91 protein-coding genes, 1 tRNA gene and 1 pseudogene are annotated in these 105,836 nt (G+C 68.3%); 51 read left to right on the forward strand and 42 right to left on the reverse strand.

The features are described from left to right. Window positions 1-269: 269 nt before the first annotated feature. From ABD154_RS00885 to ABD154_RS00900, 4 genes are all read left to right on the forward strand, one after another. Entirely contained in the window at window positions 270-1,115 is an 846-nt protein-coding gene (locus ABD154_RS00885) for a C40 family peptidase (RefSeq protein WP_198499554.1), read from the forward strand. 462 nt (window positions 1,116-1,577) lie between these two features. After that, window positions 1,578-2,078: an HNH endonuclease gene (locus ABD154_RS00890; RefSeq protein ID WP_137824388.1), complete on the forward strand. Its 501-nt coding sequence runs from the start codon at window positions 1,578-1,580 to the stop codon at window positions 2,076-2,078. A 223-nt stretch (window positions 2,079-2,301) separates the two neighbouring features. Continuing rightward, complete coding sequence (locus tag ABD154_RS00895; protein ID WP_344249423.1) at window positions 2,302-3,366, forward strand: universal stress protein; 1,065 nt, start codon at window positions 2,302-2,304, stop codon at window positions 3,364-3,366. Window positions 3,367-3,370: 4 nt separating this feature from the next. Continuing rightward, window positions 3,371-4,447 (forward strand): permease, encoded by a 1,077-nt coding sequence (locus tag ABD154_RS00900; protein WP_344249425.1) that lies wholly within the window; start codon window positions 3,371-3,373, stop codon window positions 4,445-4,447. A gap of 29 nt (window positions 4,448-4,476) precedes the next feature. Here ABD154_RS00900 and ABD154_RS00905 read toward each other — a convergent pair. Next, window positions 4,477-4,549 (reverse strand) — tRNA-Arg (locus ABD154_RS00905). A 107-nt stretch (window positions 4,550-4,656) separates the two neighbouring features. On the opposite strand from ABD154_RS00905, the gene ABD154_RS00910 reads away from it, so the two are divergent. After that, window positions 4,657-9,978: a DUF4011 domain-containing protein gene (locus ABD154_RS00910; protein ID WP_211978817.1), complete on the forward strand. Its 5,322-nt coding sequence runs from the start codon at window positions 4,657-4,659 to the stop codon at window positions 9,976-9,978. Between the two features lie 199 nt (window positions 9,979-10,177). Next, window positions 10,178-10,303, forward strand: a complete 126-nt coding sequence (locus ABD154_RS00915) for a hypothetical protein (RefSeq protein ID WP_269780025.1) — start codon at window positions 10,178-10,180, stop codon at window positions 10,301-10,303. Between the two features lie 80 nt (window positions 10,304-10,383). Here ABD154_RS00915 and mscL read toward each other — a convergent pair whose 3' ends face one another. From mscL to ABD154_RS00935, 4 genes are all read right to left on the reverse strand, one after another. Next, window positions 10,384-10,851 carry a large conductance mechanosensitive channel protein MscL gene (mscL, locus tag ABD154_RS00920; RefSeq protein WP_137824384.1) on the reverse strand — a complete coding sequence of 156 codons (468 nt, stop codon included), beginning with the start codon at window positions 10,849-10,851 and terminating at the stop codon, window positions 10,384-10,386. A gap of 181 nt (window positions 10,852-11,032) precedes the next feature. Next, window positions 11,033-11,662, reverse strand: a complete 630-nt coding sequence (locus tag ABD154_RS00925; protein ID WP_211978818.1) for an SAF domain-containing protein — start codon at window positions 11,660-11,662, stop codon at window positions 11,033-11,035. 137 nt (window positions 11,663-11,799) lie between these two features. Next, on the reverse strand, window positions 11,800-12,129 hold the full coding sequence (locus ABD154_RS00930) for an FmdB family zinc ribbon protein (RefSeq protein ID WP_211978819.1): 330 nt from the start codon (window positions 12,127-12,129) through the stop codon (window positions 11,800-11,802). 109 nt (window positions 12,130-12,238) lie between these two features. Then, entirely contained in the window at window positions 12,239-12,910 is a 672-nt protein-coding gene (locus tag ABD154_RS00935) for a 5-formyltetrahydrofolate cyclo-ligase (RefSeq protein WP_249121016.1), read from the reverse strand. Window positions 12,911-12,956: 46 nt separating this feature from the next. Here ABD154_RS00935 and galU point away from each other — a divergent pair, with 46 nt between their 5' ends. From galU to ABD154_RS00950, 3 genes are all read left to right on the forward strand, one after another. Further along, window positions 12,957-13,859 carry a UTP--glucose-1-phosphate uridylyltransferase GalU gene (galU, locus tag ABD154_RS00940; RefSeq protein ID WP_211978821.1) on the forward strand — a complete coding sequence of 301 codons (903 nt, stop codon included), beginning with the start codon at window positions 12,957-12,959 and terminating at the stop codon, window positions 13,857-13,859. 124 nt (window positions 13,860-13,983) lie between these two features. Then, window positions 13,984-14,625 (forward strand): GNAT family N-acetyltransferase, encoded by a 642-nt coding sequence (locus ABD154_RS00945; RefSeq protein WP_211978822.1) that lies wholly within the window; start codon window positions 13,984-13,986, stop codon window positions 14,623-14,625. A gap of 88 nt (window positions 14,626-14,713) precedes the next feature. Beyond that, entirely contained in the window at window positions 14,714-16,408 is a 1,695-nt protein-coding gene (locus tag ABD154_RS00950) for a hypothetical protein (RefSeq protein ID WP_211978823.1), read from the forward strand. 94 nt (window positions 16,409-16,502) lie between these two features. On the opposite strand, the gene ABD154_RS00955 is transcribed toward ABD154_RS00950, so the two are convergent. Both ABD154_RS00955 and ABD154_RS00960 read right to left on the reverse strand, forming a co-directional pair. Beyond that, window positions 16,503-17,672, reverse strand: a complete 1,170-nt coding sequence (locus ABD154_RS00955; RefSeq protein ID WP_249121017.1) for a M20 family metallopeptidase — start codon at window positions 17,670-17,672, stop codon at window positions 16,503-16,505. An 80-nt stretch (window positions 17,673-17,752) separates the two neighbouring features. Further along, complete coding sequence (locus ABD154_RS00960; protein ID WP_211978825.1) at window positions 17,753-19,309, reverse strand: AbgT family transporter; 1,557 nt, start codon at window positions 19,307-19,309, stop codon at window positions 17,753-17,755. On the opposite strand from ABD154_RS00960, the gene ABD154_RS00965 reads away from it, so the two are divergent. Then, the gene (locus ABD154_RS00965; RefSeq protein ID WP_344249436.1) at window positions 19,300-20,451 is read left to right on the forward strand and encodes an Lrp/AsnC family transcriptional regulator; all 1,152 of its coding nucleotides are present in this window, start codon (window positions 19,300-19,302) and stop codon (window positions 20,449-20,451) included. The genes ABD154_RS00960 and ABD154_RS00965 overlap by 10 nt on opposite strands. Window position 20,452: 1 nt before the next feature. Here ABD154_RS00965 and ABD154_RS00970 read toward each other — a convergent pair whose 3' ends face one another. The 3 genes from ABD154_RS00970 to ABD154_RS00980 all read right to left on the reverse strand — a co-directional run bounded on the left by ABD154_RS00970 (window position 20,453) and on the right by ABD154_RS00980 (window position 23,431). Beyond that, entirely contained in the window at window positions 20,453-20,962 is a 510-nt protein-coding gene (locus ABD154_RS00970; RefSeq protein ID WP_211978827.1) for a putative immunity protein, read from the reverse strand. Between the two features lie 201 nt (window positions 20,963-21,163). Further along, window positions 21,164-22,621, reverse strand: coding sequence for an NAD-dependent succinate-semialdehyde dehydrogenase (locus ABD154_RS00975; RefSeq protein ID WP_198499543.1), 1,458 nt, complete (start codon window positions 22,619-22,621; stop codon window positions 21,164-21,166). 117 nt (window positions 22,622-22,738) lie between these two features. Beyond that, window positions 22,739-23,431 carry a MerR family transcriptional regulator gene (locus ABD154_RS00980; protein ID WP_211978828.1) on the reverse strand — a complete coding sequence of 231 codons (693 nt, stop codon included), beginning with the start codon at window positions 23,429-23,431 and terminating at the stop codon, window positions 22,739-22,741. Window positions 23,432-23,633: 202 nt separating this feature from the next. Between ABD154_RS00980 and ABD154_RS00985 the strand changes: the two genes are divergently transcribed. After that, window positions 23,634-24,125: a DUF2306 domain-containing protein gene (locus ABD154_RS00985; protein ID WP_211978829.1), complete on the forward strand. Its 492-nt coding sequence runs from the start codon at window positions 23,634-23,636 to the stop codon at window positions 24,123-24,125. Window positions 24,126-24,227: 102 nt separating this feature from the next. Here the strand turns inward: ABD154_RS00985 and ABD154_RS00990 are convergent, their stop codons facing one another. Further along, window positions 24,228-24,548 (reverse strand): GNAT family N-acetyltransferase, encoded by a 321-nt coding sequence (locus tag ABD154_RS00990; protein ID WP_211978830.1) that lies wholly within the window; start codon window positions 24,546-24,548, stop codon window positions 24,228-24,230. Window positions 24,549-24,706: 158 nt separating this feature from the next. Here ABD154_RS00990 and ABD154_RS00995 point away from each other — a divergent pair, with 158 nt between their 5' ends. Continuing rightward, window positions 24,707-25,294: a GNAT family N-acetyltransferase gene (locus ABD154_RS00995; protein ID WP_211978831.1), complete on the forward strand. Its 588-nt coding sequence runs from the start codon at window positions 24,707-24,709 to the stop codon at window positions 25,292-25,294. Between the two features lie 129 nt (window positions 25,295-25,423). Here ABD154_RS00995 and ABD154_RS01000 read toward each other — a convergent pair whose 3' ends face one another. After that, window positions 25,424-26,581, reverse strand: a complete 1,158-nt coding sequence (locus tag ABD154_RS01000) for an epoxide hydrolase family protein (protein ID WP_344249442.1) — start codon at window positions 26,579-26,581, stop codon at window positions 25,424-25,426. Between the two features lie 56 nt (window positions 26,582-26,637). On the opposite strand from ABD154_RS01000, the gene ABD154_RS01005 reads away from it, so the two are divergent. Beyond that, window positions 26,638-27,600 carry a helix-turn-helix transcriptional regulator gene (locus tag ABD154_RS01005; protein WP_211978833.1) on the forward strand — a complete coding sequence of 321 codons (963 nt, stop codon included), beginning with the start codon at window positions 26,638-26,640 and terminating at the stop codon, window positions 27,598-27,600. A gap of 144 nt (window positions 27,601-27,744) precedes the next feature. Here ABD154_RS01005 and ABD154_RS01010 read toward each other — a convergent pair whose 3' ends face one another. Further along, a complete protein-coding gene (locus tag ABD154_RS01010; RefSeq protein WP_211978834.1) occupies window positions 27,745-29,151 on the reverse strand; it encodes an SLC13 family permease in 1,407 nt (468 codons plus the stop codon). 155 nt (window positions 29,152-29,306) lie between these two features. Next, window positions 29,307-30,350, reverse strand: coding sequence for a YeiH family protein (locus ABD154_RS01015; RefSeq protein WP_211978835.1), 1,044 nt, complete (start codon window positions 30,348-30,350; stop codon window positions 29,307-29,309). Window positions 30,351-30,437: 87 nt separating this feature from the next. On the opposite strand from ABD154_RS01015, the gene ABD154_RS01020 reads away from it, so the two are divergent. The 5 genes from ABD154_RS01020 (at window position 30,438) to ABD154_RS01040 (ending at window position 36,226) form a co-directional block, all read left to right on the forward strand. Beyond that, a complete protein-coding gene (locus ABD154_RS01020) occupies window positions 30,438-31,352 on the forward strand; it encodes a LysR family transcriptional regulator (RefSeq protein ID WP_211978836.1) in 915 nt (304 codons plus the stop codon). A 174-nt stretch (window positions 31,353-31,526) separates the two neighbouring features. Further along, window positions 31,527-32,795, forward strand: a complete 1,269-nt coding sequence (locus tag ABD154_RS01025) for a trans-sulfuration enzyme family protein (RefSeq protein WP_344249447.1) — start codon at window positions 31,527-31,529, stop codon at window positions 32,793-32,795. 144 nt (window positions 32,796-32,939) lie between these two features. Then, entirely contained in the window at window positions 32,940-33,698 is a 759-nt protein-coding gene (locus tag ABD154_RS01030) for an enoyl-CoA hydratase-related protein (protein ID WP_344249449.1), read from the forward strand. 88 nt (window positions 33,699-33,786) lie between these two features. Further along, the gene (locus ABD154_RS01035) at window positions 33,787-35,424 is read left to right on the forward strand and encodes a long-chain-fatty-acid--CoA ligase (protein WP_344249451.1); all 1,638 of its coding nucleotides are present in this window, start codon (window positions 33,787-33,789) and stop codon (window positions 35,422-35,424) included. 79 nt (window positions 35,425-35,503) lie between these two features. Beyond that, window positions 35,504-36,226, forward strand: a complete 723-nt coding sequence (locus ABD154_RS01040; RefSeq protein ID WP_344249453.1) for a YceI family protein — start codon at window positions 35,504-35,506, stop codon at window positions 36,224-36,226. 46 nt (window positions 36,227-36,272) lie between these two features. On the opposite strand, the gene ABD154_RS01045 is transcribed toward ABD154_RS01040, so the two are convergent. Continuing rightward, window positions 36,273-37,592: a chromate transporter gene (locus ABD154_RS01045; RefSeq protein WP_344249455.1), complete on the reverse strand. Its 1,320-nt coding sequence runs from the start codon at window positions 37,590-37,592 to the stop codon at window positions 36,273-36,275. Between the two features lie 183 nt (window positions 37,593-37,775). Then, complete coding sequence (locus tag ABD154_RS01050; RefSeq protein WP_344249457.1) at window positions 37,776-38,639, reverse strand: hypothetical protein; 864 nt, start codon at window positions 38,637-38,639, stop codon at window positions 37,776-37,778. Between the two features lie 98 nt (window positions 38,640-38,737). Here ABD154_RS01050 and ABD154_RS01055 point away from each other — a divergent pair, with 98 nt between their 5' ends. Then, on the forward strand, window positions 38,738-39,712 hold the full coding sequence (locus tag ABD154_RS01055) for a 3-hydroxyacyl-CoA dehydrogenase NAD-binding domain-containing protein (protein WP_344249458.1): 975 nt from the start codon (window positions 38,738-38,740) through the stop codon (window positions 39,710-39,712). Window positions 39,713-39,769: 57 nt separating this feature from the next. Here ABD154_RS01055 and ABD154_RS01060 read toward each other — a convergent pair whose 3' ends face one another. Continuing rightward, window positions 39,770-40,123, reverse strand: a complete 354-nt coding sequence (locus tag ABD154_RS01060) for a nuclear transport factor 2 family protein (RefSeq protein WP_137824361.1) — start codon at window positions 40,121-40,123, stop codon at window positions 39,770-39,772. Between the two features lie 236 nt (window positions 40,124-40,359). Between ABD154_RS01060 and ABD154_RS01065 the strand changes: the two genes are divergently transcribed. The 6 genes from ABD154_RS01065 to ABD154_RS01090 all read left to right on the forward strand — a co-directional run bounded on the left by ABD154_RS01065 (window position 40,360) and on the right by ABD154_RS01090 (window position 48,290). Beyond that, window positions 40,360-41,742, forward strand: a complete 1,383-nt coding sequence (locus ABD154_RS01065; protein ID WP_344249462.1) for an NAD-dependent succinate-semialdehyde dehydrogenase — start codon at window positions 40,360-40,362, stop codon at window positions 41,740-41,742. Between the two features lie 182 nt (window positions 41,743-41,924). Beyond that, window positions 41,925-43,304, forward strand: coding sequence for a short-chain fatty acid transporter (locus ABD154_RS01070; protein WP_344249464.1), 1,380 nt, complete (start codon window positions 41,925-41,927; stop codon window positions 43,302-43,304). A gap of 328 nt (window positions 43,305-43,632) precedes the next feature. Next, window positions 43,633-45,696: a choline BCCT transporter BetT gene (betT, locus tag ABD154_RS01075; protein WP_344249466.1), complete on the forward strand. Its 2,064-nt coding sequence runs from the start codon at window positions 43,633-43,635 to the stop codon at window positions 45,694-45,696. Between the two features lie 52 nt (window positions 45,697-45,748). Further along, a complete protein-coding gene (locus ABD154_RS01080; RefSeq protein WP_344249468.1) occupies window positions 45,749-47,161 on the forward strand; it encodes a pyridoxal phosphate-dependent decarboxylase family protein in 1,413 nt (470 codons plus the stop codon). A 41-nt stretch (window positions 47,162-47,202) separates the two neighbouring features. After that, a complete protein-coding gene (locus tag ABD154_RS01085) occupies window positions 47,203-47,799 on the forward strand; it encodes a DNA-3-methyladenine glycosylase I (RefSeq protein WP_344249576.1) in 597 nt (198 codons plus the stop codon). 53 nt (window positions 47,800-47,852) lie between these two features. Beyond that, window positions 47,853-48,290 carry an NUDIX hydrolase gene (locus tag ABD154_RS01090; RefSeq protein ID WP_344249470.1) on the forward strand — a complete coding sequence of 146 codons (438 nt, stop codon included), beginning with the start codon at window positions 47,853-47,855 and terminating at the stop codon, window positions 48,288-48,290. 22 nt (window positions 48,291-48,312) lie between these two features. On the opposite strand, the gene ABD154_RS01095 is transcribed toward ABD154_RS01090, so the two are convergent. Both ABD154_RS01095 and arsM read right to left on the reverse strand, forming a co-directional pair. Further along, window positions 48,313-48,864 (reverse strand): hypothetical protein, encoded by a 552-nt coding sequence (locus tag ABD154_RS01095; protein ID WP_344249472.1) that lies wholly within the window; start codon window positions 48,862-48,864, stop codon window positions 48,313-48,315. A 114-nt stretch (window positions 48,865-48,978) separates the two neighbouring features. Next, window positions 48,979-49,752: an arsenite methyltransferase gene (gene arsM / locus ABD154_RS01100; protein ID WP_344249473.1), complete on the reverse strand. Its 774-nt coding sequence runs from the start codon at window positions 49,750-49,752 to the stop codon at window positions 48,979-48,981. 84 nt (window positions 49,753-49,836) lie between these two features. Here arsM and ABD154_RS01105 point away from each other — a divergent pair, with 84 nt between their 5' ends. Together ABD154_RS01105 and ABD154_RS01110 are read left to right on the forward strand one after the other, a co-directional pair. Beyond that, entirely contained in the window at window positions 49,837-50,190 is a 354-nt protein-coding gene (locus ABD154_RS01105) for an ArsR/SmtB family transcription factor (RefSeq protein WP_344249475.1), read from the forward strand. 49 nt (window positions 50,191-50,239) lie between these two features. Further along, complete coding sequence (locus ABD154_RS01110) at window positions 50,240-51,535, forward strand: MFS transporter (RefSeq protein WP_344249477.1); 1,296 nt, start codon at window positions 50,240-50,242, stop codon at window positions 51,533-51,535. Window positions 51,536-51,614: 79 nt separating this feature from the next. Here the strand turns inward: ABD154_RS01110 and ABD154_RS01115 are convergent, their stop codons facing one another. After that, window positions 51,615-51,986, reverse strand: coding sequence for an ArsR/SmtB family transcription factor (locus ABD154_RS01115; protein WP_344249479.1), 372 nt, complete (start codon window positions 51,984-51,986; stop codon window positions 51,615-51,617). A 16-nt stretch (window positions 51,987-52,002) separates the two neighbouring features. Here ABD154_RS01115 and ABD154_RS01120 point away from each other — a divergent pair, with 16 nt between their 5' ends. After that, window positions 52,003-52,491, forward strand: coding sequence for an SRPBCC domain-containing protein (locus ABD154_RS01120; protein WP_344249481.1), 489 nt, complete (start codon window positions 52,003-52,005; stop codon window positions 52,489-52,491). 9 nt (window positions 52,492-52,500) lie between these two features. Here ABD154_RS01120 and ABD154_RS01125 read toward each other — a convergent pair whose 3' ends face one another. After that, window positions 52,501-52,866: a VOC family protein gene (locus ABD154_RS01125; protein WP_344249483.1), complete on the reverse strand. Its 366-nt coding sequence runs from the start codon at window positions 52,864-52,866 to the stop codon at window positions 52,501-52,503. A 111-nt stretch (window positions 52,867-52,977) separates the two neighbouring features. Between ABD154_RS01125 and ABD154_RS01130 the strand changes: the two genes are divergently transcribed. Next, window positions 52,978-53,994, forward strand: coding sequence for a helix-turn-helix transcriptional regulator (locus tag ABD154_RS01130; RefSeq protein WP_344249485.1), 1,017 nt, complete (start codon window positions 52,978-52,980; stop codon window positions 53,992-53,994). Between the two features lie 112 nt (window positions 53,995-54,106). On the opposite strand, the gene ABD154_RS01135 is transcribed toward ABD154_RS01130, so the two are convergent. Both ABD154_RS01135 and ABD154_RS01140 read right to left on the reverse strand, forming a co-directional pair. Beyond that, window positions 54,107-55,111, reverse strand: coding sequence for an aldo/keto reductase family protein (locus ABD154_RS01135; protein WP_344249487.1), 1,005 nt, complete (start codon window positions 55,109-55,111; stop codon window positions 54,107-54,109). 62 nt (window positions 55,112-55,173) lie between these two features. Then, entirely contained in the window at window positions 55,174-56,082 is a 909-nt protein-coding gene (locus ABD154_RS01140) for an EamA family transporter (RefSeq protein WP_344249489.1), read from the reverse strand. A gap of 39 nt (window positions 56,083-56,121) precedes the next feature. Between ABD154_RS01140 and ABD154_RS01145 the strand changes: the two genes are divergently transcribed. Beyond that, window positions 56,122-57,051: a LysR family transcriptional regulator gene (locus ABD154_RS01145; RefSeq protein ID WP_344249491.1), complete on the forward strand. Its 930-nt coding sequence runs from the start codon at window positions 56,122-56,124 to the stop codon at window positions 57,049-57,051. A gap of 52 nt (window positions 57,052-57,103) precedes the next feature. Here ABD154_RS01145 and ABD154_RS01150 read toward each other — a convergent pair whose 3' ends face one another. The 6 genes from ABD154_RS01150 to ABD154_RS01175 all read right to left on the reverse strand — a co-directional run bounded on the left by ABD154_RS01150 (window position 57,104) and on the right by ABD154_RS01175 (window position 62,346). Beyond that, window positions 57,104-57,745 (reverse strand): hypothetical protein, encoded by a 642-nt coding sequence (locus ABD154_RS01150; RefSeq protein WP_344249493.1) that lies wholly within the window; start codon window positions 57,743-57,745, stop codon window positions 57,104-57,106. Window positions 57,746-57,877: 132 nt separating this feature from the next. Then, window positions 57,878-59,095 carry a calcium:cation antiporter gene (locus ABD154_RS01155; RefSeq protein ID WP_344249495.1) on the reverse strand — a complete coding sequence of 406 codons (1,218 nt, stop codon included), beginning with the start codon at window positions 59,093-59,095 and terminating at the stop codon, window positions 57,878-57,880. Window positions 59,096-59,388: 293 nt separating this feature from the next. Next, complete coding sequence (locus tag ABD154_RS01160; protein ID WP_344249497.1) at window positions 59,389-59,877, reverse strand: DoxX family protein; 489 nt, start codon at window positions 59,875-59,877, stop codon at window positions 59,389-59,391. Between the two features lie 213 nt (window positions 59,878-60,090). Continuing rightward, on the reverse strand, window positions 60,091-60,657 hold the full coding sequence (locus tag ABD154_RS01165) for an NADPH-dependent FMN reductase (protein ID WP_344249499.1): 567 nt from the start codon (window positions 60,655-60,657) through the stop codon (window positions 60,091-60,093). Further along, window positions 60,657-61,865 (reverse strand): LLM class flavin-dependent oxidoreductase, encoded by a 1,209-nt coding sequence (locus tag ABD154_RS01170; RefSeq protein WP_344249501.1) that lies wholly within the window; start codon window positions 61,863-61,865, stop codon window positions 60,657-60,659. The genes ABD154_RS01165 and ABD154_RS01170 overlap by 1 nt, the downstream gene beginning before the upstream one ends. Before the next feature lie 22 nt (window positions 61,866-61,887). Beyond that, entirely contained in the window at window positions 61,888-62,346 is a 459-nt protein-coding gene (locus tag ABD154_RS01175; RefSeq protein ID WP_344249503.1) for a MarR family winged helix-turn-helix transcriptional regulator, read from the reverse strand. A gap of 230 nt (window positions 62,347-62,576) precedes the next feature. Between ABD154_RS01175 and ABD154_RS01180 the strand changes: the two genes are divergently transcribed. The 3 genes from ABD154_RS01180 (at window position 62,577) to ABD154_RS01190 (ending at window position 65,486) form a co-directional block, all read left to right on the forward strand. Next, on the forward strand, window positions 62,577-63,116 hold the full coding sequence (locus tag ABD154_RS01180) for a MogA/MoaB family molybdenum cofactor biosynthesis protein (RefSeq protein ID WP_344249505.1): 540 nt from the start codon (window positions 62,577-62,579) through the stop codon (window positions 63,114-63,116). Window positions 63,117-63,119: 3 nt separating this feature from the next. Then, window positions 63,120-64,022, forward strand: coding sequence for a formate dehydrogenase accessory sulfurtransferase FdhD (gene fdhD, locus ABD154_RS01185; protein ID WP_344249507.1), 903 nt, complete (start codon window positions 63,120-63,122; stop codon window positions 64,020-64,022). Window positions 64,023-64,130: 108 nt separating this feature from the next. Then, entirely contained in the window at window positions 64,131-65,486 is a 1,356-nt protein-coding gene (locus ABD154_RS01190; protein ID WP_344249509.1) for a DUF2252 domain-containing protein, read from the forward strand. A gap of 15 nt (window positions 65,487-65,501) precedes the next feature. On the opposite strand, the gene ABD154_RS01195 is transcribed toward ABD154_RS01190, so the two are convergent. Further along, a complete protein-coding gene (locus tag ABD154_RS01195) occupies window positions 65,502-66,566 on the reverse strand; it encodes an alcohol dehydrogenase catalytic domain-containing protein (RefSeq protein ID WP_344249511.1) in 1,065 nt (354 codons plus the stop codon). Window positions 66,567-66,755: 189 nt separating this feature from the next. Here ABD154_RS01195 and ABD154_RS01200 point away from each other — a divergent pair, with 189 nt between their 5' ends. Further along, window positions 66,756-67,115 carry a hypothetical protein gene (locus ABD154_RS01200; protein ID WP_344249513.1) on the forward strand — a complete coding sequence of 120 codons (360 nt, stop codon included), beginning with the start codon at window positions 66,756-66,758 and terminating at the stop codon, window positions 67,113-67,115. Between the two features lie 7 nt (window positions 67,116-67,122). Here the strand turns inward: ABD154_RS01200 and ABD154_RS01205 are convergent, their stop codons facing one another. Both ABD154_RS01205 and ABD154_RS01210 read right to left on the reverse strand, forming a co-directional pair. Continuing rightward, window positions 67,123-68,388: an aspartate aminotransferase family protein gene (locus tag ABD154_RS01205; protein ID WP_344249515.1), complete on the reverse strand. Its 1,266-nt coding sequence runs from the start codon at window positions 68,386-68,388 to the stop codon at window positions 67,123-67,125. Beyond that, window positions 68,385-69,515, reverse strand: coding sequence for a phosphotransferase enzyme family protein (locus tag ABD154_RS01210; RefSeq protein ID WP_344249517.1), 1,131 nt, complete (start codon window positions 69,513-69,515; stop codon window positions 68,385-68,387). Before ABD154_RS01210 ends, ABD154_RS01205 begins: the two co-directional genes overlap by 4 nt. A gap of 142 nt (window positions 69,516-69,657) precedes the next feature. Between ABD154_RS01210 and ABD154_RS01215 the strand changes: the two genes are divergently transcribed. Next, on the forward strand, window positions 69,658-70,278 hold the full coding sequence (locus ABD154_RS01215; protein WP_344249519.1) for a TetR/AcrR family transcriptional regulator: 621 nt from the start codon (window positions 69,658-69,660) through the stop codon (window positions 70,276-70,278). A gap of 250 nt (window positions 70,279-70,528) precedes the next feature. Then, window positions 70,529-71,860, forward strand: a complete 1,332-nt coding sequence (locus ABD154_RS01220) for an NAD(P)/FAD-dependent oxidoreductase (RefSeq protein WP_344249521.1) — start codon at window positions 70,529-70,531, stop codon at window positions 71,858-71,860. Between the two features lie 84 nt (window positions 71,861-71,944). Here the strand turns inward: ABD154_RS01220 and ABD154_RS01225 are convergent, their stop codons facing one another. The 5 genes from ABD154_RS01225 to ABD154_RS01245 form a co-directional block, all read right to left on the reverse strand. Continuing rightward, a complete protein-coding gene (locus ABD154_RS01225) occupies window positions 71,945-73,144 on the reverse strand; it encodes an MFS transporter (RefSeq protein ID WP_344249523.1) in 1,200 nt (399 codons plus the stop codon). Window positions 73,145-73,214: 70 nt separating this feature from the next. Continuing rightward, the gene (locus ABD154_RS01230) at window positions 73,215-74,045 is read right to left on the reverse strand and encodes a glycerophosphodiester phosphodiesterase (protein WP_344249525.1); all 831 of its coding nucleotides are present in this window, start codon (window positions 74,043-74,045) and stop codon (window positions 73,215-73,217) included. 66 nt (window positions 74,046-74,111) lie between these two features. Further along, complete coding sequence (locus ABD154_RS01235; protein ID WP_344249527.1) at window positions 74,112-74,783, reverse strand: HdeD family acid-resistance protein; 672 nt, start codon at window positions 74,781-74,783, stop codon at window positions 74,112-74,114. 96 nt (window positions 74,784-74,879) lie between these two features. Beyond that, window positions 74,880-76,058, reverse strand: a complete 1,179-nt coding sequence (locus ABD154_RS01240) for a magnesium and cobalt transport protein CorA (protein WP_344249529.1) — start codon at window positions 76,056-76,058, stop codon at window positions 74,880-74,882. 111 nt (window positions 76,059-76,169) lie between these two features. Continuing rightward, complete coding sequence (locus ABD154_RS01245; RefSeq protein WP_344249531.1) at window positions 76,170-77,174, reverse strand: glycosyltransferase family 2 protein; 1,005 nt, start codon at window positions 77,172-77,174, stop codon at window positions 76,170-76,172. A 105-nt stretch (window positions 77,175-77,279) separates the two neighbouring features. Here ABD154_RS01245 and ABD154_RS01250 point away from each other — a divergent pair, with 105 nt between their 5' ends. From ABD154_RS01250 to ABD154_RS01290, 9 genes are all read left to right on the forward strand, one after another. After that, window positions 77,280-78,536 (forward strand): CDP-glycerol glycerophosphotransferase family protein, encoded by a 1,257-nt coding sequence (locus tag ABD154_RS01250; RefSeq protein WP_344249533.1) that lies wholly within the window; start codon window positions 77,280-77,282, stop codon window positions 78,534-78,536. A gap of 186 nt (window positions 78,537-78,722) precedes the next feature. Beyond that, entirely contained in the window at window positions 78,723-81,356 is a 2,634-nt protein-coding gene (locus ABD154_RS01255) for a CDP-glycerol glycerophosphotransferase family protein (RefSeq protein WP_344249535.1), read from the forward strand. A gap of 132 nt (window positions 81,357-81,488) precedes the next feature. Beyond that, on the forward strand, window positions 81,489-81,878 hold the full coding sequence (tagD, locus tag ABD154_RS01260) for a glycerol-3-phosphate cytidylyltransferase (protein ID WP_137824328.1): 390 nt from the start codon (window positions 81,489-81,491) through the stop codon (window positions 81,876-81,878). A 45-nt stretch (window positions 81,879-81,923) separates the two neighbouring features. Further along, entirely contained in the window at window positions 81,924-83,396 is a 1,473-nt protein-coding gene (locus tag ABD154_RS01265; RefSeq protein WP_344249537.1) for a glycosyltransferase family 2 protein, read from the forward strand. A 64-nt stretch (window positions 83,397-83,460) separates the two neighbouring features. Beyond that, a complete protein-coding gene (locus tag ABD154_RS01270; RefSeq protein ID WP_344249539.1) occupies window positions 83,461-85,269 on the forward strand; it encodes a glycosyltransferase in 1,809 nt (602 codons plus the stop codon). 155 nt (window positions 85,270-85,424) lie between these two features. Then, entirely contained in the window at window positions 85,425-86,255 is an 831-nt protein-coding gene (locus tag ABD154_RS01275; RefSeq protein ID WP_344249541.1) for a CDP-alcohol phosphatidyltransferase family protein, read from the forward strand. After that, on the forward strand, window positions 86,252-87,175 hold the full coding sequence (locus ABD154_RS01280) for a glycosyltransferase family 2 protein (protein WP_198499495.1): 924 nt from the start codon (window positions 86,252-86,254) through the stop codon (window positions 87,173-87,175). Before ABD154_RS01275 ends, ABD154_RS01280 begins: the two co-directional genes overlap by 4 nt. A 52-nt stretch (window positions 87,176-87,227) precedes the next feature. Then, window positions 87,228-90,080 carry a bifunctional glycosyltransferase/CDP-glycerol:glycerophosphate glycerophosphotransferase gene (locus tag ABD154_RS01285; RefSeq protein ID WP_344249544.1) on the forward strand — a complete coding sequence of 951 codons (2,853 nt, stop codon included), beginning with the start codon at window positions 87,228-87,230 and terminating at the stop codon, window positions 90,078-90,080. After that, window positions 90,080-91,294 carry a glycosyltransferase gene (locus tag ABD154_RS01290; protein ID WP_344249546.1) on the forward strand — a complete coding sequence of 405 codons (1,215 nt, stop codon included), beginning with the start codon at window positions 90,080-90,082 and terminating at the stop codon, window positions 91,292-91,294. Before ABD154_RS01285 ends, ABD154_RS01290 begins: the two co-directional genes overlap by 1 nt. Before the next feature lie 52 nt (window positions 91,295-91,346). Here ABD154_RS01290 and ABD154_RS01295 read toward each other — a convergent pair whose 3' ends face one another. Beyond that, window positions 91,347-92,699 (reverse strand): CDP-glycerol--glycerophosphate glycerophosphotransferase, encoded by a 1,353-nt coding sequence (locus ABD154_RS01295; RefSeq protein WP_344249548.1) that lies wholly within the window; start codon window positions 92,697-92,699, stop codon window positions 91,347-91,349. 190 nt (window positions 92,700-92,889) lie between these two features. Here ABD154_RS01295 and ABD154_RS01300 point away from each other — a divergent pair, with 190 nt between their 5' ends. Genes ABD154_RS01300 through ABD154_RS01320 form a run of 5 tightly spaced genes read left to right on the forward strand, consistent with a single transcriptional unit; the run spans window position 92,890 to window position 99,031 of the window. Further along, complete coding sequence (locus tag ABD154_RS01300; protein WP_425546714.1) at window positions 92,890-93,948, forward strand: TetR/AcrR family transcriptional regulator; 1,059 nt, start codon at window positions 92,890-92,892, stop codon at window positions 93,946-93,948. Beyond that, window positions 93,945-95,492, forward strand: coding sequence for an ABC transporter substrate-binding protein (locus ABD154_RS01305; RefSeq protein WP_344249552.1), 1,548 nt, complete (start codon window positions 93,945-93,947; stop codon window positions 95,490-95,492). Before ABD154_RS01300 ends, ABD154_RS01305 begins: the two co-directional genes overlap by 4 nt. Window position 95,493: 1 nt before the next feature. Next, window positions 95,494-96,447, forward strand: a complete 954-nt coding sequence (locus ABD154_RS01310; protein WP_198499490.1) for an ABC transporter permease — start codon at window positions 95,494-95,496, stop codon at window positions 96,445-96,447. Next, window positions 96,444-97,352: an ABC transporter permease gene (locus ABD154_RS01315; protein ID WP_198499489.1), complete on the forward strand. Its 909-nt coding sequence runs from the start codon at window positions 96,444-96,446 to the stop codon at window positions 97,350-97,352. Before ABD154_RS01310 ends, ABD154_RS01315 begins: the two co-directional genes overlap by 4 nt. After that, window positions 97,352-99,031: an ABC transporter ATP-binding protein gene (locus ABD154_RS01320; RefSeq protein WP_344249556.1), complete on the forward strand. Its 1,680-nt coding sequence runs from the start codon at window positions 97,352-97,354 to the stop codon at window positions 99,029-99,031. The genes ABD154_RS01315 and ABD154_RS01320 overlap by 1 nt, the downstream gene beginning before the upstream one ends. A 17-nt stretch (window positions 99,032-99,048) precedes the next feature. Here ABD154_RS01320 and ABD154_RS01325 read toward each other — a convergent pair whose 3' ends face one another. Together ABD154_RS01325 and ABD154_RS01330 are read right to left on the reverse strand one after the other, a co-directional pair. After that, on the reverse strand, window positions 99,049-100,776 hold the full coding sequence (locus ABD154_RS01325) for a DEAD/DEAH box helicase (RefSeq protein WP_425546715.1): 1,728 nt from the start codon (window positions 100,774-100,776) through the stop codon (window positions 99,049-99,051). Window positions 100,777-100,953: 177 nt separating this feature from the next. Continuing rightward, window positions 100,954-102,054: an alpha/beta hydrolase fold domain-containing protein gene (locus ABD154_RS01330; RefSeq protein WP_344249558.1), complete on the reverse strand. Its 1,101-nt coding sequence runs from the start codon at window positions 102,052-102,054 to the stop codon at window positions 100,954-100,956. Window positions 102,055-102,247: 193 nt separating this feature from the next. Here ABD154_RS01330 and ABD154_RS01335 point away from each other — a divergent pair, with 193 nt between their 5' ends. Next, entirely contained in the window at window positions 102,248-102,937 is a 690-nt protein-coding gene (locus tag ABD154_RS01335; protein ID WP_344249560.1) for a peptidyl-tRNA hydrolase, read from the forward strand. A gap of 3 nt (window positions 102,938-102,940) precedes the next feature. On the opposite strand, the gene ABD154_RS01340 is transcribed toward ABD154_RS01335, so the two are convergent. Both ABD154_RS01340 and ABD154_RS01345 read right to left on the reverse strand, forming a co-directional pair. Next, a complete protein-coding gene (locus ABD154_RS01340; protein WP_198499485.1) occupies window positions 102,941-103,123 on the reverse strand; it encodes a hypothetical protein in 183 nt (60 codons plus the stop codon). Between the two features lie 175 nt (window positions 103,124-103,298). After that, window positions 103,299-105,836, reverse strand: a pseudogene (locus ABD154_RS01345) (hypothetical protein); the annotation flags it as partial.

The raw sequence follows: 105,836 nt of genomic DNA on the forward strand, positions 1-105,836 counted from the left end.
CTCCCCGGGCCGGTGTCTGTAACAGCGAATGTTACGGAGACATGAATCTCATTCAAGCCTCTCACCTGGTCATTTAGGGTTAACCGCGGGGTTTCCCCACCCTGGTCGTGACAGAAACGTGACAATTGATCACCGATTGGTTACAGTTGTGGAGGTCGCCCGCGCAAGCAGGCGACTTCACGCCGGGAGCCGCACGCCACGCCCGCTGTGACACACACCAGGACCGAGAGTGGCGGTCGGAGGAATCCGATAGGTGACGAGAGGAAAACGTGGCAACTAAGCACCATGGCCGCCGCGCCGCAGAGACCAAGGTCAAGACCCCGCTGACCGAACTGACCGAACTCCTGAATGCCAACTCCGCCGTCTTCGGACGTCGCGCAGCCGTCGTCGCTGCCAGCGGTGGCCTTCTCACCGCAGCCGTTCTCCCGGCAGCCGGTCAGGCCGGAGACGACAGCGTCGCTGTCTCCGCCGAATCGCAGACCACTGAGGTCGCCGAATTCCAGAACCAGGCCGCCACGGTCGTTGCCAAGGGCAACACCGACGACAAGGACAAGAAGGCCGAAGGCTCCTCCTTCAGCGCCGACGTCCAGACCGTCACCGCGAAGCCCGCTCCCAAGCCGGAGCCGAAGCCCGAGCCGAAGCCGGCTTCGAGCGCGAGCTCCAGCTCGTCCGACTCCTCCTCGTCCTCGGACAAGAAGTCCTCGTCCAAGTCCGACAGCGACAAGGGCGACTCGAAGGACTCCGGTTCCGACTTCAAGATGCCCGATGGCTCGAAGGCCCAGCAGGTCCTCGCCATCGCCAAGCAGTACGTCGGCACCCCCTACGTCTCCGGCGGCACCTCGCCCAGCGGTTGGGACTGCTCGGGCTACACCTCCTACGTCTACGGCAAGGTCGGCGTCAACCTGCCCCGCACCTCGGGTGCCCAGGGCAGCGCAGGCACGACCGTGTCGAAGTCCGAAGCTCAGCCGGGCGACCTCATCTGGAAGCCGGGACACATCGGCATCTACGCCGGCAACGGCATGATGTACGACGCCGGCAACCCGCGTGTCGACACCAGCTACCGCAGCATCGACTGGATGATCGACGGCGGCGCGAAGTTCATTCGCGTTCTCTGATTCGATTCGCCGGAAACTCCCCGCTTCACTCGACGGTCCTCGAGTGAGGCGGGGAGTTTCTGCATCCCGGCGCGGTGCGACAGGCAGGCCTCCCGGGCCGTGCGCGGGCACCGGCGGCCGTCCGAGATCGGCGTGGAGAACCGTGCGAAGTGAACGACGAGGGAAGAATTCATGACGCGGACGGTATGAATTCGATCACAGCGGCAATCGGCGTTACTCTTGAGAAGATTGAGTTCCGTAAGCGATGGGAAATCGGATGGGGCATAGTCGAATATTCCGGATAGCCGCTCCAGGTGCTGGCGCGGAGTATATATCTGTGTCTATGTCCGTTTCCAAGGCGTTGTGCTGGTGCACGACGCCTTTTGTGTTCCCTGGGACAGGTGCGCCGCCGGTGCGGCAGCGAGCGAGCCTGAGCGACCGGAGCAGTGGGACACCTCCGCACATGACGATGAGGGGCGAGATATGAAGACTCTCGTGCTCAATGCCGGATACGAACCGCTGTCGGTCGTGCCGTTCACCAGAGCTGTCGTGCTGGTGCTCACGGGCAAAGCGACAGTGCTCGCAGCGGAGGACGCTCCGGTGAGATCGCAGCACGTGAGCCTCGACCAGCCCTCGGTCATCCTGCTCACCCGGTACGTCAGACCACCGCGGGACCGTCGGGTCTCGCTCTCCCGCCGCGGGGTGCTCCGCCGCGACAACCACCGCTGCGCCTACTGCACCCGGCCGGCGAGCACGGTCGACCATGTCATGCCGCGCTCGCGCGGCGGCGGCAACACGTGGGAGAACCTCGTCGCCTGCTGCCGGGACTGCAACAACCGCAAGGGCGACCGCACCCTCGGCGAGATCGGGTGGAAGCTGAGCTTCCGCCCCAAGGAGCCCCGAGTCGGTCAGTTCTGGATGCGCGGCATCGACAAGCCCGTCGAGCAGTGGCGTCCGTTCCTCGACATGGGTCATGCGGCCTGACCGCTGACGTGGTCGCTTGGGCTCGGTGCAGTCACCGGCGTCCGCCGCTGGCCGACCGCACCGCCGGCACCCCCGCCGATGACTCGACAACGGGTCTGACCGGTGACGATGATGTCCGCACTGTGATCGCCAGCGGATAACGATGTGACATAGACGGCAGTGTTCGACGCAATGTGCTCTAGTGTTGATTGTGAGAAGTTCGCTGCGACATAAGGAGCGTGCGATGTCAGAGCAGGACCGCACCCAGGGTGCCGGATCGCCGCAGGTCGGTGAGTCCGACGCGGTGATCGTCGGCATCGACGGATCCCCGCCGAGCAGGAACGCGCTCAACTGGGCGATCCAGGAAGCACGGTCGCTCGGCAAGCCGATTCGGCTCGTCGGGGCCTACACGATCCCCAGTGTCGCCGCCGCGGCGATCGACGTGTCGTATGTGCCGATCGACGACTCGGCGATCCGCCAGTCGGTGACGAACACGCTCAAGGAGGCAGCGGCGGAAGTCAAGGCCGCCGGAGTCCCCGTCGAAGCCGTCATCGAGATCGGCGATGCCGCCGGGGTGCTCATCGAGGAGTCGAAGACCGGGGGACTGACCGTCGTCGGGTCGCGCGGTCGCGGCGGGTTCGCCGGTCGTCTGCTCGGCACCGTCTCGAGCGCACTGCCCGCGCACTCCGCCTGCCCGACGGTCGTCGTTCCGGCGGCATGGCAGGCCGAGACGGACAAGGCCGCCCATCCGACGTCGTCACGCCCGATCCGCCAGGACCGCGGAGAGATCGAGGAGACGGACCCCGACGCCGAGGCGATCGAGGGCCTGCGCTTCGACGGCAAGGTCGTCGTCGGCGTCGATTCGCTCGGGGCCGAGTCGCCGGCCCTGTGGAAGGCGGCGCGGCTTGCCGTGCGGCGCGGGTCGCCGCTGCACATCGTCGCGGTCATCACGACGACCGTCATCGGTCCCGAATGGCTGCCGAGCACCGCCGACCTCGAACGCCTCATCAACGAAGGCGCCGACAAGCTCGTCGTCGCCAAGCAGCGGATCAAGGACGAGTTCCCCGACCTCGACGTCACGTGGACCCTCTTCGACGGGCAGCCCGCCGAGGTGCTCGTGCGCGCCTCCGACACCGCAGAGGTCCTCGTCATCGGGTCCCGCGGGCGCGGCGGGTTCGCCGGCCTGCTGCTCGGGTCGACCTCGCAGTCGGTGCTGCCGTACTCGCAGTGCCCGACGATGGTCGTGCGGGTCTCCCGTGACGCGGACAAGCGTCGGGAAGAGGGAGAGATCCCCGAGCCGAGTCTCTGACGCGGTGGATGCTCCCGCACAGACGGCGCCGACCCCGACCGGGCGGCGCCGTCGCCTCGGTGCCGCGGACTGGATCGGTCTGGGATTCCTCGTCGTCCTCCTCATCGGCGGCCTCACCTGGTCGAAATGGCTGCCGTACTGGGACCGGGCATGGACGCTGAGCGAGACGTCGGTGTGGGACGGCAGCTCGCTGTTCGCCGTCGCCGGGGACGCGATGTCACTGACGGGAGCCTGGGACTTCACGCTCGCGTACTTCCTCGCGGTGTGGAAGGCGCTCGTCGTCGCACTCCTCGTCGCTGCGGCGATCGATGCGCTCGTGCCGCGCGACTGGCTGCTGCGGGTGATGAACCGGCGGCACACCGCGACCCAGTCGCTTGTCGGTGCGACGCTGTCGCTGCCGAGCATGATGTGCACCTGCTGCGCGGCGCCGGTGGCGGCGGGTCTGCGGGTCAGCGGTGTCACCCGCAGTGCCGCCCTGGCCTACTGGGTCGGCAATCCGCTCCTCAACCCGGCCGTGCTCATCTTCCTCGGTCTCGTCCTGCCGTGGCAGTACGTGGGCACGCGCGTCGGCATCGGACTCCTCATCTCCGTCGGGGCCAGTGCCCTCATCGGCACGTGGCTGGCCGGTCGGGTCAAGGACGTTCCGACACCGTCCGTGAGCGAGCCCGTCCGACTCTCATCGATGCCGCTGCGCTATCTGCGCTCGCTGTCGCGGTTCGCGCTCATCCTCATCCCCGAACATCTCGCCCTCGTCTTCGTCATCGGGCTTGTCGCACCGTGGCTGACCGGGCTCTACGGCCTCGAGAGTCAGCTGGGAGCGCTCGCCATCATCGTCGCTGCGTGCGTCGGTACGCTGCTCGTCATTCCGACCGGCGGTGAGATCCCCATCATCATCACGCTGCTGGCCGCGGGGATCGGGGCGGGGACGACCGGGGCGCTGCTCATCGCACTGCCGGCGCTGAGCATTCCGTCGATGGTCATGGTCGGCAAGGCGATGGGATGGAAGGCAACCCTGGCAATGGGGCTTGCCGTGATGATCGGGTCGGTGCTGGCTGGACTCGGACTGCTCGCCCTGACGTGAGGCGGCCCTGCTGAGAAGCGGCGTGAAGGCGCCCCCGGGCAGATTCGAACTGCCGACACCCGCTTTAGGAGAGCGGTGCTCTATCCCCTGAGCTACGGGGGCCGTGTGGCTGTCGTCAACCACGATCACCCAGTGTAGCGTAGAAGAAACCTCGATGATTCACGGTGCGCCAGCACGTGTTATGGGAAGTTTCTCGTTAGGGTCGAACTGTGCCAGATTCCGTTGTTGACGATCAGTACCCAGAGCTCGGGGGCGCGTTCGCCGAGTGGAAGCAGCAGGCCGCCCACCTCGGCGGTCGCGACACCATGCTTCATTTCCGGGACTCTCGCGACGGCAGCATCGACCTCTCGGGAGCCCACCCGTCGGGCCTCGCTCAGCTGCTCGCCGGTCGCCCCACGCGCCTGTCGAGCCTGATCCGCGACCACGAGATCCTCGCCGACGCCCGCCGTCGTGCCCGGTCGATCCGCTCGAAGGCCGAGCAGCTCGACAACGAACGCGGCATCCGCACCGCCCACCTCGCGATCGGCTTCGCTTCGTGGACGGAGAAGGACTCCAAATACAAGTTCAACGCCCCCGTCGTGCTGCGCCACATCACGCTCGTGCCGCGGGGCTCCCGTGTCGAGGACTACGAGATCGTCCTCGGCAATGAGATCACGATCAACCCGGCCCTCGTCCGGCACCTCGCCGAGGTGTACGACCTCGACGTGCCTGTCGACGACTGGGTCGACGCCACCGGGGGACCGCACGGCTTCGATCCGGGGCCCGCACTCGACCGCCTCGGCGAACTTGCCCAGTCGGTGCCCGGTCTGCGGATCAACCACCGCTTCATCGTCTCGACGTTCGCGAACATCGCGAGTTCCTTCACCGGCGATTACCTGCCCACTCAGCATCCGATCCTGCGGGCACTCGCCGGCGACGCCGAGGTGCGCGGACAGTTCGGCGGGGGCGTCACCGTGCCGTGCCGGACACCGCGATCGGCGGCACCGTCCGGACAGGACACGAGTGGCGCGACGTCCGCCGCATCCACGGCCGCGCCAGGCAGCGTCGATGCGTCTGCCACCGGCGACGATGCCACGGGCGCTGCGGCGACTAGTGCTGCTTCCGCGGCGGCAGTTTCCTCGGCGACCGCTGATCACGCCGACGAGAAGTCACCGACCACAGGACCGGCTCCTTCCGACGCGAGCCCGGCGACGGGGACCGACTCGACAACGGTGACGAACGCTGACGCGACAACGGCAGCGAACACCGAAGAGGGTGTTGCCTCCGCATCGCGCACGACCGCGGGAAAGTCTGACGGCGACGACGCAGCATCGTCCACCGGCGCCGACGCCGGCGCCGGCAAGCCGGGCACTGGCAAGCAGGACGCAGACAAGCCGGGTGCTCGCAACCAGGACACAGGCCAGAAGCCGAGCTCCGACATCACGGCCGCAGACGAAGCGGGCGCGACTGAGTCGACAGCGACCGCTGGCGAGACGTCCGTCGCGGACGGTGCACCGACGTCGGCGAGCGGCGAAGACGACAGCGCCGCGCGCAGTGATCGTGCGGCCGACGACCGCGCTGCCGCCGACACGACCACCGGTGACCGGGCATCCGGTGCCGCAACGACCTCAGGGTCGACGACCGCGGATTCGACAACTGCGGACTCGACGACCGCAGACTCGGACACCTCCGGCAGCGCCGCGACGCCGGCTGAGACGACCGGAACTCCCAAGAAGACCGCGACTGGCACGGACGCTGCGACGGGCGCGGACACCGCGACGGACCGGTCCGATGCAGCCGCGACAGGCACAGCCGCGCCCGGCGCCAGTGCCGGGGCCGACAAAGCCTCCGAGGCTGGGGACGACACCGGCGAGCCGACCGTGCCGATCAGCTCGGCGGACTCGACCGGCGCCGCCACGCAGGCCGCCGGCTCCGCGCCACGCGCCGTCGGTTCTGCTGCGCAGGCCGGCTCGACGCCAGCCGCCGGTTCGGCACCAGCCGGTTCGACGGCACGGCCCGGCTTGGCATCGCGTGCGTCCGATACGGGGATGCCGGCGGGCGAGGAGTTCGTGCCCGCGGCGCTCCAGGAACCGGTCACGCCCCTGCCCGATCGCAAGCCGCAGGAGGAGTTCCTCGTCATCGACGTCGACGGTGACCAGCAGGCCGTCGTCGACGCCGCAGTCTCGGGACGGTCCGTCGTCGTCGACACTCCGCCGGGCACCGGCGCGACCCAGGTCGCCGTCGCGGTTGCCACGACACTCGCGCACACGGGCAAGAGCGTCCTCTTCCTCGCCCAGACCTCCGATGCGCTCGACGATTTCTCCGCCCGCCTCGGCGAGGTCGGACTCAGTGACTTCGCCGTCGACACCCGTGAGGGCGCCGACCACATCAAACGTCAGCTCATCGGGCTCATCGGCTCGGCTGAGCGGGCCGAGCGCCCCGACCTCGCGGGTCTGCTCGGCGAGCTCAACGAGCAGCGTGCGACACTGAGCGACCATGTCGCCTCCCTCCACCGTCGGCGCGCGCCGTGGGACGTCTCCGTCTACGAGACGATGCAGCATCTCGCGGAGCTCACCTCGGGCGATGACTCGCCGCAGACCGGAGTGCGGTTCGGTGACGACATCCTCGAAGCCAGCGACGACCGGCGCACGGCGCTGCGCGGCAAACTCGGCGAACTCGCCTCCCTCGGCGCCTTCACCCTCGACGTCGAGGACACCGTGTGGTTCGGCGCCGACCTCAAATCCGTCGACGAAGCCGAAGCCGCGCGCACCGTCGCCGAACGCCTCGGCCGCACCCTGCCCGACCTCGTCGCCGCCGTCGAACCCGTGCTCGCGAAGGCCAAGCTCAACCCGCGGCGCAACCTCGACGACTGGTCGCGGGCGATCAAGGTCCTCCTCCGGGTCCGCACGACACTCGACCGGTTCGCCCCCGACGTCTACGACCACCGGCTCGACGACCTCATCGCCGCCACCGGATCCTCGGAGTACCGGAGCGAGCGCGGCATCGAGATGGGCATGCTCCAGCGCAAGCGCCTGAAGAAGTCCGCACAGGAGTTCCTCCGTCCCGGCGCCGAGGTGCCCGACCTCCACGCGGCCCTCATCGACGTCCGCGCCCAGCGGGTCATCCTCCGCGACCTCGCAGGCCATGACGGACGTCCGCAGATCCCGCGCGGCGTCCTCGAAGCCGATGAGATCCTCCAGGGCGTCGAAGCCGACGTCGCGAAGCTCGCCCCGGTCCTCGAGACCACCCCCGACGGCGGCGACCTCGGCGGCATGCTCATCGAGGAGCTGCAGGCCCGCGCCGAGGCGATGGGCGGAGATTCCGAGAACCTTGCCGACCTGCCCGAACGCTCCCGACTCCAACGCGAGCTCAGCGCCGAGGGCATGTCCGACCTCATGACCGACCTGCGCCGCCGGAAGGTCGAGAACCACCTCGTCGGTCCGGAGTTCGACCTCGCCTACTGGGCGTCGGTGCTGCAGACGATGGCGAGCGAGGATCCGCAGATCGGCCGCCATGACGGGGCCGCTCTCCACCGTGTCGCCGAAGGCTTCCGCGACAATGATCGCGCCTTCGTCGCCGCCGGTGCCGGACGCCTGCGGTTCAACCATGCCCAGGCGTGGAAGCGCGCGATCGACGCCGACCCGATCGCCGCCGGCGTCATCAAGCAGGAGCTGCTCTCACCGCACACCTCGGTGCAGCGGATGTCGACGAAGGCCCCGGACCTCCTCACGACGCTCGCCCCGGTGTGGATGGCCAGCCCCTACACCGTGCCGGAGCTCTTCGCCGCCCTTCCGCTCTTCGACGCCGTCGTCATCGCCGACGGCGGTCGGCTCTCGGTCGCCGATGTCGTGCCCGGCATCACGCGCGCCCGTCAGGTCATCTCGCTCGGCGACTCGCGTCTGCTCGGGCCCCGGTCGTTCTCGATCGCCGTCGACCGGTGGGGCGCCGATGACGGGGACCATCCGGACTCGGTGCAGGACCGCCTCGGCGAGTTCCTGCCGCGGATGAACCTCTCGAACTCCTACCGGCTCTCTCCCGTCGGCCTCATCGATCTCGCGAATCGCCACTTCTACGATTCGACGATCTCGACGCTGCCGACTGCGCACACCGGGGAGGGCACCGGCCTCGAATTCTCCTATGTCTCCGAGGGGCGCGGCCCCACCGACATCGGCACCGGTCGCGTCGAGAGCCCCGATGCCGAGGTCAAGCGCGTCGTCGAACTCGTGCTCAAGCACGCTCGCACGCGGTCGCGGGAGTCCCTCGCCGTCGTCGCGCTCACACCCCACCACGCGCAGCGGATCGCCACGGCGATCTCCCGGGCGATGAAGGACCTGCCCTACGTCGCGGCGTTCTTCAACGACCCCGGCAAGGAGCCGTTCGTCGTCACCGACGCCGAACGCGTGCAGGGCATGTCCCGGGATGCGGTGATCTTCTCCCTCGGCTACGGACGCACCGTGCACGGCCGGGTCATCCCGGACTTCGGTCCGCTCTCGGGTCCCGACGGCGATCGGATCCTCGCCGCCGTCGTCACCCGGGCCCGCAAGCGCCTCACCGTGGTCTCGAGCATCGAGTCCGACGACTTCGACGAAGCGAAGCTCACCGGGGGAGCGACCCTGCTGCCGAAGCTGTTCGAGGAGATCGCCGCCGGCGGTGTCCGTCAGCCGGGTCCGCACGGGGAGATCTACGATCCGCTGTTCAACGACATCGCCGATCGCCTCCTCCAGCTCGGCGTCGTCGCCCACGAACACTACAACGGCATCGATCTCGCGGTCGCGAACTCCGCCGAGGACGAGCACGGGATGATCATCGCCGTCTCCGGCGACGGCCCCGACTACGCCTCGATCCGCAGCCTCCGCCAGCGCGATCGGGTCGTGCCCGAACAGCTCGAGCGCCGCGGGTGGAAGTTCATGCGGGTGTGGTCGACGGATGCCTTCGTCGATCCGCAGGCCGAGACGGAGAAGGTCTTCGACGCATGGAAGGCGACGGTCGAGACGATGAGCCCGCAGGCCGTGCTCAATGCCGCCCGGGCCGCGTCCGTCGTCGTCGGGCGCACGGGCAGCCGTCCGAAGCTCGTTCCCGGGCTGCCGATGCACAAGTACTCCGATGAGGGTCTCGACGCGATGATCGACTGGATCCAGTCGGATGCGGTGGTGCGCGGCGACGGGGAGATCAAGGAACTCCTGCGGACCGCGCTTGCGCAGAAGGGCAACAGCCCCCGCGGGGAGACGCAGCTGCAGGCGGCGGTCGACCGCTACCGTCAGCGCCATGCGCAGGCGAAGAAGGTCACCGGCGCCGAGGTGTTCATCCCGACCGCTGATGCGCGCGGTCCCGAGGAAGGCGAGGTCATCCCGAGCTTCGACACCGGGCAGATCCGCGCCGAGTCGCTGCGCGATGCCGGACTCATCGACGCCGAGGCGGATGCCCCTGCCGACTCGGGGTCGGATGTCACTGCTGAGCCCAGGTCGGACGCTGAGTCGACGACCGCCTCGGCGGAGGACGCGGAAGCAGACTCCCGCAGCGGTGAGCGAGACCGCCCCGATGAGCAGTCCTGACGACTCCTCGACACCCGCGAACGACCCAGCCACGGAGGCGAGTGAGGATTCGGGTTCTGCGGATCGCTCTGCCGCGTCGGACGGGAAGCGCGGGGCCGGGGAGGGCTCAGCCGAGGGTCACGCAACCGAGAACAGCCCCACTCCAGCCGAAGACCGCCCCACCCCAGCCGACGATCGCCCGACCTCAGACGAGGATGCCGTGAGGAAAGAGCGCCTGGAGAGGGCGCTGCGGAAGTATCGCGCGACCCTGCGCAACGAAGCCGAATCCGGCAATGAGGGCTTCAGCGCCGAGCACTACCGGTCGCAGAAGCCCCCGCACTGGTGACGGCGCTGACCCTCACCGCGGACATGACGAAGGGCCGCCTCCCGGCAGGGGAGACGGCCCTTCGTGACCACGTCGGGGAATCAGTGGCGCGGAGGCTCGTTCGGGTCGATGTATCCGCCGCCCTGGCCCTGGGCGCCACCGGCAGGTCCGGCGTTGGCCGCAGCCTGGTTGCGCAGCAGATCGCGGATGTCGCCGAGCAGGTCCTCAGCGGTCGGGGGCACCTCGGACTCGGGCACACCGCGCTTGCGCAGCTCATTGAGCTTGTTCATCGGGACGATGATGATGAAGTACACGATGGCGGCAACGATGAGGAAGTTGATCGCCGCAGTGATGACCGCACCGATGTCGATGGTCGTCTCCGGCACGTTCGGCTTGATGCGGAACGCGAGCGCTGGTCCCTCAGCGCCGCCGACCGCCGCAATGAGCGGGTTGATGATCTTGTCGGAGAACGCCGTGACGATCGCAGTGAAGGCGCTGCCGATGATAACGGCAGTTGCCAACTCGACGACATTCCCCTGGAGAATGAAGTCTCTGAAACCCTTAAGCATTAGCGGCACCCTTTCAGTGGTGTGAGCATTAATGCAACTCTAATCTTTCAATGACGGTTACGTAGTACACACCAGCAAGGAATCCCAACAGCGCAGACATGCGAACAAATCGCGACATCCCGGTGTCGGCGATGAATGTGACCGGTGCAACAAAGGCGTTCGCGGCCGGAAGAATCGCGATTCACTGAGGGAGGATTGCAAAGCTGATCGGCAGACCGGCGAATTCCGCTATCCGTCCGGCGTCGTCGGGCGACAGTATTACGGAGACAAGTTGGCCTGATTCCGCGGCGATGCCGTTCTCCTTCCGGATGAGGCGCGCGATCGTCACCTCCTCGACGACGACCTCCGATCCGCCCTCGGGGAGTGAGCTGAAGAGGCGGATGCGCTGCCCCGGTTGCAGCAGGCCCGCGGACTCATCATCGGCGAGGCGGATGGGCATGATGAGATCGGTGCTCCCCGCCGGCAGCGCCTGTTGGTCGAGCACCGCCGAGGCGGTGAGCGGGGACCCTTCGGACACGCCGGCCGAGGTCCGTTTGTCCACGGCCTTTTCGATCGAGGAGAACGCCTTGCTCGGGACGAAGTCGCGGGGATAGTCGACGAGAGTGAGATCGGCGGCGGTGAGCTGAGTCCCCGGCGCGAGGTCCGCGGCGGCCACAACGACCGGGGTGTCACCCTGTGCCGGAGTGAGGAGCCAGGCGAGCAGTGCGCACGCACCGGCGATGCAGGCGGCCGCGAGGAGTCGGCGCGGCCGAACCCTCGTCCCGGCTGCCGGCGAGGGCAGTCGCCGCCTGATGCGTTCGATGAGCGTCATGGTGGCCACGATGCGCCTGCGGCATCGGTGAGGTCAACAGACGACGACTCCCCTGTGGATGCGCGGTGGGCATCCACAGGGGAGTTGAACATGAGTGATGGCGGCGTCCCCAGGGGACTGCACGCGAGTGGGCGGGATCAGGTACCCGACGAGGAGCTCGCGCCCACCTTCTTCGCAGAAGTCGAATCGGACGTCGAGGAGCCTGCTGTCGACGACGCGGTCTTCGAGGAGTCGGAGGAGCCGCCTGCCGAGGAATCCTTGTGCGAGGGGGAGAGCGAGCTCGAGGAGCTGTTGCGGGAGTCGGTGGCGTAGAATCCCGAGCCCTTGAAGCTGATTCCCACGGTGCCGAAGACCTTCTTCAGCTGTCCCTGGCATTCGGGGCAGATCGTGAGCGAGTCATCGCTGAAGTCCTGGTGGATATCGAACTTGTGACCGCAGCTCTTGCATGCGTAGGAATAGACGGGCATTCGGAACCTTTCTTCGACGTAAGGATTATAGTCCACGGGGCCGGGCATCGGCGGTGTCGCGCCGCGGTGCGCACGGGCTGTCCACAGGTCAACACGTATAAGTGGGCGTTTATTTCTCCGCGGAGAGCCACTCCAGTCCGTCCTCGGTGAGGATCTCGCCGATGCGCAGATCCCACGGTTCGACGGTGAGCCCGGGCAGATCCGTCTCGTCGGCGAAGCAGACGCCGACGACCCGCGGGCCCCGTGCGGTACGGGGGCTCTGCCCGTGGTCGAGGGGCGCTTCCCCGAACGGCCCGAACGTCCGGTCGTAGAATCCTCCGCCGTTGCCGAGGCGGGCTCCGCCGGGCCCGAATCCGAGGGCGGGGACGAGGATGAGGTCGGGGACCGCCTCGGCGAGGAGAGCGGTGGCGCTCCACTGGGCGGCCGGTTCCCGGATCCCCCAGCGGCCCTGCGGCCGCAGCGTGCTCATCGCTGCGCTCACCTCACCGAACCGCAGTGGCTCACCGAGGCGGGTGACGATGGGCAGGACGACGCGCGCCCCTCGGCGCAACAGGTCATCGAGCGCCGGATCGAGATCGGGTTCGCCGGGCAGGCCCGCATAGGCGACGACGGTGCGCCCGGTGAGGTCATCACCGGGCCACATGCGGGCGACCGCCTCGGTGAGGGCCGCTGCGATCGTCGGCTCATCCGGCCGGGACGACGCGCGGGACAGCTCTGCTCGCTCGGCCCGGCGCGCCCGCACGAGCGCGCGCAGACGCGCCTTCGATGTCTCAGGATCCACGCCCTTCAGCGTAACCGGTGGGTGAGGACTGGTTAAGATGAACGTCATGAGCGATCAATCCCACAGCACAGTTCGCAAGGCCGTCATCCCCGTCGCCGGCCTCGGAACTCGATTCCTCCCCGCCACCAAGGCCACCCCCAAGGAGATGCTGCCCGTCGTCGACAAGCCGGCGATCCAGTACGTCGTCGAAGAAGCCGTGTCCGCCGGCCTCGAGGACGTCCTCATGATCACCGGACGCAACAAGCGGCCCCTCGAGGACCACTTCGACCGGGTCGACGGACTCGAAGCCGCGCTGGCGAAGAAGGGCGACGACAAGAAGCTCGCCGCCGTTCGCCACTCCTCGGAGCTCGCCGACATCCACTACGTGCGCCAGGGCGACCCCAAGGGACTCGGCCACGCCGTGCTCAAGGGACGCCAGCATGTCGGCGACGAGCCGTTCGCCGTCCTCCTCGGTGACGACCTCATCGACGAGCGCAGCCCGATCCTGCCGAAGATGATCGACGTCGCCGAATCGACCGGCGGCAGCGTCGTCGCCCTCATGGAGGTCCCGCCGGAGCTCATCCACCTCTACGGCTGCGCCGCCGTCGAACAGACCGATGACGACGAGGTCGTCAAGATCACCGGCCTCGTCGAGAAGCCCGCCCGGGAGGAGGCGCCGTCGAACCTCGCGATCATCGGGCGCTACGTCCTCGCGCCGGAGATCTTCGACGTCCTCGAGACGACGGAGCCCGGCCGTGGCAACGAGATCCAGCTCACCGACGCCCTTCAGACCCTGGCCGGGGACCCCGCGAGCCACGGCGTCTACGGCGTCGTCTTCAGCGGTGACCGCTACGACACCGGTGACAAGCTCGACTACCTCAAGGCAGTTGTGCAGATCGCGTGCTCGCGCGACGATCTCGGCGACGACCTCAAGGGCTGGCTCAAAGAGTACGTGGCGGATCTCGACTGACCACCGATGCGACAGCGTGCCGCGCCGCGGGCCGGCCTCCCGGTGACCCTGCAGGTCCCGGTGACCGCAGTGGTCGCTGTGACCGCAGAGGTCGCGGTGAATCCGGCGGCTCCCGGAGGCCCTGGTGATCGGTGACGGCCCGGTGTGGCCGATCGAGCTGCGCGACACCACGGCCGCGGTGACGCTGCGACCCCTGCGTCGCGGCGACGAGTCCGCATGGCGTGAGGTCCGCGCCTTCAACCGCGACTGGCTGCGCCCCTGGGATGCGACGCTGCCGGTGCCCGGCCAGGAGACGCCGAGCTTCCGGTCGATGGTGCGGATGTATGACAAGCAGGCCAAGCGCGGTCAGTCCGTCCCCTTCGCCATCGAGGTCGCCGGTGAGTTCCGCGGGCAGCTCACCGTCTCCGGGATCACGTGGGGGTCGATCCTCAGCGGGCAGATCGGCTACTGGATCGACTCCCGCGTCGCCGGCCGCGGAATCACCCCGCTCGCGGTGGCGATGGCCACCGACCACTGCCTCTTTTCCCTCGGCCTCCATCGCATCGAGATCAACATCCGCCCGGAGAACGCGGCGAGCCTGCGCGTCGTCGAGAAGCTCGGCTTCCGCGACGAGGGCCTGCGGCGCAACTACATGCACATCGACGGGCGGTGGAGCGATCACCGGACGTTCGCGCTCACCGTCGAGGACGTCCCCCACGGCATCCTCGCAGCCTTCCGACACGGCACCGGCGGAGGCCACGGCGGACCCGGTGTGAGCAGGGCCTGAACCGAATCGTGTGAACTTCCTGGCGGATTGACCGACACACCACTCTCGTTCACGACGTTGTCCAATCGTGACCTCTAGGGTTTGCAGTGTGGACACCAGCATCATCGTCGTCATCGCCATCGCCGTGGTCTTCGTCGTCGTCGTGCCCGCACTGATCCGCCGCTCGGCCACCGAGATCTCCCGCGTCGACCTCGACCGTGTCCCCGATGATGCCCGGGTGGTCCCTGCCGAGTCCCAGAATCCCTGCCGTGACCAGGCAGAACGCGTCACCGTCTTCCGCACCGAGGCGGCCCAGCCATCCGTGCCGCGCATCGGTCACACCCCCGCCGACACGGTTCCCAGCCTGCGGCTGTCCGCGCAGACCCCGGAACTCGCCGTCATCGACGGAGAGGGTGAGTCCCGCCCCGAGGTGGTCGCGCCCGACGACCAGAGCGCAGAGCCCCGGCAGCTGCCCGTCGCCGTCGGCGAGTCCGCGTCGACGTTCGTCGCCGCCGGGCACGCTCCCGCGCACGACGCCGACATCCGTCCGCTGCACCCCGCGGTGCGCGCCGTCTTCAACCAGGCAGCGTCGGGACCGACGAACTCGGTGAGCGGTGGCACGGGCCGCCTCGGCGAGACGCCCCGAGGTCCGCAGCCACCGACTTCCGCGGGCCGAACCCAGCCGCCTCGCTCTCGCGGGGGAGAGGCTGACCGGCCCGCGACGACCGCGGCGCGCGCACAGACGCCCGCGCCCGGTCCTGCGACACCCGAACCGACCGCCCGAGACACAGAGGACCCTGCGATGACTGAGAGTGCTGCCCGACTGCGCGAATCCCTGCGGTCGACCGGAACGATGGTCCGCGGATTCGCGCTCGTCTTCCTCGCCTCCGTGCTCGGCATTCTCGTCACCGGTGTCCTCGCTCTCGTCTCCGTCGTCCACCCGGCTCTCATCGGAGTGTTCGCAGGCCTCGCGGTCGTCTCGCTCTTCATCGTGCGGACCCTCAATCTGCGCAAGCGCGACATCAAGCGCCAGCTCCGCAGCCTCGGCACGACATCGGCTCGCGGTGGCGAGTCCATTGCGGTCGCGGAAGCCCCCGCCCAGGCGGTCTCGGATTCCGCCGAGTCGAGCGCGCCGGCCGCTGCCGCGAAGGCCGCTCGCGCCCGTGCGGTCATGCAGCGCAGCGCCACGGCGAAGTACGCCCGTGAGGAAGCCGTCACCGGGGAGATCCCGATCGTCCACATCCGCAGCGAGGCCGCCGAGGGGCACACGACCCGCCAGATCCTCCTCACCGGACCGATCCCCGTCATCGACGAGGCCACCGCAGCTCCCGCCGAGCAGGAGGAAGCGAAGGCGGATTCCGCGTCGACCGGAACGTCTGCAGAGTCCGATGCGGTGACCGCGACCGGGGTGGCCGATGACCTCGCCGAGGCGGCTCCCGAACCGGCACGCGCCCCGCAGGCGAAGGAGGCGGCTCCGGCGGTCACCGACCCGTTCCAGCAGCGCCTCATGGCCCGCGGCGGATGGTCGCCGACGCCGCTGCCCGTGCCGAGCTATGTCGATGCCCCCGAAGCCGAGCACACTGTGCCCGCGGCGAAGGCCGCGGACGCGAGTTCGTACGAGACCGAGGCCCGCAGCCGCGAGGACATCGCCGCGCAGTTCGCCGAAGAGCTCGGCTACCGCAACGAGCTCAGCGACTCCGCACGGGATGACAGCCCGCTCGAGCACGGCCGCAAGGCGATCAGGGCCACGAAGGCTCCGGCGCTCGACGCCGTCAACGACGTGCTCGCCCGCCGCCGCGCCTGAGCCGAGGATGATGCAGCGAGTCGGCTGACCGACCGGCGCCGACGCACGAACAGCCCCACCGATCGGTGGGGCTGTTCGCGTCTGTCGCGGTATGTCAGAGCGGTGGGGTGGTCGCTGCCCTGACACCAGCGAGACGCGCGGACTCGCTGTCAGAGCGGCGATCGAGATCTCCCACGTCCAGGTCCGAGGGGGTGAACGCTGTCGTGAGGATCCCAGTCAGGAGGAGAATCCGGTCGTCGATGTCATCTTCGATGACGTGTTCGGATCGCGCGTGTGGCCCGTTGCCACTGGCACCAAGGCCATCGAGCACAGGAATGCCCATCGCCGAGATGAAGTTGGCGTCGCTGCCTCCTCCGACCGCGCGCAGACCCAGCCGTGATCGCACCTTCTCCGCCGCGTGCTGAACGCCTGCGATGAGTTCGGTGCTGGCGCTGGTGACGGTCATCGGCGGGCGGTTCCACCCACCGTCCACGCTCAATGCCACCCGCTCATCCGTGATGATGAGCGACGAGAGCAGCGCGTCGATGCGTTCGGCTTCGGCGGCCGTCGTCACTCGCACGTCCACCTCGGCTTCGGCAGATCCCGCGATGACATTGCGCGCACTGCCGCCGCGGATCAGACCGACATTGAGACTTGTGCCGGCTTCGTAGTCCGAACCCGCACTCAATTGGAGGATGACCTCGGCAAGAGCATTGATGGCGCTGGCTCCGCCGGCTGGGTCATTGCCCGAATGGGATTCGACGCCGGTCGCGCGGATCGTGAAGACACCCACCCCCTTGCGTTCGACTTTGAGGTCCCAATCGACGCCGGGCTCGAGAACCAGGCCTGCTAGCGCTCCCGCCGCTTCGCGCTCGATGATCGGTCGGGATGCTCGGCTGCCGAGCTCCTCATCCCCGTTGAAGACGAAGGTGACGGTCGGATGCGGCAAGCCATGTCGTTGGGCGAATCTGAGCGCGCGGACTCCTGTGACAAGGCCGGCTTTCATATCGAGTACTCCGGGCCCTCGCACGATGCCCTCATCGACGGAGAACGGGATGGAATCGAGGGTCCCGAGCGGCCACACGGTGTCGTAGTGGCCGACGACGACCACTCGGCCGGGAATCGAACCGGGCACCTCGATGACGAGGGTCGGACCGTGCTCAGAGTGATCCACACGTTCGGCGCGACCGAGAGGGCCGAGCACTTCACTCACCCATTCGAGAAGCTGATCGGCGAAGGCGCGCAGCGACGGCAGGTCAGAGCTCGGAGACTCCCGTTCGACCAAGGGCTGCAGATCGGTCAGTGTCGCGGCGTGCTCGGCGGCTGCCTCGGCGCGCAGCAGAGGAAGGCGGTCTGCGAATGCGGTCACTGGACTCCCACCCCCGGTCCAAGAGGCAGACCGAGCAGGTACCAGATGATGAACAGCCCCAGCCAGACGAAGAGATTGACCACTGCGATGGGCAGAACCAGTGACATCAGCGTCCCGATGCCTGCCTTGGGTCGGTGGGTCCGCAGGAATCCCAGTGCCATGACGAAGTACGGACTCATCGGGGTGAGACTGTTCGTCGGAGCATCGGCGATGCGGAAGACAGCCTGTGTCGTCTCCGGAGCGATGTCGAGCAGCATGAGCATCGGAACGAGAACCGGAGCGACGAACGCGTACATCGCCGATCCGCTGGTGAGGACGAGGTTCATGCAGCTGATGAGCAGGACTGCGGCGATGAAGATGGGGATGGGGGATGCGCCGAGTGAATCGAGCAGGCCGGCCCCCTTGATCGACAGGATCGCTCCGATGTTCGTCCATTTGAAGTACGCAAGGAACTGGGCTGCGGCGAAGAAGAGGACCATCACCGGCACGAGTTCGCGCACGCCAGGAACCATCAGCGCGGGAATCTGGCTCACCGAGGTGATCGACCCTTCGGCGACGCCGTAGCAGATGCCGACGGTTGCGAAGAAGAGCATCATGAAGACGGCCATATTGTCCATGAGGGGAGAGTCGAGGACCGAACCGTTCTCGCCGCGCAGCGGCGAGCCTGAGGGGAGGACTGCGAGGACCACAAGTGTGAAGAAGATCAGAGCACCGATGCCGGCAGTGACGAGACCGCGACGTTCGGACGAGTTGAGCTTCATGTTCGGCAGCGGTTCGGCATCGACCGAGGGCTCCTCGGCCTCCATCGCAGCGACCCGCTTGGAGACGACGAGTTCGACGACGACGGTGATCGAGACCGCGAGGACGAGGGATGATGCGGCTGAGAAGTAGTAGTTGGCGAGAGGGCTCACCGAATAGCCGGGGTCGATCGTCTGCGCTGCTGCGGTCGAGATTCCGGCGAAGACGGCATCGCTGCCTGTGGGGAGCAGGCCGATGCTGCTGGCGCCGCCCACGGACACGTACGCGACGACCGCACCGATGATGGGACTGCGACCAACGGCGCGGTACGCGATCATCGCCAAGGGGATCATCACGGCGAATGCCGCATCTGAGGCGACCTGAGCGACCATGGCGGTGATGGCGATGGTGAAGGTGACGTAGCGCGGGGAGACTCGAGCGAGCATTCCGCGCATCATCGCCTGCAGCAGTCCGGAGGCATCGGCGATGGACACGCCGAGTGCGACGACGATGATGAGGCCGAGAGGCGGGAAGGTGACGAAGTTGCTGATGGCGTCGCCGAGCATCATCTGCACGCCGGCGAAGGACAGCAGGTTCTGCACGGCGAGCGTCTCACCGTCCGCCGGATTCTCTGCGGTGACCCCGAGGGCGGAGAGGACTGCGCTGAGGACGGCGACGATGACGGCAAGTCCGACGAAGATCCAGAATGGATGCGGAAGCTTATTGCCGATCCGATCGACGGTTTCGAGGACCTTGAGAACTCCCGTCGAGAACCGCGACTCCTTCGTCACGCTCGCCGGTGAAAGTGTGGACATTCGATTCTCCGAATTGTGATTATGTTCATCTGACAGGAACAGTGTGCATGATGTGTAACATTTTTGGCAATGCCGTATTGGATCATGGCAAAGGATATAGTGGTTCAGTGCAACCACTCGATGCTCTCGACATCTCCCTCGTCGCCGCCCTGCAGCATTCGCCCCGGGCGTCGCTCAACACGCTTTCCGACGTGCTGACGATCTCACCGAGCACGGTGAGTCGACGTCTGTCTCGCCTCATCGACGACGCGCTCATCCGTGTCACGGCGTCCGTGAGCTGGTCGATCCGCGGATCCGGCCATCCCAGTGTGCTCTGGGTGCAGGTGGCTCCCGCGCAGATCCGCGACGCGGCATCCGCGCTGGCCGAGCTGCCTGAGGCGCAATCGGTCTACATCGTCACGGGTGAGGCGAACATCAGGTGCTTGCTCCATCCCCGGGCCGACGGTGACATCTCCGAGCTCGTGCTCGATGTCATCCCGCAGATTCCGGGAGTCGAGCGCATCTCCTCACACGGGATCCTCGCCAGCTCCTCGCGCAGTGCTGACTGGACAGTGCCGGGCATCCTCAGCGATGGGCAGATCGATCTCCTCGGAGGACGGTGGGATGCTGCCGGCAGCGGTGAGCAGGAGGGACAGCTTCGGCGCACCGAGCTGGGAGTCGTCGATCAGCTCGTCGCCAACGGTCGTATCACTGCCGTCCAGATCGCCGACGAACTCGATATCACCCGGGTCACCGCTGCCCGTGCACTTGAGACGATGTTGAGCAGCGGCCTCGTGCGACCGCGGATCGACGTCGAGCCTGGCCTTCTCGGGTATCCGGTTGAGGTCTTTGCGCAGATCAGCTGTGCACCCTCTGCGGTCGCTGACCTCGTTGCAGTGCTCGGACAGCACCCGAACGTGCGGACGGCGTCAATGACGGCCGGAGCAGTCGCTGTCGCGGTCCAAGCCAATGTCGCCAATGAGACCGCACTCTATGAGTTCGTCACAGAGGACCTCGGGAAGCTCGAGGGAATATCGGACGTTCGGCTGTCGACGAAGCTCGAAACGGTCAAGCGAAACTGGAGCAGTGTTCGGCCTGACGGCAGGCAGGTCCCCGCGGCGGCACCGCCGTTGCTTGCGGGGTCGCCTGGCGCTGGGGGCTGAGTCAGTCGGAGAAGACGCCCCAGCAGAGGGCATTGCGGCGCTCCTGGTCCTCGAGGACGAGGTCGCGGACGGCGACCGGCAGTCGGCTGCGCTGCCATTCCCGCTCCTTGCTGCCGGCGGCCGGATCATTCGGGGCTGCCGCGGCGACGGCCTTGATCGCATAGGCGGCCGCGCCGAGATCGTGCTCGGCGACGTGTCCCACGCAGGCGGCCTGACCGGCGGCGTAGGCGGCGAATCGGGGTGCGCCGGTGAGCGGGCGGGCCGCCCCCATCGCGTGACCGCCGAGGGCGCGTGCCGTCATCATCGGCATCTCTCCGCTTGCCCATGCCCGTGCGGCGGCGATCGCGTCGCGCGGACGCCGATCATCGACGACGGCCGCCTCGAAGAGCGGGAGGGCGTGCTCAGCGCAGTCGGCCGCCCAGAGGGCGAGGAGGCGATGGTCGTCGTCGGTGAGGGTGCCGCCGCGACGAACCGTGATGAGCCGCGGGTCGCGGTCCTTGGAGAGGATCATCGTGCTGGGCCGTGCCTGCTGGTGGCGGTGGTGAGCGCCGATCCGCTCCTCGTCTGACCGTCGGGCTTCCTCGCAGTGCTCACGGTCACCGAGTCTAGGGCGACCCCAGCCGAAATCACAGAGGCGGCCGACACGGGAAGTGCCGGCCGCCTCGGTGACGGTCCTTCGCACCGTCACGGGACCCCGGACGGTGCGATGCGCTCAGGAACGCGGAGTGGCGACGTACTTGAGCTCGAGGTACTCGTCGATGCCGACGCGGCCGCCCTCGCGACCGAGACCCGACATCTTCACGCCGCCGAAGGGTGCGGCCGGGTTCGAGACGAGACCGGTGTTGAGGCCGATCATGCCGACCTCGAGCTTCTCGGCCATGCTCAGGGCACGGTTGATGTTCTCGCTGAACAGGTAGCCGGCGAGGCCGTACTCGGTCTCATTGGCCAGCGCCACGGCCTGCTCGTCGGTGTCGAACGTGACGATCGGGGCGACAGGTCCGAAGATCTCCGTCGTGCGGATCTCCGCGTTCTCCGGAACGTTCGTGATGACCGTCGGATCGAAGAAGAAGCCGGGGCCGTCGATCTTCGCACCGCCGGAGATGACCGTGGCACCATTCGACACGGCGTCGTCGACGAGGGCGGCGACCTTGTCCAGGGACTCCTGGTCGACAAGCGGGCCCACCTCGGTGCCGTCCTCGAGGCCGTTGCCGACCTTCATCGACCCGATGCGCTCGGCGAGCTTCGTCGAGAACTCATCGGCGATCGAGGAGTGGACGAAGAGGCGGTTGGCGGCCGTGCAGGCCTCGCCGCCGTTGCGCATCTTCGCGAGCACCGCGCCTTCGACGGCCTTGTCGAGATCGGCGTCCTCGAGGACGACGAACGGGGCGTTGCCGCCGAGCTCCATCGAGGACTTCATGACATTGTCGGCGGCCTGCTTGAGCAGACCGATGCCGACCTCGGTCGACCCGGTGAAGGTGACCTTGCGGGCGATGCCGGACTCCATCCACGGGGTGACGACGCGACGCGCCGACTCCGAGGTGACGACGTTGAGGACGCCGTCGGGCAGACCGGCTTCCTTGAGGACGTCGACGAGCATGAGCGAGGTCAGCGGGGTGAGCTTCGCGGGCTTGAAGACCATCGTGCAGCCGGCGGCGATCGCCGGACCGATCTTGCGCGTGCCCATGGCCAGCGGGAAGTTCCACGGCGTGATGAGCACGCACGGTCCGACCGGCTCACGCGAGATCATCAGACGGTTCTTGCCGTCGGTCGAGAGCGTGAAGTCACCCGAGATGCGCACAGCCTCCTCGGAGAACCAGCGGAAGAACTCCGCGCCGTAGGCGACTTCGCCCTTCGACTCGGCGAACGGCTTGCCCATCTCGGCGGTCATGACGGCGGCGATGTCGTCGGAGCGCTCGATGAGGAGTTCGAAGGCGCGGCGCAGGATCTCGGCGCGCTCGCGCGGGGCGGTGGCCGCCCAATCAGCCTGCGCGTCGCCGGCTGCCTTGATGGCCGCCTCGGCGTCAGCGGCCGAACCGTCGGCCACGGTGGTGATGACGTCACCGGTCGCGGGATTGATGACGTCGATGGTCTTTCCGTCCTCGGCATCACGCCACTGTCCGTTGATGAACAGTCCGGTGTTGAGCTTGTCGATGATCGGCGTGATGTCCACGACTGATCCTCCCTTGGTTGTTGTCTCGAGACTTCCGGGCACGGGAGCGCCCGATGCCTCGTTCAGTGTACGGGTCGCCCACCGTGGAATCGATGCGGATTTCGCAGAGTGAGAGCGTCAGCCGCCCTGCCTCCGCGCCTGTGCGGACATCGCCGCATGGACGAGTCCGCTCATCGAGACGAGCAGGCGATTGTGGAGGGTGATGCCGCGGATGACCGCCAGGGCGATCTCGTCGCGGGTCAGGTCGTCGCTGATCGGCAGCGTATTGGTCCGGGCGATCTCCTCGAGCGCCCGCGCGTGGAGGAGCACGGTGTCGGCATCGACGGTGTATCCGGCAGCGGCGAGGTCGGCCAGCGCCGTGGCGACGGCGGTGCGCGAGGTGGGGGAGACGTCCGGCCAGTCGAGCGCGGCAAGAGCGCTGCGGACAGCGGCGTCGCTGTCGTCAGCGTCTCCCCGAGGCGGCTGCTCGGAGCTTGATCGAGTGTCGGAGACGGGTGGGTCAGCGGCGTCGGTTCCGACGGTGTCCGCGACGCCGGGGTGGTTGGCCGTGCGCTGGCAGAGACCCATGAGTTCGAGGTTGCTCACCGTCTCATCGTCGATCGCCGAGGTCAGGTCGGTGATCGCGGCCAGCGGGAGGTCGAGCTCGCGTCGCAGCCACGTGATCAGGGCGAGCCGGTGGACGTGGGCCTCGGTGTAGGTCGCCGTCGTCGCGTTGCGCTTGAGTCCGGGATTGAGCACGCCGAGGCGGAGGTAGTACTTGATGCTCGCCGGCGACACCTCGGTGCGTCGGGCGAGTTCGCTCAGCTTCATCGCGCTCCTTCGATATCCACGGCCGGAACTTCCCGGGCCGTCACGCCTGAGCCGTCATGCTCGAGTTGCGGGCCCGAGTTGCGGGCCCGGGCCGTCGAGGCGCGGAGAACCAGAGCCCCGGACAGCCGACGCCCTCGGATAGCTGAGAGCCCCGGCACTATCCACGTTGCCACACTTTGGATAGCGGCACTATCTTAAGTCCATGGACACGCTGCTCATCGCCATCCATGCCATTGCCGCCACGGGTGTCGTCCTGCTCGCACCGGTGCAGGTGCTGCGGCGACCGAAGGATCAGCGCCACAAGGCCATCGGCCGCTCGTGGGTCGTCCTCATGTACTTCGTGTGCGTGAGCGGGATGTTCATCTACTCGATCACCGGCGGGTTCACGTTCTTCCACGCCCTGGCGATCTTCACGTTCTTCACCACGACCCTCGGGGTCATCATGATCCGCCGCGGCCATGTCCGCACCCACGCGTTCAACATGATCGGCTCGTGGCTGGGCGCGGTCACAGCAGGGCTGTTCGCCGTCATCATCCCCACCCGGGAGATCCCCCGGCTCGTCGTCGCCGAGCCCCTGGTGTTCTGGACGATCCTCATGGGGGTCATCGTCGCCGCCACCCTCTGGGTCGCCTATGTGCTGCGCTTCGTCCCGGTGCGCCGTCCCGCCGAGGCGGTCGCGTCACCGGTTGCCTGAGCGCGGGACGGCGCGCCCGCAGGATGTGCGGGCCGCGGAGTTCCTCGCCCCGCACCTCGGGGCAACGCGGAGTCAGGTCGCCTCGACGAGAGCTGAACGAGCTTACGCGAGCGAAGCGTCGAACTCGTGGTTCTTCTCGAGGAAGCCCATGACGTACGAGCACGTCGTGCGGAACCGCAGGTCCGCCTCGGTGGTGGATTCGAGGGCGAACCGCACGAGCTTCGCGGCGATGCCCCGCCCGCCGTACGCGGGGTCGACGATCGTGTGGGTGAAGGTCCGCACGGTGGGCACCCCCGCCTCGGTGGCATCGGTGTCGACATAGTCCGCGGTGCCGATGACCGTGCCGTCATGGGTGACGGTGAAGCGCGACTGGTCGGGGTCATGGGCGATGGTGTAGGTCTCGCCGTCGATGTCGACGTCCATGGCTGCTCCTGCTCTCTGCGGTGGACCCCTCCGCGGGTGGGCCGCGGTGAGGGGAGGGCGCTGTGTCCTCAACCCGAGCCTACCGACTAACCTGGGAAGCGCAGTCGACACCCCGGCGATGCTCCCCGCTCGCCGCCGCAGCAAGGAGCAGTCCCCACATGACCTCGCAGACCCCGGCCACCCTCATCGATGGCTACGAGCTCATCCTCAGCGAATCGGGATTCACCGTCGGATTCCTCGGCGAGGCCGACATCGACGACTACGTCGCGCTCGTCGCCTCCGCCTACCGTGGGGAGGCCTCGAAACAGGGGTGGACGTCCGAAGCCGATCTCCTCAGCGGCCAGCGCCTCGACGCCGCGATGGCCAGGGAGATGCTCGCCGAGGCGGATTCGACGATGCTCCTCGTGCGCGCCCGCGACGGTCAGGCCGTCGGCAGCGTCTACCTGCGGCAGCCCGTCGACGGCGTCGCCTACCTCGGCGTGCTCGCGGTGTCCCCGCTCGGCCAGGGGCAGGGCGTCGGGTCCGCGCTCATCAACCTCGCCGAGGCGTGGGTGGCCGAACGCTGGGGTGCGACCGCGCTGCAGATGAGCGTCATCAACAAGCGCTGCGAACTCATCGCCTACTACGAGCGCCGCGGCTACGTCCGCACCGGTGAGACCGAGCCCTTCCCCTACGGCGACGAGCGCTTCGGGGTGCCCAAGGTCGACGATCTCGAATTCGTCGTCCTCGTCAAACAGCTGGGTTGAGGTGCTCCGCCGGTGAGTGTCGGTCACTCGGGAGTACGACAGCGGTGGCACCGACGGCTGCTCGTCGGCGAGCGAATGGATGGGAACCGCAGTATCGCTGCGGATGGCATCGTGACTTCTGCTCATCGCTCAGGTCAGGGATCCGATCGAGATCCGGATGTCCTCGGCGACGAGTTCGGGTTGCTCCCACGCGGCGAAGTGCCCTCCGCGCTCAGCATATGTCCAGTGGATGAGAGCATCGGTCTGCTCAACCAGCCGACGGACCGGGCGTCCGATGTCGTCCGGCATGACCAGGATGGCTGTGGGGGTCGTGGACGGCTCCAAAGGTTCAGCCCAGCTGGGAAATCCGTACTTGTAGTAGCGGGCCGAGGAGCCGGCCGTGCGGAAGAACCAGTAGATGCTGACCACTGTCAGCATCTCGTCGCGCGCGAGTGCCTCCTCGGGCGCGCTGCGGGCCCCCGACCAGTCTCGGTACCTTTCGATCAGCCACGACATCAAGCCGACAGGGGAGTCGGTCAGGGCATACGCGAGTGACTGTGGGCGGGTCGACTGGAGCATCGCGTATGCACCCACGTCGTAGGTGTAGCGAAGTCCATCGGCAACTGCACGGGCTTCTTCGGGGTCCGTCATGTCGGCCGTCTCCGCGGTGAGACTCTCGCCGCCGAGCAGCCCGGTGGTGTGGATCCCGGCAACATGGCCCGGGTGCCGCAGTCCCAGCTCCCGAGCAATCCCCGCCCCGGTGTCATAGCCGTGCACGAGGTAGCGATCGTAGCCCAGCCGGCCCATCACGCGAGCGAACGCATCGGCTGCCCGCACAAGAGTCCATCCCTCGACGGGTCCAGAGACTCCGAACCCCGGGATCGTAGGGATGACCACGTCGAACGGCTGTCCACCGCTCCGCGGTTCCGTCAGCAGCGGAATCATCCCAAGAAAGTCCGTCGGGCCGGTGGGCCACCCGTGGATCAGCAGCAGGGGTTTGGCCCCGGGGTGGGTCGAGCGGACGTGATGGAAATGAACACTGTGGTCGTCGACGAGAGTGGTGTACTGCGGGAAGGCGTTGATCCGAGATTCCTGTCGCCTCCAGTCGAAATCTCGTATCCAGTACTCGGTGAGGTCCCGGGCGTATGACAACGGCAAGCCGTCGGACCATCCGGCGTCCGAGCGCTCGTCGGGCCAGCGCGTCCTGCGCAGACGCTGACGCAGCTCCTCGAGTTCGGTGTCATCGATGTGGAGGGTGAAAGGCTGAATGTTTTCCATGGCCCTCACGTTAGGAATTCTTCCGGACATAATATGGCCGGAACAGGGCCGAAAGGCCGGTCGGTGATCCGTGAGGGAACGGTGACATGTCCACGATCAGTGTTCGGGTCCTCGAACTGCTTGCGCTGCTGCAGAACCGTCGCCACTGGGGTGGTGAGGAACTGGCGCGACGCCTGGAGGTGAGTCCTCGCACGCTGCGCCGCGACGTCCGAAGCCTGCAGGACCTCGGCTATCCGATCACCACAGTGCGCGGTACAGGCGGCGGCTACCAGCTCGCTCCCGGCGGGTCTCTTCCGCCCCTGGTGCTGGGCGAAGACGAAGCCGCGACAGTCGTCCTGGCCTTGAAGGACGCCGCTACCGGCGCTTACCCGGCAGACCCGTCCGCAGCCGTCACAGCGCTGGCCAAGATCGTGCAGGTTCTGCCCGCGAAGATCCGTCGACGAATTGACTCACTCCAGCATCTCGCTACTCTGCCAGGCCCGTTCGGACACGCGGCTGCCGTCGACACCGGCGTCCTGACTGCGTTGGCGCTGGCCGCACGCGACCATGAGGTCGTCGCTCTCGACTACACCGATGTCAGCGGGAATCGCACACATCGGACTGTCCAACCGCACGTCGTCGTCTCGCTGCATCAACGGCTCTATCTGGTTGCCTTCGACCTTATGGCCTCAGACTGGCGAACCTTGCGAATCGACCGAGCCGCTGACCCCGAACGAACAGGGCAGACGTTCGCGCCGCGGAAGTTGCCCACGGCCGACGCCGCTGAGTACGTCCGCCAGGGCATTGAGTCGGCGCGAACCGTGTACGAGGTGACTGCGAGCGCCGAGTGCTCCGCCGATGCTGCGCGGGAGCGACTCGGAGAATGGGGTGCGGCCGATCCCATCGATGCCGAGAACTGTATCGTTCGCATCTCTGTCAGCAACCTGGATTGGGCCAACTTCGCGCTCGCCGCGCTCGATGTGCCGTTCATCGTTCACTCCCCGGAAGAGGCCATCGACCACGCGGCTGCGTGGGGAGCCAGGCTGACCCGGGCCGCCAACCGACGATGACGCCGTGCCGCGTGCCCACTACTGCGCCCACTCGGGAAACGAACTGCCTGCCGGCACCGTTGTCGCGGAAGCACGACGTGAACCGCAGGGACCATCGTCGCCGGTTGATACGGGTGAATTCCGCGACCGGCGAATTTCAGCCGGTCAGAACATCATCGCCGGCACGACGAGACCGCCGACGAGGACGATGGGCCCGATGATGACCATCGACATGCCGAACTTGACGAGGATCGCCGTCAGCCGCTGCTTCTGATCACCCGGTGCCGTCGCGACGACCGTGGCCCCGAGGGTCGAGAACGGTGAGACGTCGACGACCGCCGAGCAGATGCCGAGCGCTGCGATGAGCGCCCAGCCCGGCACCCCGCCGGCCTCGATGAGCGGCAGGGCGAGGGGGACGAGGGCGGCGAGGATGCCCGTCGTCGACGCGAACGCCGAGACGAGACCGCCGACGACGCAGAGGACGAACGCGGCGATGAGCGGGGAGCCGATCGCCTCGGCGCCCTCACCGAGGAGGTCGACGGCGCCCATCGTCTGGAGCACCCCGACGAAGGTGATGATGCCGCCGACGAGGAGCACCGTCGACCAGTCGATCTTCGGGATCGCCGCCTTGCCGGTGGCCGGATCGACGAGTGCGAGGATCGCCCCGAAGAGGAAGCACAGCAGCCCGATGTCCGGCTCCTGACCGAGGGCTGCGAGGACGACGACGGTGCCGATGAGGGCGACCATGAGCACGACCGTGAGGATCTGCACGCCCGTGAACGGCTCCGATGTCGTGGAGCCCGCCGAGGCGGTCGAGGAGTCGAAGAGCGCTTCGTCCTCGTCGTCCTCCCCGAAGGCGACCTTCGTCGCCGAGGCCCCACCGCGGGAGATCCGCGCGGCAGTGCCGGTCGCCTGTGCCGAGGCGGTGCCCGAGTCGGCCGCGGCCGCGCCGGCTCCGGCGGCCGCGGACTTCCGGGAGAAGAGGGAACGGCCGAACATGACGTAGGCGACGGTGAGCATGAGCAGGTAGACGACGACGGCGATGAGGAAGAGGAGGAACGGGTTGAGCCCGATGCCCGCACCTTCGGCGGTGCTGTAGGTGACGATGCCGTAGAGGCTCGTCGGGGCGAATCCGCCGGCGCCGATCGCGAAGCAGATCGCCAGGCCCATGAGCGCGTAGTCGACGTGGTACTTGCGGGCCACCTGCATGCCCACCGGCATCATGACGAGTCCGGCCAGGGGCGCGCCCATCGACGCGATGCCGGCGGTGATGACGAAGAAGACGACGGGCAGGAGCACCGCCGATGACCCCACCTTCTCCAGCGCCCAGTCGATGATCTTGTCGACGGTGCCGTTCTCCTGGGCGATCGCGAAGAAGTACGTCACCCCGGCGAGGAGGACCATGATCGAGAGCGGGAACTCGGCGATGATGTCCTCGACGGTCATGTCCGTGAGCAGCAGTCCGGTGCCGGCGGCGCCGACGAGCATGAGCACGCCGATGTGGACGCCGCGGATCGCTCCGACGGCGAAGAGTGCGATGAAGATGCCTAATGCGATGAGCTGAGCAAGCATGTCGTCCTCGAGGTAGCTGAGCAGTCTCTGTGGGCAATCGGGTGATCTGCTGTGAGACTACCAGCCGGTACGGACGCAGGGATGGAGCGCCGAGGTGGAACGCGCGAACTTCCCGACTATCGGCACAGCCGGTCGGGAAGTCAGGCGGCCTCGACTCAGGTCAGGAGGAGCGCACCGCCGAGGGCGACGAGGGCGACGACGACCGTCGTGATCGTGGCCAGGGCGATCGGGCCGCCGCCGAGGCTCTTGAGCGCGCGCCACTGCACACCGCGGCCGAGGGCGAACATCGCCATCGACAGGCACACCGTCTGCAGCCACCCCAGGCCGGTGACGGCGACCTCGGGGAGGAGCCCGAAGGTGCGCAGCGCGGCCATCGCGAGGAACCCGAGGACGAAGAGGGGAACGATCGGCGGGCGCTTGCCGGCCGGCGCGGGAACGACAGTGTTCTCCGCGTCCGCGGGGCCCGCCTCGGCGGTCGAGGCCCTCACCTTCGCCTCCGACCGGCGCATCGCGAGCTCGAGGACCGCGACGGTCGGGGCGAGCATGATGACGCGGGCGAGCTTGACGAGCACGGCCACCTCGAGGGCGGCAGGGCCGATGATCCCGCCGATCGCGACGACCTGGGCGACCTCATGGGTCGAGGCGCCCGCCCACATGCCCGCGGTCACCGCAGGCAGGCCGAGGGCGCCGCTGGCCAGGGGGATCGCGGCGATCATCACGGTGCCGAAGAGGACGACGAGGCCGATCGCGGCGGCGACGTCCTCCTTCTTCGCCTTCATCGTCGATTCGATGCCGGCGACGGCCGCGGCCCCGCAGATGCCGAAGCCGCAGCCGATGAGGAGTGCGAGGTCGCCGTCGACGCGGGTGGCGCGGGCGAGTCCGACGCTCGTGACGATGCCGACGGCGACGACGACGGCGGCGAGGACGAGGACGGGCCAGCCGAGATCGAGGATGTCCCCGAAGACGACCTGCGCGCCGAGGGCGACGATGCCCAGGCGCAACAGCGGCTTGGCGGCGAAGTCGAGTCCCGGCTTGAGGGAGTCGGGGAGATTCGGGGCGACGTTGCCGAGGATGACACCGAGGATGATCGCGACGAGCAGCGGGGAGATGACGGGGGCGAGGGTCGAGATCGGCCACGCGATCGCGGCGGCTGCCGCAGCGAGGCCGAGACCGGGGAGGAGTCGGCGGACTGTGTTCATGGACTCCAGTCTTCCCCGCGGCCGGGAGGTCCGGTAGACGGTGATTTCGCGTCGACCCATATCGAATTGATATGCCATGATGGCGGTATGCGCGATGTGTCGGATATGCAGCGGTGGCCGGAGCTGCGGGCCCTCGGGCTGCTCGTCGCCCTGAGCGGGGGCGCGCAGTCGATCGGTCAGGCCGCCGAGGCGGTCGGCATCGCCCAGCCCAACGCCTCCCGCAGCCTCACCGGCCTCGAACGCGAACTCGGAGTCCCCCTCCTCACGCGCTCGCCGCGCGGCACCGAACTCACCGCCGAGGGCCAGGCCGTGGCCGAATGGGCCGCGCAGGTCATCGACGCCTACAGTGCCCTCAACGCCGGCACCCGCGCCATCCAGGAGGCGCGGGCGGGGAACGTGCGCGTCTGCGCGTCCCTGACCGTCGCCGAATACCTCCTGCCGAGCTATCTCGCGACCTTCACCTCGGCGCATCCGGGCATCGACGTCGGCCTCGGGGTCGAGAACTCCGCGGCCGTCGTCGCCGAGGTCCGCGCGCAGCGCTGCGACATCGGCCTTGTCGAATCCGTGTCCCTGCCGCCGGGGTTCCCCGCCGCCGTCATCGGCCACGACCGCCTGATGATCGCCGCCGCCCCGTCCTATGGGCAGACGTGGACGGAGCCGATCACCGCCGAGGCGCTCGCCGGGATCCCTCTCCTCGTCCGTGAGGTCGGGTCGGGAACGCGGGAGGTCATCGACACCGCGCTCGCCGAGTTCGGCGGGGCGACGATCGCCGGGGAGTACCGGTCGAACTCGGCGTTGAGGGTCGCCGCAGCCACGGGCGTCGCACCCGTCGTCCTCTCCGATCTCGCCCTGCGCGACGACTTCCGGGCGATGCGACTGGCCCCGCTGCCGGTCGCCGACGACGTCGACCTCGACCGGGCCCTCCATGCGCTGTGGTCGCCGAAGCGCAGGCTGTCGCAGGGGGCGCGGGCGCTTCTCGACCATATGATCGCCGCACAGTAGTCGGTCGCGGCACAGTAGGCAGTCGCGCAGGGCAGGCCGTGCCGCAGACGACTGAGCCGTGCCGGACCGGCCGCGGTGGACTGAGCCGCGGCGGACTGGCTCGCACAGGCTTGGGCTGACCGCGCGGGCGAGACGTCAAAGCGGCGCGGCCTCCGCTCTGCCTATATTGAGGCCATGACGACTCGTGACCCCGCACGCCCGACCCCTGCCTTCGCACCCGAGACCGTCCTCGTCGAGGCGGCCCGACCGCCGCGCGCGACCGGCGCCTCGGTCAACCCGCCGATCGAACTGTCCTCGACATTCATCGGCACCACCGAGGTGAATGACTCCGCGTACGCCTACGGACGGTTCGCGACTCCCGCCTGGACACCGTTCGAGGCCGCGCTCGGCGAACTCGAACACTCGGCGCTGCCGGCACTCGTCTTCGGATCGGGGCTCGCCGCGATCGCCGCGGTGCTCGCCCTCGTGCCCCGCGGCGGCACCCTCGTCATGCCCACGCACGCCTACCAGGGATCGCTCCAATCGGCACAGGAGCTCTCCGCGCGCGCCGGATTCTCCGTCGTCAGCGTCGACATCGCCGACACCGACGCCGTCGTCGCCGCTCTCGACGACATTGTCACGGACGATGCCTCTGCCGGGAACGACGCCGGGGACGTCGCCGCCGGGGACAACGCCGGGGGCGAGAAATCTGACCCCGGCACCGCCTCGGCGCTGCTGTGGATCGAATCCCCGACGAACCCGATGCTCGAGGTCGCCGACATGCCCGCCCTCATCGCCGCCGCACGTGAGCGCGGCATCCGCGTCGCCGTCGACAACACCTTCGCCACGCCCCTGCTCCAGACGCCGCTCGACCTCGGCGCCGACATTGTCGTCCACTCGGTGACGAAGTACCTCGCCGGACACTCCGACGTCGTCCTCGGCGCCGTGATCACCGGCGACCCGGCACTCCGGGAGCTGCTGCTGACCGAGCGGTCGATGCGCGGGGCGATCGCCGGGCCCTTCGAGGTGTGGCTGGCGCTGCGCGGGATGCGCACGCTCTCAGTCAGGCTCGAGCGCGCGCAGGCGAACGCCCAGACCCTCGCCGAGCGCCTGAGCCGCCGAGCCGGCGTCGTCGAGGTCCGCTACCCGGGACTGCCCAACGATCCCGGTCACGCGCGAGCGAGCGCGCAGATGTCCGGTTTCGGGGCGATCGTCGCCTTCACCGTCGACACGGCGGAGCAGGCCACCGCGATCGCCGAGGCGGTCCAACTGTGGACGCCGGCGACCTCGCTCGGCGGGGTCGAGTCCCTCATCGAACGCCGGCGCCGCCATGCCTCGGAGCCAGCCTCGGTACCCGAGGGCCTGCTGCGGCTGAGCGTCGGCATCGAACACGTCGACGACCTCTGGGCCGACCTCGACGCCGCGATCACCGCGGCCACGGGGGAGACCGGAGAGGGTGCGTGAGCGGCCGCGACGCCCGCGTGAGTCGAACCCGCGCCACCGTGACCTGAGATTTCCGCCTCGCGTTGCAGAAGTGTGACCCACGACAACTTAACGTGCGTTAAGCTTGGCGCAGGGAAACCCATCTCCGTCAGCGAAGGAGCCGTCTTGAGCTCAAGTGTCCTCGTCGATCACCGTGACGGTGTCGCGACCATCGCGATCAACCGCCCCGACACCCTCAACGCGCTCAATGCCGAAGCGTTCCGCAGCCTCGGGGCTGCCATCGCCGAGGCGGCAGCCGATGCCCGCGTCATCATCCTCACCGGCAGCGACCGATCCTTCAGCTCAGGTGCTGACCTCCAGAGCGGCAACGACGACGTCACCCTCGACCTCGACGAGGCCAACGCGATCATCCGCGCACTCATCGACGTTCCCGTCCCCACCATCGCCGCGGTGTCCGGGCCGGCCGCCGGGATCGGCTGCTCGCTGGCGCTGGCCTGCGACTACGTCGTGATGAGCGAGGACTCCTACCTCATGCTCGCCTTCGCGAAGATCGGCCTCATGCCCGACGGCGGGGCCACCGCCCTCGTCGCCGCCTCGGCGGGTCGCCACCGCGCGATGAAGATGGCGCTGACGGCAGAGAAGGTGTGGGCACCGGAGGCCCTCAACTGGGGACTGGCGAGCGAGGTCGTGCCCGCCGGAGAGCAGCTCACCCGCGCCCGCGCACTCGGCACCGCCTGGGCCCAGGGCGCACCGCTGGCCTTCTCCCGCTCGAAGTCGGCGATCAACGAAGCGAGCCTGACCTCCCTCGACGACGCCTTCAGCCGGGAATCGGCCGACCAGACCTACCTGCGCGGCACCCGCGACTTCGCCGAGGGGGTGTCGGCCTTCATCGAGAAACGCGTCCCCCGCTTCGTCGGCCGGTGACGCCGACTCGCCGCGGCACCCGCCCACCGCCTCGGCGAGCGCACCCGCACCACAAGCCCCACCACGAGTGAACGAACAAAGGAGTCTCATGCTCACTGGCATCCCGTCGACCCTCGGCGACAGCTACCAGCTCAACACCACGTCGATGATCAGGCACGCGGCCACGGTCTTCGGCGAACAGGAAGTCGTCTACCGCAACTCGGACGGATCGTGGGGACGATCGAACTACGCCGACGAGTTCAAGCGGATGGCGCAGCTCGCCCACGGCCTCACCGAACTCGGCGTCGGCGCCGGTTCGATGGTCGGCGTCCTCGACTGGAACTCCCGCCGCCACTTCGAGCTCTACTTCGCCGTCCCCGGACTCGCGGCCACGATGCTCCAGCTCAACCTCCGGCTCGCCCCCGAAGACCTCGCCTACGTCGTCAGCCACTCGAAGTCCGACTGGATCTTCGTCGACGAATCCCTCCTGCCTGTCGCCGAGGCGCTCGCCCCGAAGCTCGACGTCAAGGGGTGGGTCGTCATGACCGACAGGCCCGCCGGCGAGATCGAGACGACGCTGGAGAACGTCGTCTTCTACGAGGACCTCATCAAGGACAAGCCCGACACCTACGACTGGCCCGTCGTCGATGAGAAGACCGCCGCCTACGCCGGCTACACGACCGGCACCACGGGCAGGCCCAAGGGCGTCTACTACTCGCACCGGTCGATCTACCTCCACACGATGGGCGGCCTCGCCGCGCTGGGCGCTTCGTTCGACGACACGATCATGCCGATCACCCCGATGTTCCACGTCCTGTCCTGGGGATTCCCACAGAACGCCGTCGCCGCCGGGGCCAAGCTCGTCCTGCCCGGCAAATTCGCCGCCGAGGAATTCGGGGCGATCGCCAAGGCGTTCATCGCCGAGAAGGTCACGCTCGCCAACGGCGCACCGGCGATCTTCGCGCCGATGCTCGCGATGATGAAGGACATGCCGCAGCCGCCTGATCTCAGCGGTGTGCGCCTCGTCTCCGGCTCCTCCGAGCCGCCGCTGTCGATGATGCGCGGGTTCAAGGAGATCACCGGGGCCGATGTCATCCACGGCTACGGGGCGACGGAGACGACGCCGCTGGCGACGACGAACTGGCACATCAAACCCGGACTCGACATGGACGAGGAGGAGCGTTGGGACTTCAAGCGCTACCAGGGTCTGCCGGTCATCGGCGTCGAGGTCAAGGTCGTCGACCCCACCGGTGAGGAGCTGCCCCGCGACGGCAAGTCGATGGGTGAGGTCCTCATGCGCGGCCCGTGGATCACCGAGTCCTACTTCCAGCTGCCGGACAACTCCGAGCGCTTCCTCGACGGCTGGTGGCGCTCGGGCGACGTCGGGGTCATCTTCCCCAACGGCTACCTCAAGCTCACCGACCGACTCAAGGACGTCATCAAGTCCGGCGGCGAGTGGATCTCCTCGATCGACATGGAGAACGCGATCCTCGACAGCCCGAGCGTCAAGGAAGCCGCCGTCATCGGCGTCCCCGACGAGAAGTGGCAGGAGCGGCCCGTCGCCTACGTCGTCGCCGAAGACGGCGCCGAGGTCACCCGGGAGACGATCGTCGAGGTCCTCGGCGACCGGTTCGCGAAGTGGCAGCTGCCCGATGAGATCATCGTCACCGACGAACTGCCGCGCACCTCGGTGGGCAAGCTCGACAAGAAGCTCCTGCGCAAGACCTGGGAGGACGCCGAGGCCTGATCCGCTCCCAGGGACTGTCCAGTCCCTCTGCAGGTGAAGGGCCTGGTTGAGCAGTAGTTGAAGTTTGTACGGTGACAGTATGACGAACTCAACTGCAGCTCGCCGGCCCTTCTACTCCCGCCCGCTCGTGTGGATCATCGCTCTCATCGCCATCGCTGTGCTCGTCGCAGGAGCGCTGGTCGGCACGAAGCTCTACACCTCATCACAGAACACCGCGGCTCCCACGGAGTTCGCCAACGAGGACATCGCCTCAGGCTCAGGAGGCACCGACGGTGCGGCAGGGAGCATCGCCGGACAGTGGACGATCGGGGAGGGATCGGAGGCCGGATACCGGGTCGACGAGGTCCTCAACGGCGAGGACGTCACCGTCGTCGGTCGCACTCCCGACGTCACCGGCGACATCACGATCGACGGCAGCGAGCTCACGGCCGGGACGGTGAGCGTCGATCTGCGGACCGTGACGACCGACAGCTCCCGGCGCGACAACTACTTCTCCGGGCAGGCCATCGACACGAACGCGAACCCGGAGGCGACGTTCACCGCGACCGGACCGGTCGACCTCACAGCGCTGAGCGACTCCGGCAGCGCCGAGATCGACATCCCGGGCACCCTCGAGATCAACGGGCAGACCCAGGACGCGACGGCGCAGACGACAGCGACCCGCGCCGACACCGGCCTCTCCGTCGTCGGGGCGATCGACGTGACCTGGCAGGACTACGGAGTGGAACCGCCGAACCTCGGCTTCGTCTCCGTCGAGGATGCCGGCGTCGTCGAATTCTCCCTCGCGCTCTCCCAGGGCTGAGGCCCGAACCCCGCCCCCGATCCCAGCCGATCGGGGGCGAGTGCGCTCAGAGCGCGATCGCGCCGATCGCCGCGGCGATGAGGACGACGGCCCACGCCGGCAGGTTCCACCGAGTCAGGGCGATGAACGCGGCGAGTGCGATCGCCAGCGTCGCCGGGCTGGTGATGCCCTCGACGAACACCGGGTCGAAGAGCGCGGCGCCGAGGAGGCCGACGACGGCTGCGTTGACCCCGAGCAGGGCGCGGCGGGCGTGGACCGAGCCGTGCAGACTCTGCCAGAACGGCAGGGCCCCGACGGTGAGCAGACCGGCGGGGAGGAAGATCGCGAGCAGCGCGATCGTCGCACCGAGGAGGCCCGTCGGGTCCGTCGTCATCGACGCTCCGAGGAAGGCCGCGAAGGTGAAGAGCGGTCCGGGCACCGCCTGCGCCGCACCGTAGCCGGCGAGGAAGGTCTCACTGTCGACGAGGCCGGCCCGCACCGTCTCCGCATCGAGCAGCGGCAGGACGACATGCCCACCGCCGAAGACGAGCGAACCGGCGCGGTAGAAGATGTCGGTCAGCCGCAGCGTCGGATCTCCGGAGACGGCCGTTGCGATCGGCAGGAGGACGAGGAGGGCCGCGAAGACGAGGAGAGCGGCGGCCCCGACCCTCTTCGACACGGAGACCCGGAACCCCGTCGGCGCGCTCGCCTCCGACTCCGCTGACCGGTCCGACTCGGTCCCGTCCGAGGAGTCTGTCTCCTCCGCGGAGGCCGACGTCTCCTCCGCGGATGAGGCGGCCGCGGCGGCCGCCTCGGCGCGGATCTTCGCCTCCTCCGGTCGCAGCCAGGTGAGGCCGAGACCGGCCCCGACGATGATCGCCAGCACCTGCACGATGGGGGAGGGGATGAGGAGGACGATGATCGCGGCGAGGCCGGCGATCGTCGCGCGTTTGGCATCCGGGGCCAGCGACTTCCCCATCCCGAGGACGGCGCCGGCGACGATGGCGACCGCGGCGGCCTTGACGCCGTCGAGCCACCCGGTGCCGAGCGCATCACCGAACGCGTCGAATCCGTAGGCGAAGGCGACGAGCACGATCGCCGAGGGCATGGTGAACGCGAACCACGCCGCGAGCAGGCCGCCGAACCCGGCGCGCTGCAGACCGATGGCCATGCCGACCTGCGATGATGCCGGCCCGGGAAGGAACTGGCAGAGCGCGACGACATCGGCGTAGGCGGTATCGGTCAGCCACCGGCGGCGGGCGACGAAGGTCTCGCGGAAGTAGCCGAGGTGCGCGACGGGGCCGCCGAAGGAGGTGAGGCCGAGGCGCAGGAAGACGCGGAAGACCTCGCCCACCGTGCCCGGGTGCCGCGTGACCGTTGTGCTCATCCGCTCTCCTCGTTCATCGACTCGCGCACCGACCGCCGTGTGCGGCGTGCGTCCGCGGCCCAGTCAACGGCGTGAACATGACGGACAGGTGAACTCGGGTTCGGGAGCGTCGGCCCCAAGATCGTCGGCCCCGGGAGCGTCGAAACCTGGGGGAATCGAGGCCCGGGACAGTCAGTCCTCGGCTCACGGATGGTGGAGGAGGTACGTGCCGCCCTTGAGGCACGTGTCGAGCACCCAGCCGTCGGCGACGAGGGCGGTGAGCGATTCGCGCAGCGCCAGGCGCCACCGCGTCGCGAGCTCGGGGTCGTGGCGGCGGAGGTTCTCGATGTCGGAGGGGAAGTCGAGGGAGACGACGGCGGCCTCCCGCGGCACCTCGGAGACGAGCGGGGCACCCGACGCGTCGGCGCGCAGGCACGCGAACGCGGCGTCGGCGGAGACCGCGGGCACCCGGGCCGGCCGGTCGAGCGGCCACGACACCATCATCCGGTCGCTGGCCTGACCGGCGTTGACGCCGTCGCGCATCTGCCCGTAGAAGTCCTCGAGGTATTCGACCATGCTCACGCCGAGGCGCTGGAAGTTGAAGTACGCGTTGCGGGCGATGAGCGGATCGAACGTCCACGTCATCTCCGTGATCCCCAGCCGCAGACACCACAGCCGCTGGTGGAGCTTCATCGCCGATCCCGCGCCGTGCCCGATGTGCTCGTGCCGCACCCCGGCGATGTGGGAGTGCATGACGGTGCCGAGCGGCTGGCCGAAGAATCCGATCGTCACCCCGATCATCTCCGCAGGGTCGTCACGGCTGTACGCCGCCGAGACGTAGTTGCCGGCATGGGCGAAGGCGACGATGAGCCCGGGTTCGAGGACGTTCGTGCCGGTCTGGTCGACGTTCCACACCTCGTCGAGGAGCAGTGAGGCCTCGGCCGCCTCGGCGGCGGTGTGGAGTTCCCGGACCTCGACGTTCGCCATCTCGGCGGCGGCCGCGAACTCGTCCTCGGCCACAGCCAGGGTCTCGGAGTCGACGGGTCTGAGTCCGGGGTGCGCTGCCATGGTGTCATTGTGCCACTGAACGCCCCGGTGAGAGCCGTCACGGGCGAAGATTTTCGTCGCTCTCAAGGGCCCCTGCCGTGCCGGTATAGCCTGGGTGCATGTCGTTCACAGTCGCCGTCATCGGGGCCGGCACCATCGGCCGCTCCTTCGCCCGTCTCTTCGCCGGTTCGGGATACGACGTCATCGTCGTCGATCCCCGGGACGACCTCGCCGAGGTGGTCGCAGGCATCCGTGCCGACGTTCGCACCGATGCCGCCGCCCGTGCCGCAGCCGTGGAGGAGCGCGACCCCGACCTCGTCGGCTCGGACCTCGACGAGACGGCCGCGCGGGCACGGACCGGCACCGTCGACCTCGCGGACTCGCTCGAGGAGGCGGTCGCCTCGGCGGGATTCGTCCAGGAGTCCGGCCCCGAGGACCCGGACGAGAAGCCCCGGCTCTTCGCCCGGATCGCCGCGGCGGCACCGGCCGAGGCGGTGCTCGCGACCTCGTCGTCGACGATCCCCGCCTCCCACATCGCCGGTGCCCTGCCCGCCGAGGCGGCCGCCCGGGTCATCGTCGGCCACCCCTTCAATCCGCCGCACCTCATGCCGCTCGTCGAAGTCGTCCCCTCCCCGGTCACGAGCTCCGAGACGCTCACCCGCGCCGTCGAGTTCTACCGCAGCTGCGGACGCGAACCCGTCGTCCTCGCCCGCGAGGTCCGCGGATTCGTCGGCAACCGCCTGCAGAACGCGCTGCTCAAGGAGGCGATCGCGCTCGTCGAGAACGGGGTCGTCACCGCCGCCGACCTCGATGCGGTGATGCGGAACTCACTGGGCCTGCGGTGGGCGGCCGTCGGCCAGTTCGAGGGCATGCACCACGGCGGGGGAGAGGCCGGGATCCGCGGGTTCACGCACCACATCGGCCCGGCGTTCGCCGCGATCGACGACCTGCCCCTCGACCTCGGCGATGAGGCGATGGAGACGGTGTTCGCGCAGGTCGAGGACGCCTATGGGGCGACGCCGAGCCCGGCAGCGGCCGCCGAGCGCGACCGGATCCAGCGCGCCGTGCTCAGAGCGCGCGGGCAGGCGCAGTAGCGCGCGGGCACGCGCAGAACGATCAGCTGCGCGGTCACGCCCAGCCCTGAGACCAGCTCAGACGGCGCCGACGTAGAAGTACGAGGTGCGGGTGCTGATGAGGCCCTCGGCGTCGAAGCGGAAGAAGTCGGCGAAGCCCACCGTCGTCTCCGAGCCGTCCTTGAGGCGACCGGCGAAGGTGCCGCGGCTGGCGGCGGCCTCACCGTCGACGAGGATCTCGGCGAGTTCGTGGGCACCGGATTCGATGACGCGCTCGCCGAGGTAGAAGTCCGTGATCTGCTGCCCGACCATCGTCGGGTAGCCGGGACGGTCGTAGGTGGCGTCGGCGGCGAAGAGCGCGGCGGTGGCCACGGGATCCCCGGCGTCGACGGTCGTGTAGTAGCGCTTGACGAGATCTGTGACTGAGGTCATAGCGCCAACTTAGCATTCGCCGCCGGTGCCCGGGGGTCGAGGCATCGATCCCCGGGCATCCGCGGGCGAGCGAGGCGAGCATGCCGGCACGAGCAAGCATCCAGGGAATTCGGTGGGAAGGGGAATTGCCGCGGACCCGGATCGGCCATAGCGTGGGACGTACACGCGGTGACCACCTCGGCGAGGGCCTGCGGTCACCGACGATTCCCGGCATCGAAGCAGAGAAGAGGTCCATCATGTCCACCCTGTATCGCGTCACCAACCCCGCCACCGGAGACGTCGTCGAGGAGTTCCCGACGGCCACGGACGCGGAGATCATGGCCGCCATCGACCGGTCGGCGACGACGTTCACCGAGTGGAGCCAGACCCCGGTCGCCGAACGCGCGGCCCTGCTCACGCGGGTCGCGGAGATCTACGCCGCACGCGCCGAAGAGCTCGCCGAGGTCATCCGGCTCGAGATGGGCAAGTCCGTGCCCGAGGGCAAGGGCGAGGTCGCGCTGAGCTCGGCGATCTACCGCTACTTCGCCGACAACGCCGAGGCGTTCCTCGCCGATGAGCCGCTGCGCGGTCCCGAGGACGGCACCGCGTGGATCCGCCGCAAGCCCGTCGGCTCGCTGCTCGGCATCATGCCGTGGAACTTCCCGTACTACCAGGTCGCCCGCTTCGCCGCCCCGAACCTCGCGCTCGGCAACACGATCCTGCTCAAGCATGCCCCGCAGTGCCCGCGGTCGGCGGCGATCATGGAGGAGATCTTCGCCGAGGCGGGTCTGCCCGAGGGCGCGTACATCAACATCTACGCGAGCAACGAGCAGGTCGCCGACCTCATCCTCCCCGACCCCCGCAACCAGGGCGTGTCCCTGACCGGTTCCGAACGCGCCGGAGCCGCCGTCGCCGCGGAGGCGGGCAAGAACCTCAAGAAGGTCGTCCTCGAACTCGGCGGCTCCGACCCGTACATCCTCCTCGACACCGAGGATGTCGCGAAGAGCGCGAAGACGTTCTTCAACACCCGGATGGGCAACACCGGCCAGGCCTGCAACTCGCCCAAGCGGATGATCGTCATGGACGACGTCTACGACGAGTTCCTCGAATCGATCACCGCCGCCGCGAAGAAGGCCACTCCCGAGGTGCCCGGTGAGGAGGGCTCGCGCCTGTCCCCGCTGTCCTCGGTCGCCGCCGCCGACCGCTTCGTCGAACAGGTGCAGGACACCGTGAGCCAGGGTGCGACCCTGCTCGCCGGCGGGAAGAAGTACGAGGGCGGAGGCGCCTACGTCGAACCCGTCGTCCTCGCCGACGTCGAGAAGGGCATGCGCGGCTACTACGAGGAGCTCTTCGGCCCCGCCGTCATCGTCTACAAGGTGAGCAGTGAGGACGAGGCCGTCGAACTCGCCAACGACACCCCCTTCGGCCTCGGGGCCGCCGTGTTCTCCGGCGACGTCGAGCGCGCCGAGCGCGTCGGCGCGCAGATCGACTCGGGCATGGTCTTCATCAATGCGCCCGAGGGCTCACGCGAGTACCTGCCCTTCGGCGGCGTCAAGCGCTCCGGCGTCGGGCGTGAGCTCGGCCCGCTGGCGATGGACGAGTTCGTCAACAAGCAGCTCGTGTTCAAGAGCGACAAGTGAGGGCTGAGGGCTCATCACGGCGGGAGGGCCTGAGCGCCCGCCGCAGCTGAGTCCGACCCGGCGCAGAAGGCGTCGTCCGCATCCGCGGACGGCGCCTTCGCCGTGTGCGAGTCCCTGCTGGCGGTGACGGTGCTCACTGTATCCTGAAGTGATACACAGCACTTTCCCAGCAGGAGGTCCTCATGTCGGCACCGACGCCGTCTGCCCACAAGAACGTCGCGGCCTCGAAAGGGGTGATGCGACCGATCAACCGGGTCCTCGAGCAGTGGATCCCCTCGGCCCTGACCTTCGCGATCGTGCTCACCCTCATCGTCGCCGTCCTCGCCTTCATCCTCACCGGGGCGAGCCCGGTCGAGGTCGTCACGAGTTGGGGCGTCGGCCTCTCCGGGCTGCTCGAGTTCATGACGCAGATGTGCCTCATCCTGCTCCTCGGCCACATCCTCGCCAACACCGGCCCCGTCCAGGCGCTGCTCTCCCGGCTCGCACAGGTGCCGGGATCCCCGGCATTCGCCTACGTCTTCGTCTTCCTCGTCGCCGCCGTCGCGAGCCTCATCACGTGGGGACTCGGCCTCGTCGTCGGTGCGCTTCTGGCCAGGGAGGTCGCCGTCCAGGCGCGCCGGCGCGGCATCAAGGTCCATTTCCCGCTCCTCGTCGCCGCCGGCTACTCCGGAATGGTCGTCTGGCACATGGGCTACTCGGGGTCGGGTCCGCTGACCGCCGCGACCCCGGACTCGTTCCTCGCCGACTCCCTCGGCGGTGAGATCGTGCCCGTGAGCGAGACGATCTTCTCGACCTGGAACCTGCTCGCCATCCTCGGCGTCATCGTCGTCTGCAGCATCCTCTTCTACCTCATCGCCCCGAAGCAGGGCGCCACGGTCTACGAGATGCCCGAATCGATGTCCTCGGGGGAGCGCGGCCCCCTCGTCGAGGAGATCGTCACACCCGCTGACCGCATCGACGCCTCCCGCATCCTCACCCTCGTCATCGGCCTCGCCCTCGTCGCCTACCTCATCATCCACTTCGCCCAGGGCGGGGGACTGACCCTCGACATCGTCAACTGGTCCTTCCTCGCCCTCATCTTCCTCCTCGTGCGGAACCCGTTCGAACTCATCGCCCTGACCAAGGACGCGGCATCGAACGTCGGGGAGATCCTCCTCCAGTTCCCGCTCTACGCCGGCATCCTCGGCATCATGTCCGGCACCGGACTCATCGCAGTGTTCTCCGATGCGTTCGTCTCGATCGCCAACCCCGTCTCCTTCGGCGTCCTCGCGCTGCTCTCGGCGGGCCTCGTCAACTTCTTCGTCCCTTCCGGCGGCGGCCAGTTCGCCGTGCAGGGTCCGATCATGCTCGACGCGGCCAACCAGCTCGGCGTCGACCCGTCGATCGCGATCATGGCGGTGTCCTACGGCGACCAGTGGACGAACATGCTCCAGCCGTTCTGGGCGCTGCCGGTGCTCGCGATCGCCGGCCTGAAGATGCGCGACATCCTCGGCTACACGTTCATCACGTTCCTCGGCTCGGGAGTCGTCATGGCGACGGTCCTCCTCCTCGTCTCACTCTGAGGAGATCCGTCCAGGCGGTGGCCCGAGCGTCCGCTCGGGCTGCGCCTGGGCTGGTCAGCGGACCACAGGCCCTCTGCGGGGCCACGGGACTGTGGTCCGCGTCTCATTTTGCAAAGAATTCAGGGGTGCGCTACCCAAATTTCAGATATGGTAGCCTCCATCGTCGGTTGCCGGAAGTGCGGCGGCCTGTGATCATCGAGTCCGGGACACGGCTCTCCAAGACCCCCAATCCCCAATCTCGTGTTGCCCATGTACCCCTAGTTGCCCCATGAACCCCCAGTTGCCCATGACATCGCGGCGGTCGGTCGCCGGACGAGGGAGCGAAGAGATGACACTCCAGGCAAAGCAATCCAACGAGGACGCGGCGGGCAGGCCGAAGAAGAACCTGCCGCCGGTCAACAAGCGCGTCTTCATCGCGGCGGCCGTCGGCACGCTCGCCATCACACTGTGGGCGTTCCTCGCCCCCGTCAACGCCCAGGCCGTCCTCGGTGCTGTGGTCGGGTGGACCTCGGACTGGTTCGGCTGGTTCTACGTCCTCCTCGTCGCGATCGTCCTCGTCTTCGTCATCTACCTCGCCGCCTCGCGGTACGGGTCGACGAAGCTCGGTCCCGAGCATTCGAAGCCCGAATTCGGTCTCCTGTCGTGGGCGTCGATGCTCTTCGCCGCCGGCATCAGCACCGACCTCATGTTCTTCGCCGTGGCCGAACCCGTCACGCAGTACCTGCAGCCGCCGAGCACGGAACCCGAGACCGTCGACGCCGCCCGTGAGGCGACCGTGTGGACGCTGTTCCACTACGGGCTCAGCGGCTGGGGCCTCTACGCCCTCATGGGCATCGCGCTCGCCTACTTCGCCTACCGGATGAATATGCCGCTGGCGATCCGCTCGGCACTCGCCCCGCTCTTCGGCAAGCGGGTCCAGGGGACGCTCGGCGACTCCGTCGACTTCGCAGCCCTTCTCGGCACGATCTTCGGTGTGGCCACGTCGCTCGGCATCGGCGTCGTCATGGTCAACGTCGGCCTCAACGTCGTCTTCGGCCTGCCCGTGTCCGTGGCGTCCCAGGTCGCCATCGTCGTCATCGGCGTGGGCGTGGCCACGCTCTCAGCGGTCTCCGGCGTCGACAAGGGCATCAAGTTCCTCTCCCTGCTCAACGTCTTCGCCGCGATCGCCCTGAGCATCTGGGTGCTCGTGGCCGGCAACACACAGTTCCTTCTCAACGCGTTCGTCCTCAACGTCACCGACTTCGTCCGCCTCTTCCCTAACATGGTGGGCCAGACCTTCGCCTTCGAGGACACCGGCACGTGGATGACGGACTGGACGCTGTTCTTCTGGGCCTGGTGGATCGCCTGGGCATCCTTCGTCGGTCTCTTCCTCGCCCGCATCTCGCGGGGCCGCACGATCCGGCAGTTCGTCATCGGCACCCTGACGATCCCCTTCATCTACATCTTCATGTGGATCTCGATCTACGGGAACTCCGCACTCGACATCATCCGCAGCGGCAACCTGGAGTTCGGGGAGCAGACGATGCTCAATCCCGAGGGCGGCTTCTACGAGCTGCTCGCCCAGTACCCGGCCTTCACCGTCGTCGCCGCTCTGGCAACCCTCACTGCCCTCCTCTTCTACGTCACCTCGGCGGACTCCGCGGCCCTCGTCATGGCGAACCTCTCCTCGTTCCTGCCCACCCCGCAGGACGACGGACGGGCGGGGCTGCGGATCTTCTGGGCCGTGCTCACCGGTGCACTGACCGTGGCGATGCTCATCGTCGGCGGGATCGGCGCGCTGCAGAGTGCGACGGTCATCATGGGTCTGCCCTTCGCCTTCGTCATCATCCTCGTGATGATCGGCCTCTACAGAGCCCTGCGCGTCGAAGGCAACCGCGTCGACAGCGTCGAGCAGAGCCTCTCGGGCTCGCTCGCCCGCCGGTCGGGCCGGGGATCGGAGACGTGGAAGAAGCAGCTCTCCCGGGTGCTCGCGTTCCCCAGCGGGAGCAAGGTCCGCGACTACGAGCAGAACGTGCTCCTGCCGACGATGCAGGAGATCGCCGAGGAGATGCGCTCCCGCGGCATCTCCGCCCGCTGCGGGCGGGTCGACTCCGAGGGGCGCTTCGACGACAACGGCGACCTCGTCGAACTCGAGGTCGACGGCGAGGGCCAGTACCCGTTCCGCTACCAGGTGTGGCCGCACAAGGTCAGTGTGCCGTCGTTCGGCGGCCGCGTCCCGCGCGGCACCGAGGACTACTACCGGATGGAGGTCTACCTCGACGGCGGAGCCGGTCAGGGCTACGACATCATGGGCTACACGAAGGACCAGCTCATCGATGACGTCCTCGACAAGTACGAGCGCCACGTCGAGTTCCTCCACATGCAGGAGAACATCGCCGGCGGCACCGAGTGATGCGGCGGGACTCGGGCCGCGGATCCGGCGCGCGTCGCCGGGCGGTGCGCCGGTGACGCCCGAGGAGTTCCGGCGGCACGGCCACGACCTCATCGACTGGATCGCCGACTACCGCGCCTCCCTGCCGCAGCGGCCTGTGCGCGCGAGTGTCGCCCCCGGTGACATCGCCGCTCAGCTGGCCGCCTCGGCGCCGGAGGAGGGGGAGGACCCGACCGCGGTGCTCGGGGACCTCGATGACATCGTCATACCCGGGCTCACGCACTGGCAGCATCCGCGGTTCTTCAACTTCTTCCCCGCCAACAGCGAGCTCTCCTCGGTGCTCGGGGACATCGCGAGTTCGGGGCTCGGAGTGCTCGGGCTGTCCTGGGAGGCCTCCCCGGCGCTGTCGGAGGTCGAGCAGGTCGTCCTCGGGCGGGCCCGCGACCTCTTCGGGCTGCCCGCGGACTTCCGCGGGGTCATCCAGGACACGGCCTCGACGGCGACGCTGCTCGCGATGCTCGAGGCCAGGGAGCGCGCCTCGGACTTCGCGATGATGGGACCCGGGCTCACCCAGGCGAGCGCTCCGCTGACGGTCTACCTCAGCCCGTACGCGCACTCCTCGGTGCGCAAGGCCGTGCTCCTCGCCGGGTTCGGGGAGGACCAGATCCGCTGGGTCGACGTCGACGAGGACTTCGCGATGGATCCGGAATCCCTCGCCGAGGCGGTCGCCGCCGACCGTGCGGCCGGTGCCGTCCCCGCCGCGGTCGTCGCGACGTGCGGAACGACGACGACCACGGGACTCGACCCGCTCGCGGCGATCGGGGAGGTCGCCGCCGCGCGCGGACTGTGGTTCCACGTCGATGCCGCGATGGCCGGCTCCGCCCTCATCCTCCCGGAGATGCGGGGCATGGCAGACGGCATCGATCGCGCCGATTCGCTCGTCATCAACGTCCACAAGTGGTTCGGGGTCGCCTTCGACTGCTCCCTGTTCTTCGTCCGCGATCCCGCCCATCTCGAGGCGGTGATGTCGACGAACCCCTCGTACCTGCAGTCCGATCGGGACGCCGAGGTGACGAACCTCCGCGACTGGGGTGTGCCCTTGGGACGCCGGTTCCGGGCGCTCAAACTGTGGTTCATGCTCCGCATCGAAGGCGCCGAGGCGATCCGCGCCCGCCTGCGCCGCGACCTCGAGAACGCCCGCTGGTTCGCCGCGCAGGTCGAGGCCGAACCGGACTGGACCGTCGTCGCCCCCGTGCCCCTGCAGACCGTGTGCATCCGCCATGAGCCGCCGGGCCTGAACGGGGAGGACCTCGACGCGCACACCCGGGAGTGGGCGCGGGCCGTCAACGACTCCGGGCGCGCGTACGTGTCCCCGTCGACGCTCGACGGTCGGTGGATGGTGCGGATCTCGATCGGCTCCCTGACGACGGAGCGCAGCGACGTCGCAGCGCTGTGGGAGACTCTCAAGGAGGCAGTGGCACCGTGAGGGAGGAGACGAGCACAGTGGAGTCCAGCGCAGCGGAGACGATGGCAGGCGGTCCGGTCGTCGGTGAGGACGGTCTCGCGCGCACCCCGTGGGCCTATGGGGATCCGCTCCTGCTCGAGTACTACGACACCGAGTGGGGTCTGCCCGTGCGCGATGAGTCCGGGCTCTTCGAGCGCCTCAGCCTCGAGGGCTTCCAGGCGGGACTGTCGTGGCTGACGATCCTCAAGAAGCGCGAGCGGTTCCGCGAGGTCTTCGCCGACTTCGATGTCGACACCGTCGCCGGCTACGGTGACGCCGAGGTGGCAGCCCTCCTCGCCGATCCCGGCATCATCCGCCATCGCGGGAAGATCGAGGCATGCATCGGCAACGCCCGGGCGATCATCGCGCTGCGGGACTCCGGCGGCATCGCCGAGTTCATCTGGAGCTTCCGGCCCGCGCAGACCCCGACACCGCAGACGATCGCCGAGGTGCCCACGACCTCCCCGGAATCGGCGGCCCTGTCGAAGGCGCTCAAGCGCGAGGGGTTCCGCTTCGTCGGTCCGACCACGATGTATGCGCTCATGGAGGCCGTCGGTATGGTGGACACGCACCTCGTCGGCTCCCATCGCCGAGGCGCCTCCGGCCTCTGGTCGGACTGACCCGGACACTGGTCTGACTGACCCGGACACCACCGCCTCGGCGAAAGGACACCATGAGGGACATCCGCGTGAGCGCGCTCGTCGTCATCCACCCCGACCGCCCGGAGCTGCTCATGGTCCGCAAGACCGGGACGACGTCGTTCATGCTGCCCGGAGGCAAACCGGAGGCCGGTGAGACCCCGGAGGACACGATCATCCGGGAGATCGCCGAGGAGCTCGGACTCGACCTCGATCCCGCCCGGCTCTCGCCGCTCGGGGAGTTCACCGCGGCGGCCGCCAATGAGGCCGACCATCGGGTCATCGGCGACGTCTTCGTCTACGACGGTGTGCCGACCGGGCTCGACCTCACCGACATCAGGCATCAGGCCGAGATCGCCGCGGCCGGATGGTTCCCGTGCGATCCGATGCCCGCCGACACCGTCGAGCGCCAGTTCGCCCCGCTCACCCGGGATCGGGTGGTGCCGGCGCTGGCGGCGGCCGGCGCGCTCTGAGGCTGCCGGACGTCGGCGACGCTCAGCCCTGCGGCTGGCGGGAGTACGCGACGAGGGCGCGGTAGAGGTCGAGGGGAGCGCAGTTCGCGCCCTTGGCCAGGGACTTCACGAGCTTCCGGTAGGAGGTGTAGTCGACATGCGACGGGTTGGCGGATTCGAGCAGGCCATGGTCGTGGAGGACGCCGACGGCACGGGCGTCGAGGATCGCGTACTTCTTCGGATCGAAGACGGTGAGCAGGGCGCTGGCCAGAGGGTTGCCGACTCCCGGGAGGACCTTGAGGAAGGGCAGGCGCAGATGGTTCGGGGTGTCCTCGTCGAGGGCGACGGCGGTGACGTAGTCGATGTCGTCGCCGGAGAGCTTCTCGGCCATCGGCAGCACCGCGACGGCCTTCCACTCGACGACCTTGAGGAAGTTCTTGCGCTTGTAGCCCTCGCGGCGCACGACCTTCGGAGCGATCGAATCGAAGATCTCAGCCTCGAGCTCGGTGAGTTCGTACAGGGGCTCGTAGCGGAGGACGAAAGCCGTGTCGATGAGGCCGGAGGACGGGCTGTCGGGAAGCTGCGACGAGGTCATGCCGCGATTCTACAGAACGTCGAGGAACACCAGATGACAGCTCTCTCCATGGGAGACGGCACGTCCGACCAGCGGAGATCAGCGGGCGGGCAACGGGCGCTTCTCGGTCAGTCGTCAGGGCATCGGCTTGGCAGCGCGAACGATCGCGGCGTGCATTCCCGGGGCCACCTCGTGCGTGAACTCCACCTCGGCATCGGTGAAGCCTGCGCTGCCAAGCCCCTCCAGATACTCCGCTTGGGACAGCGCCCCGGCGATGCAGCCGACGAACGAACCGCGCTCCTTCCGTTCTGCGGGGGTGACGCTGTCGTCGGCGACGACGTCCGAGATGCCGATGCGTCCGCCCGGGGCGAGCACGCGGAACATCTCAGCGAGCACCGCAGTCTTGTCGGCGGAGAGGTTGATGACGCAGTTGGAGATGACGACATCGACGCTCTCATCGGGCAGGGGGACGTCCTCGATCGTGCCCTTGAGGAATTCGACGTTGTCGGCTCCGGCCTTCTCTCGGTTCGCCTCGGCCAGCTCGAGCATCTCATCGGTCATGTCCACTCCGTAAGCGAAACCGGTGGCACCGACCCGGCGGGCGGAGAGGAGAACGTCGATGCCGGCACCGGATCCCAGGTCGAGCACGCGTTCGCCGTCGCGGAGGTCGGCCACCGCCGTCGGATTCCCGCAGCCCAGGCTGGCCTCGAGGGCCTCGATCGGCAGGGAGTCCGTCGCACTCGGGTCATAGAGGGCTGAACCGAAGCGATTGTCCTCGGCGGGACAGCAGCCGTTGCCCGACGCTTCATCGGCGAGCAGCTCCGAGTTGGCGGCCCCGGCGGCTGCGGCTGTGGCCGCTCTGGCGTAGCGGGCACGCACCTGCTCGCGCAGCTTCGGATCGTCGCTCATTGCGCAGTCCTTCCGTCAGAAGTGTTGACATCGATGGTTGTCGATACATCGACAGTTGTCAATGCATTGAATAGACTTGTCGTCATGACTGATTCGTCGCTTCTGCCCTCGTCGTCGGCTGCCTGCGACGCGCTGCAGGCCGAGGCTCCCGCGGACGCGGATCTGGCCGCGCGGTTCAAGGCGCTCGGCGATCCCACGCGACTGCACCTGCTCAGACTCATCGCCGCAGCTGACGGCAGAGAAGCCTGCGTCTGCGAACTCACCGATCCGGTCGGTCTCTCGCAGCCGACGGTGTCTCATCACATGAAGCACCTCGTCGCAGCCGGATTGGTGACACGAGAACAGCGGGGCCGCTGGGCGTACTACTCGTTGGTCCCGGAGGTGCTCGCCGACCTCGGCGGATGGCTGCTGGGATCGATGGCGGGACCGCGCGCCTGATTGCGAGATCCGCAACCGCCTCGGCGATGCGATGACGTAACGTGCGAGTATGGATGATCGTCGCACTCTGACCCCGGCCCTGCTCGGGCTCGTGTGGTCGGCGATGTTCGGCTTCTCCGGGTTCTTCCTCAGCTATTCGACGATGGTCTCGATCGGGGCGATCGGCGGGCTCGCGACCGTCACCGGCGGTGCGGTGCTGACGACGATGATGATCGGCGTCATCGCCGTCCAGCCCTTCGCCCCGTGGCTAGGCGCGCGGCTCGGCCTGCGCGCGGCCCTGCTCGTCGCCCTCGGACTCCAGGTGCTCGGGCAGGTGTGCGGCCTCATCGTGACGCAGCCGCTGCTCAGCCTCGTCCTCGCCGGGGTGTTCGGCGGCATGGGGTTCGGTCTCTTCGTCGTCCTCGCCAACGCCGCGGTCCCGGGGACGGTGGCACCCCGCCGGTTGGGGAAGGCGCTCGGCATCTTCGGCGGCATCACCTCGCTCGCGGCGGCCCTCGGTGCGCCGTTCGGCCTGTGGCTCATCGGCGTCGTCCCCGTGTGGTCGTTCCGCCTCATCGCGTGCGGAACCCTGCTGCTCGCCGCACCGACGATCATCCGCTTCCTGCCGGGGCGTGTGCCGGTCCCGCCGCCGGGCGCCGCGCGCGACGGGCTGCCGGGCACACACCGCGCCGTTGACGCTGATGCTCAGGCGGCAGATTCCGGTGCTGGTGCCCGGGGGTCGGGCGCCGACGTCGGTGCCCGGGGTTCGGGCCCTGATGCCGGCCGCGGGATGTCCTCGCAGGGCCGGGGCCGCCTCGGCGAGATCCTTCCTCTGCTCACCATGCTCGCGCCGTTCCTCATCGGCATGGTCACCTTCGGACTCATCGTCGGCTTCGGCCCGGGGGAGGGGATCGCCACTCCGGCGATCTACATCGGGATCATGCAGGTGTTCTCCGTCATCGGACGCTTCGCCGCCGGAGCCGTCGCCGATGCGCGCTCGCCGCTCGGGCTCAACCTCGCCGGCGTCGGCCTGTCCGCCTGCGGCCTCATCGTGACCGCGATCACCGGCGGGGGAGTCGTCCTCGGGCTGGCGATGGCGGTGGTCGGGCTGGGGCTGGGCACCCTCCAGTCGGCGAGCCTCGTCATGGCGTTCACCGCCGTGAGCACTCCGGCGCGGGCGAGCGTCGCGTGGAACATGAGCTTCGACATCGGCCTCGGCATCGCCGGGGTCATCGGCGGGGTGGGGTTCACCTACCTCGGCGACACCGTGACCTTCCTGCTGTGCGCCGGGATCCTCGTGCTCGCGGGACTCGTGTCATGGATCGTCGCCGCGCGGCGAGCCGGCACCACACGTGAGCGGGACTAGAGGGAGCAGACTGCGGACTTCACCCTGGACCCGGCGCAGACTCCGCGACCGGCCAAGATGAGTGCGCGCAGTGGCCGGGTCATTCGTCCGCGGTGTCGAGGGAGGCGAGGAGTTCGACGGCGGCATGAGCGTAGTCGCCGATCCATCGGTCGTGGATCCGCTTGATCGGCAGCGGTGCCAGGGCGAGCACCCGGGTCCGGCCGACCCTGCGACCGGTGAGCAGCTCGGCGTGTTCGAGCACACGGATGTGCTGGAGGACGGTCGTGCGATCGAGGTCGGGGAACTCGGCGGCGACGGCGCCGGTCGTCCGCGGTTCGGCACGGAGGAGGTCGAGGATGCGACGCCGGGTCGGATTCGCGAGCGCCTTGAACACGGCGTCGTCGCGGGAGTCGGCGGATCCGCTCTCCGCGCGGTCGCCTCGGCGCGAACCTGTTCCCTTCCCCTCAGGCATGTGGTAAAAATATCACATGAATGATGAGCAGAACGACAAGCAGGCCCCGCTGGAGGAGCTCTCCTTCACCGTCACCGGCTACATCTCGAAGACGCCCCATGAGACCTATGAGGCGGTGGCCGACCCCGAGCAGCTCTCGAAGTACTTCACGACCGGCGGCGCCCGCGGCCGACTCGCCCCCGGCGCCGAGGTGACCTGGGACTTCGCCGACTTCCCCGGGCGCTTCCCGGTCGATGTCATCGAGACCGTCCCCGATGAGAAGATCGTCATCGCGTGGGAGGGCTCGGAGCACACGACGACCCCGAAGACGACGACGACCTTCGAGTTCGCGCCGGTCGACGACGGAACCCGCACGCTCGTGACGATCACAGAGAAGGCCTGGAAGACGACGGTCGGCGGTGCCGAGGGCGCCTTCGGCAACTCCATGGGCTGGACCGGAATGCTCGCCGCGCTCAAGGCGTGGGTCGAATACGGCATCAACCTCCGCGAGGGCTTCTACAAGTAGGCCGGCGCCTCAGTCGACCGGCGAGACCCGGATGAGGTTGCCGTCGGGATCGGCGACGACGAACGTGCGCCCGAAGACCGCATCGTGCGGCTCCTCGACGACGGACACGCCCTTCGCTTTCCACTCGGTGAAGGTCCGGTCGACCGCCTCGGCGGATCCGGGGACCATGAGCCCGACCTCCGCGGTGCGGGCACCCGCCCGGGCGATCGCCTCGGCGCCTCCGCTCCACACCGCGAAGAGGACATCGGGTGCGACCTCGAAGGAGACGTAGCGCGGGGTGACCATCTCCGGCTCCATTCCGAAGAGGTCGGAGTAGAACGCGGTCGAGGCCTCGGTGTCGGTGACGTAGATGAGGAAGAGGTTCGGGGTGGACATGGTGGCTCCTTCACTGGTTGCCGGGTGCTGACACGACTACAGTGACACCCATAGATGACAGCCCATGCCATCTTTCGATCGGGTGCGAAGAACAATCGTCGGGAGGCTGGCATGGATCGTCCGCAGCGTCTGCTGGCGATCATCGCCGTGCTGCAGACCGGGAGGCAGACGACCGCCGCTGACCTGGCCGAACAGTTCGATGTCTCGAAGCGGACGATCCTGCGTGACATCGATGCCCTCGCCGAGGCGGATGTTCCCGTCATCGCCGAACGCGGGCGCGGCGGCGGCATCTCCCTCGTCTACGGCGCGGACATCGACGTCGCCAGGCTGAGTGACCGCGAGGCCGAAGCGCTCGGACTCGTCGGCGTCGACGTCGCTCGAGCCCGCGAACTCGGGCTCGAAGCCGCCACCCGTTCGGCCGCACGGAAGCTCTCGACACGGGCGCCGTGGCCGGTCGGTGCCGAACAGAAGGGCATGACGGAGACGACGGGGCTCGGGGACCTCGTCGCGATTGACACCACTGGTTGGTTCGACGCGGGGCCGTCGATCGACGCCGGTCCTCTCGTCGAGGCGCTGCGCCGCGGCCGGCGCCTGAGTCTGCGGTACCGGTCGAGTGGGCAGTCCGAGGCTGCGAACCGCACTGTCGATCCCTACGGCCTCTATTCGCGCGGCGGTCGGTGGTACCTCATTGCCGATGTCGAGGGTGCCCCGCGAATGTTCGCCCTGTCCCGGGTGCACGCATGGCGGGAGCTGGGGGAGCCCAAGCGGGTCCGCGACGATGTCACCCTCACCGAGGTGGCTGATCACCTGGTCACGCGGCTCGAGACTCAGCACGCGGTCGTCGTCACCGCCGTGATCGACGCTGCCGCTGAGGATCTGGTTCGTCGCATCCTCGGGAGTCGCCTGCTCAGCCTCGAACCAGGTGTCGGCCCCGAACCGAGTGACGACGCCGATCGCCGGTGGGGCGAGACCGCGACGATCACCGTCGGCTATGAGGAGCTCGACGGAGTCCGTCAGCTCATCCAATTCACCGACCACATCGAGATCCTCGAACCGCTTGAGGCCCGCAGCCTCGTCCACCGCCTGACGAGCGGCATGGCCGCACGCCACGACGACAGGCGTCCCTGACGGTGCTGCAGTGGCGGCGAGCGTCTGCATGCCGGCACCGAGACACCACAACCAGGCCCCGGTGCTGCCGTTGCCCCGGGGCCGGCACCGCCGGCGCGACCGGAGATGCGTGTCAGACGATGCGGGTCTCCGGGGACTTCGTCTTCGCGGGATCCGTCTCCGGAAGATCACCGAGCGCCTCATCGATGCGATCGAGCACCTCGGCGTCGAGCTTGACCCCGGCTGCGGCGACATTCGAGGCGATCTGCTCGGGACGCGACGCCCCGACGAGAGCGGTGGCGACGTTGTCATTGGCGAGCACCCACGCGATCGCCAGCTGCGCCATCGTCAGGCCGAGGTCGGCGGCGATCGGCTCGAGCTTCGCGACCGCCGTGAGCGTCTCATCATTGAGGTAGCGGGAGATCATGTCCGCCCCGCCCTTGTCATCAGTGGCGCGTGACCCGGCAGGGGCCGGCTGACCGACCTTGTACTTGCCGGTGAGGACGCCCTGGGCGATCGGCGACCAGACGATCTGCGAGATGCCGAGCTCCTTCGACGTCGGCACCACCTGCGGTTCGATGACCCGCCACAGCATGTTGTACTGCGGCTGGTTCGAGATCAGCTGGATGCCGAGGTCCTGGGCGAGGTAGTGACCGGCGCGCAGCTGGTCGGCGTTCCATTCGCTCACACCGATGTAGAGCGCCTTGCCGGCCCGGACGATGTCGGCGAAGGCCTGCATCGTCTCCTCGAGCGGCGTCTCGTAGTCGTAGCGGTGCGCCTGGTAGAGGTCGACGTAGTCGGTGCCCAGGCGGGTGAGCGACCCGTTGATCGACTCCATGATGTGCTTGCGCGACAGTCCGGTGTCGTTGTGCCCCTTCGGGCCGGTCGGGAAGTAGACCTTCGTGAAGATCTCGACCGACTCGCGCCGCTGCCCGGCCAGGGCATCGCCGAGGACCTGTTCGGCGGCAGTGTTGGCGTAGACGTCGGCAGTGTCGAACGTCGAGATGCCGGCGTCGAGGGCGGCATGGACGCTCTTCGTCGCGATGTCGTTCTCGACCTGCGAACCGTGGGTGAGCCAATTGCCGTACGTGATCTCCGAGATCTTCAATCCGCTGTTTCCGAGATACCTGAACTCCATATCCTCAGCCTACGACCGTGAGTCAAGGGGCTTCGGTTCGTCATCGCCGAGGTGGTCCGTCGTCACGTGGGCTGTCCCCGCCGAGGTGGGGCGAGCTGTCCGCAGGCCAGCGCGGCCAGCGCGAGGCCGAAGCCGGCGATCTGGAGCAGGGTGAGGCGTTCACCGGCGAAGAGCGCGCCGAGACCCGCTGCCACGAGCGGTGAGAGCAGCCCGAGGAGAGCCGTCGCGGTCACCGGCAGGCGTCCCAGCCCGCGGAACCACAGGGTGTAGGCGAGGATGCCGCCGACGATGCCGAGCCAGAGATAGCCGGCGACTCCCGCCGCATCGATGCGCTCCGGCACGCCCTCGACGGCCAGTGTCGGAACGAGGAGGACGAGCCCGCCCGCGGTCAGCTGCCATCCGGCGAAGCCGACTGCGCTCAGTCCCGGCGGGCGGCCCCAGCGTTTGACGAGGACGACGCCGACGCCCATCGACGCCGCCCCGCCGATGCCGGCGAGGAGACCGATGGGGTCGAATCCGGCCCCGGGCCCGAGGACGACCATGCCGACGCCGATGACCCCGACGATGCCCCAGCCCAGTCGCCACCGGGAGAGCCGTTCGCCGAGGATGACGACGGCGAGGACGGTGACGAGGATCGGCTGCGTGGCCCCAAGCGTCGCGGCGACTCCGCCGGGCAGGCGACCGGCGGCGACGAAGAGAAGCGGGAAGAACACGCCGATGTTGAGGCTCCCGAGGACCAGCGCCTTCCACCACCACGAGCCCTGCGGCAGCCGACGGGCGATGAGCAGGCCGATGAGGCCCGCCGGCAGGGAGCGCATGAGCGCGGCGAACAGCGGATGGTCGGCGGGCAGGAAAGCGGTGGTGACGAGGTAGGTCGTGCCCCAGACGGCAGGAGCGAGAGCGGTGGCGAGAGTCGCGCCGAGGCGGGACCGGGTGAGCGAGGGATGCGGAGGCGAGATCGTCGACGTCATGTCTCCAGAGTCCGCCTGGATCAGCAATGAGTCCAACACATGCTTTTCATCTCAGCGATCGTGTACGACGATGGATCAATGGAGCTTCAGCAGATGCGCTATGCGATCGCCGTCGCCGAGGAGCGCAATTTCACGCGAGCCGCCGCGCGGTGTCACGTCGTCCAGTCAGCGCTCAGCCATCAGATCAAGGTCCTCGAACGCGAACTCGGCGTCACGCTCTTCGCGCGCACGAGCCGGCGCGTCGACCTCACCGATGCCGGTGCCGCGTTCATTCCCGCCGCCCGCGCCGCCCTCGAGGCCGCCGACCGGGCCGGGGCCGTCGCTGCGGCAGCCGCCGGCGAGATCCGCGGGACGCTGTCGATCGGCGTCATCCCCACGGTCACCGCGCTCAACCTCTCGGCCGTGCTCGCCGCACTGCACGCCAGACATCCGCAGGTGCGGATCACGATGCGAGCCGGAGACAGCAGACGCTTCATCGAAGAGATTCGCGACGGCGAGCTCGACGCCGCCGTGCTCGGACTGCCGGCCACGGTGAGCCCGGCGGGAACCGACCATCTCGTCCTCGCAGAGGAGCGCCACGTCGCTGTCCTCGGTTCCGGGCACCGCCTCGGCGGACGACGTCGCCTCAGTCTCGCCGACCTCGCGAACGAGACCTACGTCGACTTCCCCGCCGGCAGTCCCGGTCGGGAGCAGACCGACCGGGCGTTCGCCGCCGCCGGCATGGCGCGCACCGTCGCGTTCGAGGTGATGACCGCAGAGATGATCCTCGATCTCGTCGGCGCGGACCTCGCGATCGCGCTCCTGCCCCCGGCGGTGGTGCCCGCGGGACGGGGCCTGACGACGGTCGCAGTCACGGGCGGTCCGACCCGCACCGAATACCTCGCGTGGAGTGATTTCAATCCGAGCCCGGCCGCGCTCGCCTTCGTCGAGGAGGTCAGGTCGGCCGTGGGCACGGACCGCTCGCGGTGACGAGAGGATCGCCCCCGCGGTGACCGTCACGGCCGCACTGAGAACCGCAAGGTCAGCCGGCCGTTCGCCGTCGGCGCAGCACCGGCGGCAGCCCGAAGAGGGTCGGCGGTCGCACCCCTGCGGCGGTCGCGGCGTCGCTGAGCGTCCACGCGCTCTCCCAGCTGATGAGCTCCCCGGCGTGGCAGACGGGATCGCCCCCGGACGACGGCGGTTCGGCCCAGAACCACAGGTTGATCCCGTACTCGATGACGGTGATGCTCGGGGTGAGCGGGGATTCGTCGGCAGTGTCGTCACCTGCGCTGCCGGCGCGGGTCCGCGCAGTGTTCTCCGCGACGAACTCTCGGTGGAGCTGCGCCGAGGCGGTCTCGACCTCTTCCCACCCGTCTGCGCGGTGGGGGAGGAGGACCCACGTCCCCGCGGGGACGTCGGCGGCAACGACCTCCTCGGCGGTGCGGACCGTGACGAATCCGGAGGGCACCGGTTCGAGCGCGTTGAGGAGGCTGCCGAGGCAGGCGGCGACCACCTCCGCCGACGGTGCGACGAGGAGGAAGCCGGTCGCCTCGGCGAGGATGTCCTCCCTGCTCAGCCGCGTGAACGGACTGGCGTTCAACTGACTGACGACGGTCTGCCAGTGTGCGGGCACGCGAGCCTCAAGGAAGGCGTGCATGACCGAACGCTCGGCGTCGTGGCGCATCCTCACCCCTCCTCTCACTCTCGATCGGCGGTGGAATCGCACCGCACGAGATGCCCTCAGCCTGCCACGGATCGGCCCATCACGGCGACGAGTCGACGGTCCGCGAAAACACCGCCGCCTCGGCGAGGTCGCTTACGAGAACACGCTGATCCCGTAGGCGGCGAAGACGATGAGCAGTGCCGCCCCGTGGACGGCGGTGACCTTCCGCGCAGCGAATGTCGCCACCGACAGGAGGATGATGACGCCGAGCAGGAGGAGGTTCGCCGGGCCCTCGGCGAGGACGATCTGCTGACCGGTGAGGAGGCCGATGACGAGGACGACCGGGATCGTCAGTCCGACGGTCGACACGAGCGCGCCGTGGCAGAGGTTGCTCACCCGCTGCACCTCACCCTGCCAGGCGGCGCGGATGGCGGTGATCGTCTCGGGCAGGAAGACGATCATTGCGATGACGATGCCCGACAGGGCGGTCGGGGCGCCGAGGCGGCTGAGCGCGTCATCGAGCAGCGCGGCCATGTCATGAGAGAGGAGGACGATGGGCAGGACGGTGATGACGAGGAGGGTGAGGCGAGCGACGACCTCGACGCGGTAGGTCGCGATGATCTCGAGGATGCCGGGCCGTGCGGTGGCCTCCGCCGGGCCGGTGTGAACGGTGCCGGCTTGCGTTGTGCCGGCGTGGGCCGAATCGGCCACCGCCGTCTCGACCTGCGCCGCGCCTGAGCGCACGAGCCGCGGGTCGACCTCGCGGAAGTCATCGGCCTGCGCACCCATCTGGCGGACGAGGAAGAAGACGTAGATCGCGATCGTCAGCACGATGATCGGGATCTCCTGCCACGGCAGATAGCTGCCGTCCTCGCCGATGACGGCGGGCAGGGCGAACGCGAGCGCGGAGAGGACGACGATGAGACTGAGATACGCCGAGGTGCCCGTGCGATTGTGCTCCATGTCCCCGTGCCGCAGGCCGCCGACGAGCAGGCAGATGCCGACGACGGCGCCGAGGATGATCATCGCCACGGCCATGACGGAGTCGCGGGCGATCGTCGCATGGTCGCCGGGACCGAGGAGGACCGCGGCGATGAGGATGACCTCGATGAGGACGATCGAGAGGGTGAGGACGAGCGAACCGTAGGGATCGCCGAGGCGGTGGGCCAGATGCTCGGCCTCGTGGACGACCCCGAACGCGCAGAGCAGGATGACGCCGATGATGACGACGAGCGCGGTGATGAGCAGCGGCGCCGGGGCAGGAGCCTCGAGGGAGGAGCCGAAGACGGCGAGGGCGACGACAGCGCCCCAGCCGAGGATGAGCCGAATGACGGCTGCGGGGGTGATGATGCTGCGGAGTGCGGCATTCATGACGGTCTGATCCAGTTCTACGAGGCCGTCCTCATCGCGTAGGACAGCGACCGGGTCGTCCCGATCGCCGCGTCCCCTCCAGTTTAGCGAAGATCGCGCCGTTTGGCAGAGGAGGGGCAACGGCGCCGAGGTGGTCCGACCGTGAGAGGGCGAGCGGGGGATGCGATGAGGGCTGCCTTGTCCGGGGAATCCGATGAGGGCCGCTCTCCCCAGGTGGGACGAGCGGCCCTCGGTGCCTTCAGTCAGGCAATCGCGCCGAATCAGGCAGTTGTGCCGAGACCGGCAGTGACGACTCAGGCCGTCGCGACCGAGTGCGCACCGCTGGTGCGGGCAGCGCGCGATGCCGACTTCGACTTCTTCGAGCCGGTGAAGAGGAAGCGGTCGACGCTGAAGCGGCCGGGTCCCATCGCGGCGATGAGGAGCGCTCCGGCGGACAGTGCGGCGACGAGCTCCCAGCCGCCCTCGCTGACGAACGGGGCGGGGATGAAGTGGACGATGACGAGCGCTCCGAGGAGGTTCGCGGCGATGAGCACGGCGACGATCGGGGTGAAGGCGCCGAGGATGAGCAGGGCGCCGCCGATGAGTTCGACGAAGGTCGCGAACGGGGCGGCCACCTCGGGGAGGGGCACTCCCATCTGCGAGAACGAAGCGGTCGTCCCGGCGATGGTCCATTCGCTGAACTTCTGCCAGCCGTGGGCCATGAGGATGATTCCGAGCCCGATGCGGGCAATGAGGGCAATGACGTCGCGGGCAAGTGTCGGCAGTCCGGTGGTGGCGTACATGTTGTCCTCCAGGTGAGTTGAAATGACAACCAGAACCCTATTCATCGAGCTTGGCAGGACCCTGGGCGGACTTCGGCAAACCTCCGTGAATCTCGGCTCTCACCAGCATTGATGCGGGCAGGTGCGACGAATCCCGGAGAGCGGATTCTGCTCTCCGGGATTCGCTTGACGAACCAGCCTCATTGTCGCAATGAACCTGGCGGCAAGGCCGGCTCAGAAGCCGTAGGCGGCTTCCCTTTCCTCGCGGATCGCGGTGTACGTTCGGGTGAGCACCACGGTGTCCTCGACGAGGCGGTCGAGGCGCTGGGTGATGTCGCTGCTGACGATCTGATTCCGGTGGAGATCCTTCTCCTCGACGAACACGTAGGGCTGGACGACCTGCGCCTTCATGTACGTGAGGATCGGGGTCAGCTGCTGGGCGGGGATGAGGAAGTGCTTCGCCGAACCGGCGGTCGCAACCATGCCCACGACCTTGTCGCGGAAGGCGTTCGTCGGCAGCAGATCGAAGACGTTCTTCAGGGTCGCCGGGATCGAGGCCTGGAAGATCGGGGTGCCGATGATGATCGCATCGGCGTCCATGAGCGTCCGGGTGATCCGACCGGTGTCCCCGGAGTACTCCGTGAAGTTCCGGCCGTCGCTGAAGACCATGTCCGCCTCGGCGAGGTCGATGAGCGTGACCTCGACGTCCGGGTCGAAGCTCATCACCGCCTGCGCGACGTACTCCATGACCGTGCGGGTCTTCGTCCCGACGTTCGAGCCGGAGAGGACGACGATTCTCATCAGACGAGCTCCTCACTCTTCGTGCCCGCGGTCTCGCCGTCGCCCGAGGTCGGCTCGGCCGGGGCGTCGGAGCCGTCGGAATCGGCGGCTGTCGGCTGCGCGGTGTACTTCTTCACGGCGGGGATGATCTCCGAGCCGATCGTCTCGATCTGCTTCATCACGCGGTCGAACGGGATCCCGCCGAAGTCGATCTGGCCGAGGAAGCGCTGGTGGCCGAAGACCTCGTGCTGGTGGAGGATCTTCTCGATGATCTCCTGGGGGCTGCCGATGTTGACGATGCTGCGCGGATCGACGCTCTGGGCGAAGAGCTGCTTGGGCATGCCCTGCCCGTTGACCCGGCGCATCCCCTCGTTGACGTGCGGGTAGAGCTCCTTGAGGGCATCCTGCGACGACGGTGCCGTGTAGAGGAACCCGGCCGTGGCGATCGGCAGGGTCGCCGGGTCGTATCCGGCATGGCGGGCGCCTTCGCGGTAGGCGTCGACGGTCGTCTTGAACACCGAGGTGGTCCCGCCGAGGTGGGCCATGACCATGGGGACGCCCGCGAGACCGGCCTTGATCGCGCTCGTCGGCGCGCCGCCGACGGCACGCCAGATCGGGAACGTCTCCTGCGCGGGGCGCGGGATGACCGCGGCATCGGTGAGCGGGGCGCGATACTGCCCGTTCCACGTCAGCGACTCCTCGCGGGCGATCTGGAGGAGAAGGTCGAACTTCTCCTCGAAGAGCTCCTCGTAGTCGCGCAGATCGTAGCCGAGGAGCTCGAAGAGGCCGACCCGTGAGGCGCGGCCGGCGACGAGTTCGGCACGGCCGCCGGAGAGATGGTCGATCGTCGCGAAGTTCTCGAACACGCGGACCGGGTCCGAGGTCGAGAGGATCGTCGAGGTGCTGCCGACGCGGATCGACGACGTCGCCTGGGCGATCGCGCCGAGGATGACGGCGTGGGCCTGCGAGGCGAAGTACTCCTGGTGGCTCTCGCCGACGCTGAAGAAGTCGAAGCCGGCCTCCTCCGCGGCCTTGGCGTAGGCGACGAACTCGCGGATGCGCTCGCCGGCGCTCACGCGCGAGCCGTCGGCGGGGTTCGGCAGGTGGTCGCCGAGGGTGTACATGCCGAACTGCAGGCCCTGGCTGGGGTCGAAGTTCAGCTCCTTCATGAGGTTCTGGGACTCGGGCACGGTGTCTCCTTGAGTGACGATGACGTTCTCGTTTGTCATGTCAACTGAGGAGTCCGGAGGATTATTCCCGGGGAGTCTCCGGGAGTGCGCTGCGGCGTGCGGCGCTGCGTTCGTAGAGCTTCTTCATCAGCGCGTGGAGCTCGATGCGCTCGGATTCGCTCAGGGCGTCGTCGAACATCGAGGACTGGAGGGCGAGCTGGCTGGGGAAGGCCTCTTCGAGCAGGGCTCGACCCTTGTCGGTGAGCGAGATGTACTTCGTCTTCCAGTCCTGGCGGCGGGCGATCAGGCCGTCGCGTTCGAGACGGGTGAGCATCCGGGAGATCCCGCCGCCGCTGACCGTGAGCCGCTCGGCGAGGTCGGACTGGGTGATCGGCTGATAGGCGCGGATGTTCGCGAGCGCCTCGAACTGTCCGACCGTGAGATCGAACTGCTTGAGATGGTCGTTGGAGAGCTGATTGCTGTTCTGGACAAAGCGCACCATGCGCAGCCAGGTGAGCGTGCTCAGCGTCAGGTCGTCCATCGCGGCTCCTCGTTCGACACACCGGGCCTCGGCTGCCGCGGCGACTCACTCTCACTCTACTGACCGTCATGCCGGCCTGTCGCCGGAGGGACGGGCGCGCGGACGGCGCGCGGCAGGGCATGCGGACGGGCGCGCGGCAGGTCCGAGGGCGACCGGGGCCCGCGCGCCCGTCAGGGGGGGCGTGGAAGAATGGTGGCGACCCCAGCGATGGACCAGTGAGGAGACGGGCAATGACGACGAGCGAGACCACGACCGACCGCCTCGGCGCGGGACGCTCTGCCGCTGTCATCATCGCCTCCACCTCGGCGGCCAGGGGAGAGGCGGCGGATACGACCGGCCCGCTCCTCGTCGAGTGGCTGCGCGGACGCGGCTACGACTGTCCCGACGCGATCGTCGTCCGCGACGGCGAACCCGTCGGGCAGGCCCTGCGGGGCCTCCTCATCGACACCCCCGAGGAGGAGCGGCCGCGGGTCATCGTCACCAGCGGCGGCACCGGGCTCGCGCCCGATGACCGGACTCCCGAGTTCACCGCCGAACTCCTCGAGCGGCAGTCGCCGGGGCTCATCTACGCGATGTGGCGCAAGGGCCTCGAATCGACGTCGTCGGCGGTGATGAGCCGCGGCGTGGCCGGGGTGCGCGGACGCAGCTTCGTCATCAACCTCCCCGGTTCGAAGGGCGGGGTCAGGGACGGCATCACCGTCATCGACGACCTCCTCGAACACATCCAGACCTCGGTCGAGGACACGACCGACCATGGTCCGCGGGTCTGAGCCGTGCAGCAGCGCAAGGCCGTCCGCGCCCGCGTCCACCGCTTCGACGCGACCGGTGAGATCAAAGCCGGACCGGACTCGCTCGCCGGGGAGGAGCCGCTCGAGGTCAACCTCAACGGCGAGCAGTTCTCGGTGACGATGCGCACGCCGGGCAATGACGTCGAACTCGTCTCCGGCTACCTGCTCTCCGAGGGCATCGTCGAGTCGATGGACGACATCGCCGAGATCGACTTCTCGACGGGGCTCGCCCCCGACGGCTCCCGGAACTACAACGTCGCCGGGGTGCGCCTGCGACCCGGGGTCTGGGATGCCGCCGCGGCGCCCGCCCGGTCGGTCTACACCTCGTCTTCCTGCGGGATCTGCGGCACGGCGGCGATCGATGCGGTGACGAAGGAGTCGGCGTATCCGCTCGTGCCCACCGACGGCCTCGGCGGGATCGACGCCCCGCGTCTCGACGAGGACGGGGAGATCGTCTTCCCTCCGCTGCTCACCCCCGCCCGGGTCGGTGAGCTGCCTGACCGGCTGCGCGCCGGACAGGCGGTCTTCGACAAGACCGGGGGAGTCCACGCCGCCGCGCTCTTCGCCGTCGGCGACGATCCCGGGGCCGAACCCGAACTCCTCGTCATCCGGGAGGACGTCGGCCGGCACAACGCCGTCGACAAGGTCATCGGCTGGGCGATGGCCGAGCGCGGACTGCCGCTCTCGCGCACCGTTCTCCAGGTCTCCGCCCGGGCGTCGTTCGAACTCGTCCAGAAGTCCGCGATGGCCGGCATTCCGATGATGTCGGCCGTCAGTGCCCCCTCGGCGCTCGCCGTCGACTTCGGGAAGACGAGCGGTGTCACCGTCATCGGCTTCAACCGCAAGGGCCGCTTCAACGTCTACTCCCACCCCGAGCGCATCGCCTGAGGAAGGCGCTGAATAGGCGGATTCGACGCCTCGGGGATCCGCACTCCGGCACTACGATGAGGGGACGCATCGGCGCCGGGCCGACGCGGTGAGAGCGAGGGTGATGAGATGGACGAGTCCGACGGCCGAGCCCTGCGCAAGGACACCCCGCGCTCACGCCATGCCGAGCTGCTGCTGCCCGCCGACCGCGACCCGGTCGGGGTGATCTGCCGGCAGAACGAGTCGCGGCTGCCCGAACTCCTCGGCATCCGCACCCAGCGGCTCGCCGAATCGCCGTTCAGCTACTACCGCGGGGCGGCAGCGCAGATGGCCATCGATCTCGCCGCCGGGACGACGACCGGTCCCGTCGTGCTCTCGAGCGCCGACGCGCATGTCGGGAACTTCGGCTTCTTCGCGTCCCGGGAGCGCTCCCTCGTCTTCGACCTCAACGATTTCGACGAGGCGGAGTTCGCCCCGTTCGAATGGGACGTCAAGCGCCTCGCCGCCTCGGCGTTCCTCAGTGCTCAGGTCCACGGGCTCGGTGATGACGTCGGGCGATCGGCGGCCTTCGCCGCGGTGCGGGGATACCAGGACCGGCTGGCCGCGCTCATGGCGGTGACCGCGCTCGACCGCTTCTACGCGATCGTCGATTCGGACACGATGCTCAAGGCGATCAGCGGCAAGGGACATCGCAAGGCGACGACGAAGGCGATGAAGAAGGCCCGCAGCCGCACCGGTGAGAAGGCGCTGCAGAAGTTCGCGACGGAGACGTCGTCCTCGGGTCTGCGGATCGTCGACCAACCCCCGCTGACGAGGCACTTCGACGAACAGGGCATCGACGTCGCCGGGATCTTCGCGGAGTACCGGCAGACGGCGCGCACCGATGTGGCCGTGCTGCTCAGGCAGTACGGGGTGGCCGATTCGGTGCTCAGGGTCGTGGGCGTGGGCAGCGTCGGCACCCGCTGCTTCCTCGTCCTCCTCACCGGCCCCGACGGCGAGTCGCTGCTGCTCCAGGTCAAAGAGGCCCAGGAATCCGTGGTCTCGGCGTTCGGCGGTCTGCCGAAGTTCTCCTCCCACCCGGAGGGGCAGCGGCTGTCATCGGAGGGCGAACGCGTCGTGCGCTCGCAACTCGTCCTCCAGTCCGTCTCCGATCCGTTCCTCGGCTGGACGACGTACGGGGGACGCGACTACTACTGGCGGCAGTTCCGCGACATGAAGGGCAGCTACGACCTCGCCGAACTCGATGCGACCCAGTTCGACGGCTACTCCCGGCTGTGCGGTGAGGTGCTGGCCCGCGCGCATTCCCAGTCCCCGCAGGCCCGCCTCGTCGACGGGTATCTCGGGACCTCGGATTCGTTCGCGACCGCCGTGGCCGCATGGGCGGAGAAGTACGCCGAGGTGGTCACCGCCGATCATGCGCTGCTCGTCGAGGCGGCGAAGAGCGGGAAGGAGCCGCTGCTCGGCGAGGTCACCGACATTGCCTGAGTGACATCGCCTGAGTCAGGAGTCGGCTTCACTCACCCGCAGAGTGATCTTCGTGCCCGCGCCCGAGCGCAGGGTGTCGATCGCGGTGACGACATCGTCGAGGGGCATCTCCTCGACCCAGCCGGTCGTGTCGTAGTCGCCTGCCTCCATGCGCGCGATGACCTCGTCGAACTCCTCGGCGGTGTAGCCGACGGCGCCGATGAGTTCGGTCTCGCCCATCATCAATGCGCTCGGCTGGATCTCGAACCCGTGCTCGTGCGGCGACTGGAGGACGACGCGGCCGCCCGGGGCGAGTTCGGCCAGTCCGGTCGCCAGCGCTGCGGGAACACCGGCGGCGTCGTAGAACACATCGACTCCGTCGCCGTCGGTGCGGTCGGCGACGATGGCGTGGAGGTCCTCCGTCGTCGGGTCGATGACGGCGGCCCCGAGGGCGGCGATCTTCTGCCGACGTTCGGGGCTCGGCTCGGAGACGAGCACGTCCCTCACCCCACGCGCGCGGAAGGCGTACCACGCCCCGATCCCGATCGGTCCGGCCCCGGCGATGAGGACGACGTCGTCGGCACCGGCCCGACTCCGGGCGGCACCGTGCCACGCCACGGCCATCGGTTCGACGAGCGCCGCCGTCTGCAGGTCGACGGACTCGGGCACGCGGTGGAACTGCGAGGCGGAGACGGTGACGTACTCGGCCATGCCGCCGCCGTCGGCGTTGGCCCCGAGCGAGGCCATGAGCCGGCAGCTCGTCGGCGCCCCGCGCCGGCAGGCGACGCATTCCCCGCAGCTGTAGGCGATGGGGAACACCGCCCCGCGATCGCCGACGGCGATGCCCTCGACGTCGGGACCCACCTCGACGACGGTCCCGGAGAACTCATGGCCCATCGGCTGGGGAAGGTGGGCACCGGTGACCGGGTGCGGGGTGAAGAGGTCGATCGGTGAGGCCTCGGGGTTGAGGTAGAGGTGGACGTCGCTGCCGCACACGCCGACGTAGGCGTTGCGGAGCTTGACCTGTCCGGGGCCGACGGTCGGTTCGGGGATGTCCTCGATGCGCAGATCTTCGCGTCCGTGGAGTCGCGCAGTCTTCATCAGTGCCTCTCTTCGTGTTCGGTGACGGTCTCACCCTCCACGATCCACGGCGGCGCCTGGGGCGACAACCGCCGAATGCGGCGGATTTCCCAGCCGTCGTCCGCCATCTGTCGCCTGCCGACACTGTGTATCGGAGCGCGGTCAGAAGCGCTCTGGCCGATGTCAGTCCCTGAGCGCATAATAGAACGCATGAACGAATATCGGGTGCCGGAGTGGCTCACTGACTACCAGGACTTCAAGGCGCTGTGCTCAGCGGTGTCGGGGGAGTACATCCGGTTTACCCTCACGACCGGGTGCGACACCGTCGCCTACACGCATTCGCAGAACACGTCCGGACTGCCGCGCTACTCGTGTCTGCTCACCGCCGACGACGGGGCGACGCTGCTCCTCGTCCTCGACGACTGGGCGGAGCGGATGGACGAGGCGGCTCCCATGGTGCGCGCGTGGCTCGGCGCGAACGCGAGTCTGCGCGGCTGCCGGCCGGGGAAGTCGCACTACGTCGGCGACAGCTATTGGCGGAAGCAGTGGCAGCTGGCCAACCCGTGGTGAGGGGCGCTCACACCTCCACTTCGTCGAGGGACTCCCCGAGGGCGTCGAGGAGCAGGGGCAGCTCGGCTGCGCTGAAGGCGAGCGGCGGGCGGACCTTGAGCACGTTGTCGTCGCGACCGATCCGGGAGATGACGACGTGCTTGGCCTTCATCGCTTCGACGACCTGCTTCGTCAGGTCGGGGGCAGGGGTGCCGTCGACGGCGAAGTCGAGGCCGAGGAACATGCCAGCGCCCCGCGCGGTGCGGATGAAGTCGAAGCGGTCGGCGTACTCCTCGAGCCGTACCTTCGCCTCGGCGCCGAGGATGCGGGCGCGCTCCATGAGCTCCTTCTCCGCCATCTCCTCGAGCACGGCCTGCCCGACGGCCGCGGACACGGGATTGCCGGCGAAGGTGTTGAAGAACTCGTTGCGGGGACCGAACGCATCCATCACCTCGGCGGTGGTGATGACGGCGGACATCGGGTGGCCGTTGCCGATCGGCTTGCCCAGGGTGACGAGGTCGGGGACGAGGCCGACCCGCTGATAACCCCACATGTGGGTGCCGGTGCGCCCGAACCCGGACTGCACCTCGTCGGCGATGACCAATCCGCCCGCGGCCCGCACGCTCTCGGCGATCCCGGTCACGAGCCCCTCGGGCAGACGCGGCATCCCCTCGGTCGAGAACAGCCAGTCGAAGAGGCACGCGGACACCCCGTATCCGGCCTCCTGAAGCGAGGCGATCGCGGCATCGAGGTCGGCGAGCGTGGCGGCGAGCACCTCGGCGGCGTCGCGCTCATCGGTGTCGAGGTCGGGGATGCGCAGCGTGCGCACGTGCGGACCGAGTCCCTCCCCGGTCGCCAGCCCCGTCGTCATCTCCGCCAGCGCGATCGTCGTCCCGTGGTAGCTGAAGTCGGAGACGATGAGGCCCGTCGCCCCGGTCAGCTGGCGACTGATCCGCAGGGCGAGCTCATTGGCCTCGGACCCCGAATTGCCGAAGAACACCCGATTGAGCCGCTCCTCGAAGGTCGCCAGCAGCGCCTCCGCATAGTCGACGACGCGGGCGTTGAGATAGCGCGTGTGGACGTTGAGCGTGCGCGCCTGCTCACACAGCGCATCGACGACGCGATCGTTGGCATGCCCGACATGGGGGACGTTGTTGTACCCGTCGAGGTAGCGCTGACCATGGACATCGGTGAACCACACCCCCTTGGCCGAGACGAACTCGAGCGGTTCGTCGTAGAACAGCGGCGAATAGGGCCCCAGGGTGGCGTGGCGGCGGGTGAGGAGGTCGGTCATCGGTGGGCTCCGGAGCTTCGGTCGGCGACGAACGCGGCGGCGAGGTCGACGAGGTGGGGGAGGACGGTGTGGACGTGGAACTCCGCTGCCGGCTCGCCGCGACGATCGGCGGACCACCCGAGATAGGTGAGCCCGCGAGCGACGAGGAGGGCCGGGAAGGCCGCGAGATCCGCGGCATTGAGCGGGCGTCGGCGCTGGTAGCCGGCGAAGAGTGCGGCCTGGTACTCCGCGGCCCGCGGATGGCGCGTGAAGAAGTAGAGGGCGGTCGCGAGGTCGAAGAGGTGCCAGCCGGCGGCGAAGTCGTCGAAGTCGATGAGGACGAGACCCGCGCTCGTGCGCAGCACGTTCTCCGGGGTGAGGTCGGCGTGGATCGGTCCGAACCGCTGCGGCCCGACGCCGTAGTCGGCGAGGACCGTGCGGATGTCGGCGATCGCCTCGGTGAGCGTGGTCAGCGCCGCGGAGTTCTCCGGCGCGTGCAGCTCGCGCACGCGCAGCGGGGCGCCCCACAGAGCGGCCTCCCCGACGAGCCCCTCGGCATCCCAGCACGGGCGATCGTCGTCGACGGCGAACCCGGAGGCCACGGTGGCGTCGTGGACGTCTCCGATGAGCTCGCCGAGGCGGTCGAAGTCCTCCGGTTCGTGCGCAGCGGTCCCGTCGAAGGCCGTCTGCTCGTCACCGAAGTTCCCCTCGTTGGCGATGTGGAATTGGAGGTCGACCTGATGGACGCCGAGGCGGTGGCCGTGACCGACGTGGACGAAGCTCTGTGCATCGGAGACCGGCACGAACCGCGGCACCGGGACGCCGCGACCGGCGAGGCTGCCGACGAACTCGAGTTCCCGCGCGAGTTCGGCATCGCTGTGATAGCCCTGCCGGTGGACCCGGAGGACGTAGGAGGTGCCCGCGTGCTCGAGTCCGAAGACGCTGTTCTCCCGGTGTTTGAGCAGGCGCAGCGCCGTCGACTCCGGCAGGCCGAATGCGGCCAGGGACTCCGCGGCGAGCTCCGCCGCCCCCGCGACGGCCGCGGATTCCGTGTCGGATACGGACTCGGCGTCGGTCGCCGGGGATTCGGCCTCCACGGCGGAGGGGCCGGTGCTGGGCTGCGGTTCGGGCTGGGCCGTCCTCGACATCGCTGTCTCCTTCGGTCGCTCTGTCAGGTGTCGCGCTGTGGCGAACGGGGCCAATCGTAAATTTATACTCGGAGTATAGAACATGAACTGGCAATCCATCCAGGGGTCGGTCGCGATCCGTCCGCTGTGAGAGGATCGAGGCGTGAACAGTGCGACCGACACCGGTGACGCCGCCCCCAGTCTGCGGGAGCGGCGCCGAGTGCAGACCCGCGAGGACCTCGTGGCGGGCGTGCTCGAGGTCATCGACGCGCAGGGCTTCGACCGTCTGACGATCGAGAGGATCGCGACGGCGGCCGGAGTGTCGCGGGGAACCGTCTATGCGCATTTCCCCGGAGGTCTCGCCGAGCTCGTGTCCGCCGCGTATGCGGAGATCGGGCGGACGATCGTCGCCCGCACGACCGCGGAGATCGCTGCGGTGAGCGTGTGGACCGAGGAGCTCACCGCACACGCCCGGGCGATGTTCGACTTCGCCGCGAACTCCGGCAGCGGCCACTTCTACAACGTCTCCGGACCGGCCTTCATCTCTGCCGGGGAGTCCCGCGGCATCGGCTCCGGGACCAGTCGGGCGATGATCGCCGACACCCTCGCGCAGGCCCAGGCCGCGGGTCGGCTGCGGGAGGCCATCGTTCCCGAGGCCGTGGCCACCCTCCTCGTCGGCGCCATCCGGGAGGCCGCGATCGCCATTGCCACCGGCGAGGCCGACCCCGACGAGGAGCTCGCGGCCTTCTCCACCCTCGTCGCCGGCCTCGCGGCCTCGCACTGAGGCCTCGCGTCCGCACCGGGCACTGACACCGGCCACCGCCCCACCGATCACCGCCACCACTCCTCGTCCGCCGCCCCACCGTGCACGCTCGGCCAAGGATCGTGCACGCGCACACAAGGACCGGTGCCCCCGCCTCGGCGAGGATGGACTCAGGCAGCGACAGCTGCCGACGATCCGCCGAGCGCGGACGTGCCGGTCACCAGATGACGGCAGGCGTCTCGGTCGGCTGCAGACAAGGAGTGCCCCGGGTATGTCAAAGAAGATTCTCATCGTCGGTGCCGGATTCTCCGGCCTCATCGCAGCGCGCGAACTGCAGACCGCAGGTGTGGAGGTGGAGATCTTCGAAGCCCGCGACCGGATCGGCGGCCGCGCCTGGACCGACGAGCGGCTCGGTCGGCCGCTCGAACTCGGGGCCACATGGGTGCACTGGATGCAGCCGTTCGTGTGGTCGGAGATCGCTCGCTACGGTCAGGAGATCCACCCCAGCCCCGACTACGACCGCGCGTTCTGGATCACTGACGGCAGCCTCGTCGAGGGCCCGAAGGAGCGGATGAACGAGGTCCTCGACCGGCCGCAGAAGAAGATCTTCGAGGGCTCCCGTGAGCTATTCCCCTACCCGCACGACCCGCTCTACGTCCTCAGCGACCGCTACGACGGCCCCGCCGAGGTGGTCGAGCAGTTCCGGGCCGCCGATGAGGGAGGCGTCCTCGACGTCCTCCGCGACGGGGAGTTCTCACAGGAGGAGATCGACCTCTGCGACGCCTACTGGTCTGCGGCGTATCAGGGTCCGCTCGAGACCGCCTCGCCGCTCATGGCCAAGCACTGGGCCGCGCTGTCGGACCACCGGCTCGACCTCCTCGACGAGCAGACGCTCGAGTTCAAGCTGAAGAACGGCATGCGCGGACTCTACGAGGCGCTCGCCGCCGACCTCACGTGCCCCATCCACCTCTCGACGCCGGTGACGAAGGTCGAGCATGAGAACGGCGCTCGGCTCACGCTTGCCGACGGCTCGACCGTCGAGGGCGACGCCGTCATCGTCACCACTCCGATCGGGGCGATCAACACGATCGAGTTCTCACCCGCCCTGCCGGCCCCGCTGCAGGAGATCGCCGACGAGAAGACGAACAGCGTCGGATCGAAGATCTGGATCAAGATCGACGGCCACCACTCATTCATCGCCACGGCCCCGAAGGGCGGGCCGCTGGCGATGATCAAGAGCGAGTACTTCCTCGACGACGGCACGACGATCATGGTCGGCTTCGGCAACGACCACACCGCCATCGACCTCACGGACACGGACCAGGTGCAGGAGATCATGCGGCAGTGGCGCGACGACATCGTCGTGCTCGGCGCCGACGGCCACGACTGGGTGGCCGACCAGTGGAGCGGGCAGACGTGGGCGACGCTGAAGTCCGGCCAGTTCATCGACGGCTGGTCGCGCTTCGCCGACACCGACACGGCGATGTACTTCGCCGGTGCCGACTACGCGAGGGGCTGGAACGGCGTCGTTGTCGACGGGGCCATCGAAACCGGCATCACGACGGCCAGGCGCGTCCTCGCCGAGGTGGTCCGCGACCGGTGACGGACCCCGAGTCCCAGCCCGGTTGAGCCGGGAGGACGGACCGCCTCGGCGCCGGTTGCCCTCACGGGGGCCCCTGCATGAGTCTCAGACTCGGCGGGGGCTTTCGTACGTGCGGCGGGCGATGACGACGACCGCGGTGAGGGCGAGGGCGATGCCCGCGGTGAGAGTGAAGAGCAGAGTCCACTCCCCGTGCTCGCCGAGGTAGCCGCCGGCCCAGGCTCCGAAGGCGCTGCCGGCGAAGAGGAAGCCGGCGAAGAGGGAGACGACGGTGCCGCGGGCCTGGGGGAGGACCGTCGTCGACCATGTCTGCAGGGACGAGTGGAGGAATGACCACGTCGTGCCGAGGAGGAGGGCGGCGATGATGACCGTGACGATGGAGAGGTGGAGGGCGAGGACGGCGAAGCCGACGGTCGCCGCGGTGCCGCCGATGGCCATGAGCAGCGGCATCGCCAGGCGCGGGGCGAGGAGTCTGATGAGGCGGCTGGTGAGGATGACGCCGACACCGTAGGCGGCGGTCGCGAGCCCGGCGATCGCCGCGCCGATCCCGAGGGACTGGAGGGCGGGGGCGAGGAGCGTGAGGACGCCGAGGACGACGGCGCCCTCGACGAAGACGAGGGCGATGACGACGAGCACCCACCGGTTGCCCAAGGCCATTCCGATCGTCGTCAGCATGCCCGCCCGCGGGGCCTGGGGCGCCTCGGGAGCGCGGGCGAGGCCGAGGACGGAGAGGATCGCGAGCACCGAGGTGATCGCGAAGACGACCCGCCAGTCGAGGAGGTCGGCGATGATCCCGGCCAGGGCCGTGGCGACCGCCGTGCCGACGGCGATCGCGGCCATGAGATCGGCCAGCGCCGGCTGCCGGTGCCGCTCATCGACGGTGTCGCCGACGTACGTCAGCGAGGTCGGGACGATCGCGCCGTAGAACGCGCCGCCCAAGGTGCGGGCGATGATGAGGACGGTGAGGGTGGGCGCGAGTGCTGCGACGATGCCGACGAGTGCTGCGGCGATGAGGCTGGCGCGCATGAGGCGGATCCGCCCGATGCGGTCCGAGAGCATCCCCCACAGCGGCTGGCTCACCCCGTAGGCGAGGTAGTACGCGCTGGCCACCGCGAGTGCTTGGGCGAGGGTGACGCCGAGGTCGGCGGCGACGAGGACGAGGAGGGGACTGATCGCGAACCGGTCGAAGCTGCTGACGAACGCTACGAGGGAGACCGCCAGCGGCGGCCGGGTGGGGGAGGGGCGGTTCTCCGGGGGATTCTCGGCAGGGTCGGTCTCGGGGCTCACGAATCCACACTGTACTCCCGCTCAGGTCGCCGGGAGCGTGGGGCTCACCTCGCGGAACGGGCGGTCGCGCTCACTCGTCCCACGGGTCGTCGGTGAACCAGCCGGCGACGCCGTCGGGCAGTGCGGCGACATCCTCGGCGCTCTTCAGCCCGTACGGGGCCACCTGCAGTCCCGCACCGGCGAGGGCGGCGACGTCGTCGGCAGGCAGCGACTTGTTCGGGCCCACCCAGGTGATCCCCGCCTTGGCGATCTGCTCCGGAGACTGATCCGGCAGAGCGCCGTCGAAGAGGTAGAGGGAGGTGAAGCCGCGGTCGGCGACCGTCACGGCCGTGTCGAAGTCGAAGGACTGGACGATGAGGGAGGCGGTGAGTCCGCGATCGGTGAATTCGTCGAGGACGGAGTCGACCTCCGCCGAGGTGGCCCCGGGCTTGATCTCGGGCACGAGGACGACCTCGCCGCCGAGTTCGTCGAGCAGCTCGGTGAGCGTGACCGTTTCCGCGGGCGCCCCGCCCGTCGGGTTCGCGATCGTCGCAGCGTCCCACTGCTCGAGGGTGAGATCCCGGATCGGGCCGGTGGCGCCGTTGAGCGTGCGGTCCGCGGTGTCGTCGTGGATGAGCACGGGGGTGCCGTCGGAGAGGAACTGGATGTCCATCTCGGGGAGGAATCCGTCCCGCGCCGAGGCGGTGAAGCCCTCCATCGACTCCTCCGGGTAGACGAGGGCCCCACCGCGGTGCGAGATCGTCACTGGGGAGGACAGGTCCGCGACGGAGGCGGTGTCACTGGTCGCGGCGTCTCCTGTCGGACCAGGGTCAGCCGCTGTCTCCGGTGCGGAGGTCGCGCACCCCGCGGCAGCGACGAGGGTGAACATCGTCGCTGCCGCGGTGAGGGTGAAGCGTCGCATTGGTGATTTGTTGGTGCTGATCATCTTCTCTCTGTCTCAGCAGGCGACTGTGGGTTTCCGGTGCCTTCAGCCCTGCATCGCGCGCTTGGCCTGGGAGCGGGCCATGAACGCCATGACGATGAGGAAGATGCCGAAGAGGATCGCGTAGACGCCGATCACCCAGAGCAGGGCGGTCACGGCGGCCGCCGGTGAGGTGAAGACGACGATCATGAGGATGATCGCGAAGATGATGTCGATGACGCCGAGGAGCTTCGACCAGCCGCGGTACGACTTCGAGGCGAGGCTGAAGATGCCGCGCAGCAGCATGCCGAAGGCCATGAACCACAGCACCAGGACGCCGGAGAGCATGGCGAACGCGAGCGGGGCGATGAAGATGAGGAGGCCGACGATGATGAAGATGATGCCGGCGGTCAGCTCCCACCCCCACGACAGCCCGGCCTTGCGGGCGGTGTTCGCGTTGACGATGGTGAGGATGCCGTCGACGAAGAGCCACGCACCGATCCAGATGCCGATGACCAGGGCCACGGCGTCCGGGGCGGCGAAGACGAGGATGCCGAAGACGATCGCGAGGATGCCGCGGAGCATGACGACCCAGAACACGCCCTTGCCGAGCTCGGTGAGCAGGGAGCGCGTCGAGTCGACCGGGTTGCGGTAGCCGTCGTTCGGCGGGGTGTCGGCGGCGGGGTTCGGGTCAGGGTTCGGGTCGGGGAAGTTCTGGGATTCGGGTGAGGTGGTCATCTCAACTCCTCATGAAGGGGACTTGCCAAGGGATGATGCCACTTCAGTCTAAGTCCGACCGGAGGGGACGGCTGAGATCCGTTGGCACCGATTCGGTCACATCCACTTCTTCACCCGGAAGACCGTGTAGAGGGTGACGCTGAGACCGACCATGAGGAGCAGCGCCATCGGGTACCCGAACCTCCAGTTGAGTTCGGGCATGTTCGCGAAGTTCATCCCGTAGATCGCGCCGATGAGGGAGGGGGCGAAGAGGATCGCGGCCCAGCCGGAGATCTTCTTCATGTCCTCGTTCTGGCGTTGGGCCACGAGGGTGGCGTTGACGTTGAGGATCTGGGAGAGGGATTCGCGCAGTTCCCCCGCCTCGGCGAGGACCCGGGTGAGGTGGTCGGTGACGTCGTTGAGGTAGGTGCGCAGCTCCTCGGGGATGTCGTACTTCGTCGCGCCGTTGCTCAGCGCCTGAGTGAGCCGACTGAGGTGGGTCGTGGCATGGAGGACGTCGATGACCTCCTGGCTGAGGCGGTAGATGCGCTCGGCTGCGGCGGGGTCGCCGCTGAAGACCTGGCGTTCGATCCCGTCCTTGTCATCCTGCAGACCGTCGATGACGGGAAAGTAGCCGTCGACGACACCGTCGAGCAGGCGGTAGATGAGGGCCTCCGGGCCGAGCGAGAGCAGCGCCTTGTCGGACTTCCGGATGAGATCGGCATCGGAGAAGTGCTCCTCGAGGTCGTGGACGTCCGAGGGAATCGGCATGCCGTCGATGAAGCGGCCGTCCTGGCAGACGATGACGAGGTCGTCGCCCTTCATGAGGAGATGGAACTCGCTGAAGTCGACCTCCTCCTCGGCGTCGACGTAGAGCGCGGAGATGAGGACGACGAAGAGGACGTCGTCGTAACGTTCGACCTTCGGCCGCTGATCGGCGTGGAAGAGGTCGTCGACGAGCACCGGGTGGAGATCCCATGTCGTCGCGATCTCCGCGAGCAGCTCCGGCGTCGAATGCGGGACGATGACCTGCGTGATCGTCCCCGGCTGGGTCGGACCCTGCGGTGCGCAGGCCGCGAGCGCCTCGGCGAAGGAGGTCGTCACGGAGACCGGCTGCGGCTGACTGTCGACGATCTGTCGGCTCAGCAGCACCGGCGCCGAGGCGCTCGCCTCCGGTCCGCGGTTCCCGCCCTTGCCGGTGGCGGACGGTTTCGCGTTCCCCGGCCGGCCCGCGCCCGTGGTCCCGCGGAGTCGACGGTTGATCGGGGGAGTGGGAAGTCGGCGTGAGGGGGCCATCGGATCTCCTTGGGTTGGGCTCTCACCCCAAGGTACTCGACGGGGGTGGGACGGTGGGAAGCTTCCGGAGTCAGCGCCGCCAGCCGCGCTGATGGGGCACTCCGACGGGCCCTACCTGAGAAGCTGCGCGACGAATTCGACCATCTCGCGATCGGCGAGCTCGAGTGCCCGGTGCATGGATCGCGATTTGAGGTTGAACTCGTTCGCGGCGTCGGCCGCGCCTTCTGCGTCCATGATGTGTCTGGCGACGGCGATCGAACGGTCACGATCGGCGGGCGTTCGCTTGCGGCGCATCTCAGTCGGGAGATCGAAGGACAGCAATCGGTGCCAATACCGATTGTGAAGGTATTCGGCGAAGGGCTGGCGCCGGTCCGCCGCACGCGCGAGTACTCCAAACGACTCGAACATGTAGGCGTAGAACTCGTCGACGGGAAGGACGTGCCCGGTCAGATGGCCCTTCGCAGCCGAGTCGGTGGTGTGTCGAACCCAGTAGTAGCAGTCGACATCCGCCTGCACGGCCACGCGGTCGGTGCGGGCGTAGGCGGACAGCACGAACGGGTGGTCCTCGGCCATCCTCAGGTCGGGATTGAACCGGTAGCCGAGATCGCGTGCGAACGCCGTCCGGAACATCTTGAGCACGTTGAGCGAATCGATGAGTGGGGTCTGGCGGGCGTCGGTGCGGCTGAGCGACTCTTTGAACATCACTTTGGGGACTCCCCTGCCGACCCCGACGTACCTGCCGACGACGACATCGGCGCTGTCCGAGTGCCCCAAAGTCGTCATCGCGTCGAGGGCTTGCGGTCCGAGGTGATCGTCGACATCGACGAAGTAGATCCACCGGCCTTTGGCCTGGTCGAGGGCGACATTGCGTCCCTTGGCCGGTGTGCCCGAGTTCTCCTGGGTGAGCACAGTGCCGCGCAGCTTCAGCTGCGCAAGCAGTCGCCTGCCCTCTTCCGCTGTGCCGTCTGTTGACCCGTCATCGACGATGATCGTCTCGATGCGCTTGGTGTCGATCGTCTGTGCGGCGATGCTGCGCAGACACGTTTCCAGATGCGCCTCGGCGTTGTGGGCTGGGATCCCGATCGTGACGTCCGGCGTTCTGGTGAATAGTGCCATCGGGACCACTCCGGATTCTCACGTTGGCGGCTGTCAGCCGAAAGCAGGGGGCGATTGTTCGCCAACTATACTCGGACACCCATCTTCGCCAGGCACAATGGATCCATGGTCTCCCTTTCTTCGAAGACTCTGCGCCGTGGGTGGACATTCCTCTCCACTGCGGCGCGAGTCGGCACCGACGTGATGGGCAGCCGGGTCGAAGAGGCCCGACTGCCCGACGCCTTCCGACCTGACCCCGCCGACCGGTTCGTTGCGGCAACGTACTTCGGGTCTGATCCCCATTCGGATTACCAGCTCGAACAGTGGCTGTGGCCGTTCGAGCAGCTCCGCGACAGGCTTGTCGAGGCGGGTGAGGGGCCGTCACCCTTCGGCATCATCGTCCGCGACCCGCGAGTGGCGCGCCGGATCGCGAAGCGCACCGACCTGCCGGTGCGATTCTCGCGACTGACCAAGGGGCTCGACGAGTTCTTCGCCTCACCGAGCCTGCGCATCGTCTTCTACGTCAACCAGGCGACGATGAACTTCCAGGCGCTGAGATTTCCCGTCCCCGCCCATGTGCATCTCAGTCACGGAGAGAGCGAGAAGATCTCGATGATCTCCAACCAGCTCAAGGCCTACGACTTCGTCTTCACGGCAGGACAGGCAGCCAGGGACCGCATCGGGTCCATCCTCCACGGACTCGACGAGCAAGCTCTCATCGATGTCGGCCGCCCGCAGCTCGACCGCGCACCGACGATTCCCGCTGTATGGCGCACATTCACCGCGACGGCTCCCGCCGGTCCCGTCGCGTTCTATGCCCCGACCTGGGAAGGCGACTCGTCGAGCATGGCCTACGGCTCGATGCCGGACACCGGAGCGACGGTGGTCGAACAGCTCCTCAGCGCCGGATATCGCGTGATCTTTCGAGCGCATCCCCGCACCGGTCTCATGCGCGATGACTTCGCCCGCGCGCTCGAGGCGGTGCAGGCCGTCGTCGACGCACATCCCCGTGGCTTCGTCGACACCACGCCGGACGTCACGTGGCAGCTGCAGGTTGCTGATGTCGCATTCGCGGAGATGTCATCCGTGGCTTTCGACTGGCTGTCGACGCAGAAGCCGCTGATCATGATCCCTCCCACAGACTCCCGCGCCGAGGTGCTTCCCGGAGGTCTGCTCGACCGTGCCGTGTCGTGGAGGGAACGGCGGCCGGACGTCGATTCGGTGACCGCACTCATCGCCGCTGCCGAAAGCCGTGAAGCGGCCGAACTCAGCCGCCACTACCTCGGCGACACCTCTCCCGGAGCGCAGATCGGCCGCTTCGTCGCGGCCGGACAGCGTGTCATCGACGCCCGGCGGCGAGAACTCGACCTCAGCACGAGCTGACGAGGCCACATGCGACTGGCCGGTCGATGACCACCGTGTGACTCCGTGGGTGACCCGCCTCTGACCTCAGTGACCTCCGTCGACTAAGATCTTGGCGAGATCAGCCACGGTGCCGTTCGACGGTTCGGCATCAGACCTGTGCGCAATGATGCGGCAGAAGTGGAACGATGAGGAGAGTCTGAGCGCATGAACGTCCGCACCACGGGAAAGCGACTGCTCCTTGACTCTCTGCCGCCGGCGATGGCTGCCTATCTGCGCAAGGAACGGGTCACCTGGTCGCGCCAGTTGAAGCGGAACCGCAGATCGCTCTCGTCTGCGCTGACCTCGCGTGCCTTCGCGAAGGCTCTGCTCAGCCCCGTCGAGGAGAACACCGTGGTGTGGGAGTCGTTCGCCGGCAACGGGGCACTCTGCAATCCCGAGGCGCTGTTCCGCACCATGATCGATGCGCCCGAATACGTGGGCTATCGCCACATCTGGGTGCTCTCGACCGCTGCGTGGAACTCACCGATTCGAGCGGAGTTCGCCAAGCACCCGCGCGTCAGTTTCGTCCGCCACCGCTCGCGGAAATACTTCGATGCTCTCGAAACCAGCGAGTTCCTCGTCAACAACGCGACGTTTCCGGCCGAGTTCATCAAACGTCCCGAGCAGACCTATCTCAATGTGTGGCACGGCACGCCATTGAAGAAGATGGGCTATGACATCGAGAACGGGGCCGACGGGGCACGCAATGTCCTGCGCAACTTCATGTCTGCGGATTATCTGCTCTCGCAGAGTTCGTTCATGACCGAGACGATGTACCTCAACGCCTACAAGCTGCGCAACATCTTCCGCGGCGCGATCATCGAGGAGGGTTATCCGCGCACCGACAAGATGTTCGGATCTGAGGCAGGCGACCGCGCTCGGGCGGAACTGCGCGAACACGGGATCGAGACAGCAGGCAGGAAGGTGCTCTGCTATGCGCCGACGTGGCGCGGGGAATCGTTCTACAATCCCCAATCCGATGCGGCCCGACTCAAGAGCACTCTTGTCGCGCTGCGGTCGGCGCTCGCGGACAAAGGCTGGACTGTGCTGCTCAAAGCCCACCAGGTCATCGTCGACCAACTCATCGATGACGCAGAACTCGCTGACTTCCTCATTCCCAACGACATTCCCGCCAACGATGTCCTCGCCCTCACCGACCTCCTCGTGTCGGACTATTCGAGCATCTTCATCGACTTCCTGGCGACCGGTCGACCAGTGGCTTTCCATGTGCCCGACGCGCAGAAATACGCTACCCAGCGCGGCATCTACTTCGGTCTCGACGAGCTGCCCGGCCCCGTGTCCGAGACCGTCGAGAGTCTTGTCAGCGATGTGACGGAGCTGGTGACCGACACTGCGGCGTTTCCCAGTGCGGCAGCTCGCTACGAGCGTCTCGCTGCGGAGCTCACACCCCACGACGACGGCGCAGCCAGCGCCCGCGTCCTCGACATCGTCTTCGGCGGTCGGGAATCGGACCGTCGGGTGCTGCGCGGATTCGAGGACGGGCGAATCCGGCTCATGCTCTACCTCGGCGGACTCATCACCAACGGAATCACCTCATCGGTGCTCAATCTCCTCCACCAGCTGGACCCGGAGAAATACGACATCACGACGCTGCATTATCGGTCGAAGCAGGGCGACCGGCTTGACAACGCCGCCCTCATCCCAGGCCATGTCCGTCAGGTCATCCGCGACCAGGGGAGTCTGCAGCTGCCATTGCTCGGCAGCATGCAGGAGTTCGACGAGTCGACCAGCGATGACCTGGCGGCGGGCAATCGCGATGCTGGTCTGTGGAGCCGGGAATGGCGCAGACTGTTCGGCCACGCCGAGTTCGATGCCGCCGTCGACTTCAGCGGCTACTCCTCCTACTGGGCGCGGATCGTCGCGCACAGCACCGCAGCGCGCAGAGCCGTCTGGCTCCACAACGATCTCGAAGCCGATGCGATGCGCGAGGTCGACGGTGCGCGCCCGCATTTCAACAACCTCACTGGAGTCTTCAAGCTCTACCACCACTTCGACGCTCTCGTGTCGGTCTCTCCTGACCTCAGAGCGATCAACGCGACCAACCTCGGTGAGTACGCCGCCGCGGAGAAGTTCGTCAGCGCACGCAACGTCATCGACAGCGAGCGGGTGCGCGGCGGCGCTGGACGCTCGGCTGCGGCGGACCCGGAGGCCGAAGCGATCGATGTGCGCAGTCTGTCCGGAGCCGTGGCGCAGCTGGGCAGTCTCTACTCGTTGGGCGAGGTGATCTCCGAAGCCTCCCGACAGGAACTCCTCGGAGGACTGCTTGAGAAGGGCAGCGGCAAGACTTTCGTGACCGTCGGGCGGCTGTCGCCGGAGAAGAACCAAGCCCGTTTGCTCAGGGCGTTCGCCGAGGTGAGTGCCGAGGACCCGAATGTACGGCTCGTCATCATCGGCGACGGGCCCCTCGCCGGGGAACTGCGGCAGCTTGCGGTCTCGCTCGGCGTCTCCGGAGCCGTCGAGTTCACCGGTCGTCTGCGCAATCCCTATGCCGTGATGGCCGCCAGCGACTGCTTCGTGCTCTCGAGCGATTATGAGGGGCAGCCGATCGTCATCCTCGAAGCTCGGGTGCTCGGCCTCCCAGTCGTCACCACCCGATTCGGGTCGGCGGCAAGTGCGATGGAGGGCAGCGGCGGCCTCGTCGTCGACCGCGACGTCTCCGCTCTTGCTGATGGGATGCGGGCATTCCTCAACGGGGAGATCGTGCCGTCCGAATTCGACCCCGACGCCTACAACGCCGACGTCGTCGTCGAGTTCGAACGCGCTGTCTTCGGGCGCTGACTACTCACCGCGCGAAGGCGGCATGAATTCAGCGTCCGAGTGACACGCTGGTAAAATCGCCGTGAACTCCTCAAATCTTTCGGAGCTCGGCGCCCGGCGCGAGTTCCACCTCACAGTTGGGAAACACCGCGCATGCGTCGAGTCATCACCTATGGCACGTTCGACCTGCTGCACTACGGCCACATCCGGCTCCTGCAGCGGGCCAAGGAACAGGGCGACTACCTCGTCGTCGCGCTCTCGAGCGACGAATTCAACGCAGGCAAGGGCAAGAAGTCGTACTTCACCTACGAGGACCGCAAGCGCATGCTCGAAGCCATCCGCTACGTCGACCTCGTCATCCCCGAGGACAACTGGGAGCAGAAGGCCACCGACGTCGACAAGTACCACATCGACACCTTCGTCATGGGCGACGACTGGGAAGGCGAATTCGACTTCCTCAAGGACAAGGTCGACGTCGTCTACCTCTCGCGGACCCCGGAGATCTCCACGACCAGGATCAAATCCGAGCTCAGCAACTCCTGATCCCCAGTCCTCATCTCATCCCCAGCCATGAGGAGAACCCCCTAAGTGAATGAGAAGACGGCCGGAGCAGACCCGGTGCGCCTTTCGATCGTCATCCCCGTCTTCAACAACCCCTCCCACGTCCGGACCGCCGTCGACATCGCTGCAGCCCAGACCTGCGACGACGGACTGACGGAGGTCATCGTCGTCGACGACGGGTCGACCGACGACACACCGCAGGTCCTCGCCGAGGCGGCCGCCCGGCATCCGAATGTGCGGGTCATCCGCCAGGAGAACTCCGGCTGGGCAGGCGGTCCCCGCAACACCGGCCGGGACGCGGCCCGCGGAGACTATGTGTTCTTCCACGACGCCGACGACCGCCTCGACGGCGACTGCCTGGGAGCTGCCGTCGCCTACGCCGATGCGCAGGGCAGCGACGTCGTGCTCGTGACGATCGAGGGACGCGGAGGGCGGCACACCCACGCCGACGTCTTCGCCGAGACCCAGGACGAGGGCGACATCCGACGCCTCGTGCGGTCGAACTACTCCTTCAAGCTGTTCCGCCGGTCCTTCCTCGCCGACCACGAGCTGCGCTTCCCCGCGCACAAGATCAGGCTCGAGGACGCCCAATTCTGCTTCCGCGCCTACGCCGCGGCGTCGAAGGTCTCGATCCTCGCCGACCGCACCTACTACTTCGTCTACGACCACGGCGGGGGACACATCAGCCAGACCGGCACCGCTCCGGAGCTGCACGCGCAGGGCATCCGCGAAAGCCTCCTCCCGCTGACCTGGGGACCCTGGGAGCCCGAACTGCGCCGCGAGGCCATGGCCGACTGGTTCCGACGGGTCACCCTCAACCGCTTCAACGACAGCTTCGACGGTCGGCGCGTGGAGTTCCGCCTGCCGTGGATCGCCGAGTCGAAGAAGCTCGTCGACGAGTTCTGCCTGCCCTCCAGGCTCTTCGAGTTCTACAGCCCCCTCAACCGGGCGCGGGTGTGGAGCCTCTTCACGGGAATCCCCGCCCTCGTCGAAGCCGTGAGCCGGCGCGGCAATCGCAGCCGCCTCGTCGTCGCCGAGGTCGACCGGGCTGAGCTCACCGGAGTCCGCCTCGCACTCGACGGCCGCGCTGCCGCTCTCCTCGCCGCCCCCGACATCACGGCGCTGACGTTCGTCCTCCGCCGCGGCGATGACGACATCGCCGAGTTCGCAGCGGACCTTCTGCCCGTCGCCGCCGACACACCTGCCGACTCACCCGACGCCGCTGCCAATGCCGCGACGCGGTTCCGCATCGAGATCCCGCTCAAGGCGCTGCTCGCCCACGGCACGGTCAAGGTCTACGCCCGCGCCGCCACCGGCACCGCGGAGACGAAGGCGGTCCGCGTCGGACTCGCCGACACCGGAGTGCTCTCCGCCCGCCGCTGGGGGCTGCGCGTCGAGGTCACGCCCACCAGCCTCGGCGGGGCGAACCTCCACGTTTCGAGCGGGGCACGCGCCTTCGCGAAGCGGCTGACCGGGCTCGGCCGAAGATCGATGGGATAGCATTCCGCAGACACGTCCCAGCCGGCGCTTCGCACCACTGCCCCACCACCAAGGAACGCCCTCTATGCCACTCAACCGCCTGCTCCGGCGAATCCGCCGCGCCACCGCCTCGAACTCGGGCCCACCGACCCGCATCTTCGACCTCACCTGGTCGATCCCCCAGGAGTTCGGCGGTCTCACCAAGGTCATGCTGCGCCGGTCACGGAACTTCGTCACCCTCCTCGGGATCGACGTCGATGTCCTCACCCTCGACTACCGCCTCGACGTCGCCGAGGCCCGGCAGCGCCTGCGGGAGACGGGCGAACTCATCGACGGCATGCGTCTGCGCAACGCCTGGGACGAGGTCGCCGATTACGATCGGCGTGCCCTGCGCCGGTTCGGCGGTCGCCCCGCCGAGGCCGGGGTTCCCCCACAGCACGCACCGGGGCCGACGAACGCCGCCGACCGCTACATCGAGTACTTCGCCGCCGACGGCACGATCGACCGGGTCGATCATCTGCGCCCAGACGGCACGACTTTCCTCATCGACGACCGCACCGGGAGTGCGCGGCGACTCGTGCTCCTCGACCACGACGGTCGCTGCGTCTCCGAGTTCGCCCGCGCCAGAGACTTCTACTTCGCATGGCTCGACGCCGCGACCGGCGGGGAGTCGTCGATCCTCATCAACGAATCGAAGTTCATCGCGACGTTCCTCCACCGCTACAAGCGCGACCACCTGCGCATCGGCCAGGTCCTCCACAATTCACACCTCCACCCGGGAACCGCGTCGGTCAACGGTCCCTTCACCCGCTCCCGGATCGAGATCCTCAGGCACTGGTTCGACTACGACTTCCTCGTCTTCCTCACCGAGAAGCAGCGGGCGGACTTCGCCGCCGCCTTCGGCAGCGCGCCGACGCTCGTCGTCATCCCCAACTCGACCGCCGTCGACGAGATCGGACACCCGTCACCGGAGAGCGATCCCCGGCCGCCGGGACGCGGTGTCGTGCTCGCTCGACTGACGGGTCAGAAGCGCATCGACAAGGCCCTGGCCGCCGTCGCCCGGGTCGGACCCGAGATGTCCCTCGAGATCATCGGCGACGGGGAGAAGCGAGCCGAGCTCGAAGCGATCGTCGCCGACAGCGATGTCCTCAGCTCCCGCGTCGCCTTCTCCGGCCACGTCGACGGCGCCGCCGAGAGGCTGCGCGACCACTCCTTCATCCTCCTCACGAGTTCCTTCGAGGGCATGGGCGTCGTGCTCATCGAAGCCATGGCCAGAGGCTGCATCCCGCTCGCCTACGACATCAGATACGGTCCCTCCGACATCATCGACTCCGGGGTCAACGGGTACCTCGTCGCCGAGAGCACCGCCATGGCCGACGCGATCACCGGCCTCCTCGACGCCGACGCCGAAGCGATCGCCGCCCTGCGGCGCGCCGCCGTGGCGAAGGCCGCGACATTCAGCGACGACAGCGTCACCGCACGCTGGGCGGAGCTCTTCTCGCGGCTGCGGGCAACGGCGAAGAACCGGCCGAAGACGACCGTCCCCGCACTCACCGCGGCACCCGAGACGACCGCTGACGGCGGGGTGAGCATCACCATCGGAGGCACCGCCCCCGGTGAGGACTTCGCTGTCGTCCTGGGCACGCGCGACGGGAGCTATGCGTTCGCCTCGGCGGTCGATGCGCACGGCAGGGCCGTCTTCAGCGGAGAGGAACTGTCGATCGTGCCGGGAGGGGCGACGCTCGACGCGTGGTGGCAGTGGACGGGCACGGACGGGATCCACCACCCGAGGATCGCCTGCGGCACGGATGCCGCCGCGGACGCGCCGGGCGCGGACGGGCGGATCACCGCGTATCGCACGGTCAAGGACAACCTCAGCTTCACGGTGGGCTGAACGGTGACCGCCCACCGCTGCGGCGGGGTCGGTCAGGACGCCCTGCGGGAAACACGCGGTCGTGTCGGCGGTCACGGAAGTGGCCAGTGGTTTGGACAGTCGGTAAACTTGGCGTGAATTGTCGGGGTCAGATGCAGTCAAAAGGCAGGTCGGGAGTGAGCGCGGAGAAGCAGTCACGATACCCGACCCTGGCCGAACTGCGCGCCAAGGCCCAGCCGATCGAGGTCCGCACGCGGAAGAACGCCGAGCACTGGACGGCTCAGCTCTACCTGCGGCACTTCTCCATCTACTTCACGATGCTGCTCGTGCGCACCCGGATCAGTGCCAACGGCGTGACCGGGATGATGATCGTCGCCGGGTGGTGCATCGCCGCGTCGCTGCTCATTCCCGGGATCTGGGGCGCCGTCCTCGCCGTCTTCTTCTCGCAGGTGCAGATGTACATCGACTGCTGCGACGGAGAGGTCGCGCGGTGGCGCGGCACGAGCGGAGCCAAGGGCGTCTTCCTCGACAAGGTCGGCCACTACACGACCGAGGGCCTCGTCGCCTTCGCACTCGGGGCGCGCGCGGTCGGCGAATGGTCGAACCTCGCCACCGATCCCGGCGGCACGTACCCGTACCTGCTCGCCGGCTCCATGCTCGCCTCCCTCGTCCTGCTCAACAAGGCGCTCAACGACATGGTGCACGTGTCCCGCGCCTTCAACGGCCTCGACAAGCTCGCCGACTCGCAGGCCGCCACCGCGCTCAACCCCGGCTTCACCGCGAAGCTCAAGCGCGCGGCCCGGTTCGTCCCGTTCCACCGCATCTACCATTCGGTCGAACTCTCGCTGCTCGCCCTGCTCTCGAGCATCGTCACCGCCGTCGTCGTGCCGCTCGGCGCCGCCCCGCTCGTCGGTGAGCGCTGGCTCGTGCTCATCCTCGTGCCGCTCTGCCTGCTCTCGGTCATCGGCCACTTCATGTCGATCATGGCGTCGAAGAGGCTGTCATGACGAACACCTCACGGGTCCTCGCCCAGCGCTTCGAGGCGAACCGGAAGTACACCTTCGGCGTCGTCGTGCTCACCCAGGGCAAGCGACTGGAGGAGCTCAACCGCGGCTTCGACTCGCTCCTCGCGCAGAAGGGCGTCGACCTCGACATCGTGTGCGTCGGCAACGGCTGGGAGCCGCAGGGCATCCCGCCGGCCGTCAAGCGTCTCGCCCTGCCGGAGAACCTCGGCATCCCCGCCGGGCGCAATGCCGGGGTGCCGCACGTCAAGGGGGAGTTCCTCTTCTTCCTCGACGACGATGCCTGGCTGCCCGATGACACCACGCTCATGCGCATGGCCCAGCTGATGCGCACGAAGCCGAAGATCGGGCTCGTCCAGCCCCGCGTCGAGGAGCCGGGCGGACCAGCGTCGCCGAAGCGCTGGATTCCGCGCCTGAAGAAGGGCGAGGCCGACCATTCCTCGAACGTCTTCTCCGTGTGGGAGGGCGCCGTGTGCATGCAGCGCAAGGCCTTCGACGAATGCGGCGGCTGGCCGGCCCCGTTCTGGTACGCCCATGAGGGCATCGAACTCGCGTGGCGGGTCTGGGACGCCGGGTACTCCGTGTGGTACATGGGCGACCTCGCCGTCGCCCACCCCGTCATCGACCCGAGCCGCCACGACGAGTACTTCTACATGAACGCCCGCAACCGCGTGTGGCTGGCCCGGCGGAACCTGCCGTGGCCATTCAATTGGATGTACGTTGGATCGTGGACGCTCATGCAGTGCCTGAAATGGGCGAACAAGCCCGACCAGCTGCGCCCGTGGTTCGAGGGGTGGCGCGACGGGTGGAAGCTCGACCCGTGGAGCGACGACGAGCAGCACCGGAAGCTGTCCGGGCGCGGTGTCCTGCGCATGGCGCGCCACGGCCGACCCCCGGTCGTCTGAGCCGCCCCAGGGCAGCGCCCGACCGATAGAGAAGACAACGACGGAGAACACTTTGACTCACTCAGCGGTGCGCGCCGCCGACACGACCGCAAACACCCCGCCGGAGACCGTCTGGGGCATCGACGGACGACCGCTGGTCACCGTGGTCATCATCATGTTCAACGACATCGCGAACGTCGGCACCGCGATCCGCTCCGCCCTCGACCAGACGCTCAAGGGCACCGAGGTCATCGTCGTCGACGACTGCTCCACCGACGGGTCCTTCGAGTACGTCTCCGAGCTGGCGCGGGACGAACCGCGGCTGCGGGTGTTCCAGACGCCGAAGAACAGCGGCGGGCCGGGGGCGCCGCGCAACATCGGAATGGACAACGCGAGCGCCCCGTACCTGACGTTCCTCGACAGCGACGACATCCTTGAGCGCCATGCGACGTACAACCTGCTCACGGCCGCGGAGCGCAGCGAAGCCGACATCGTCATGGCCAAGACGCGGCGCCGGGACATCGCGAAGAAGAAGTTCCGCGGCTGGCACCACCGTCTCTACCGGGAAGAGCAGCACTTCGACACGATCGAGGAGAACCCGGAGCTGTGCATCGACACGATCGCCGTGGCGAAGCTCTACCGCATGGAGATGCTGCGGGCCAATGGCATCCGCTTCCGGGAGGAACTCCACTACGAGGACCTCATCTTCACCGCCGAGGTGTTCGCGAAGGCCGAGGGCATCCGCGTCATCCCCGAATTCGTCTATCAGTGGAACCTCTATCCCATCAAGGTCCGCAAGTCGATCACGAACCAGCGCGACGACATCAGGAACCTCCAGCACCGCAAGGTCGCTCTCGCCGAAGTCCTCCGGGTCGCCGATCCGGCCACCGTGCCGGCGCTCCATGCCCGCCTGCAGCTGAAGATCCTCCGCCACGACGCCCGGCTCTACCTCAACGACATCGCCCACGGACAGGTGCCCAACCTCGCGCCTGAGCTCCTCGCCGAACTCAAGCCGCTCATCGAATCGATCCCCACCGAGATCTACGCCGACGTGCCCCGCGACGATCGGCTGCTCGTCGCGTCGGCCCTCGCCGAGGACGTCGACCTCGTCTCCCGGATGGCCCACATCGCCTCGGGCACGTGGGATCTCTACGGCGACTGGGAGCCGGGTGGGCAGCGCAGCCTGTGGGAGCCGGAGACCTTCGCCGCCTACCCGGACGACTCCCGTGAGCACATGCTCGCGACCTTCGACGCCGCCGAGGTCGTCGCGATCCCGTGGTACGCGTTCAAGTTCTACAATGCCGTCGACGCCGTCGCCATCGACGGGAAGAACCGGGTGACGATCTCCGGGCGCATCCCCGACTCGTTCGCCAAGCTCGATCGGCCCGATCTCACCGCGCGGATGCTCATCAGGGAGCGCTGGGGCTTCCAGCGGGAATGGGTGGCGCCCGTGCGCTGGGAGCGCACCGCCGACGGCGAGGTGGAATGGACCACCGAGTTCGAGTTCCCCGCCGCCATCGACCGTGCCGTGCGGCCGAAGATCTCCATCCGCATGGAGCTGACGAACGGCACCGCCTCGACGCTCCTCCCGCTGCGGGTGAAGAAGGGATTCGTCGGCAGCAAGCAGAAGACCCAGCCCCACGGGGTCGCCGAGTCGCTCGCCAACATCCGCTATCAGCCCTACGCCACGGAGATCGGCACCCTGGCCTTCCGCCTCGCCCGGATCGGGAAGCAGCGCCGGCGACTGCGCCGGGCGATCAAGCCGCTGCTCTCGACGGGTCAGACCGCGCTGCGGGACAGATACGTTCCCCTGCCCTCCCATGCGCTCGTCGCCGAAGGGGAGCGGATCGCCGCGGAGGCTCGTGAGCAGCTCGACGACCGCCTCGTCGTCGTCGAATCCCACATGGGCACCACCGAGTCCGACTCGCCCCACGTGCTCGCCGCGGAGCTGCGACGCACCCGACCCGACCTCAGGATCGTCGTCGTGGCGGCGGCCAACCAGCGCTGGGCGGCTGGCCGCGAGGACGTCGTCATCCGCAACACCGTCGACTACTACCGCACGCTCGCCCGGGCGAAGTACATCATCGACAACCAGACCCTGCCCGTCGGCTACGTCAAACGACCGGGTCAGGTCTACATCCAGACGTGGCACGGCATCCCCATCAAGAAGATGGGCTTCGACGAGCCGAGCCTCGAGTTCGGCGCGCGAGAGGACATCGCCGATCTCGAACGGAGAGTCGGCTACTGGGACTTCCTCAGCATCCCCAGCGCCTACTTCCGCGACACCTTCGTGCCGGCGTTCCGGTATGAGCGTGCGCAGCTGCCGGTGGGATCGCCGCGCAACGACGTTCTCGTCAGCGACACCGCAGGGATCGCCGCGGCCAAGGCGCGCCTCGACCTCGACCCGGCGAAGACGAGCGTGCTCTACGCCCCGACGTTCCGCACCCGCGGGCAGGCCTCGCTCGAACTCGACCTCACCGAACTCGTCGACGACCTCGGTGAGGACTATCAGATCCTGCTGCGGCCCCACTACCTCAACCGCATCGCCGTGCCGCCGCACCTGCGCGGCCGGGTCATCGACGTCAGCGGCATCGCCGACACCGCGCAGGTGCTCCAGGCCGCGGACATCCTCGTCTCCGACTACTCGAGCATCATCTTCGACTACCTCAGTCTCGACCGGCCGATCATCCTCTACGCGTACGACCTCGACGACTACGCGAACTCCGCGCGCGGCACCTACTTCGACCTGCGCGACCATCGTCCCGGACCGCTGGTCACCGACCAGGAGGAACTCGTCGCGGCGATCAGAGCCGCAGGAGACGACGAGGCGGAGCCGCTGCGGCGCCGCTTCCGGGAGGACTTCGTCGGCACTGAACCCGGGGACGCCGCCGCGACGACGATCGCAACGATTTGGGGAGGCCAGTGATGGCGCAGACGCAGTTCGATCGGATCGTCCTCATGGCCAACGACGTCGACCGCCTCGGCGGTGTCGGACGCTTCATCAGCACGATGGCGGACGGGTTCCACGCCCGGGGATACGCCACCGAGCTCGTCGGGGTCTCGCCCCCGCCGGAGGGTCACGGTCAGGTCGTCGAGCGCTCCGCCGACATCACGGTGCGCACGCTCATGCCCGAGCCTCCGCCGCCGGACTGGACGATCCGCTCCGACGCGGACAAGAAGGACCGGGAGCGCATGCGGCGGTACCGGAAGCGCTTCGACCTGCGCAAGATCGCCGTCGACAAGCTGCGGACACTCCTGCCCGAGTGGGGTCCGCGCACGCTCATCATCTGCACGCAGGTCTACGGCATGGAGCACATGCTCGAAGCCGGTTATGACGCCGCCGATCCCCGCCAGCCGCGGGTCATCGGCCAGTACCACGGGTCCTACGACGGGGCCACGCGCACCGGGCGGGACGCCAGCCGCGTGCTGCAGGCCTACGCCGATGTCGACCGCACCGTGTTCCTCACGGCCGAGGACGCCGAGCGCTTCCGCCTCGCCGGGCTGAACAACACCGGGTGGATCCCCAACCCCGTCACCCTCGCCGGGGCGGAGACCGAGTCCGGGACGGAGACCGGTGCCTCTGCGGCGGAGACCGGGACCGCGCGCCGCAACACCATCGTCGCGCTCGGGCGGTACGACGAGGTCAAGTCGCTGCACTACCTGCTGGCGGCCTGGGCCGAGATCGCTCCCGCCCTTCCCGACTGGAGCGTCGAGCTCTACGGCGAGGGCGAACTGCGCGAGAGTCTGCAGGCCCTCATCGATGACCGCGCGATTCCCCGTGCCGCGCTCATGGGCAAGACCGACGCGGTCGCCGAGGTGCTCGCGAGCGCGAAGATCCACGTCATCTCCTCCCAGCACGAGGGGCTGCCGATCTCGATCGTCGAGGCCGGACTCTCCGGCATGCCCACGGTGTCCTTCGACTGCTCACCGGGTGTCGAGATGCTCATCGACTCCGGGCGAACCGGGTACATCGTCGCCCAGAACAACGTCACCGCCCTCGCCGAGCGGCTGCAGGCGCTGGCCGCCGATCCTGCGGCGCTGGCGCAGATGTCGGACGAGGTTCGCGCCGATATGGCGCAGTACGCCCCCGAGCGCATCCTCGACCGGTGGGAGGACCTCTTCCGCGAGATGGCCCGCTGAGGCCGACGGTCAGGTCGCTGAGGACGGCGGTTCGGTCGCTGAGGCCGGTCTCTCAGTCGAGGTCGGACTTCGCGAGCATCTCCCGCTGCCGTGAGGCGATGAGCCCGGAGATCGTGGCGACGAACTCCCGGGTCGAATCGCCGACGGCACGGCGCCCGAAATAGTACTCGCGCAGCTCCGCGCGCTGGGCCGCCGTGGTATCGGCGTCGAGCTCGGTGGCGATCGTATCGGCGATCCCGGCGATCGTCGACTGCGACACGACGGGAGTGGCTCGGGTGATCGGCGAATCCTCATTGATCGCCGCGAGATCGTCCCGCCGATCGGTGATGATGATCGGCTTCTCCGGCCGCAGGTAGAGGAAGTCGAGACCGACACTCGAGACGTCGGTGACCATGAGGTCGACGTCGGCGAACATCGGCAGGATGTCGCCCTGCATCGAGATGAGATGCCCACCGCCTGCCCCGGTGCCGCCTGAACCGGTGCCGCCTGGTCCCGCGTCGGCGGTCTCGGCGCGGTCGGTCGTGGCACGGTCCGCCTCGGCGATGAGCTCCCGAATCCGCGCATCGGCTGCGACGACACCGGGGTCGTCGGACTGTTCGACCCGGGGGTGCGGCTTGTAGACGAGGCGGGTGTTCGGGGTGCTGAGGATCGCTGCGACGATGGCCTCGCCGAAGAGGTCGAGCGAGGTGTAGTTGTTCGCGTCGTTCTCGCCCTCCCACGTCGGGGCGTACATCACGGTGCGCTTCGTCGTCGGCGACAGCGTCGATGTCTGATCGATGTCGAGCTGCGGCCTGCCGACCTCGACGAGCTTGCCGAGATCGAACTCGATGAGCGCCTTCCGGTGCCGGTCGATCGCGGCGGGACCGGCGACGAAGACGCGATCGTAGGCCTTGACCTGGTTCGACACCATCGAGATCTTGTCGCTCTCACCGTGGTTGAGGTGCACGTGGACCATCGGCGCATAGCCGAGCGACTGGAAGTTGCGCACGCCGTTGTTGACGTAGAGGGCGACCTTCGGATCGAGGTCGTAGTAGAAGTCCTGGAGCGGATCGAACTGGCGCTTGAGCACGAGAGGCAGCTTCGTCACCGCGCGCAGCTCCTGCAGCGCGCCTGGGGACCGGAGGACGATCGCCACCGGATGCGTCCGATCGAGCTCTTCGAAGATGGGGATCCACTGGAGGATCTGGTAGATCTTCGCTGGCCCGTCGCCGAAGTATGCGATGACCGGGGTCTCGAGACCCGAACCATCGTACTTCGCTTCGAGGCGTTCGATCGCCTTCGCCCCCCGCAGCCAGCGACTGGTCGCCTGCCACGGCCGCGAGTTGAGAGCCGACAGCCCCGCCTTGCGCACCCACCGGCTGATGGGAGGCTTCTTCGCGGTCAGTGACTTCAGGGATGAACGCATGTCGTGCCTGCTCCGTGTTCGTCCGACGATTCCGATTGCCCCGGAGAGTCTAGTGGACGACGGCCGCGGAGCCGGCTCGAGCCTGAGTCCGGCCCGGTTCTCTCGGGAAAGTCACATTGCGGTCCGGTCACGAAAACTACACGAAACCAGAGTAACTCTTGCCATAATCGCAACAGGTGTGCACACTGGGATGGTGTTCGAGGGCAGAGAAGCAGATCACGGCGGTCGCGCCGGCCTCGGCACCCGTGTGCGCAATGCCATTCGGGACGCGGGAATCAACCACAGCGAAGTCGCCCGCAGCATCGGTCTCGAACCGAGCAAGCTCTCGAAGTCCCTCGCCGGCACCCGCAAGTTCCGCGTCGAGGAGATCACGCGCATCGCCCAGCTCACCGACGTCACCACGGACTGGCTCACGCTCGGACGTGAGGAGGGAGCACCTCGGCGACAGACCGCCCCGCTGGCTCCCACCCATTCGCTCACCGAGGCGGCCGGTGAGGGCGCCTCCGCACCGCCCGCCGCCGGCGATGACCTCCCCCGTCCGGACGCGTCGACGACGTGGATGTCGAAGGGCACCCGCAATCGCCGCCGCATCGTCGCCGCCGCCTGGGAGCTCTACGCAGACCGCGGCATCGACGCCGTGCGCGTCCACGACATCGCCGCCGCGGCGGGCCTGTCGGCCTCGGCGATCAACTACCACTTCCGGACGAAGACCGCGCTGCTCGAGGCGGCCCTGCACTATTCGCTCGAGATCATCGCGACCGCCCGTGACCTCGTCGAACCCGAGGACCCCGCCGAGGTGCTCCTGCGGTTCTCCCGCGTCCATGCGGGAGTCGACCCCACCGTGCGCCGCGTGTGGTCGATCTGGATCCAGAGCTGGGCCCGCGCCGTCGTCGATGAGCGCTCCCGCCTCAACCTCGCCGCCGTCTACGCGAAATGGATGGACCTCATCCGCGGCGTCGTCGTCGCCGGTCAGCGCGTCGGCCAGGTCCGCGACGGCGACACCGACCTCATGGTCAAGAACCTCAGCGTCTTCATCGACGGACTCGGCGTCGCTCGCAGCACCGCCCAGATGAGTCTGACCGACGACGACGCGCTGGCGATGATCGACACCTTCCTCCGCGCCCACATCCTCGTCCCCGGCGCAGAGCCCGCGCCGATGCGGGCAGCGACACGACCTCCGGACCCGGCCGCGCGGCCGCGGTCCGCGGAACATCTCCAGGACGAACCACTCCAGGAAGAAGGCCCATGAACACTCCGAACCGAAGACAAGCGCTGGGAGCGGGACTCTCGCTCACCGCGCTCGCCGGACTCAGCGCCTGCGGCGGCGCGGCAGTCGGCGACATCTCCGCCGGCGAACCCGTCCGCGGCGGCACCCTGCGCGTCGGGGTCACCGGCGGCAATTCCGCCGACACCGTCGACGCGCACATCCCCGTCAACTCCGGCGACATCGCGCGCACGATCAACCTCTACAACTGCCTGCTCTCGCGCACCGACGACTACAGGATCCAGCCGGAGCTCGCCGAATCCTTCAAGCCCAACGGCGATGCGACCGTGTGGACGGCGACGCTGCGGCCGGGGCTGAAGTTCTCCGACGGGCGCGACATCACCCCCGACGACGTCGTCTTCTCGTTCGAGCGGATCAACGATCCCGATGATCCGAAGACCGCGGCAGCGAGCTTCACGATGCTCGACGAGGTCGTCGCCACCGGCGATCGCACCGTCGAGTTCCGGCTCAGCGAACCCAACGGCCTCCTCGACGACTCCGTCTCCGAGTACACGACCGGCATCGTCCCCCGCGACTACGATCCGGCCGCACCCGTCGGCTCGGGGCCGTACAAGCTCGGATCGCACACCGCGGCCGTGTCGACAGTGCTCGAACGCAACGAGTACTACTGGCGCACGGACGGCAACTGGCTCGACGCCGTCCACCTGCTCAACTTCAACGACTCCGACGCTCTCATCAACGCCCTCCTTTCAAGCCAGGTCGACGCGATCGCGCAGATCCCGCTCGCCCTCGTCGAGGTCATCGGCGCCGACGAGCGGATGGCGATCCTCAACTCCGAGACCGGAATGTGGCTGCCGTTCACGATGCGCGTGGATCGTCCGCCCTTCGACGACGTCAGGGTGCGGCAGGCCTTCCGCCTCGTCGTCGACCGGGAGCAGATGATCGAGCAGGTCCTCTCCGGCTTCGGCACGATCGGCAACGACATGTTCGGTCCCCTCAGTGAGAACTACCCCGACTTCCCGCAGCGCACCCGCGATGTCGAGCAGGCCAGGCAGCTCCTCGCCGAGGCGGGGCACCCCGACGGTCTCGACGTCGAGCTCGTCACCGCTCCCATCCAGTCCGGTGTCGTCGAAGCCGCGCAGGTGTTCGCCCAGCAGGCCGCCGACGCCGGCATCCGGGTGAGCATCCGCCGGGTCGATGCGACGACGTTCTTCGGGGAGAACTATCTGCAGTGGGACTTCGCGCAGGACTTCTGGTACACGCGTGACTTCCTCCCGCAGTGCGTGTCGTGTGTGATGCCGGAATCGCCGTTCAACGAAACCCACTGGGACGACCCGAACTTCACCTCGATCGTCGAAGAGGCGCGCTCCCTGCCGGACCCGGCCTCGCGGCGCAACCTCGAGCACGAGGCGCAGAAGATCCTCTACGACAACGGCGGCTACATCATCTGGGGCTTCGCCAACCAGGTCGACGCTTACCAGAAATACGTCGGCGGCCTCGAACCGAATGCGACCGGCAGGCCCCTGGGCGGCTGGCGCTTCGACCGCGTGTGGATCGGGAAGGTGTGACATGTTCGCCAAGGTCATCATTCGCAGGCTGATCTTCTCCGCCTTCATCCTCCTCGCCGTCTCCCTCATCGTCTTCGGCGCCACCCTCCTCCTGCCCGGCGACGCGGCCCGCGCGATCCTCGGCCAGCAGGCCACCCCGGAGCGCATCGCGGCGCTCAACGAACAGCTCGGGCTCAACCTGCCGGCCTGGCAGCGCTACCTCGAGTGGCTCGGCGGTCTCTTCGTCGGCGACTTCGGGACCTCGACGGCGACCGGCGGACCGGTCTCGGAGCTGCTGGGACCGCGGATCGGCAACTCCTTCGTCCTCATGGCGCTCGCCGCGATCATCTCCGTGCCGCTGGGCATCGGCCTCGGCGTCTACTCGGCGCTGCACCGCGGCACCCGCCGCGACCAGGCGCTGACCGGCATCAGCCTCGTGCTCGCCGCGATGCCCGAGTTCGTCATCGGCATCGGCCTCATCGCGATCTTCGCCACCTCGGTGTTCCAGATCCTGCCCGCCGTCACGCTCGCCCCGCCGGGCCAGCCGGTGTGGCTGATCCCCGCGCAGCTCGTCCTGCCCACGGCCACCCTCGTCCTCGTCGTCACCCCCTACATCGTGCGGATGATGCGGGCGACGATGATCGAAGTCCTCGACTCCGGATTCGTCGAGATGGCCCGCCTCAAGGGCGTCCCCGAACGCCGGGTGATCTTCCGTCACGCGGTGCCCCACGCGCTCGGTCCCGTCGCCCAGGTCGTCGCGATCCAGCTCGCATGGCTGGCCGGCGGCGTGGTCGTCGTCGAGTTCCTCTTCCGGTACCCCGGCATCGGGCAGGCGCTCATCGACGCCGTCACCTACCGCGACGTCCAGGTCGTCCAGGCGATCTCGATGCTCGTCGCCGCCGTCTACGTCGTGGTCAACCTCGCCGCGGACATCGTCGGCATCCTCACCAACCCGAAACTGAGGAGCGCAGCATGAGCAGCAACCTCGACGACATGAAATCCGACGCCATCGAAGCCGCGGAGGTGCCGAAGGAGTCGCAGACGACCTATGTGCCCTTCTTCCGCCGCGTCATCGCGCAGAAGCAGGGGCGCATCGGCCTCGTGCTCACGGCGTTCATCGTTCTCCTCGCCTTCTGCGGTCCTCTTCTCCTGCCGTGGGCGACCGGGTCGACGGCGACCGAGTTCGTCGCGAAGCCGTTCTCCCCGTACGGGCTCTTCGGCACCGACAACCTCGGCCGCAGCGTGCTCTCCCGCTTCCTCGCCGGTGGGCTCACGCTCATCATCTACTCGGTGCTCGCGACGGCGCTCGGCATGGTCCTCGGCGCGATCGTCGGCATGCTCGCCGCCTATGTGGGCGGGCGCTTCGACGCGATCCTCATGCGACTCAACGATGTCCTGCTGGCGATCCCGCAGCTCGTGTTCGCGCTGCTGGCGATCACCGTGCTCGGACCGCAGGGCTGGGTGCTCATCACCGTCATCGGCATCACGCACGCCCCGCGCATCGCCCGGGTGGCCCGGTCGGCCACTCTCAATGTCATCAACGAGGACTACATCCTCGCCGCGGAGATGTACGCGATGCCGCGGTCGAAGCTCCTCGTCCGTGAGCTCCTGCCCAACATCACCGGGCCGCTGAGCGTTGAGGCGGGGCTGCGCCTGACGTATTCGATCGGTGCGATCGCCTCACTGTCCTTCCTCGGACTCGGCCTGCAGCCGCCGGCCGCCGACTGGGGCCTGATGATCAACGAGAACCGCATCGCGCTGAGCATCCAGCCGTGGGGCGTGCTGCTGCCGGTCATCGCGATCGCGCTGCTGACCATCGGCACCAACCTGCTCGCGGACTCGTTCGCCCGGGCCACCGCATCGACGACAGTGGAGGAATGATGACCACGACCAATGACACCGCTGCCGGCGTCGACTCCGCGCCGAACGAGAGCATCGTCCTGCGCGTGAGCGACCTGCGCATCGACACCATGGCCGGTGACGAGATCCTCCACGGCGTCGACTTCGCCCTCAGCCGCGGAGAGATCCTCGGCCTGGTCGGGGAGTCCGGGTCGGGCAAGACGACCGCGGGGCTCGCCTGCATGGGCCACTTCCGGTCGGGGCTGAAGTACGGTTCGGGCTCGGTGAGCCTGTGGCCGCGCGGGGAGGACACCGCCGTCGAGGTCCTCGACCTCGGCGAGGAGGCCGTCCGCGCCCTGCGGGGATCGCGGATCGCCTACATCCCCCAGGATCCCGCCCTCTCCCTCAACCCGGCGATGCGGGTGGGCGATCAGATCCGCGAGGTCCTCGAGATCCACGGCTTCGGGTCCTCCTCGGCGGAGCGGGAGGCGCGGATCACCGAGGTGCTCACCGACGTCGGTCTGCCCGGTGACCGGGCGTATCAGAGTCGGTGGCCGCACCAGCTCTCGGGCGGTCAGCAGCAGCGCATCGGCATCGCCATGGCGTTCGCGATGTACCCCGACGTCCTCATCCTCGACGAGCCGACGACCGGCCTCGACGTCTCCACGCAGGCCGTCGTCCTCGACACGATCCGGCAGATGACGGTGGCCAACAATGTCGCCGGTCTCTACATCACCCACGACCTCGCCGTCATCAAGGACATCTCCGACCGGGTGGCCGTCATGCTCCGCGGCGACCTCGTCGAAGAGGGACCGGTCGAGGAGGTGCTCTCACGACCTGCCCACGACTACACGAAGATGCTGCTCGCCGCAGTTCCCGACCTCGCCGGGGACAAGCAGATCGGCGACGAGCCGAGCGCGGCAGCCCCGGTCACGGCCGTGGAACGGGATGGGCGGGCCGCCTCGGCGAGCACCCCGCTCCTCGACGTCGCCGACGTCGCACTCGCCTACGGGAAGGCGCAGATCCTCGACGGCATCAATCTCACCCTCGAACCCGGGGAGTGCACGATGCTGCTGGGGGAGTCGGGGTCGGGCAAGACGACCCTGTCGCGGTGCGTGGCCGGGCTCAACGACGACTACTCGGGTGCGGTGCGTCTGCGCGGGGTCGAACTCGCGAAATCGACGCGGAAGCGGACGAACGAGCAGCGGATCGGGATCCAGTACGTCTTCCAGTCCCCGTTCTCCTCCCTCAACCCGAGGCGCTCGATCGGGCAGTCGCTCACGGTGCCCTTGGAGATGAGCGGGGACGGGACGGCGGCGAGCCGGAAGGCCGCAGTCGAGGGGGCACTCGATGCGGTGCGGCTGGGCCGCAGCTTCTACCACCGGCGGCCCGGAGACCTCTCCGGTGGTGAGCGTCAGAGGGCGGCGATCGCCCGGGCGCTCGTCAATGCGCCCGATGTGCTCGTCTGCGACGAGATCACCTCGGCCCTCGACGTCAGCGTGCAGGCCTCGATCATCGGCCTGCTGCGCACCCTGCGCGCCGAGCGGCAGCTGGCGATGCTCTTCGTCACGCACAACATCGCGCTCTCGCGGCACATCGCCGACAACCTCGCAGTGCTCAACAAGGGCAAGGTCGTCGACTACGGGCCCGCGGGCTCCGTGCTCGAGAACCCGCAGCACGCGTACACCCGCTCGCTCATCGACGACGTGCCGACGTACTGAGCAAGTGCCGGTGCGGGTCAGCTGCTCGTCGAGTAGACCTGCTGGGAACCTCCGGTCGCGGCGCGTGAGCGATTGCGACGGCGGGTCTCAGCGCTGGTCCCGCGAGTGCCCTGAGACTCCCCGCGCCGGGATGCGGCATTCCGCCGCTGGCCGGAGCCCGCAGTGGTGCCGCGGCGGGACTGCTCCCCGCGGCGGGACTCAGTGCGGCCCGACGACTCCGTGCGACCCGAGGTCTCAGCACGGCCCGACGTCTCGCCGCGGCCCCGACCGCGGTTCCGGGAGCCCGAACCCCCGCGGTTCTTCGCGCCGCCGGCCGGCGCCTGTGCACGTGACTGGTTTCCGCCTGCCGACTCGGAGGACGCAGCGGCGCCCGACTGTCCGTTGCCACCGCGGCGTCCGCGGCGGCGCCGGGACGAGCGCTTCTTCGCCGGTGACGCCACCGTCTCGACCGGTTCCGTGCCGCGGACCCGTTCCGGGTTCGCTTCCTGCGGCTCGACGAAGGCAGCGACCTCACCGACGAGCTCGCCGACCTGGGGCGACTCGGCGGAGACCTTCTGCGGCTTGACGGAGATCTTCGCCTTGCGCAGCAGCGCGAGGGTGTCCTTGCGCTCCTCCGGGGTCATGATGGTGACCACGTCGCCGGTGCTGCCGGCCCGCGCGGTGCGGCCGGATCGGTGAAGGTAGGCCTTGTGCTCGGTGGGCGGGTCGACGTGGACGACGAGTTCGACGGCGTCGACGTGGACGCCGCGAGCCGCGACGTCGGTGGCCACGAGCACCTTGACCCCGCCATCGGCGAAGGCCGCGAGGTTGCGCTCGCGGGCGGACTGCGAGAGGTTGCCGTGCATGTCGACAGCGGGAATGCCCTGCTTCGTGAGCAGTCGGGCGAGCCGCTTGGCCCGGTGCTTCGTGCGGGTGAAGAGGATGCGCCGTCCGGCTCCGGAGGCCAGTCGGTGCACAAGGTCGCCCTTGTCCTCGGGGGTGACCTCGAACAGGTGGTGGGTCATGGCATCGACGTGCGAGTTCGGGTCGTCGACGGAGTGGAGCACCTGGTTGTGGAGGAACCGGCGCACGAGCTTGTCCACGTCGTTGTCGAGCGTCGCGGAGAAGAACATCCGCTGGCCCGTGGCCGGGGTCTTCGCCAGGAGACGGGTGACGCCGGGCAGGAAGCCCATGTCGGCCATGTGGTCGGCCTCGTCGAGGACGGTGACCTCGATGTCGTCGAGGGAGACGAGGTCCTGCTGGAGCAGGTCTTCGAGGCGTCCGGGGCACGCGACGACGATGTCGACGCCGGCATTGAGCGCCGCTTCCTGCTTCTTCTGCTTGACTCCGCCGAAGATCGTCGTGGTCGTCAGTCCGGCGGCCTGGGCGAGGGGATCGAGCACGGCGGTGATCTGCGTGGCGAGCTCACGGGTGGGTGCGAGGACGAGCCCACGCGGAGCCCGGCCGCGGCCCGGTCGTGCCGGCTGGGTGTCTGCGAGGTTGGCGACCATCGGAATGGAGAAGGCCAGGGTCTTTCCCGAGCCGGTCTTCCCCCGACCGAGCACGTCGCGGCCCGCGAGAGTGTCGGCCAGGGTGTCCTGCTGGATGGGGAAGGCCTCGGTCTTGCCGTCGGCGGCCAGACGGTCGACGAGGGCGGAGGGGACTCCGAGAGCGGAGAACGACTGGGCCGGAGCGGTGGTAGAGGTGATGGGGTGGCCTTTCGACGCGCAGGTGCGCGCTGCGAAACCACGCAGTGGTGGCGGCAATCGTGCAACCCGGCAGGGTGTCCGAACGCGGGACCGCGTTCTCGTTCGCCGAGAGGAACGGGTTTCGCCGAGCATGCGCCGCAGCTGGGGTGTGCGGGCGCAGAGTCGCGTGATCCTGACGACGCAGGGATTTCGCCGAGCGAAATCGCAAGATCTTCAAGGATACATCGTTCGCCGTCAGTTCTCCGCATCGAGTTGCGCCGCGGCGAAGTCCGCGGCTGCCGTGAGCGCCGCGTTCGCCTCGTCGAGGACCCGCCCGAAGTGGAGGAACGAGTGGAGCACGTGAGGGTATTCGATGAAGTCGACGTCGGTGCCGGCACGCTGGAGAAGGGCGGCCAGGGCGCGGCTGTCGTCGCGCAGCGGGTCGAGGCCCGCGGCGGCGATGAACGTCGGCGGAAGACCGCGGAGATCGGCGCCGAGGTGGTCGATGTACGGGCTCGCGGCGTCGGCCGGTGAGTTGTAGTGGACGTTCGCGATTCCGGCGAGCACCTCGGGCCCCATCCCGTCCCAGGCTCCGCCGTAGAGGCGACGACTCGCAGAGTCGCGGAGGCCGTGCGAGCCGTAGACGAGGACGAGAGCCCGGAGCGCGGCGAAGGAGGTTTCGGCGCCGACCCGCTCGGGTTCGTCGCGCAGCAGCAGTGCCGATCCGAGGGCGAGCATCGCCCCGGCCGAATCCCCGGCGACGGCGAGGCGGGAGCCGTCAACTCCCCAGTCCTGGCCGTCGCGGGCGAGGTGGGCGATGACGGTGGCGCATTCGAGAAGGGCCTGCGGGAAGACCGCCTCGGGGGAGAGGGAGTAGTCGACGGCGATGACGGCGGCACCCGAGGTCGCGGCGAGGACCCGCGCGATCCGGTCGTGGGTGTCGAGATCACCGAGGCAGAAGCCGCCGCCGTGGAGGAAGACGATTCCCGGCAGGACCGCCTCGGCGGTCGGACGGTGAATGCGGATGGGCACCTCGACGTCGCCGACACGCAGGTGCGCGTCCTCGGTCCGCGCCATCGTCGGTCCGCCCTCGTTCCAATGCGTGCGCTCGGCACGGTATTCGGCGCGTGCCGCAGCGAACTCCGTCGGCGCCCCGGCGTCACGGTCGGTGCCGGGAGTGCCGGGTTGCCCACCGTCCTGTCCGGCCCGTGCGGCGATCACTCGGTCGGCGGCCGCACGGCATTCGGCGGCGCGGGCCTCCTGGAGGTCGAGGACGTCGCGCATCTGCGCAGACAGGGCGTCGCGGATGTCGGCCGGCATCGATTCGGACCACTGCGGGGAACGGGAGGGCGTCATCGGATCCTTCTTCGGAGCTCATGGCGCGCGGGACCACGAGCAGCTCTCGATCGGCGCGCACCCCTCCAGCCTACCCGCGCGGGGCACCGATCCATCGAGGTGAGAGGAGGTGCGCGGGAATAAGCGGCGATGCCCGACGTTGTCATTGTCGACGCGGGAGTGCCTGCGCCAGCCGAGACGACGGAGGAAGCGAATGACTGAGCAGATGCGGCGACACGAGAGCGACCATGACGTGCCGTGGTCCCTGCCCATCGTCGTCCGCAAGTCGAAGACGGCGCTCGCCCGCCATATCGACGTCCTCGAGGCGACGGCGCGCGCCGTCGTCACGTTCCTCGACGATCCGCGCACCCAGCCGGAGGGGGAGTGGTTCGACGCCGTCGAGTACTGGCGCGACGGGGCGATCCGCAAGGTGGTGCGGCGCGGTGACGGCAAGAAGCTCGAGGACGCGCGTGCCCTCGGCAGTGTCGGCGTGAGCTTCGGTGGCACGGAGGAGTTCGCCCCGGCTGAGGCCTACGTCTTCCCTCCCGGTCCGGTCTCACCGCTGCCGCGTGAGCTGTCGAAGCTGCAGGTGGGGGACACGGAGTTCCCCGCTGATGGGGAGACGTCGATTCCCGCCTCCGAGGCGGTCGTCACCATCGAACTCTCACCGCTGGTCACGCTGACGACGGGCAAGGCGGCGGCTCAGGTCGCCCACGGCGCTCAGCTCGCATTCGAGCAGATGCCCGCCGAGGTGCGCGATCGTTGGCGCGATTCGGGATTCAGTCTGCGTGTGGTCACGCCGACCAAAGCCGAGTGGGCTGATGCAGACCGTCCGATCAGCGTCATCGACGCAGGATTCACCGAGGTCGACGGACCGACGGAGACCGTGCGCGCGCACTGGTGAGGTTCAGCTGCTCTCGGTCAGCTCGTCCTCTTCGCCCTCTTCGAGAGGCCGCGTCTTCGTCCCGTTGCCGAACTCATCGAGGATGATGCGACGCTTGACCATCTCTCCGGTCTCCTCGTCACGCACTTCGATGATGTCGCCGGCATGGGTCTGCGGCTGGTAGTGGTCCTCGTTGACTCCGCTCATGGCACTGCCTCCTCTGGTTACTCTGACCGTACCCCCGTGTGACGTGAGTCTCAAGGATCATCCGCCGAGGTGGTCGACCCGTGTGCCGGTTCGTCACCGATGCATCGGGGCAGAGGGGAAGGGGTGGGCCCGACGCGAGAGCGTCGGACCCACCCCTTGACCGTTCATGCGGGCATCAGTGCCGGCCGCGGAATATCCTGTCTCGGCGCGAGGCGAGGATGACGGCGGCACCGCCGAGGACGAGCAGAGCCGCGACGGTGATCATCGCCGCCAAGCCGTCGGCGCCCGTCCGCGGCAGGTCTCCGCCTCCGGAGGCCGTCGAGCTCGCGCTCGACGAACCGCCGGTGCCGGCCGAGGCGTCTGCGCTGCTGGAGGACCCGCCGCCGGCTGAGCTGCTCGCTCCACCGGAGTTCGAGGATCCTCCGGCACTGGATGTTCCGTCGGCTCCTTCCGCTGCGGCCGATCCACCGGCGTTCGCGGATGCCGCTGCATCGGCGGTGCTGGTCGACGTCGCCTGTGCCGCATCGGCCGCAGCTCCGCCATCCGAATCGGATGAGCCCTTCGGGTCCCCGTCGGAGGCCGCTGCTGCCGAGGCTTCGGCGCCGGAGTCCGCGGTGGCTGTCGCCGAGGCGGCGGCTGCGGGATCGGCGTCGGCGGCTGCCGTGGCAGCGGCGTTGGCGTCGTCCGCATTGTCGGCCTCTGCCGCTGCCTGTGAGGCGGCTTCGGACGACGCATCCGGATCCGAGGTGGCGTCGGCCGAGGTTTCGGAGGAGGCATCCTCGGTGGCCGCCGACTCTGCGGCTGCTTCGGCGTTCTCGTTCGCCGCTGCCGAGGCCGAGGAGGTTGCGTCCTCGTCGGCTGCGGCTTCGGCTGCTGCCTGAGCGGCGGGGTTGCCGTCGTCGTCGGCACTCGCCGAGGCCGACGCAGTGGCCGCGGCATTGACGTTGACGTCCGAGTCCGGATCCGTTCCCGCGTCGGGATCCGTTGACTGGTCAGCAGATCCTTCCGGATCGGCTGATGCATCTGGATCAGTTGCCGCATCTGGGTCGGTCGATGCGTCGGCAGCGGCCGCGGTGTCAGGATCCGCCGAGGCGTCCGGGTCGGTGGAGGCATCCGGATCAGTGGAGGCATCCGGGTCCGTTGACTGGTCAGCAGATCCTTCCGGATCGGCCGATGCATCTGGATCAGTTGCCGCATCTGGGTCTGCAGCGGCATCGGGATCGGTCGATGCGTCGGCAGTGGCCGCCGCGTCGGGGTCGGTCGACTGGTCGGCGGTGCCGTCCGGGTCGGTCGACGCATCGGCTGCGGCTGCGGCTTCGACACTGGCCTCGGAGGAGGAGTCGGCCGTCGAGGCTGCTTGGGCCGCGGAAGAGGCGTCGGCGTTGGCGGCCGCTGACTGATCGGCGTTGGTGTCGTCGGTGTTGTCAGCGGTAGCGGCGGCCTGGGCGGATTCGTTCGCTGCGGCGTTCGGGTCCGCCGAGGCATCGGCTGTGGTGTCCGAGGTGGCCTCTTCGGTGGCGGCGGATTCCGCGGCTGCTTCGGCGTTGGCGTCGGCTGCTGCCGAGGCGGTGGTGGTGGCGTCCTCGTCGGCAGCTGCCTGTGCGGCGACCTGGGCGGCAGGATTGCCGTCGTCGTCAGCGTTGGCTGAGGCCGAGGCGGAAGCGGCGGCATTGACGTTGGCGGACGAGTCCGCGCCAGCAGCCGCATCGGGATCAGCAGCCGCGTCGGGGTCCGCTGCGGCGTCGGGGTCTGCGGCCGCGTCTGGATCAGCAGCTGCGTCCGGATCGGTGGAGGCGTCCGGATCGGTGGAGGCATCCGGGTCCGTTGACTGGTCAGCAGATCCTTCGGGATCCGCAGACGCATCCGGATCAGTTGACGCGTCCGGGTCCGTTGCAGCGTCAGGGTCCGCCGCCGCGTCGGGATCGGTCGACTGGTCGGCGGTGCCGTCCGGGTCGGTCGACGCATCGGCTGCGGCAGCGGCTTCGACACTGGCCTCCGAGGACGAGTCGGCCGTCGAGGCCGCTTGGGCGGCCGAAGAGGCGTCGGCGTTGGCTGCTGCTGACTGATCGGCGTTCGTGTCGTCGGTGTTGTCAGCGGTGGCGGCGGCCTGGGCGGATTCGTTCGCGGCGGCGTTCGGGTCCGAGGAGGTATCGGCAGTGGTGTCCGAGGTGGCCTCTTCGTTCGCGGCGGATTCCGCGGCTGCTTCGGCGTTCTCGTTCGCTGCTGCCGAGGCGGTGGTGGTGGCGTCCTCGTCGGCGGCTGCCTGTGCGGCGACCTGGGCGGCTGGGTTGCCGTCGTCGTCGGCGTTGGCTGAGGCCGAGGCGGAAGCGGCGGCATTGACATTGACGGACGAGTCCGGATCAGCAGACGCGTCGGGGTCGGTCGATGCGTCGGCAGTGGCCGCGGTGTCAGGATCCGCCGAGGCGTCTGGATCAGCAGCTGCGTCGGGGTCCGTGCCCGCGTCGGGGTCCGTTGACTGGTCAGCAGATCCTTCGGGATCGGCCGACGCATCGGGATCTGTCGCGGCATCGGGGTCCGCAGACGCATCCGGATCGGTCGCCGCATTTGGGTCTGCGGCGGCATTCGGATCGGTCGATGCGTCGGCAGTGGCCGCGGAATCGGGATCGGTCGACTGGTCGGCGGTGCTATCGGGGTCGGTCGACGCATCGGCTGCAGCGGCGGCTTCGGCGGAGGCCTCGGAGGACGAGTCGGC

Source organism: Brevibacterium sanguinis, assembly GCF_039528855.1.
Classification (GTDB): Bacteria; Actinomycetota; Actinomycetes; order Actinomycetales; family Brevibacteriaceae; genus Brevibacterium; species Brevibacterium sanguinis.

What these genes read in the sequence shown, in the direction of transcription:
- ABD154_RS01120 (WP_344249481.1), top strand. Translation starts at nt 52,003, where the DNA reads ATGAATGATGAGCAGAACGACAAGCAGGCCCCGCTGGAGGAGCTCTCC.
- ABD154_RS01015 (WP_211978835.1), bottom strand. Translation starts at nt 30,350, where the DNA reads ATGAACACAGTCCGCCGACTCCTCCCCGGTCTCGGCCTCGCTGCGGCA.
- ABD154_RS01155 (WP_344249495.1), bottom strand. Translation starts at nt 59,095, where the DNA reads ATGAATGCCGCACTCCGCAGCATCATCACCCCCGCAGCCGTCATTCGG.
- ABD154_RS01210 (WP_344249517.1), bottom strand. Translation starts at nt 69,515, where the DNA reads ATGTCGAGGACGGCCCAGCCCGAACCGCAGCCCAGCACCGGCCCCTCC.
- ABD154_RS01160 (WP_344249497.1), bottom strand. Translation starts at nt 59,877, where the DNA reads ATGTACGCCACCACCGGACTGCCGACACTTGCCCGCGACGTCATTGCC.
- ABD154_RS01140 (WP_344249489.1), bottom strand. Translation starts at nt 56,082, where the DNA reads ATGACGTCGACGATCTCGCCTCCGCATCCCTCGCTCACCCGGTCCCGC.
- ABD154_RS01195 (WP_344249511.1), bottom strand. Translation starts at nt 66,566, where the DNA reads ATGAAGACTGCGCGACTCCACGGACGCGAAGATCTGCGCATCGAGGAC.
- galU (WP_211978821.1), top strand. Translation starts at nt 12,957, where the DNA reads ATGAGCGATCAATCCCACAGCACAGTTCGCAAGGCCGTCATCCCCGTC.
- ABD154_RS01060 (WP_137824361.1), bottom strand. Translation starts at nt 40,123, where the DNA reads ATGACCTCAGTCACAGATCTCGTCAAGCGCTACTACACGACCGTCGAC.
- ABD154_RS01065 (WP_344249462.1), top strand. Translation starts at nt 40,360, where the DNA reads ATGTCCACCCTGTATCGCGTCACCAACCCCGCCACCGGAGACGTCGTC.
- ABD154_RS01340 (WP_198499485.1), bottom strand. Translation starts at nt 103,123, where the DNA reads ATGAGCGGAGTCAACGAGGACCACTACCAGCCGCAGACCCATGCCGGC.
- arsM (WP_344249473.1), bottom strand. Translation starts at nt 49,752, where the DNA reads ATGAGCGACGATCCGAAGCTGCGCGAGCAGGTGCGTGCCCGCTACGCC.
- ABD154_RS01330 (WP_344249558.1), bottom strand. Translation starts at nt 102,054, where the DNA reads ATGACGCCCTCCCGTTCCCCGCAGTGGTCCGAATCGATGCCGGCCGAC.
- ABD154_RS01040 (WP_344249453.1), top strand. Translation starts at nt 35,504, where the DNA reads ATGACGAACTCAACTGCAGCTCGCCGGCCCTTCTACTCCCGCCCGCTC.
- ABD154_RS00925 (WP_211978818.1), bottom strand. Translation starts at nt 11,662, where the DNA reads ATGACGCTCATCGAACGCATCAGGCGGCGACTGCCCTCGCCGGCAGCC.
- ABD154_RS01280 (WP_198499495.1), top strand. Translation starts at nt 86,252, where the DNA reads ATGACGAACACCTCACGGGTCCTCGCCCAGCGCTTCGAGGCGAACCGG.
- ABD154_RS01020 (WP_211978836.1), top strand. Translation starts at nt 30,438, where the DNA reads ATGCGCGATGTGTCGGATATGCAGCGGTGGCCGGAGCTGCGGGCCCTC.
- ABD154_RS00970 (WP_211978827.1), bottom strand. Translation starts at nt 20,962, where the DNA reads ATGATCCTCTCCAAGGACCGCGACCCGCGGCTCATCACGGTTCGTCGC.
- ABD154_RS01245 (WP_344249531.1), bottom strand. Translation starts at nt 77,174, where the DNA reads ATGGCACTATTCACCAGAACGCCGGACGTCACGATCGGGATCCCAGCC.
- ABD154_RS01005 (WP_211978833.1), top strand. Translation starts at nt 26,638, where the DNA reads ATGTCCACGATCAGTGTTCGGGTCCTCGAACTGCTTGCGCTGCTGCAG.
- ABD154_RS00960 (WP_211978825.1), bottom strand. Translation starts at nt 19,309, where the DNA reads ATGTCCACACTTTCACCGGCGAGCGTGACGAAGGAGTCGCGGTTCTCG.
- ABD154_RS01175 (WP_344249503.1), bottom strand. Translation starts at nt 62,346, where the DNA reads ATGGACGACCTGACGCTGAGCACGCTCACCTGGCTGCGCATGGTGCGC.
- ABD154_RS01190 (WP_344249509.1), top strand. Translation starts at nt 64,131, where the DNA reads ATGGACGAGTCCGACGGCCGAGCCCTGCGCAAGGACACCCCGCGCTCA.
- ABD154_RS01105 (WP_344249475.1), top strand. Translation starts at nt 49,837, where the DNA reads ATGACTGATTCGTCGCTTCTGCCCTCGTCGTCGGCTGCCTGCGACGCG.
- ABD154_RS01090 (WP_344249470.1), top strand. Translation starts at nt 47,853, where the DNA reads ATGAGGGACATCCGCGTGAGCGCGCTCGTCGTCATCCACCCCGACCGC.
- ABD154_RS01220 (WP_344249521.1), top strand. Translation starts at nt 70,529, where the DNA reads ATGTCAAAGAAGATTCTCATCGTCGGTGCCGGATTCTCCGGCCTCATC.
- ABD154_RS00990 (WP_211978830.1), bottom strand. Translation starts at nt 24,548, where the DNA reads ATGGACGTCGACATCGACGGCGAGACCTACACCATCGCCCATGACCCC.
- ABD154_RS01240 (WP_344249529.1), bottom strand. Translation starts at nt 76,058, where the DNA reads ATGGCCCCCTCACGCCGACTTCCCACTCCCCCGATCAACCGTCGACTC.
- ABD154_RS01085 (WP_344249576.1), top strand. Translation starts at nt 47,203, where the DNA reads ATGGCAGGCGGTCCGGTCGTCGGTGAGGACGGTCTCGCGCGCACCCCG.
- ABD154_RS00985 (WP_211978829.1), top strand. Translation starts at nt 23,634, where the DNA reads ATGGACACGCTGCTCATCGCCATCCATGCCATTGCCGCCACGGGTGTC.
- ABD154_RS01180 (WP_344249505.1), top strand. Translation starts at nt 62,577, where the DNA reads ATGACGACGAGCGAGACCACGACCGACCGCCTCGGCGCGGGACGCTCT.
- ABD154_RS01115 (WP_344249479.1), bottom strand. Translation starts at nt 51,986, where the DNA reads ATGCCTGAGGGGAAGGGAACAGGTTCGCGCCGAGGCGACCGCGCGGAG.
- ABD154_RS01025 (WP_344249447.1), top strand. Translation starts at nt 31,527, where the DNA reads ATGACGACTCGTGACCCCGCACGCCCGACCCCTGCCTTCGCACCCGAG.
- ABD154_RS01200 (WP_344249513.1), top strand. Translation starts at nt 66,756, where the DNA reads ATGAACGAATATCGGGTGCCGGAGTGGCTCACTGACTACCAGGACTTC.
- ABD154_RS01070 (WP_344249464.1), top strand. Translation starts at nt 41,925, where the DNA reads ATGTCGGCACCGACGCCGTCTGCCCACAAGAACGTCGCGGCCTCGAAA.
- ABD154_RS00895 (WP_344249423.1), top strand. Translation starts at nt 2,302, where the DNA reads ATGTCAGAGCAGGACCGCACCCAGGGTGCCGGATCGCCGCAGGTCGGT.
- ABD154_RS01130 (WP_344249485.1), top strand. Translation starts at nt 52,978, where the DNA reads ATGGATCGTCCGCAGCGTCTGCTGGCGATCATCGCCGTGCTGCAGACC.
- ABD154_RS01035 (WP_344249451.1), top strand. Translation starts at nt 33,787, where the DNA reads ATGCTCACTGGCATCCCGTCGACCCTCGGCGACAGCTACCAGCTCAAC.
- betT (WP_344249466.1), top strand. Translation starts at nt 43,633, where the DNA reads ATGACACTCCAGGCAAAGCAATCCAACGAGGACGCGGCGGGCAGGCCG.
- ABD154_RS01110 (WP_344249477.1), top strand. Translation starts at nt 50,240, where the DNA reads ATGGATGATCGTCGCACTCTGACCCCGGCCCTGCTCGGGCTCGTGTGG.
- ABD154_RS01295 (WP_344249548.1), bottom strand. Translation starts at nt 92,699, where the DNA reads ATGCGTTCATCCCTGAAGTCACTGACCGCGAAGAAGCCTCCCATCAGC.
- ABD154_RS01205 (WP_344249515.1), bottom strand. Translation starts at nt 68,388, where the DNA reads ATGACCGACCTCCTCACCCGCCGCCACGCCACCCTGGGGCCCTATTCG.
- ABD154_RS01335 (WP_344249560.1), top strand. Translation starts at nt 102,248, where the DNA reads ATGACTGAGCAGATGCGGCGACACGAGAGCGACCATGACGTGCCGTGG.
- ABD154_RS01320 (WP_344249556.1), top strand. Translation starts at nt 97,352, where the DNA reads ATGACCACGACCAATGACACCGCTGCCGGCGTCGACTCCGCGCCGAAC.
- ABD154_RS01290 (WP_344249546.1), top strand. Translation starts at nt 90,080, where the DNA reads ATGGCGCAGACGCAGTTCGATCGGATCGTCCTCATGGCCAACGACGTC.
- ABD154_RS01170 (WP_344249501.1), bottom strand. Translation starts at nt 61,865, where the DNA reads ATGACAAACGAGAACGTCATCGTCACTCAAGGAGACACCGTGCCCGAG.
- ABD154_RS01045 (WP_344249455.1), bottom strand. Translation starts at nt 37,592, where the DNA reads ATGAGCACAACGGTCACGCGGCACCCGGGCACGGTGGGCGAGGTCTTC.
- ABD154_RS01010 (WP_211978834.1), bottom strand. Translation starts at nt 29,151, where the DNA reads ATGCTTGCTCAGCTCATCGCATTAGGCATCTTCATCGCACTCTTCGCC.
- ABD154_RS01270 (WP_344249539.1), top strand. Translation starts at nt 83,461, where the DNA reads ATGCCACTCAACCGCCTGCTCCGGCGAATCCGCCGCGCCACCGCCTCG.
- ABD154_RS01055 (WP_344249458.1), top strand. Translation starts at nt 38,738, where the DNA reads ATGTCGTTCACAGTCGCCGTCATCGGGGCCGGCACCATCGGCCGCTCC.
- ABD154_RS01235 (WP_344249527.1), bottom strand. Translation starts at nt 74,783, where the DNA reads ATGACCACCTCACCCGAATCCCAGAACTTCCCCGACCCGAACCCTGAC.
- ABD154_RS01310 (WP_198499490.1), top strand. Translation starts at nt 95,494, where the DNA reads ATGTTCGCCAAGGTCATCATTCGCAGGCTGATCTTCTCCGCCTTCATC.
- ABD154_RS01095 (WP_344249472.1), bottom strand. Translation starts at nt 48,864, where the DNA reads ATGACCTCGTCGCAGCTTCCCGACAGCCCGTCCTCCGGCCTCATCGAC.
- ABD154_RS01315 (WP_198499489.1), top strand. Translation starts at nt 96,444, where the DNA reads ATGAGCAGCAACCTCGACGACATGAAATCCGACGCCATCGAAGCCGCG.
- ABD154_RS00890 (WP_137824388.1), top strand. Translation starts at nt 1,578, where the DNA reads ATGAAGACTCTCGTGCTCAATGCCGGATACGAACCGCTGTCGGTCGTG.
- ABD154_RS01255 (WP_344249535.1), top strand. Translation starts at nt 78,723, where the DNA reads ATGAACGTCCGCACCACGGGAAAGCGACTGCTCCTTGACTCTCTGCCG.
- ABD154_RS01125 (WP_344249483.1), bottom strand. Translation starts at nt 52,866, where the DNA reads ATGTCCACCCCGAACCTCTTCCTCATCTACGTCACCGACACCGAGGCC.
- ABD154_RS01050 (WP_344249457.1), bottom strand. Translation starts at nt 38,639, where the DNA reads ATGGCAGCGCACCCCGGACTCAGACCCGTCGACTCCGAGACCCTGGCT.
- ABD154_RS01305 (WP_344249552.1), top strand. Translation starts at nt 93,945, where the DNA reads ATGAACACTCCGAACCGAAGACAAGCGCTGGGAGCGGGACTCTCGCTC.
- ABD154_RS00980 (WP_211978828.1), bottom strand. Translation starts at nt 23,431, where the DNA reads ATGAAGCTGAGCGAACTCGCCCGACGCACCGAGGTGTCGCCGGCGAGC.
- ABD154_RS01150 (WP_344249493.1), bottom strand. Translation starts at nt 57,745, where the DNA reads ATGCGCCACGACGCCGAGCGTTCGGTCATGCACGCCTTCCTTGAGGCT.
- ABD154_RS01145 (WP_344249491.1), top strand. Translation starts at nt 56,122, where the DNA reads ATGCTTTTCATCTCAGCGATCGTGTACGACGATGGATCAATGGAGCTT.
- tagD (WP_137824328.1), top strand. Translation starts at nt 81,489, where the DNA reads ATGCGTCGAGTCATCACCTATGGCACGTTCGACCTGCTGCACTACGGC.
- mscL (WP_137824384.1), bottom strand. Translation starts at nt 10,851, where the DNA reads ATGCTTAAGGGTTTCAGAGACTTCATTCTCCAGGGGAATGTCGTCGAG.
- ABD154_RS00995 (WP_211978831.1), top strand. Translation starts at nt 24,707, where the DNA reads ATGACCTCGCAGACCCCGGCCACCCTCATCGATGGCTACGAGCTCATC.
- ABD154_RS01300 (WP_425546714.1), top strand. Translation starts at nt 92,890, where the DNA reads ATGGTGTTCGAGGGCAGAGAAGCAGATCACGGCGGTCGCGCCGGCCTC.
- ABD154_RS01250 (WP_344249533.1), top strand. Translation starts at nt 77,280, where the DNA reads ATGGTCTCCCTTTCTTCGAAGACTCTGCGCCGTGGGTGGACATTCCTC.
- ABD154_RS01230 (WP_344249525.1), bottom strand. Translation starts at nt 74,045, where the DNA reads ATGCGACGCTTCACCCTCACCGCGGCAGCGACGATGTTCACCCTCGTC.
- ABD154_RS01165 (WP_344249499.1), bottom strand. Translation starts at nt 60,657, where the DNA reads ATGAGAATCGTCGTCCTCTCCGGCTCGAACGTCGGGACGAAGACCCGC.
- ABD154_RS01135 (WP_344249487.1), bottom strand. Translation starts at nt 55,111, where the DNA reads ATGGAGTTCAGGTATCTCGGAAACAGCGGATTGAAGATCTCGGAGATC.
- ABD154_RS00930 (WP_211978819.1), bottom strand. Translation starts at nt 12,129, where the DNA reads ATGCCCGTCTATTCCTACGCATGCAAGAGCTGCGGTCACAAGTTCGAT.
- ABD154_RS01000 (WP_344249442.1), bottom strand. Translation starts at nt 26,581, where the DNA reads ATGTCCGGAAGAATTCCTAACGTGAGGGCCATGGAAAACATTCAGCCT.